The following is a 115,343-nucleotide window of genomic DNA, read 5'->3' as shown; positions in this document are numbered from 1 at the left end:
ACAATCTAGGAACCACCATTGGTCCACTTATCGTTAGTTTTGCCATTTTTGGAACTAATACAAATGGTAGTACTAATATGAGTATAGAAAGTGTAAAAATCCCTTATCTTATCTTAGGTCTTGCCTTCTTGTTAGTAGCAATCTTATTGAAATTTTCTTCTATTCCGGAGCGTCCGGCAACCATTTTAGAAGTGGCTGACGAAACTGCAACTGCAAAAAAATCAGCCTTGCAATATCCTCAATTAGTTTTAGGAATGATTGCCATCTTTTTATATGTTGGTGTCGAAGTATCTACAGCCAGTAATTTACCTGCTTATATGGAAACCCATTTAGGATTTTTAACACATGAAGTTGCTCCCTATATTTCTCTATATTGGGCGAGTTTAATGATTGGGCGTTGGACTGGAGCGGTTGAAGCTTTCACCAATGATATTAGCTTGAGAAAAATATTGCGTTTCTTAGCTCCTTATTTAGCTTTTGGAGTATTCTTAGCCGTAAATGCTATTGCAAAACATGATTTAACTCCTTTTTATGTTTATGGTTTAATTATTCTTGTACTTATTGCTGCTGATATTGCCAGCAAAGGAAATCCAGCCAGAATGTTACTTATATTTTCAACTTTAGGAATTTTGGCTCTTTTAATAGGAATGTTTACACATGGAATGGTCAGCGTTTATGCTATTACAAGTGTTGGATTATTCTGCAGTACCTTATGGCCTTGTATCTTTACTTTGGCAGTAAGCGGATTAGGTAAAAACACTAGTCAAGGAAGTAGTTTCTTAATCATGATGATCATGGGTGGAGGAATTATCAGTTGGTTGCAAGGTTTTATCTCTGAGACTATTGGTATCCAAAACAGCTATATCGTTGGAGTTTTGTGCTTTGCCTACTTAGCGTTCTATGCTTGGAAAGTAAGCGGAATCCTTAAAAGTCAAGGAATTAATTTTGACTCAAAAATAGCAGGAGGACATTAATCCCAACTATTAAAAATTTTATACTGCATTGGAAATTAATTCTACGACCTGTATAAATTTGAAAAAACCACCAAATAGTTATTTGGTGGTTTTTTTATGGCATTGATTTTGAGTTTCCAATTTAAAAAAAATATATTTGTTTAAAATTTGATCTATGAAAAGAACTGTACTCCTACTCTCCTTATTAATCCTTGTAACAGCTTGTGGAGCTAAACAAACGCGTAGCATGCTCTCGTCAGGAAACTACGATGAAGCAATTAGTAATGCGGTATCAAACTTAAGAACGAACAAAGACAAAAAAGGGAAACAAGACTATGTATATATTCTCGAAGAAGCCTTTGCTAAAGCCAAAGAACGAGATTTAAATCATATAAATTTATTAGCCAAAGATGCTAATCCGGCGCAATTAGAAAAAATGTACACGACCTACTTGCAATTAAATCAGCGTCAGGAAAAAATTAAGCCCTTGCTTCCCTTGCGATTAATTAATGAAGGGCGAAATGCTATTTTTCCTTTTGATAATTATAACGACCAAATCATAGACAGCAAAAATGCTTTATCGGCTTATTTGTATTCCAATGCAAAAAAACTGCTATTGTCATCTGATAAAATGAATTTTCGTAAAGCTTATGATGATTTGGGCTATTTAAACCAGATAAATCCAAACTACAAAGATGTCTTGAAATTGATGGATGATGCTAAATTTAAAGGAAACGATTATGTTATGGTTAATACTAAAAATGAAACCAACATGATTATCCCCGTTCGTTTGCGCAATGATTTACTGGATTTTAGCACCTATGGATTAAATGACAAATGGACCGTTTACCACAGTAACAAACAAAAAGGAATTAATTATGATTATACAATGATGATTAATTTTAGAGAAATAAACATTTCGCCCGAGCAAATCAAAGAACGAGAATTTATCAAAGAGCGTCAAATAAAAGACGGTGTCAAGAAACTATTAGATGCCAATGGAAAACAAGTTTTAGACAAGGATGGTAAAGTAGTTATGGTAGACAATCTTAGAAAAGTAACGGTTCAGATTTATGAATTCAGACAATTTAAATCCTCTCAAGTTACCGCAAAAGTGGATTACATAAATTATAAAAACAACCAACTTTTACAATCTTTTCCGATAAGCAGTGAATATATTTTTGAGAATATCTATGCTACTTACAAAGGGGACAAACGTGCTTCTGACGATAATTACTACTCTTATTTTGACAAAAAAGCCGTTCCTTTTCCTAGCAATGAACAAATGATTTATGACACTGGCGAAAATTTAAAAGCCAAGATAAAAGACGTTATCAATAGAAATCCGTTTAACAGATAGATTTCATTACTGTCAAACTGAAAAGTTATTTAGAAAAATATTTGAGTTTTATTGTTCTCTCCTATTTTCTAAATAACTTTTCTATTTTAAAGTCCATCAAAATAATAAAATCAAGAGTAAAACTATAAATGGATTCAATAACCCAAATTGCTTTAGGAATTGCCGTTGCCGAAGTATGCGCAGGAAAAAAACTTAAAAACAGAAGCTTTTTATACGGTGCTATTTTTGGAACAATTCCTGATTTAGATGTTTTAGTGGGTTTATTCCTAACAGCTGTTGAGGGAATTAGAATTCACCGAGGTCTTAGTCATTCTCTTTTTTTATTTCTTTTTCTATCGCCTTTTTTTGGCTGGCTTGTTAGCAAAATTGAAAAAGGAAAAATCAACTTCCTTAATGCAACAAAGATGGTTTTTTGGTGCCTCTTCACCCACGTACTACTCGATATGTTTACTTCTTGGGGAACACAAATTTTATGGCCGCTCGAGCATCGTTTTGCTCTAAAAACAATCTTTGTAATTGATCCTTTGTATACTATTCCCTTACTTATTACGCTAGTAATGGTTTGGAAAACAAAAGAAATACCGCTTCGCCAAAAATACGTTTGGAGAGGCTTATTCATCAGCAGTGCTTATCTGATTTTATCCTGCTTTATAAAATTACATGCTTTAAACCAATTTGAAAAAGCATTGAAGAATCAAGGAATCCAATATTCTGAAATTATAGTAAAACCAACGGCTTTTAATCTCATTTTATGGAATGCAAACGTGTCTACAGCTGATGATTACTTGCTTGGCGATTATTCGCTTTTGGACAGCCAAGCTATTTCTTTTACTGCTTATTCGAAAAACACTACTTTGGAATCGAAACTAAAAGGAAACTCTGATTTTGAAAAGCTCAAAAAAGTGAGTGAAGGCTGGTACATCATCTCGCAACAAAATGAAAGTTTGTACTTCAATGATTTGCGTTTTGGTCTCTTGAACAATAATCCACAGCAACCCCAGTTTGCTTTCAGTTATCAATTTATCACTACTGATTCCGGCTTAAAAGCAATCGAAGTACCAAAACAAAAAAGAGATGGAAAACTACTGCTAAACAGAATTTTAAACCGAATTAAAGGAAATTAATTATCATAGTATGCAGAATCGTTATTCCCTAGTAATCAGTCCACCAGATACTATTATTGATTTAGTAAAATCCATGAAAGAGCAATTAGCAGATCAAATTGGTTGGTTTCACAGTAAAAATTCCTTGGCACATATTACCATCAATGAATTTATAGCCACCGATGCTGAAATCGATAAAATCAAGAAACAGTTGGCTACTATATCAGATTCCTTGAAGCCAACAACAGTCTGTTTAAATCATTTTGACAGCTATCCCAACGGCGCTTTTTTTATCGCTCCAGACGAAAATTCAACCGAAAAGCTGAAGAAAATATTCAAACACATTCATCAATTCTTTCGCACGAAAACACTTTTTAAAAATAACGAACCCCATCTTTCCATTGGACGCCAACTAAAAACAGATCAACTAGCAACAGCCTACAGTATATTTACTCACGTCGACATGAATTTTCTTTGTGAGAGCGTTACTTTGCGCCGTTTTGATCCAAACAAAAAACAATTTGAAATAATCAATCATTTCATGTTTAATAATGATCCAAATTCTTCCTTTGTGCAGGAAACCCTTTTTTAGTTTTTTAGTAAAACGCAAATTATCTTAAATCGTTTTTCAAGAAAAAAACGTAACTTTAGGATATGAAAAAGCATTATAACATTATTATTGCCGGCGCTGGTGGTATTGCGGAAGCTGTTGCCTTATTATTGAACGAATGGAGTGAACTGACTCCAACTATCTTTATTGGTGACAGAAATCTTTCCAAAGCTCAAAATGTAGCCCAATGGATTCAAGAAGGCACTACAAAACCCTCTTTTATAAAAGCTTATCATCTTCCAGAAAATGGAATTTCTGACGAAATGAAAGCCATTTTTGATCAAGGTAACATCATTCTCGACTGCCTACCTGGTAGTCAAGCACCTAGAATAGCACAGTTTGCCAAGGAATACGAACTGCATTATGCAAACCTTACAGAATACGTTTCAGAGACTGAAAAAATAATGACTTTGGCCAAAACAGCCAAAACAGCCTTTATACTTCAAACCGGTCTTGCACCTGGCTACATAGATTTGCTTGCTCATGGCCTTTTTCAACAATTCTGCAACGATTTTAAAGTGAATACTGTCGATAAATTAGAATTAAAAGTGGGTGCGCTTACAATGCATGCTGTGGCTCCCCATTTTTATGGTTTTACATGGAGCCCTGTAGGTGTGGCCACAGAATATCTCAAAGATACAATTGTACTGAGAAACTATATCAAAACTACGCTTCCTTCCTTATCCGAAAGAGCCACAATTATTATTGAGGGCATCGCTTATGAGGAAGATTTAACCTCTGGAGGCGCAGCCGATTTACCGGATGCGCTTATTGGAAAAGTAAATTCACTGAGCTACAAAACCTTGCGATTTCCGGGACATTATGCCTGGGTTGAGGAACAAATTTCCAATTTTGAGCACTCTAGTGACCGCATTAAACAGCTACAGCAAAAAATGGAATCCGTCATACCACATATCGAAGACGATCAAATTGTACTCTATGCCGCAGTAGAAGGCAAAGATGCAGAGGGTGTTTTGCGCAGACGCGAAATTGCCAAACGTATACTTTCTCTAAAAGTAGGAAAAAATCAGTTGCGAGCCATTCAAACTACTACGGCGGCTCCCTTAGCCCAAGCGGCTCAACTGTTACTTGAAGGCAATTATTCTGGTATTTTACTTCAAAGCCAAATTGATCCTTTCCTCTTTTTGAACGGGAAATTTATCACAAACGTCTACGGAAAATTTTAAAAGAATGATTCTTTTTTTCGAAACTTAATCTGAGGTATAACATCCGATATGAATTCGAAAAAACAACTCCTAAAATGATTTGTTTTTGTACTTTTGAAATATAAAGAATCGCAAAAAATAAAAAGCCTCAATACTAAAATGAATACTTATTACCTACACGACGGAAATGAAAGTAGTGGTCCATTTGGACTGGAGGAATTAAAAACTAAGAAAATTACCAGTTCAACTCCTGTTTGGTGTCAAGGTATGCCCGATTGGAAAAATGCTGGAGAAGTATCTGAATTGAGAAGTATCCTAATAACTGTCCCTCCTCCTCTAAAAGTAGCTGCACCAAAACCTAAAGTCGAAAAAATCAAAAAAAATCATCTTATTTTTGGAATCAAAAGAAGCTACTTTTATTTAGCTTCAACTTTATTTATTTTAATCATTGGTACATTTATTTTTAATATCGTTCGTGAAAACAGAAGAGCCGACTTAGAATTAAAAAACAGGATCACTGAAAAAGACAATCAACAATACCTGATACAACAAAAAGAGATTGAACAGCAAAAAAAACTGCTCGCCGAACAAGAACAAATCGAAGCGGAAAGAATTGCGATAGAAAAAAAAGAAACGATTACCAATAGACTTTTGGAAATCCAAAATACCCTTTCGGGCAACACTAGTGATTTAGAAATCCTAAAAAGAAAAGTAATCGACGCTTCCGGTTTTAAGTTTTTTAGAACCCCCGAAGAGAAAACGGAAGAAATCAATCTAATCCAGAATCAAATTCAATCCTTGAAAAAGGATATTGAAAAATTAGAACAAGAAAATAATCAATTAAACTTAGAATTAGAAAGAATTCGCTAAAAAATTCTCTGCCAAAAACCGAAACTAAAAACATGAGATATGTTATTGCCTTTTTTTTACCTTGGTTATCTTTAATATTACAAGGAAAAATTCTGTCTGGAATTATTTGCTTGTTTTTACAAATCACAATTATTGGATGGATTCCAGCTTGCATTTGGGCATTTACCGCTTTAAATAGAATGTATGCCGACCGAAGAACACAAAAAATAGTAAAGGAAATCAGAAGAAATAATTGATTTTTTTCTAATCGGTTTTAATCCTTAATCGCATTTTAACCATCCTGTGATACTCATTCTGGTATTATGTGTTACCAAAACTTCATGTACTAATTCGTCACTTTTGAAAAAAACAGTTTTTCCTTGAGTTGGTGTTATTTTTTGATTGTTATTAGCTTGATGTATCAATAGTTCTCCTCCGTCACTGCTTTGCCAATTGCTGTTCAAATAACTGATCATGGAATATTTTCTGCTCGGATTATTTTTAAACTGATCTAAGTGTTTTAGGTAAAAATCTCCTTTTTCGTATAAGGAATAATGAAACTCATAGCCCGTTATTCCGGTATAGCAACTTTGATTTAAATAGATTATAAAATCCTCTATTTGCTTAAAAAAATCATTCTCAAACGAATTGTTGTTTTTCTTGTCTAACCAATAAATTGAATCACTTCTCACGGCACTATCATAAGAAATAAGTTCTGAATTTCCTGTTCCTGCTTCGATCAACAAACTTTTTTGCTGCAAAGCAAGTAAATTTTGTTTCAAATTGTTAGCTAAATCATCGCTTAAAAAATTTTCAGAAATCCCTACTTTATTTTCAATATATGAAGCAATAAGTGCTTCAAAGTTATTTTTCATGGCTTTTTAAATTGGCTGTATAGACAGCCAACGTTGTAAGGTAGTATAAATTAGCACTTATCTAACGAACAAGCAATACTATTTTAACCAAAATAAAGCTGTGTCCAAAATAGCTAGAACTCTAGTTTGGTAATTTTAATAATTTATAGTATAACTTTTAGAAAAAAGTACCGTCAACATAATACCAGTTTCCATTTTCAAGTTTAAAAATAGAATGCTCATGATGAATCTCAGACTGGAGTTGGTTATTGATATAAAAAGCCTTGAATGTGACTGAATTTATTGAGGAATTCAAAACTAACAATTTAATCCATTGATTACTTGTTGCCCATTCTAGAATATCCTCTTTTTTATGGTGTTTTCGGGTTGAAAAATGGGTTGTTGCAACCAAATAATCTGCGTTATGGGTAGCAAAAGCAGAATAACGCGAACGCATCAAAGCCTCTGCTGTAGGTGCTTGTTTTGTTCCAGAAATATAGGGTTTACAACAATTTTCAAATTCGAGTTGTGAACCACAATAACATTTAATCATTTTATAAAACAGTTATAGATGTCCATTAAGTGCTATAATTTTCTGATGCAATTGATTCAATAAAACTTGGTATTTACTAATTTCAATTAAATCTTCATCATCTTCAGAAAAATCAAGTAAATCATCTAATTCTTCGCTGACTTCTACCAATTTATTATTAGCTTCCGTAGCATTTTTATTAGCTATTAAATCTATGATTTCCTGAACATTCGCTTTTAATGCATTCAATTTATGGTCTTCCATTTCCTTTATAATTTAAATTTCTTCTGAAGATTTAGTATCATTAAATTTCTTTACAATCTGCTTTAGTTTTTCCTTACGAAGCATTTGAGCTTGTTTTGCTTTGTCCTGGGCTTTGTGCAATTTGTCGTTATGCTTTTTGATATTTCTTTCGTTATTTCTACTCATTTTTTTTGATGTTTTATGATACTAAGACCTGATTTTCTCCTTCTGAACAACAAAGTTTAGTCAACTGCAAAGTTCGGTTTTTTAATTCAAACCCGATTGCTTTTCTTTCATCAAAGTTTAGCTTTTTAACTTGTAAGCTAAATCCCTTTTTAATTTTTAATTATTATAAAATTAACACTTATTTTAGACAGAAAGTCCCTTTTTTTATGCTTACTAAACTTTTTTATATATATTTATCGCTTTATAAAAAGTTTGCCCAAAACCTACCTAATAATAAAAATGGATTCTGAAAAAAAGTGGTCCCAATTCATCAATTGGCTTTTAAAAAAACCAAAAAGTATTGGCTTTTTCATATCTCTTTTCCTGAGTATTATTGTTTTTTATATCGTTTCGCAACAATATCAAATTGCAAAAAAAAATGAACACTTGGAAATGGATAACTCATTAAAAGCCATTAATCAAAATATTGACCAATCCCTTAAAAACTGTTATACCTCTACTCTTACGCTAGCACTTACGCTCAATAATGAAGGAATCCCTGAGGACTTTGAATCTATTAGTAAAAAACTATTGGAATCTAATAATAGTATTGATGCAGTAGAATTAGTTCCCAATGGTGTCATTCGATATGTTTATCCTTTCAAAGAAAATCAAGCTGCTTTAAATTTAGATATTTTAAAATCGAAAGAGCATCAAAAAGAAGCCTTAAAATCCATTACAAATAAGAAAATGTATTTTGCAGGGCCAATTAAATTACAACAAGGAGGTTTAGGGATTGTAGGTAGATTCCCCGTTTATATCAAAAATAAATTTTGGGGATTTTCGGCCGTAATTATTAAACTAGATACCTTATTAAAAATATCTGGAATTAACTCGATTAACAAATCAAAATATTTTTTCCAAATCTCGAAGAAAAATCCACTGACACAAAAAGAAGTTTTTTTCTTGCCCTACGGAGGGGATTTATCCGAAACTTATTATGTAACCAATACAATCCCTGATGGGGACTGGAAACTATATTTGATTGCTAAAAACCCTAATAGCTTTTTTATTCCGCTTTTACTTCCCGCTACGTTAGGCTTTATTTTGGCCGCTTTATTTGGTTTTTCAATAACTCTATTATTAAAAAAACCAGCCGAATTACAACAATTAGTTAATGAGCAGGCTTCAAATCTTGAGGAAAGTGAAATAAAATTCAAAACTATTTTTGATCAAGCTTCCGTAGGAATTGCTCAAATGGATTCACGCACTGGTAATTTCATCAAGATTAATAATAAATATTGTGAAATGCTGGGTTACACTCCTTCGGAAATGAAAAACAAAAATTTTCAATCGGTAACCCATCCCGAAGATTTAGAGATCAGCTTGTCTTACATGGAAAAGCTCAAAGAAGGAAAAATAAGAGAATATTCTATCGAAAAAAGATACTTAACTAAATCGGGAGGTGTTTTTTGGGGAAATCTATCAATCTCTCCTTTTTGGGAACCAAATCAAAAAATCACAACTCATATTTCCATAGTTGAGGACATTACTTTAAGAAAAGAGAATGAGGATTTAATTCAAAAAAGTGAATTGCGATTCAAAAGTCTGTTCAACAACTCTCCTGTAGCGCTTTGGGAGCAAGACTATTCAGCTGTAAAAAAACACCTAGAATCTCTAAATCTAATCAATGAAAATCCCGAAAAGGTTAGCCTTTATCTAAAAACAAATCCTGATTTACTATTCAAATGTTTCTCATTGGTAAAAGTTATTGATGTCAATAAGCAATGTCTTATTCAATACGCTCCAAGAACCAAAGAGGAAATTCTTAACAACAGCAATATTATTTTTGAGAAAGAATCCATTCCTTCTTTTACAAAACATCTGATAGCCATTTGTAAAGGGCAAAATTATTTAAAAATGGATGCCCACATAAAAAACCCGAAAGGAGAAATAAGAGACATCAATCTCATTTATAGCGTGGTTCAAGGCTATGAAGAAACACTGGAAAGAGTCATCATATCTACAGAGGATATTACTGACCGAAAAAAAGACGAAAAGCTAATTTTAAATTCACAACAAAAAATTGAATCCCTTATTAACACTATAGACGGAATCGTTTGGGAATGTGATATTCAAACCTTACATTTTAATTTCATCAGTAAGAAAGTAGAGCATATCTTAGGATATACGGCTGAAGAGTGGTTAGCCAGTCCTACTTTTTGGCAGGATCACATCTATGCTGATGATCGTAAAGCCGTGCTAAAATACTGTTCCGAAAAAGTTAGCGAAAATTTAGACCATGATTTTGAATATCGAATGGTGGCCAAAAACGGTACTATAGTCTGGCTAAGAGATATTGTGAGTATTGTATATGAAAACAATCAGGCAGCGAGTATGCGTGGTATTATGATTGACATTAGTAAGACTAAAGAAATAGAAAAAGATTTGAACAATTCCTTCCATTTGGTCAACGAACAAAACAAACGCTTATTGAATTTCTCACATATTGTTTCTCATAATTTAAGATCACATACCAGCAATATTTCATCTATCATTAATTTAATAGAAACCTCTGAATCCGAGCAAGAAACCAAAGAAATGGTGCAACTATTAAAATCAGTTTCAAATTTGCTTAATGAAACCATAACTAATTTAAATGAAATTGTTGATATTCGGAAAAACACCAACTTAATTACTGAAAAGCTAAACCTTAAACAATACATTAATAATGCTTTAACTGTTCTTTCGGATCAAATTAAGGTGAAAAATGTGAAAATTATTTGTACCGTTGGGGATGCCATTGAAGTGAATTATAATCCAGCCTATCTGGAAAGTATTTTATTCAATCTTATTTCAAATGCCATTCGCTATAGTGCAATAGAAAGAAATCCTACCGTGTCTATTTCTTGTTCCGAAGAAAACAATAAAAAAATATTAAAAATCTCTGATAATGGGATAGGAATAGATTTAGTCAAAAATGGTGATAAGATTTTTGGAATGTACAAAACATTCAGTAACAACCCTCATTCAAAAGGAATTGGATTATTTATAACAAAAAACCAAATTGACGCTATGGGAGGCAAAATAAGCGTAGAAAGCGAACCTAACGTAGGAACAACATTTAAAATCTGTATTCAATGAAAAAGAAAGTATGGGTAATTGATGATGACCCTATATACCAAATCATCGCAAATAAAGTAATTCAAAAATCTGAAATGTTTTCTGAGGCAGAATCTTTCAAAAATGGAAAAACAGCTATCGATGCCTTAAATGGCCAAATCAAAAATACTGAATCGCTTCCGGATTTAATTCTGTTAGACATTAATATGCCCATTATGGATGGCTGGGAATTTATGGAGAAAATGACTACTATTAAACCTTTAATTAACAAACAAATTCTTATTTACATAGTAAGCTCTTCCATAGCGCAAGAAGATAAAACCATGGCAAAAAACCATCCCGATATTTTAGGCTATCTGTCAAAACCGCTATCAATAGATGACTTGGTACTTATTGCTTCGAATGATTAAAAGAGTTTTCTTTTAATCATTCGATTATAAATAGTGTCGAAAAAGATTCTTTTCTTACTGATTTTCCAATGCTATTTTCCTTTTTATTTCCTCCAAAGTTTTAGTACTAAAGATCAATTCATCAATGATTTCTTTTCTTAAAATATCTAAATCCTCGTATTCGAAATATTTCGCCCATGAATCCAGATTAAAAAGATTGCGAATTTGCTTGATTTTCTTAGTTGTTTCAAAACTCGTTCTAAGAATCGCTTTACCGTCATAGTTTGGATTATTTCTATGCTGATAATTCACGGTTTTCTTCGTGTAATCAGCCTCTAAATAATACAATTCATCTAAGGCATTGTCAGGATAAAAACTATCCCATGTAGCATAACCCAACTTAGTTTTAGAAGTCGACTCGGGCTCCATCGGCTCTAAACGCCATTTACTATTGGCTAATCTTCCCCAATGATTGGATAATCTATACATCCCCGTTTCGGTATAATAGTATGAACTTCCCGCTTTGCTTTGAAACTGAGGCTGTAGTCCTTCGATAGAATCCAAAAATATTTCATTAAAAACACAAAATGTGTTTTTAAACGAATTAGGGCTAGGTCGAAAAATTTTTTCCATGGGCAAATATAACCAGAAAGCGCAGAACATGAAAACACAAGTTATAATTGATTAACTTTGCCAATTCAAAATATTAAAAAGAAAAGATTATGACTAAAGGTGCCGAAGAAAAAATGCTTCAAAAAGGAGTTTTTACAGGAATCATTGAAAAGGATGAAAACAACAATTTTTTTTGTGGTGAATATCTTTTAGATTATAAAATGGTTATGGCTAAGCACGCTGTTGGTGATTGGATTACTATAAAATCAATTATTGAAAATCCAAGTGACATCAGTTACAATAAGTACCCTAAAAAGTCAAAAAACTTTGATAAAGCAAACAATAAACCACAACAATAATTTGATATTCAAAAATCAATTAAAATAAATAAAAGCTCATTTTTTTATTTATTTTTTACTATAAAGTAAAAACTTAAAAAAAAGTGTACCTTTGCAAAAAATTGTTGATTTTGGAATTATAGCATAATAATTCCATATTAAAAGACAAGTAGTTACCATATTTATGAAAAAAATAGTTGAATACCGCAAGCTGCTAAACGTAGACAAAACTGCAGAGTTAAAAGATTTAAAAACCATCTACCGTAATGCGATGAAAGAAGCGCATCCTGATAAATTTCAAGGAGATGAAGCTGGTTTAAAAGCTGCCGAAGAAAACAGTAAAAAAATTATTGAAGCTTATCATTTTTTGGTGAGTATCAATCCGGAAACAATCAAACAAAACTTACCAGAATATACAGAAACGATTTCTACATCAACAATCACAGATTACAAATTTGTTGAAGGTCGATTAATAATCAACTTTTCTAACGGAAGTGTTTATGAATACATTAGTGTGCCTAAAGCAACTTATGTAAAAATGGTAAATGCTGATTCTCCTGGAAGATTTGCAAAAAGACACATCCTTAACTCTTTTACTTGGAGAAAAACAATTAACCAAGATTAGATTTAAACAGAATAACTTTAAAAAAGCATCCTCATCTCGAGGGTGCTTTTTTTATACCAAAATATTTCCTTATTTCAGATTTAAAAACAAGCGAAAACGATTGTGAATTTAACTTACTTTTAGTACTTTTAACAGCATATCAAAACAAACCTAAACTATTTTATAATGGATGACCCTTGTCGCTTATATAAATCGCAATACAAAAAAGCAAAAGAAACGCTAGATCTATTATTAGCGCAAAAAGCTGAAATCGATTTTAAATTAGAAACAAATCCTATTAGCGCTTCCTTACATAAGGATTTAAGAACAATAAATCTAGAAATTAAAATTACCCAGAACGAGTTAGAACATGCGGAGTCTAGCATACAGGATTGTGAACTAAAACACAATCTGACTAAAAATTAAGGTCGTTACTGCACTACTTATTTGTATTTCTTATCTACTAATAAAAGTCATCTGCTATAAATCAAATTATAGCCCGTTTTGTATGCCCGAGAATAAATAAACACCTAAATATCAACTAAAATAAAATTCCTGTAATTTAAAAAAATCATCAATTGATTGTGTAAAAAAATAAGGAACGAATAAAGCCGTTTATATTTTTTGTAATTTAAAATATAACAAAAAATTAGCTCCAAAAAAGATTTATACTTTGATAAAATTAAATACTTTTGCACACTTAACTTAATTAACTAAATTAATAATGAAAAAAATAGTTTTATTACTTTCAGCTACTGTTGTTTTTATTTCTTGTAGCAAAGTTGGAAAAGATGAATTCCTAATCACTGGTACTGCAGCCGGTATTGAAAACGGAAAAACAATAATCTTAGAAACACCAGATGCTAACGGTATGGGAGTAGTTTCTATAGATACTGTGAAAGTTGAAAACGGTAAATTTGAAATCAAAGGAAAAGTTACTGAACCGTCTTTCCATATGTTACAATTAGAATCCGCTCCTGGTACAGCACCTTATGCTAAAGTTCCTTTTATTCTAGAAAACGGAGAAATTAATATTGCAATAGATAAAGACAGTATTCATAAATCTAAAGTTTCTGGTACTTACAGCAATGACGAGTATGTTAAATTTAATGAAGAAATGAAGGTAGTTCAAAAGAAACTAATGGATTTTCAAAATAAAAACATGCAAGCAATGAAAACAGCACAGGAAACTCAAGATACTGCTGTGATCAATAATTTGATGAAAGGTTATTCAAAAATACAAGAAGAAGTAGGTGTTGCCTCTAAAACGAAATACACTACTTATTCTGAAACACATCCAAAATCATTCATCAGTGTTTTAATCGTACAAGGAATGCTTAATGATCCTAGCGCTGATATTAAAAAAACAGAAGCAATCTACAATAGCTTAGATGAAACTTTAAAAAATTCAAAACCAGGTAAAGCTATAAAAACTAGACTTACTGAAATGAAATCGCCTTCTGTTGGTGCTAGTGCTCCAGCTGTAGGTGACGCTAAATGAACTTCTAATTTTTCTGCTCCTAATCCTGACGGAAAAGTCATTTCTCTAAAAGAGAGCTTAGGAAAAGTTACCATTGTAGATTTTTGGGCGTCTTGGTGTGGTCCTTGTCGTCAAGAAAATCCTAACGTAGTGGCCATCTACAAAGAATTCCACTCAAAAGGATTAAATATTATAGGAGTCTCACTTGACAAAGATGCCGCTAAATGGAAAGAAGCCATTGCTAAAGATAAATTAACCTGGAATCAGGTTTCTAATCTGAAGTTTTGGGATGAACCAATAGCCAAACAATACCAAGTTGAATCTATTCCTGCTACTTTTATTCTGGATGCTTCCGGAAAAGTAGTTGCAAAAGACTTAAGAGGCGACGAACTTAGAGCAAAAATCAAAGAACTTTTGGCTAAATAGTCTGTTTCTTCAATCAAAATTAAAATCTCCCTAGTGGAGATTTTTTTTTATTTTATTCAATACCAATACGTTAAAAATAATACTAAAATTAAGTGCAAAATTAGTTTGTAGAAACGAAAACTGTTGCTATATTTGCACCGCTAACAACAACAAAGTGTTGTACTCAAAGGCTTCGGGGAGATACTCAAGCGGCCAACGAGGGCAGACTGTAAATCTGCTGTGAAAACTTCGCAGGTTCGAATCCTGCTCTCCCCACTAAAAGGGTAAAAGAAGCAAAAAGGCAACTTTTTCAATCTTTTCAAAAACGTGGTAAAACCTGCAAATCCAAGGATTCGCAGGTTTTTTTGTTTTAAAGCACTTTTCAATATTTATAAAAACGCTCTGAATTTCTATGGCAAAATCGTGGCACATTTCCATGTCGTCAAAATGTGCCACAGAATACCACTTAAACACTTGTAAATACAGAGGTTAACGAGATTAACGACTTGTTTTTTTGATGCTATAATTCTACATTTATTAATCTAAAAAGTTGAATTATGTTAGAGAGCAGCTTTGGGTTGGTTTTCTTTTTGAAAATGCCCCGCAATGAAAGTAAAATTAGAACCGTTTACCTTAGGATAACCGTAGATGGCATTCCAAAGGAAACATCCACCAAGCGAAAATGGGACAGCACCCGCTGGGATCAGAAAACCGAAAGAGCGATCGGCAGTAAAGAAGATGCAAGATCCCTTAACTTTTTTTTGGATTCGCTGATTTTAAAAATCAATGAGTACAAAACAGAGATTATGTACAGCGGAAAACCAGTAACTTCTCAAAAGGTTATGGATTACTTACTGGGAAAGATTACTCCAAGGGTTAAAGTGCTGGAAGAATTTCAAAAGCACAATGATGAAATGACTGCCCTGCTTGGAAAAGGATATGCTAAAGGCACTCTTGATCGCTTTACCATTACAATAAATCATTTAAGATCATTTATTCGATTTAAATTTAATGCTGATGATATTGAATTTACAGATCTAAATCTTGAATTTATTAAGGACTTTGAGTTTTACCTGAGAACAGTTCGAAATTGCAGCAACAATACCACGCTTAAATACATTGCTAATTTCAAAAAAATTGTCATTCGTGCAATCGATAAGGAAGTTATCCTAAAAGACCCTTTTAAAAACTTTAAAAGCCGAAAAACCAAAATGGTTAAGAAACCTCTTTCCACACAAGAACTATATGAATTGGAAAGGCATTATTTTACCACAGAAAGACTTAATGTCGTCAGAGATGTATTTGTATTCCAATGTTACACGGGATTGGCTTATATCGACGCATATCAATTAAAAAAAACCGATATCAAAGATGGTATTGACGGGAATGCTTGGATAATGTCTGAAAGACAAAAAACGGGTTCTCCCACAAATGTCCCACTATTACCGCAAGCACTAAAAATAATTAAAAAATATGAAGAGCACCCTCTCTGTTTACAGCGTGGCACCGTTTTACCAGTTTCTTCCAACCAGAAAATGAACGAGTATCTTAAAGAGATTGCGACTCTATGCGGTTTTCCCTTCACACTAAATACACATATGGCACGTCGAACCTTTGGAAGTACAGTTACATTAAACAATAATGTCCCCATTAATGTAGTTAAAGAAATGCTAGGCCATGCGTCTGTCAAGCAGACGGAAGCCTATGCCATTACAGAGCAGATAACCATTGGACGTGAAATGTCACTGCTAAATAAAAGACTGACTAAAACGTCCCTTAAAATGTCCAAAGTAGATTTGGCTGTACTTTCTAGATTAGAGAAAGATATAAAAACAATTAAGGAAAAATATAATATACCCTCATCTTAATTCATATACTGGAAACAAAAATAAATATTAAAACAAAGAGGTTATCTCACTAGTTATGAGATAACCTCTTTTCATGTAGTTCAACTTCACTCCTATAGTCTGGATGGTATGAGGGGCTGTACTTGAAATATCCAAAATCTTGAAGCTGTTTAAAATATTTATGGTATGTTGGCAGTGTATTTATATGCGACAATGCCATTATTTTACTGCGACTGACTTTGATTCTCTGACATTGTCCCTGCCTATAACCTAAATTTAGAATTGCCGCTAAAATGGCCAGATGCCAAACATTAAGCCTTGGATCGTCCATATAAATGGATAAATAGTTCATGATTTGATCTTCACTTGGTTTATTTGTTTGGTTCATCATTGAAAAGTTTTTGAAGATCTTCTTTATTGTAATAATACGAACCCAAAACTTTTTTAAATCGGACTTTCTGTGTCACTCTGAGATTCTGCACTGAACCTGCAGAAATATCCAGCAGCTTTTTGACTGCCTTACTTTTGAGCCATTCTGACTGTGCTATTTCCGTTTGCGCATGAGTGGTCTCTTGAACTATAATGCGCATTTTATCTAATAATTGCAGACCAAACTGCCTTAAATCTTCTTTTGTTATAATTTCTTCCATATCATTTTTTATAAAATTTGACTGTCACATATTTTCATTTACCAAAAAATAAATTCTGCTCTTTTGATTTCTTTTTTTTAATCGGTACAACTACTAAATTATTAGAATGATACAGAAATAATCAATCTTCGGCTTTAAAAGGAGATTCTTGGCTATGATTGGCTGTTCATCAACTCTTGGCAATTAATCTATAGTAGAGGCAACTTCAAAAATGCTTTCAAAAACGAGCCTTAAGCAAACTAATCATCCTCGAGTTGAAGAAAACCTTCAGCGATAGTATTTTGTAATTTTTTGCCGAGAGTTTTTTTGCAATTTTCTGTATTGGAAAATAGGTTTCACAAAACATCACAAAATAAAACAAAGAATCCCAGTTAAAATGTCATAAAAAGGCATTTTAACTGGGATTCTTCTTTCTGTTTATTTAGCTTTATTTGCAGATAGTTTGTTCCTTTTTGTACCATTATTGTACCACGAAAATAATTTTCCTTATTGGATTTTTTTTTGGCGAAATTATGACACACAGAGAGACACATAGACACAATGGGACACAAAATTAGTCACATTATGAGTTCTAACATTGAGGTTATCAGAATTTGTGAGCACTGCAAAAAACAGTTCATAGCCAGAACAACGCGTACACGGTATTGTTCGCACATTTGCAACAGCCGTGGTTATAAATCAATGGTGCGCAAAGGAAAAGTAGAAAAAAGCAATAACGAGATCGTTCAGCTTTTAAACACAGATTTAGAAAAAATAAAGCCACTTGAGTTTTTAAAAATTACTCAGGCAACCCTTCTTTTTGGAATCAGCAGAAGTACGCTTTACAGGTTAGTTAACAATGGACAGCTGGACATTGCAAAGTTTGGCAAACGAACTGTTATCCGCAGATGCGATCTTGAAGCTTTTTTTGCAATTCCTGTACAGGATGTAACCTTGAAAACTGGACAGCAATTTCCTGGTTTTGACAATTGCTATACTATAACGGAAATTCAACAGAAGTATAATATTTCTTCAGGAGCGCTCTATCTATTGATTCAACGGCAGTGTATAGTAAAATATTCCGTTGGAAAATTCACCTGTGTAGCCAAACAGGATATTGATATAATTTTTAATGCTGGGGACAGATGAAAAATATAAACGTTACGCTAAGAAAAAGAACCCTTCCAAGTGGTAGGATAACATTGTATCTTGATTTTTTTCCACCGATATATAACACTAAAGCCCGTAAATTTTCCCGCAGGGAGTATTTAAGTTTATTTTTGGTTCCAAAACCAAAAAGTGCTATTGAAAAAGCTTTGAATTCCGAGAACCTATATAAAGCTGAAATTATCTGTGCAAATAGGTTTAATGAAGTAAATAAGCCGCAGATCTACAATCCTTTTGAGATGGAGCAACTTCGTCTTAAAGAGATTGGCGAAAAATCATTTCTGCAGTATATCAAGCTTGTTGCAGAGCAAAAAACGGGTAATAACGGTGATATTTGGACTTATCCCATTATCCACTTTGAAAATTTTCTTAAGAATGAGGATTTACTGATACAGGATATCGATGTGACTGTTATAGAAGATTTTAGGGAGTATCTCTTAAAGGCAAAATGTATCAGGAAAAAGGGTAAGTTTTTAGCTCAGAATACAGCTTTAACTTATTTCAATAAGATCAAAGCTACTCTTCGAAAAGCATACAAAAAAGGATTGCTGCAGACCGATGTCAATGCTGCAATTGAAAGCATAAAGGAACAAGAGTCTCAAAGGAATTTTCTAACCATGGAAGAAGCTGTAAGGCTATTTAAAACCCCTTGTAAAAAGGAAATTGTCAAACGTGTCAGTCTTTTTTCTCTGCTAACAGGAATACGCTATTCCGACATAGCCAAACTTACATGGGAAGAAGTACAGTACAGTAAAAATGAAGGACATTATATAAGAATTAAGCAGCAAAAAACTGACAGACCGGTAACCCTTCCTATTTCTCAGGAAGCGTTCGAGTTCTTAGGTGAAAAAGAGGTACAATATAAGAGAGTCTTTTATAATTTAAAAAAATGGGACGTAGACCGTTTGCTGCCTATTTGGGTTAAAGACGCATCAATTGAAAAACATATAACATTTCACTGCTTTCGGCATACGTATGCAACATTGCAGATGGCGGCAGGTACCGACATTTTTACTGTATCTAAAATGTTAGGTCACAAAAATATAAAGACCACTCAGATATATACAAAAATCATTGATGAGAAAAAAAGGGAAACAACAAATAAAATCTCATTTAAATAAAATAAAATTTTGATACGATTATTATTACTACTTTTTTTGAAAAAGACAGACAAATATTCTAGGAGCATGAAATCCATTTTATTGATTTATAAAAGTATATTTACAAGTAAAATAATGCCACAACTTATGAAGTAAAGCCATCATAATTTAGTTGAATTGGTGGCATTTTGTGAATAATATAAACCAGTTAGCCGTAATTCTGAAATCACCAAAAAACATGAAAGAAATATTAAACGATTACATTCTGCCTTCGGGTGTACTTTTGACTTTTATTGCCGCGACTGTAAACATATACTTTACGAGAAAAAATCTTAAGACGACAAAGTATATTGACACTATTACTTCAGAAAGAATTAAATGGCTTTCAATAATTAGAGAAGAAATAACTCATTTGGTTGCTGTTATTTCCGAAACCTTGATAATTCATAAAAGGGCAATTGAAGATATTGAGTCTCAAAATCCAAGTGAATCGTACATCGATAATGCAAACTATGAATATCATCGACATTCGTCAGATTCATTAAATGAAAGTTCGTTAGTAATTCAGCCGAAAATCAATTTTCAAGAAATAATTAAAAAACTACATCTTTTAAAATTAAGATTTAACCCAAATGAAGATGTGGACATTTTAAACTCAATACAATTTTTTCTTGATTTTTATATGCTCAAATATGTTACAACAAAAGATTTGGAAGAAGCAAAAGCCAATTTAAATAATCTTTCCAATCAGACCCAATTATTACTTAAGAAAGAGTGGGAAAAAGTTAAGCTTGAAACAAAAGGTAAATAGAGAACTACCTTGAACAGCCATCATATTCCATTGCGGTTTTTCAATCACCGGAACACTTTCTTTTTCAATATATTTATCAAAGCCGAGACAAATCTGCTACGTTTTGCGATGCAAAATATGCAAAACGTCTGTAGCCAATGTTTAGGGAAAAACCATAAAATAAAACATGACAAAATTAGTTATAGACACATGCGTTTGGTTGGATCTTGCAAAAACTTCAAAAGGTGAAGAAACTTTAAATCTACTTTCTGAATTTTTAGAACAGGGCGAAGTATCATTAATTTTACCTGAAATAATATTTTCCGAATTTGAAAGAAACAAAGAACGAATAGTTCTGGATGCAGGTAAGAGCCTATCAAGTCATTTTAGAAAGGTGAAAGAAATGGTTACGGAACATGCTAAAAATGAATCCAGGACGCAAATTCTATCCGAACTCGATGACATAGATAAAAAGATTCCAACACTTAGTGAAAATGCAATCCAAAGTATATCAAAGATTGAAAAATTATTCAAAAATGCTGAAATTATTGATGTTACAGATTCGATAAAACTTAGAGCAGTGCAGCGAGCGATAGATAAAAAAGCTCCGTTCCATCTGTCTAAAAATAGCATTGGAGATTCAATCATACTTGAATGTTACAACGAGTACAAAGAACAAAATTCAGCTCAAGATTTTGACATTGTATTTGTAACTCACAATGTTAATGACTTTAGTATTAAAAATGGAAATCACAAATTACCGCATGAAGATTTAAAGGAAATATTTGATGATCCGAAATCTCAATATTTTATAAATCTTGCAGAAGTTCTTTATTTAATTAATCCTGACTTAGTTGAAGAATTTAATTATGAAAACGATTGGGATTTTGGATTTAGAAGTCTTTCTGAAATCCTCGAAGTACAAAATGAAATCGAACAAAAAATTTGGTACAATCGACATAAAATGCGCGAGCAATCAATTACGCAAGGTAAAATTAAACTAATTGATAAGAAAGATTTTCATATCAAAACAGCTAATAACACAATTATTGAAGACATTTGGGAAGGTGCTTTAGATGCCGCAAAAAAAGTTGAAAATATTTACGGCGAAGAAAATTTAGAATTTGATGATTTTGAATGGGGTATGATAAATGGAAAATTATCTGCTTTACGTTGGGTTATTGGTGATGAGTGGGATAATTTAGATACTTAATCAACACTACCACTAACAACTATTATCTTATATTGGAATTTTTCAGTTGTCAAACCATTCATCTTTTTCACTATATTTATCACCGCTAAGACAACTCTACTTCTTTTTTCCCAATCGAAAGTTTAAGAAAAAGCGCCAATTTTCAACTGAAAATTGGCGCTTTTTCTAATTGGAAAAACCGGTCAAATTGACCACCACTTTCCAGTGTAAATTGACCACCAGTTCCGGAGCAAACTGACCACCACTTTCCAGTTCAAATTGACCACCTAATTTTGGGGTAAATTGATTATTAAAAACTACTGACTTTTTCATGTTGTTAGCACCATACATTCGTTAAAAAAATACGGATTATGGCAAACAAAATAACAGACATGAGTAAAATTAGAAAAGTAATTAAATTCTATTGTGAAGGAAAGAGTAAGTTGTTTATAAGTAGCTACTTATCCCTTTCCAGGAATACGGTAAAGAAGTATATTTCTTTATTTGAAGTTCTCGGATTAAACTTTGAATTAATTGATAGAAAAACAGATACAGAACTAGAACTTTTGTTTTCACAGACTACTGTGGAATCCATTAGTCCCAAATTGCAGATCCTATACGATTTTTTCCCTAAAATGGAACGTGAACTAAAGAAAGTTGGCGTTACCGTACAACATATGTGGGAGCAATATATTGCCGTAAACCCCGATGGTTACAGGAGTTCGCAATTTGCTCATCATTACAAAGTATGGGGTAAACGAGTCAATCCTGTAATGCATATGAATCACAAAGCCGGTGATAAAATGTATGTGGATTATGCCGGAAAAACACTCTCCATCATTGATAAAGATACCGGAGAAATCAAAGAAGTACAGTTTTTTGTAGCCATATTGGGAGCCAGCCAATATACCTATGCAGAAGCTTCCATGAGCCAACAAAAGGAAGATTTTGTTACTTCGGTAGAAAATGCCATGCGTTTTTTTGAAGGTACTCCTGCGGCAATTGTTCCCGATAATTTAAAATCTGCAGTGATAAAAAGCAGTCGTTTTGAGCCAACAATCAATGAAACCCTGGCTGATTTAGCGGAATATTATCAAACCACAATCTTACCTGCCAGGGCTTATAAACCAAGGGATAAATCATTGGTTGAAGGTGCGGTAAAGATATTGTACAGAAGGATTTACGTAACTCTAAAAGAAACCAAATTCTTTTCTCTAGAAGAATTAAACCAGCAGATATGGGATTTATTAGATGCTCATAATAGTCGAAAACTCACAGGACGTCCTTACTCCCGTAAAGAATTGTTTTTAGAAGATGAGAAACAAAAACTACGCCCACTACCACAAGAACGCTTTGAAATCAAATACCAATCCTTTGCAACGGTGATGCAAAACGGACATGTCCAATTAAGTCAAGACAAAAATTACTATAGTGTTCCGTATCAATATGTAAAGAAAAAAGCGAAACTCTTGTATACCAAATCAACGGTAGAGATCTATTACAAATACAATCGAATAGCCATTCATCCGAGGAATTACAAACCTTATGTCTATACCACAACCCCAGAACATTTAGCCAGTACCCACCAATTTGTAGCCCAATGGAGCGCTGCCCGCTTCATTGATTGGGCCAGTAGTATTGATGAATCCGTAGGAGAATATATTTTGCAAATAATCGAAAGCAGAAACCACCCCGAACAAGCCTATAAAAGTTGTCTGGGAATACTAAACTTCGAGAAAAAGGTAGGCAAGCGGCGATTAATAAATGCCTGTAAACGGGCACTTGATTTTAAAATTTACAATTTTAAGACCATACAAAATATTTTAGAAAACAACCTAGACCACATTGATTTTGAACAAGAACCCGAGCAGGAACTCCCTGTTCACGGCAACATCAGAGGAAAACAGTATTATAATTAAATTAAAACCCAATAATCATGAATGACCCGAGCGTAAGCGAACAGGCGTAGCAATCCACAGTAACAAAAATGAAACAAATGAAGCTTTATGGTATGCATAATGCTTTTAAAACCGCCATTGAAAGCGGGAAAACTGACCATTACACACTTGATCAGTTTGTATCGATGCTTATTGATGCCGAATGGGATGAAAGGCATAATCGTCGCATTGAACGCAGTATCAAAAATGCCCGATTCCATTACAAATCAAATATTGAAAGTATCAATTTTGACCAAACCCGTAATCTGGATCGAAACATGGTGCTACGTCTGGCAGAATGCGAATTTGTAGAGAAAAACGAAAACATTTTAATCACAGGAAGTACTGGTGTAGGTAAGAGTTATTTAGGTACAGCATTAGGTTATCAAGCCTGTATACAGGGTTTTAAGGTAAGTTATTTTAATACTTCAAAGTTGTTTGCTAAATTAAAAATGGCCAAAGCAGATGGTTCTTATCTTCGAGAACTGGCAAGAATAGAACGGCAAGATGTTATTATACTGGACGATTTTGGACTCCAAGCATTAGATAGTCATAACCGAATTACCCTTTTAGAGATCATTGAAGACAGACATAATAATGGTTCTATAATTGTAACATCACAAATCCCAGTGCAAGGCTGGTATGACATCATTGGAGAAAAAACAATAGCTGATGCAATTTTGGATAGGCTGATACATCAATCTCACCGAATCGAATTGCACGGAGAATCTATGAGAAAAAAAAGGGGCATAAACAAAAGCTAATATTTAAGTATATTTGAATACTAATTAACAGATGAAAAAAAGTTGTTTTTAATGAAAAATGGAGGTGGTCATTTTGCTCCGGAATTAGGTGGTCATTTTGAATTGGAATCAGGTGCTCACTTTAAATTGGAATTGGGTGGTCAATATCACTGGAATTTGCAGCATTAGTTCAGGACACGAGGTACAATAGTACCCATGAGCTCATTTATAGGACCCAAGATCAATTGGTTGTTCCTTGCTTTTGCACTATTTCAAGACTGACACCCGGTACCTCTATTCTAGTTAGTGCGGTCATTACTGTCATCGCGAACACTATAGCTGCTGAAACTTTAGTTTCCGCTGATGATCCCGATTTGTCTGGTGTACTCAATAGCTATTCTGATGTACAATTGATGCAGGATGTTTATGATTATATTTTAAACCATTTGGACTTGCCATTACCTTCTATGAAAGCACTTTCGAGGATTTTTGGAACCAATGAAAATAAACTGAAATATGGATTTAAGCATTTGTTTAAAATGGGCATTTACGAATTTTATGCTATTGAACGGTTAAAAAGAGCCCATCTTTTGATCCAACAGACGACAATACCCTTAAAAAGCATTGCTATTATGGCAGGATATCCGATCTATCCTAATTTTTCTAGGGCTTTTAAAAAACGATTCGGTTATACCCCAATGGACGTTAAGAGAAGGCTTTCAGGTGTTTTATTATGGATGGTGAGTACTGAGCTCTGGGCTATGAGTTATGGGTTATGGGTTGTCTGTTAACGGTTATCTGTTCTGGGTTGTAGTTGAAAAGTGAATTTTTCGGTTCGAACCGGCCCTAAAGAAGCTGAAAATGGAAAACTTGTACTTTAAGTAGAAACTGCTGTATTTGTGTTTGTTGGGTATCAGTTATTGAGTATCGGTTAAAGGTAGGGGGTATGCGTGTTGTGTTTTGCCCTTCGACTTCGCGCCGTATTAAATTTTGGGCTGTGAAGGAAAGAAGTATTAGCGAAAAAGTATGGGAAACCTAGCATTAAAAAAACTCCTTTTTGGATAAGTCAAGCTCCCTAATTGATAACACTTCTATTTTTATTTTTCGGAATTTTATATCGGATTAAATTTAAAATTTCCCGATATGAAACTAAGTGCCACCACCAAAAGTATTATTCTCGAAATTATCTGCCTGCTGTATATCCTATTGTTTGTTTATGCCGCAGTGAGTAAGCTGCTGGATTTTGAGAATTTCAAACAGCAGCTGGGACAATCACCGCTCTTGAGTTCTTTTGCCGAACAAATAGCATGGGCGGTCCCATCAGTTGAACTTTTAATTGTCGCCTTATTAATCTTACCAAAGTTTAGGTATGCAGCCTTAGTATCCTCTTTTGCATTAATGCTAATGTTTACCGCTTACATCTATATTGTTTTAAATCACAGTGTATTTGTTCCTTGTTCTTGCGGCGGTATTTTAGAAAAAATGGACTGGCATGAACATTTGATTTTCAATATAGGATTTGTATTCTTGGCACTGATTGGAATTTGGCTGCAACCAACACCCTATATTACCATAAAAAAGAAATTAATTGTGGTATCCAGTTCCGCAGTAACGAGTATTATTATCGTAGTTGTTTTATTTTTAATCTCAGAGAATATCCACAGCTATCACAACAAATTTGTTCGGCGTTTATCCAGTGCTCCTGCAACAAAAATAAAGGATTATAACCTCAAATTAAGGTCATACTATTTTGCAGGTGCAGATGATGGTCAAGTTTATTTGGGAAACACAACTTCACAATTATTAATGACAGTTATCGATACTGCCTTAAATAAAACTACGACGCACCATATCACTCTTGACAAAATCGACCTGCCATTTCGTTCACTGACAATTAAAGTAAAGGCACCCTATTTTTACATTTATGATGGAATGGTTCCTTGCATATTCAGGGGCAAAATTTCGGACTGGAAGGCGAAGTTATACAAAAGTGGCTCTGAGTACTTTAGCTTTGCAGAACCAATTGACTCAACGTCTATGGCAGTTCGCGTACAAAAACGTGGTAGTGGTGAAAGTGTATTAGGTAAAGTTGACTTACTCTCTACTACAAAAACAGTGTTAAACCCTAATTTGTTGCAAAAACAAATTGATGGCCTATTCGATACTGATGGCTCGTTACTGTATAGCGACGGAATAAACAGAATAATCTACTTGTATGCCTACCGGAATCAGTTTATTGTCGCTGATCCTAAACTAAATATTGATTTCAGAGGCAATACAATTGACACTATCGCCCATTCCAATATTGAATTAGTAGATTTAGAAAAACGTGGTGAGCGAAAATTTGCAAAAAGACCATTGCTTGTTAATAAAACCGCAGCCGTTTATGGCAATGTACTCTTTGTAAACAGTAATATCCCCGGTAGGTATGAAAGCTTAGAAATGTGGAAGCTTGCCAGTATTGTAGATAGCTATACTATCTCTTCAAATAGTTATATCGAAAGCTTCTATGTCTACGATATCGACAAACAAAAGTTACGTGATTTAATAGTACATGGTGATAAGCTTTACGCCCTGGTTGGAAATCACCTTATAAGCTACAAACTACAGCCCTTGATTACAGCTAATTATAAAATACAGAGACGGTGATAAACCGACTAAGCAATCTATTGGCCAAATAGCAGGACAAGATCGAAAACCTGTAAAAAAGAGTAGATCAGAACTTTTAATTTTTATTATTATGAAAACTAAATTTTTTAAATTCGTTATGCCGGTAGCATTTGTTGCTCTCGGATTAGTTGGAGCTTTCGCCTCCAATGCGATGGAAAAGAATACCGCCGGATTAGCTGGTGAAACCGGCTATAAAAAGGTAGTAGGTGGTACACCGCCTTGTCAACCCGTAGAATGGTGTGATAACGCTCCAGGTCAGCTTTGTAAGTCAAGTATTGATAATTCGCAGTTGTATCGTTACATAAGCGACAACCAATGTCCGACCATGTTGTTTAGAAGCATTCCTTAATTTTAAAAAAAAGCCGTCACAAATGTGACGGCTTTTCAATTTAAGATTTTAAATATTTCGCAAACCAGGCTTCAATTCGTTTTGTTAGATCTGCTTGATTTTTCTTGTCTATTATTGTGTGAGATTCCTCGGGATAAATAAGCAAAGTATGTTCTTTCTTCAACCTTCTCAAAGCAAAATAAAACTCGATGCTTTGAAAATAATGCACCTGTTTGTCTTCATCTCCTGTCCATGCCAATAGAGGTGTTGTTACATTTTGAGCCAGTAGCACAGGTGAATTGTTGAGGTAACTTGACATCCCTTCAAATAAAGACAATCCTATACGTTCCTGATCAATTTCATATCGAAAAAATTCTGAAGTCGCATAATTACTGTTACAATAAAGATAACTTGATACCAAATCTGTAATAGCCGCACCGGAGACAGCGGCTGCAAATCGGTCCGTTTTTGCTATAATGTAGTCTGTTTCGAATCCGCCAAAGGAGTGCCCTGTTAATCCAATTCTATTGGGGTCAACATTATATTTTAAAAGAACCGCATCAACTGCAGCCAATACACATTTTTTTGCTGATTCACCCGGCTGACCCAATTGGTAAACGAGATCTGGCAAAAGAATAAAATAACCTTTGGATGAAAGTACCGAAAAGTTTATCCCATTCTCGTTCAATAGCGTCGGGTTAACGTACCGATGTAAACTACCTCCTTGTCTTTCATAAATGTTAACAATCATAGGATACTTGATCGTAGGATCAAAATCCGCAGGATAAATTAAAATGCCCGATAAGGTTTTTCCATCTACAACATACGAAACCTTCTCAGCCTTAGCCCATAAATATTTCTTGTGTTGCGGATTACTGCGATACAATTCTTTTGGTTTCCCAAGAGCATCGACAAACAGCAACTCTGGGGGCGCATCAAAATTCTGCGAGATAAAAGTAAAAGCGTTACTATTTTTCGCCTTTACCACACGGTCAGTTCTTTTGTATTCCCATAAAATTGGACGCGCAGCAGTTTTTGAATCATACGAGTATAATCCGCTGTAGCCGGTTACTGTATTATGAGCAGATAAAATCCACTGCGTCGAATAATTGATGATAGCATTGGTCCGATCCATATAATCGGACTTAGAGGGTAGCCTGCGTTGGGCAGTTGCAAAACGAAAAGTAGTTTTATGTTCACGCCCCTTGGTCAACCGTTTCTTTGTCTTTCCGTCGGCGCTAATCATCCAAATATCAAACTGGTCATAAATAAAAAGAGAGTTATCGTCTATGCTCCACCCTGCAATACCATATAAAGGAACTTGCCCCGCACGATCATAATCGATATCACGAACTGGAAAGCCCAAATCTCGAGTAATGTTTCGGTGTTCATCCTTCTTGAAATCATACACCCACCAGTCACCATTTACTGAATAAGATAAGTAATTGCCTTTGGGAGAAAATGCCGGCTCCATTCCCGTCCCAGGATATCCTTTGAGCAACAATCGCTTTGTACCCGTCTCAATTGCAGTTACATAAATATCTCTCAATCCTATACCATCAAAATGTGGCTCAGATTCGAATTCATTCCAAGTCAATGTATAATCTCCGGCGCTACTGATTAGTACATAAGGCTCTTCCCTATCGCTAAGCTGTAAAAACCGCCCAGTATCTACAAACCATACAGCGAGCTTATCCTGTAATGTAAAATCACCGTACATTTTTAAATGAGGATAGATTTGCTTGTCATTTCCATTCCAGACTTGAACTACTTCGGTTGTGCCTTTATTTGATATCTGTTCTTTCAACATAAAAAAGATACGCTTTTCATCATTTGAAATCTTAATCGAACCAAAACTAGAGGCTATGCTCATATCATTAGGAAAATTGGAACAGCTTTCCGGATCAAATGACAAAAGCTTCCCTGTTTCTAATCGATAAGCATACAGCTTGCCACTCGAGCCGGTATTTTGAATAAATGTAATAGTCTGATTGAGCCAGCTCAGGTTTTTAATCTCCCCCATAGTTAAAACCGGAATCTCTTTTTTCGCATAATTGTCAAATATTTCAAGAATCTGAACCTTCTCTTTTCCATCAATATAAGCAATAGTATTCTTGCGTGCATTCCATGCCCATTCGCTGAGATTGTCTACCATAGCCACGGTTTCGCCAAGCCTATTTTTCACTGTTAAGTGTTGGCTGTTATTTTGATCCACGCTAATCAATATTAGATGCTTGCCATCTCCCGAAAATGAATAGCTGCTAATCTTGGGGAAGTAATTGACTTTTCCTGATGTCAAGTCTTGCATAACCAATGTATCATTCTGTTTACAAGCGAACCAATTTTCACCATTAAACTCCCCATTTCTACCATGAGGGAATGCGTATTTTTTTCTGCTTTTTGTTGCTATAACAAATAGCGTATCAGCTGTATCGTAATGCAGGCTGTAACTTGCCCAGTCTCCCCTATCAGAAATACTGTGCGATAGCATAGTGCTCCATAAATGATAATCTTCTTCCGGTACCGTTTTCTTTTGTAAAACCTGCCCTATTGCAGGGCAGCTAACCAGTAAAAAATAATAAGCAACCAAACGGAATAAAAAAGAATGATGAAGCTTTTTCATTTTCTGAGCTTTTCTAGTAACTTTCATTTTGTGGAGCTAGATTTGGGTTTAACAGTAATTCTTTTTGAGGTAGCGGAAGTAATCTATCTGTAGTATTCCAACCCGGTTTTTCAGGAGACAATGCAGTATCCAATAGACCATTTCTTTTTAGATCAAAGAAACGGTGTCCAAATTCACAAAACAGTTCTGTTTGGCGCTCCTTTAGCACGGCAGCAATAATTTCTGTACTGCTTGTTGCTGGTGTATCATCTAAGCCTGCTGTATTCCTTATCTTATTCAGATCCTCTTTAGCACCAACTAAATCACCTTGCTGCGCCCTTGCTTCCGCACGAATCAGATACTGCTCCGCAAGTCGGAGCACAATCGAATATTCTACAGAACTCCCCGTGTTGGAAGATGCTTTATATTTATAAGCGTGAGACCAACTATTTACACCCTTAGTTATCATTTTTGTCCAATGCCCTTTTCTTTTATCATTGGCCTCAAATGCATTAAGAGTAGTCGGTGATAGCGATGATGAAGGTGGTGGCCCGCTAAAAAACAGAAATGTTTTAGCTTCCTTAGTATTGTCTCCCAACATTGCGGGCATCAATTGCCAAATCGTAGTAGTGCTTTCTTTGAGAAAAATTTTATCAAGATCATTCTCCCAGACATAAACGTCTGTTTGATTCAGAACGGCAGAAGCAGCATTAGAAGCCTCATCCCATAAATGGAGATAAAGGTTAACTCTCGCCAGCATGGCATAAGCCGCATAGCGGTTTGGCCTTACACGTTCCGGACTACTATATGATTCGGGTAAAAGTGCAATAGCCTGCTCAAGATCCGATTTGACTAAGAGCAGCGCATCATTTTCAGCAGTACGATGTGCAATGCGGTTTACGGCATAATTAGTAGTTTTAGTATACGGTACGCCACCAAAGGAGTTTACCAAATAGAAATGAATCAGCGCTCGTACAAAAAGGGCTTCTCCTTTCAATTGGTTACGGTCAGGTTCTGGCAGATAAACAGAATGATCCACACCCTCAATCACAGCATTGGCAGCATAAATTTGGCTATAACTACTGTTCCATAATTGCGCTATTTCCGTTCCCGATGCTTGCAAAGCATTATTACCGAAATTAAATGATAAACTACCCGGATTGTAATAAGAGGTTAGTTCATCACTGTAGATCCCCAACTGGTTCGATAATCCTGTAAATAGTCCAGTGAACATTCCATTGTCGCGCATTTTTGTGTAAATATCAGTCATGGCAGCATTAGCGGTAATAGGATCTTTAAAAACAGCATCAGCAGTAAGCTGTGACTCTGGAAGGGCAACTTCTGTAAAGCTATCACAGTTTGTCAATAGTATAGCAATACCAATAATCCAAATAGGTAACATCTCTTTCTTTAATAGTATATTTTTCATGGCTTCAGTTAAAAAGTGATTTGTAATGTAGAGCTGTAAACACGTAAAGGAGGCATGAAACCCGCTGTTTTAAATTCAGGATCCGCTCCCTTATAAGAAGTCAGACAAAATACATTTTGTCCCTGAAGACTCAGCTTACAGCTAAAGGATTTTGTCCACTGTTTCGGCAAATCATAGGTCAGCGAAATATTCTTCAACCTGATGTAAGAAGCATCCGCTATAACCGCATCACTTTGAGAGTAAAGTGTATTTGCACGCTGCGCATTAGAATTGATACCCGTGCTATAAAGCTGATTAGGACCACTATCTCCCGGGGTTTGCCAGTGCGACACAAACGATGCTGGCTGGTTTGACATGGTTCCCGGCAAAACGGCCCCAAATGCTTCTGTGAAGTTGTCCTGCTTAACAAACTGAAACAAAAAGTCCAATTGCACCGCTCCATACTTCAACTGGTTCTGCAATCCGCCATAAAACTTCGGGTTCAGTTCTTTTATAAAACCCTTATCATCATTAGCCGATAGCACTCCATCATCGTTTAAGTCCTGAAATTGATAAGTACCACTCTGCGGATCAAGACCAACATAATGGAATACCTTAACAATATTCAAAGGTTTACCAATGACAAATTGAGATTGATAAGGTGAAGCTTCCAGATCCGGAAAAGAAAGTAGTTTGTTCCTGGCGCGAGTAAGATTAAAACTTGTTGTCCAACTCCATTTATCGCCTTGTAGGTTCGAGGTGCGCAAGGTCAATTCATAGCCACTGTTTTGTACTACTGCATCAAGATTTGCCTGTATCGAGGTAAATCCGGTAATTCCTGGTAGAGGGATTCCCACCAACTGGCTGGAAGAACGGTTTCGGTACCAAGCTGCAGTCAAAAAAATACGGTCTTTCACAAATCCTGTTTCTAGTGCTACTTCAAGTTTCCTGTTAGTTTCCCATCCAAAGTCCTTATTGAATAATCCAGTCGGTTGTAAGCCGCTTGTACCTTGATAATTGCTTCCAGATGTACTGTAGGTATCAAGATATTGGTAGTCTCCTATCTGATCATTTCCGGTAGTACCGTAACTGGCTCGTAGCTTTCCAAAACTGAGGAATTCTATATTGTTTTTTATAATCGGTTCCTCAGCGAAAAGCCATGATGCTCCAACAGCCCCAAAGGATGCAAACCGGTTAGCCATTCCAAACCGGCTTGATCCATCCCTCCTAGCCGTCATGTTGATGAAATAGCGGCCTTTCCAGTTTATATTTGCCCTACCGAAAAAGGCTTGGTATTTGTACACTGTTTCATCACTGTTCATAATAGAAAATAGTGATGCCGATGCCGGATTTTCAATGAGACCATTGCTCGCAAAACCATAGCCCATATGCACAATTTGGTTCGCTGTTTGTTGTTGAAAAGTGCTACCGGCAAGTAAATCAATCTTGGCTTGGCCTGCCGTAAACTGGTAGTTAGCCTGCGGTTCCATAATCCACGAATTGCGGTTGGTATTGTTCTCAAAAACCAACGATGATGAACTGTCTAAACCATAAGCGGGATTATACATCGTTGAAGGCAACAGATTTAATTCTTTATAGCGCAAATCGCTATAACCAAAACTCGATTTGATTTCGAATCCCTTAAACAGCCTATAAGAAAGTAGCGAGCTAGCGATAAGATCATTAGTTTTCCCTTTAAAGTCTGTCGCAAGTACTTGCAGTGGATTGTCATAAGTGCCATTTTCCCAATTCAAATTCCCTAAGGCATCATAAAGCGAAGGCGCGTTAGGCGCTAACGTTAAAGCTGTACTCATAAAATCAGCCGTCGGCATATTGTTGTTTTGTACTACATAGCCTGTAGTAAAATTAATCCTGAACCGTTGGTCTTCCGACTCATGATTCAGATTCATGTGCACATTTCCTTTTTCATACTTATAGTCCCCCGGAAACACTGTCGTTTCTTTATTGTAGTTACCGCTTACTACGAATTGAGTTTGTTTTGAACCGCCTGACAATGAAGTTTGCATAGTACTGATACTGGAGTTCCCACCCAATAATTCTTTTTGCCAATTCGTATATCGGTTTTGATCCCAAGTTCCATTAACGTCATAGGCGCTGGCAGGATATGCTGTAACACCATCATTGGCATAAGCTTCGCGTCTCATTGAGAGGTACTCTTCGGTATTCATTAGCTTCATAAATCGGGTGACATGCCCTGAACCACTAGATAGGCTTCCCGTAAATGTAGTTTTGCCCGGTTTTCCTCTTTTGGTGGTGATGAGCACAACACCATTGGCGCCACGTGAACCATAAATAGCCGTTGCATCGGCATCTTTCAATATTTCTATGCTCTCTATATCCCCAGGATTAATGCTATTTAAAGGACTCGTTCTTCGTGGCAAATGTCCAGACGTAAAAAGGCTTCCGATGGGCTCAGAAGCATAAGGCACACCGTCCACAATATACATAGGGCTGTTACCATCAAACCGCAGGCTATTTTGTCCCCGTATCTGGATATCAAAACCTCCTCCTGGCATTCCCGTAGTCTGCGTAATATTAACCCCTGCCATTCTGCCCTGCATCGTAGCCAGCACATTGGTCACCGGTTGGGTCTCAATGTCTTTGGACGTGATGCGGGCAATACTTCCGGTGCGTTCCTTTTCCTTGACGGAATAGTAGCCGGCATTGATGCGGACTTCCTGCAAGGAGGTGATGTCCTCCTGTAATTGGATGTGGATGTTTTTGCGGTAGTTTATCGGGATTATGGCTGTTTTATAGCCTATGTAGCTTACTACCAAGGTATCATTGGCTTTTGCTTCAAGGGTATATTTACCATCAAAGTCTGACAGGACGGCATAATTGATACGACTTTTTATGGTGATGGTCACACCGGGTAAAGGGGTTTTACCATCGGTTATGGTACCGCTTATTTGGTTTTGCTGTCGTTCAGACGGTAGTGGCCTCAGTAGCTTATTGGCTCGGGCTGGACTGCTGCTTAGGATGAACCCGAGAATTATCAGGTAACATAAAGCCGAAGCCCCTTTGTAAAATGAATAATTTTTCATAATTTTATATTTAATGTTTTTTATCGGTCTTATGTAATTCGCAAATAGCTTTTGATGCTTGCATCGTATTAGCATTATGCTCATTTCATAATATTGGTTTAGTTAAATGGAACATTAGTTTTATTAGCGATGGTCCTCTATTTCTGTTTGGCGACGTGGTAGAGGGCTTTTTCTGTTATGCTACTGCTTAGCAGGGTGCAAAACAATTAACGGTGTTGTTCTATCATAGGCAATGAGGTATGGTTAAGGGTATGATTAAAGGTGACATATTATAGGCTTTGAGTTAAGTGTTACAGGCTAATTAAGTAGCGATTAGGCGTTTTTTTATCCGTTCTTGGCTCTTGTTTCTAGCAACTTTGCCTAAGCTCTTTCTTCATCAACCATAAATATAAAGGCATATCAATGTTATAAATGCTAGTATTAATAAGGCTTGTATTTGTCTGTAATATTTCATGTTATTTAGTAGGTTTTCGGTTGTCGGTTGTCCGTTATCGGTTATGGGTTTTCAGTCCAGATAGTTATCAGGATGGGTTATGGTTGTTCGTCCATCGTATTTCGTCCATCGTCTATCTTATTTCTATTCTCTATTTTCTTTTTTTTATTTTCTATAATCCCCTCCTTTCTATTTAAAATTCAAAATAAGATTCTAGCCTCTTGCTTCTTTATTCTATTATCTATTTTCTCACATCTCACGATAAAAAACATCCTGCACCATTAATAAATTCAAATTAAATTAATGAGAGCTTTGTTCAAAGAGCTTTGCGGTGCAGGAGTTTCTTTTTAGTCTTAAGGTCTCCAATCGAAGGTCTTAAAGTCTTTATGCATGCGGTTTCATTTTATCATAGGCGTTTTTTTTAGTTATCGGTTGTCGGTTATCAGTTATCAGTTGTCGGTTTTCGGTTGATACCGTCACTTCGAGTGATTTTATAAAATAGCGATAGCCTTTTTATAAAATTGTATCGAGAAGGCGTTTCTTAGTTTAAAATTGGCATAGGGATTCCTGACCGGTTCAGAAAAGTGCATTTTCCTGACTAGGATTTTGTGGTTTAGTGATATAAACCACGGTTAACGCAAGGCGTTGGTTTTTTTAAGGGGGCTTTGTTATTTTATTCATGGGCTTTTATAGTTAATGGTTAATAGTGAGTAGTTCATCGTTTAAAGTTGGCATAGGTATTGCAGACCAGTTTAGAAAAGGCGGTTTTCCAGACTGGGATTGTTGTGGCTTAGTAATAATAACCACGGTTGACGCAAGGCGTTGGCTGTTTTTAGGTGTGTAATTGCATTTTGGTCATAGGCATGCGGGTTTTAGTGGTTTAAACTATTGCGAGACTATGAAAATGATGAAGTGGTGCTAAGAATGAAGTTGAGTAATGCCAAAATATTGGACAAAAAAATGGCATGGAACTCATCTTAAACGCTCCAAGGTACTGGTATACCCGCACACGAATAAGTGAGCCCACGCCATGGGACGTGAGCATCTTACTTATCATCTCGCGTGCTAAAATTACCAGTTTTTGGAACGAGATTCAAAGCGAATGCTTCAAATGTTTTACATGAAGAATCGCAAATATATTATAACTGCTTCAAAAATACAAAATTTTATTGTAATGCAAATGCATTACAGTAAAATTTTTAAAAAATATCATTATTGCAATATGGCACAACTGAGGAAAGAAGACATAATACTACGAGAAAAAATTAAGTTGAGATTAACGGAACTTAGAGAGAAACACGGTCAAAATAAAACCGAACTTTCTTCTAAAGTAGAAGTTGATAGACAAAACTTTCAAGCATGGGAAAAACACGATATAAAGCGAGGGCCAACAATCTATTCTATTAATAGAATTTCAAAAGCTTTTGGAATATCGTTAAAAGAGTTTTTTGATAGTGACATATTTAAAACAGAAAAAGATGCTTAAGCATCTTTTTTTATGGCCTATAATCAGGTATTACTGGTAGTAAGGCTACTGAAATATAAACTCATGTATTACGAAAGGCCTGTAGCGAATTAAAAGCTCAGTTGATGATTTGTAAGAAAAATTGAATATATTTGAAAAAGCAAAAAGCGAAACAAACCTTCGCATATACACCCAAAATTGGGTAGATTGGCGAAGGTTTGTTTCGTCTATATACAAGTTAGTAGCTATTTTACGAGAAAATCGGAATAATCAAGAACATTTATATCACAAACATATTGAGTCTACCTAAAGAGCACACAGCAGAAACAAAAAGACTTCTTAAAAAAGTTTCAAAAGAAAAAATTGCGAAATGGCTTTTAGAAGAGGGTTACTATCCGGAGCAATATGTAGTTCCTCCGAGTTTTAAGGTTAAAAAATTTGACTTGAAACCAAGACCTTACTTTGAAATTGATAATAGCATCGCAGGACAGATTAAATTTGAACCTGAAAAAAACGAATTATTAAATATATCATTTCCAAAAACAGAACTAACCGAAAGAACATTTGGTATTATTGCACCGAAAATCTATCACGATATCGTTTGGTATTTAATCGATAATTGGGAAACGATTTTAAAATCTTTGTTTAGAGCGAGTAACAAAATTCATTCATACAGTTTCCCAATACCAATTACTTCAAAAAGTGAAGGCGAATTAGGTCATTTAAGAGCGGGACGAATGATTTATGAATATTTGGAAATGGCTGAAAACGATTTAGTTGCTGAAGCTTACAATTACAAATATATCTTGAAATCAGATATCAAAAATTTTTATCCCTCAATTTATACTCATAGTATCGCTTGGGCAATCCACACAAAAGAACTTATCCGAAAGAAAGGCAATAGAAGTAAATACGACGATTATGTTGGATTAGTATTGGACAGACTCTTCCAAAATTCCAATGACGGTTGCACAAATGGAATTGCAATTGGACCAGCAATTTCAGACTTAATTGCTGAAATTATATTAAGTGCAGTCGACTCTGAATGTTCAAAAGTTATAACAGCTAAAGGAATTGATTTTATAGGTGTTCGTTTTAAAGATGATTATCGTTTTTTATGCCACTCAAAACAAGATGCAAACTTTATAACAAAGACATTGCAAAAACAAATGGCTTTATTCAATCTTAATCTCAATGATAGTAAATCACAAGTTACAGAACTTCCCGAAGGTTTATTTAGAGAATGGACTGCTGAATATCAACAATATTCATTAAGATATAGAAAAAAAATTAGTTATAAACGTTTTGAAAGCTCGTTTAGAGGAACTCTAAAAGTCGATAAGAAATTTGAAGGAACAGGTGTTGTTGACCGTTTCCTATCTGAACTTTATACAAAAGAACACGAGCTTAAATTTAACTTTAATGAAAAGGATTTATTAAAAGCAATTAGCCTTTTACTGATGTTGAAAGAACGTAGAAATAAATCGTTTCCTCAAATACTTGCAATAATTGAAAAAATAATAGAACAAAATACTACGAAAGTAAAAACTATTTCTAAAATTAGTTCAGCAATTGAAAAATTATTAAACGAAAAATTATTAAATATTGACGATTGCCAATACGATTTATTATGGTTAATTTACTTTGTAAAATCATTAAATTTAGTAACAATATCGTTACCTAAAAAGATAAATTCAGAATTAATAAAAAGTCTAAAAAGTAATAGAGCCGAATTTTTTAAACCAATTCCAACTGACATAAAAATATTTGACACAATAAAGAAACCAGGTAATAATATTTTGCTTTTGGAGCATTTAGCATTATTTAAAAATGAAATCGTAGAATAAAAACAGCTACTAATTGAGTAGACGGCTCCGCCCCTAATGGAACGGAGTGCGCCTCTCACACCACCGAGCGTACGGGTCACGTACTCGGCGGTTCGCAAAGAGATGGATTAAGTGAGATGTAAACATCGGTCAATGATTGATACCCTTTTTGTTTTAAGCGTTTCAAGGTTATGGTAGTTCCCAAGATTGGACTCTGAGCAATTGCCCAACCACCTTTGCGAGTTCGACTCCATGCATAGGCGTGGTCTTGATCAATTCCTAATCGAATTAGGTTTTTCCTTTTCCTCTCAGGTTTCTTCCAATCGTGCCAAATGCAGTATCGAAGTCGGTTTCTGAGCCAGCCATCTATATCCCGTAATTTCCCCATGATACTCGTTCCTCGAAAATAGTTTAACCATCCTCGTTGGATTTCGTTTATCTTGATAATACGGTCTTCTAGTTTGACTGGTGCAGTTTTGCGGCTAATACTTTTGAGCTTTTCTTTTAGTTTCTTCCAAGCCTTTTCTACTACTACCAACTGGTATTGGTTTTTGCTCCCTTTTTGATACGTAGGTACAAACCCAAATCCCAACAAGCTAAAGTTCACAGGACGTCTAATCCCGCTTTTATCAGCATTGATGGTAAGTTTGAGCTTCGTTTTCAAGAATTTGGCAATGACAACTGCCGTGGCTTTCGCCTGATTCTGCGATTTAGAGTAGATACTGAAATCATCGGCATAACGTACAAATTTTAGTTTACGTCTTGTCATTTCTTTGTCCAACTCATTGAGCAGGATATTAGACAATAACGGACTCAAGGGAGAACCTTGCGGAACGCCTTTTCTTCGTTTTTGTAGTTTGCCGTTAATCAGTATCGGTACTCGCAACCATTTACGCATCAGGCGCATCGTGGTTTTGCATTTCACTTTTTGGTACACCAAATTCAACAGCAAGCAATGGTCAACTTCATCAAAGAAATTTTTCAGGTCAATGTCCACAATGTGGTTCAATCCCTGATGGATGTATTCCCTCGCTTGCCCAACGGCTTGTCGGGAGTTTTTGCTGGGTCTAAATCCAAAACTGTTAGTACTGAATTCGGGTTCAAATAGTGGCGCTATAACCTGTGCTACGGCTTGTTGGAACACTCGATCGGTAGTGGTGGGAACTCCCAAAAGTCGTGTTTTTCCGTTGCCCTTGGGAATCTCAATGCCCAAAATGGCTTGTGGCAAGTAGTTTCCCTCTCTGACGGCTTCGAGCAATTGGTCTTTCCTTTGGGGAAATAGCATTTTAAGTTGACTTGTTTTTATACCATCAACTCCTGCGCTTCCTTTGTTGGAAATCACTTGCTCTACTGCTTTTTGCAGATTGTAAGGATGTACTACGCTCTCAATCATTTTGTTGTTTTAATCGTTTAACCTGTTCTTGTTTTTCAGGGCTATAACTTGCGTTATTCCGTTGAAAATTAAGAACCATTTTGCGTTCGGTCCTTCCTTGTTTGTGAGTCCTATGCGGTATCTATTCGCAACTCGTTGCCCCAAGTACTATGACCTCTGCTGACTTCTTGACATAACCAACTCGTGGTTGCCAAGACCTCCCCTGGTAAGAACTTTTTCCTTTGTCCAATCTCTGCGGCATCTACTGAAATACGATTTTGGTAACCTTCGGACGTTGCAATGGTGTGCTTGCTTATCCTCGTATAACAGCCTCTTATGCCGTTTCTGTTCGTCAGTACCGGACTTTGTCGTTTCGCTTCCTTCAGTTCTGGTTTCACAACTAACAACCTTGCGACGTACTAATGATTCGGGGTTTCAATCCGCTCATAAGGGACTTACACCCTCTGGAAAAATAACACTCTGCAAGTTTGATTTATAATCCGAAATTTGTATTTTTCAATTTTTAATCGAGCTTACAGAGTGTGTCCTGCTCATGCAGGGCACACACACACGCTACAACGGATTTGGGCAATTGGCTTAATGGAAAGTTTGTTTTGTATTTGTGATGATTTGGCAAATCCGAATAATGGGCTTAATTTAGTCCCAAACCCGCTGTAGCGCGAGAACGTTAGGCGATATTTTTGAAAAAACCAAGTAAATCAAGTATGAAAGCAATTAGAGACCTTATTTATTTTGACTACGACAAAGCTAAATCATTGCATAGCCAACTTTCAGGAGGTTTATTGCAAGAAATCACTAGAGGAATTGAAAATGAAAATAATGCCAGTAACGAATTAGGTTTTGATATAAAAATTATCAAAGCCAAGACTGGCGAAGGCGAAAAAGAAAGAACTATTAAAACTGAGCGTGTTGAATTATATCACGAACTTTTAAACGAAATCGAAAGTAATCTAACCGCTAAAAAAATACTTAAAGATTTAAATTCAGAACTTACTTCGTTTAATGAGTTTCTAGAAAAAGTTCCTAGTTTCACATATATAAAAGCTACTGGCTGGACAACTTTTGAAGATTACGGGAGATTTACAAATATTTTAGATAATATGAATGAAATTCAGCGATTAGTATACGCTTCATCTTTAGAAGAACACCCTGAAGTCATTGTCGCTAGAAAGCAAATTGATGAAATGAGGAAATCTCTTAAAAGAGGTCAAAACACAAAAGAATTAGCAAAACTGAAAGTTATGGAAAAAAACTTTGACAAACTCATTCAGGAAAATTCTGATGCAAATCTTCTTGACGAAACTTTTGTGGAAAGAGTAAAAATATTTATAAAAACACTTAATCCTATAGTTTAGCCCCATAATAGTTCGGAGTGTTATTTTAAATTTCAAAATTATATATTTGAGATATGAAATACAAGAAATGGACTTTAACTCAGAAGCTAGAAATAATAACTGCTTCAGAAGATATGGGTATTGTAGAGGCCTGTCGTAAGTATGGCGTAAGTACAGGAAGCTTATATAGTTGGAAGAAGAAGTTTGAGCACAAAGGAGAGGCTGGCTTAAAAGTTACCTATGACACTAAGAGCAAAGAGCTAAAAGAGGCAGAAGAGGAAAATCGCATTCTACGCAAGCTACTAAGCAATAAAGAAATAGAATTAGAGGTACAAAGGGAGCTTTTAAAAAAAAAGTTTGGGACATCGGATCCAAGAAAGATTTAGTGAACTATATTTATGAAAAGCATAAGTGTAGCAAGGCTAAAATCATAAAGATGGTAGGTATCGTTACTAGTAGCTATTATAGACAACGTAGTTTTGGAAAGAAAGGTAATCATCCGACGGTAGCGACCTTTCATCAAAAAAATGGTTTTGTAAGCCAATCAGTTGTTGTAAAGTCTATTAAAGATATTTTAAAACACGAATTTATAGATTGTGGTTATCGGTTGATGACCAAATATCTAAATAGAGATGGCTACCTAATAAATCATAAAAAACTATACCGAATTATGAAAGAAGAAGGTCTTTTAAAACTCGAGAATAGAATTAATAGAAGTGGTTCTGGACGTAAGTTTGTGAAATTTAGGAAGGTTTATACTTCCAGACCATTGCAATGTTTAGAAATGGATATTAAAATGGTGTGGGTACCAAATGTTGGTAAAAACGCTTATTTGCTATCTATAATTGATGTTCATACACGAAGAATTTTAAAGGATTATTTTTCTTTCAATATAAAGCAAAATCATGTTATAGACTTACTCTCGACACTCTTTGACGAATATAATTATCCTGAAAGTGTAGTTATTAGGAGTGATAATGGTAGTCAATTTATAGCTAAAAGTGTCCGCGAGTATTTAGGCTTAATAGGTGTGCAGCAAGAATTTACACACGTTGCAACACCTGAAGAAAATGCTCATATAGAAGCCTATCATGGCATCTTGAAGAAGGAAGTATTTTCCAGATTCGACTATCGCACTTTTGGAGCGATCCAACAGATATTGAAAAGATTTGTGTCGTTTTACAACAATGAACGACTTCACGGACTCTTAGGAAGAATTACTCCTATGGAGAAATGGAACTTAGATAAACATCTAATAATAATGAAAAAATTAACCGCGTAATTAAAAATCGAAATTTAGAATATTACTCTTGTTTTATAGGGGTCAAAACATCCTAATAGATTAAATTTTAGACTTCTTCCATTTGATGACTTTCCAGAATTTCAAATTATATCGAATTTAAAAAATGATTTTTTAGTCGATGGTTCATTTGACAACGTGATTTATAATTATGGCAGTCGACCAAACATAAAACTTACTATTTTCGGAATAATGACTTCATGTCCTCAAATAATTGATGAACGTGTTCACCCAAGTGATGAATTTAAATATCACGACGAAACAGAATTATCAGTTGAAAAAGTTTATGACAAAGTTTTTCGCGGAGTGTTTAACTCAATTGAAGGATTAGAAAAATTCTTTAATGTATACCACCCGAAAATTTCTGTCAGTCCAATTGGAATTTATAGAGAAATTGTTTTCGAAGAATAAAACATCGCCTAACAGCTAAGTTTTCGTTGCGTGCGCAGCACGAACAATGAAAGCTGTGTTGAACGGAAGCGGAGCTTATTAGAAAAAGAATATAATTGTACGCTAAATCATCTATATTTACTTTCTAAAGAACAAAAAATAGCGCAATTTGAAGGTTATTAGACATACTGATGTTAGCGGTCAGGCTAAAAACGATTAAATTTGCGTAGTAAGAATATCAATTTTTGAATCTAATTTTTGAAAATCTTTATCATTTGTGACTATTTTATATTTATTTAATTCAGCTAATTGCGTGTAATAAGCATCATTAAAATCAACAATTTTAAAATTTTGTAAAATTTGATTTTTATCAATAGCATTAAAATTATCTCCAACTGAAACTAAATTTGGCAACTTAAAAATTTTGTTAATTGAAATTGAAATAGTTTCGACAGAATTCTCATAATCTTTAGTTCCTACAAAATCTCTTTTAAAATCCTTATTAACAAAATTATTATTAGATATCCATTGATTAAAATCTCTTCTTAATAAAACATTTGCAAATTCAGAAATTACCATTGAGGTGATGTAAATAGGCAAATCTCTTGTTATTAATTTCTCGAGAAGCTTTGTATATTGTAATTGGTCATTAGCTTGAAAACTTGCAACTGTTCCATATAGCAGAAGCCAAACATTAGTATCGAAAAAGAATTGGTCGGTGAAACCAATCTCATATTTACTTAATTTAATCGTTGCCATACATAGCGTCGTTTGAATTTTTTTCAAAAGAATCTTTATCTGAAAAATATTCTTTTGCTCTTTGTATAACATCTCTGAAAAGAATTCTATCGTCTTCTTCTACATTTTCAAGTTTCAAATACTCATTTAAAAACTCTCCTGTATATTCTTTATTACTGTATAAACTTCCTATTGCAGCATTAAGAAATGCTGTAATCATAATAGTTATACCCGAAAAATCTAACTCAACCTTCTCTTTTCGTTGAAGATATGAATCAACTAATTCAAAAACTTTAACACCATTTTCAGTAGAAACGGCTAATTCTGAATTAATTATCTCTTTAATTAATAAATGCTTCATAGTTATTTTTTCTTTGTGCAAAAATACGATTTTAAAAAATATTCTCAAAATTACCAACCTCTTCTTTTAGTACATAATGATTGAGATCATTTAAGTTAAATTTAATATTTACAATCGTTCCATCAAATATAGAATTTAATTGTTTTTTCACAACATTTCCATTCTTAAATTCATAAAACCCATCCGATGAAATGATCTGTATTTTACCCTTATTCAATTTTATAAAATTAAAAATTACTGCTAAACCTAATCCTCCTGAAGTTTCTCCAGTTTTAGTAGTATTTCCTTTTACCATTGCCCACTCAATAGCATCTGATGCTACAATGTCTTGGCTTAAATATGTAGAAACATTCTGTTTTATATTTATGCCTTTATCAACAATTGTAAAATGTAACGGTTTATCACTTTTTCGTGGAAAGAACTGACCGCAAGTATGTATATAATCACATTTACCATGCGTTCTCGCATTTTCATAAATTTCAAAAATATTTCGAGTTATTTCTTTACCCAGTTTTTCGCTATGTGATGGAAATTGTGGTTTATTTAATAATTCATTTTGTATATAATTATAAAATCCAGTATCATCTTTTGGTGTAAACTTCATGTAAGTTAATGCAGTATCGTAATTATCAACAATTTTTTCATATCCAAAAGGTAATAAGAAAGCATTCTTTCTAAGTATTGTTTCTACAGCTGAATTTATATTTATTAAACTAATTTTATTATTTTTTGATTCTAAAATTTCAAAAATAGTACCTATTAAAGCGCATAAATTAGCCTCTAAAAAAATTACCTTTTGAAAATCAAAAATAATTTTTGTGTCTTTTACTTCTCTGTAATTATTTAACCAAGTAATAATGAAATCATAGCCTTCATATTCACTCTTTATGTCATTTGGAATAGTAATTATCATTTTGACTTTTTTATACGATCAAATGTAACAAAATTAGACTATTAAACGATTAAAAAGGAAGTTACAAAAAAAACACTACAGCTAATAGCTAAGTTTCGTTGGGCTTGAAAAGCCAACACCCGAGCGCAGCGAACGGACGTAGTAATGAAATTCCTGTTGAACGGAACCGATTACATGTCCGTCAACTATGGAGTTATCGTATAATGAGTTTTAGAATTTCAAGGGGACTTATAGTCCTCTTTTTTTTGAAGTAGTTTTTCAGTTGGTTTTAATGTGTTTTTCCTTTACTTTCGGGTATAAGTGCCCTTACCCATAAAGTTAGTTTTCACAGGGATTGGTGTTTTGGCCACCGCCAAGATACCAAGCAGGCGGACCGCGTTGGTCGAAAACTGCTATTCGATGCAAATTGCCCGTTTTACAACACGGACATTTAGGAGAAAAAGGCTTTTTTTCTGCTTTTTCTAATACTTTTTGTTGGAGTTTTTCTTGTAAAACTTTCAGCTTTTGTCGTTTCCAAGTACTGCTTAAAAAACCGTAATGACGAATCTTGACGAAGCGTTTGGGCAAAATATGCAACGCAAACCGCCTGATAAACTCCTGATGCGTGAGCGTCATTTGCTTTTTTACTCCCTCCATTCGATAATCCTTGTAATCAAAAGTGACGTTTTGGTTATCAATAGCTTTGATTCTGTGATTGCTAATAGCAATTTTATGGGTGTATCTTCCCAAATATTCCACCACCGATTTTGGACTTCCAAAAGGGCGTTTGGCAAAAACTACCCAAGGTTTCTGCCATAATTCCTGTCGGATTTGCTCATACCTAATCGGGTTTTTGGCTTTCAGTTTTTCGCAATACTTTGCTCTAAAAACCTTCGACAAAGCTTTTACCGGGAATAAGAATTTCCCGTCGGAGCGGCTGTTTTGCCACATACCATTTTTGTCCACGCCACCACCGGGAACAATGCAATGCAGGTGCGGATGCAAACTTAATTGCTGCCCCCAGGTATGCAAAACGGCAATCATTCCCATTTGCATTCCCTTGCCTTTGCCAAAGGTTGTTAACGTTTCCCAAGTAGCTTCAAACAAGCTATCATAGACTATTTTTGGCTGATGTATTGCCAAAGAATTAATACTACCAGGCAAGGTAAAAACTACGTGGAAGTACGGAACCGGTAAAAGCTCAATAGCTCTTGCTTGAATCCAATCTTCTCGTTTGTTGCCCTGACACTTCGGACAATGCCGATTGCGGCAAGAGTTGTAGCTTATATTGATGTTTCCACAACTATCGCAAGCATCGATATGACCACCCAGCTCGGCTGTTCTGCATTTTTTAATGGCGTAAAGCGTGCGAAGTTGCCAGGTGTTTAATCCATAGTTTTCGAGTCTTGAGCCTGCCTTTCTTAATACATCAGCTACTTCAATTTTTGACTGCACTTGGCAAAAAGGGTATCTAGTGGACTAAAAATGCGTTGACTCTCGAGTTGGGCAATATGCAGATATTCCATTGTGGTCTCAACATTCTGGTGTCCCAAAAGGTCTTTTAGCGTCATAATATCCATACCGTCTTCGAGCAAATGTGTGGCATAACTGTGCCGCAGCGTATGGCTATGAACTTCCTTTTTTATTCCCGATGCCTTAGCGACTTGCCGCACCGCCCATTGCACGCCTCGTTGTGAATACCGATTGTCAAAATCACCACCTGCTCCAGTAGGCAAAGGCTGTCCATTAAAAAGATAATCCTGGGGTTTTTCGGCTTCAATATACTTTTTCAATCCTCGGATTAAATGAATAGAAAGCGGTACATAACGGTCTTTTTTACCTTTGCCTTGAACCACTTTGAGCTGTTTTCGGTCAAAATCCAGGTCTTGTAATCGCACACCTCGGGCCTCCATACAGCGAAGTCCGCAACCATAAAGCAAACCGATAAGAATTTTATGTTTGAGTAGTTTGGCACCTTGAAGCATAGCCCAAACTTCCTCTTTACTCAAAACAACAGGGAGCTTTTTCTCGTGTTTTATGGACGGTAAACGCAGGTATTCATACGGAAATCCTTCTGATTTGAGTAAAAAACGAAGTCCGTAAACGCAATGCTTAAAATAGGTTTGAGAGGGTGTTTTTGACTTTTTTTGTTGGTAAAACAAGTAGTCCTGTACTTGTTCAGAATCGAGTTCTGTTGGGATTTTACCAAAATAGAGCGAAATAGCCGCCACATGGCGCGAATAGTTATTGAACGTACTTTGACTTCTGCCTAAAACGGAAACCGTACGCTCAAACCGTTGAAGTAATTGCTCAAATCCAGGAACTTCCCGCTTGGCTTGGTTGAGAATTTTGTTTTCTCTTAATTCTTCAACCGACTTTTTTTTGTGACCATAATTATAATTTTTAGTTATATTCGTAAGGTACAAAATCTCGGTAAGTGCTACCGAAGGTTTAGTTCAACACACGCTACAACGGATTTGGGCATTTGGCTTAATAGAAAGTTGGTTGTGTATTTGGAATATTTGGCAAATCCGAAGAATGGGCTTAATTTAGTCCCAAACTGCTTTTAGCGCGGGAACGTTAGCCGTCAGTTTGCCGCAGAACTAAAAAAAACCACATAAAAATATGAAATCGAAGTTTTTATTCATTTTACTAATTGTTTTTAGCTTTCCCATTTTTTCTCAACAAAAAAAGGAAGTAATTAAAGGTGATGAATTAATAATTGAAACGCCTGAAAACGGAAAAGTTGAAAATGGAATTTACAGTTGTAATTTGTTTGATTGGAAAATTACTATTCCAGAAGGTTATAAAATAAGCGACCAAAAAAGAACAGAAGAACTAGAAAATAAAGGTTATGAAGCTTCAAAAAATGTAGTCGGAAATGGAATAAAAATTAATCCACATCCGACTCAATTAATAGGATTTGAAATCAATAAGTATAATTATTTTAAATCTAGCTTTGAATCATTAATTGGAACAAAAAAACTCACTCTCGAAGAACACAAAAAATTTACTGAACAGCTTTTAACGGATACATATTCAAAGATTAAAGAATTAAAATTTGAATTAACTTCAACAGACTTAAAAATAGGAAAATATAGTTTTTATAAAATGCAAATCCGATTATACAATGTGAAAAATGATAAGCTTTTATTAACTCAAGAATTATATAATAGCTTTATTAATGACCATTTATTTAGTGTTTCTATTAATTACACAAATGAAGAAGTTGGAATGTTATTAAATTATACATTTAATAAATCATTGGAAAAATAAAACCGAACGGCTAACATAGATGCTACAACGGATTTGGGTAATAGGCTTAATGGAAAGTTGGTTTTGTATCTGGGATGATTTGCTTCGCCTGTTCGCTATCGCTCGGGTGGCAAATCCGAAAATAGGGCTTAATTTAGTCCCAAACCCGCTGTAGCGCGAGAACGTTAGCGGTTATTTTGCAACAGACACGGAAAAAAGACTAAATTAATGAATAAAAAAAATACTTACGATATCATAGCAATAATTTCAACAATTGGTATTATTTGTTGGATGACAACAGATTATTTTGGCGGAATGGTTATTTATTTGTTTTCTTATGGATTAATTATTATTCCTATAATCATACTTTACATTGTTTCCTTTTTCGACACACTAATATCAGCAATAAAGAGAGGCATAATACAAAACAAGACAAAAGTGATTTTTCACGGATTAGTTTTAGTTGCGATTTTCTTGACTAATATATTTCAGTCAGACTTATTTAAATCAAAAGGAGTTCTGAGAGCTACACTTAAAGACGACCAATTTCATTACACTTTAGTTTTTAGGAATGATGGAAACTGTGAAAATGAAGTATCTGGAATATTTGGATTTCAGGAAGTATACCACGGAAAATATAAATTTTATGGTGATACTATTGTTTTTACAAAAAAACCTTATGAAAATGACTTCATTCCTGACACATTATTAATTGACAGAAAAGCTAAAGCAATATTTATTGAAAAAGACAAAAATGGCAAGTTCAACACGACGAAAGAATGGTTAAATCACTTTGAAATCAAATAAAAACAACCGCTAATAGCTAGAATTTCGTTGCGTGCGCAGCACGAACACCCGAGTCCCGATAATTATCGGGACGAACGGACGAAGTAATGAAATTCCTGTTGAACGGAACCGGTCATTGGCGGGTACTATGGAGTTATCGTAAAGTTTTGAGAGAGAATGTCAAGAGGATTTAGTGTTCTTTTTTTTCATGCTCTGTAATTAGGATTACTAGCAGTGAATGGAAACTACTGATATATACATTCCTATAAGTACGAAAAGCCTGTAACAATTAAAAAGCCAGTTTAATGATTTGTAAGGATTAATGTATATATTTGATTTTGAATAAGTACTGACGTTTGTCAGACATAGCACCCCATAAATGGGTGACTTTGTATGGCTTTGTCAGATATATATACAAGTTGTGAGCTAGTTTGCTACACCAAAAGAATATAAAAATTTAAAATGCAAGATAAATGAATGAATCACCCATAAAACATTATTTGGGAATCTCGGAAAGTTTATTTTTTTTGATATTCATTGTGGTTTTTTTTATATTCCTTTTTATTTCAGGTCATTATAAAATAAAGGCAGAAAAGGAAAAGCTTAAAAAAGAAGAACTTGCAGGAGCAAAAGCATGGGTTGAATATCAGCAAAATAGATTAGATGAAGCGTTGAAAAAGAGTGGCAAAAACGTTATTAAAAAGACTATTGAAGAAAATCAAAATTAAAAAAAAGTCAGCACACAACAGCTAAGGGTTCGTTGGGCTTGAAAAGCCAACAATGAACCCGCGGTTGAACGGAACCGCTTTCCATCCATCCCTTATGGGGTTTAGAATAAATGAGTAAGAACAATTTCAAGAGGCCATTACGCCTCTTTTTTTATGGCCTATAATCAGGTTTTACAAGTAGTGAAACTACTGATATGTAGATCAATGTAAGTGCGAAAAGCCTGTGATATATAAACAAGTTGTAGGAAATTTGATTTGGATGTATAGATTTTAAATATTAGATATTAATCATTATTTTTACAACTTTCTAATTTTCAACACCAATATAAAATTGCAAAATAGTAACCATTACGACACAGAATTAACTTTAAATGAGGAAAGATTACAATATCTTTTTGCAAGTATTGGTAACTCTACTATAATTAAAGTTATTGAATACAGTCCAATTACACTTTTAGGCAATAGAGTTGTATATAATTTAGGTTTTGGAGATTATGATGAAGAAAGTAAAACAATAATCGACGACACAAACAGTAATAATGGAGATATGTACACTGTATTTAATACAGTTTTACATACAGTTCCATTGTTTTTCGAATCAAAACCTGATTGTGTGTTATATGTATGCGGTAGTGATTCAACTGAAAATTTTAAGGAGAGTTGTTTGCCATTTTGCAAAAAGAAATGTGATGGGTTTTGTAAAAAAGAAAATCTAAGAATTAAAACATACAGATATTTTATTGATAAAAACTTTGAAGAACTAAGCAATGATTATATTTTCTTCGGAAAAAATCGAACAGCAAACAACACTTTTGTTCAATATATACCAGGTCATGAATATCATGATATTTTGGTATATAGAAAAAAATAATTAATTTTGTGCGCTCGGATGAATATTAATTTATATATTTGAGTAAACTTACTTATTAAAGTTATAGTTATGAAAAAAACAGTAGAAACAAAAAGAGTAATTGATATTCCTAAAGATGCTAAAGTTAAATTTAGTTCTGTAGCAGCGAATATCAAGGATAAAAAGTTGTTTCAAACCAAAATAGAAGCAGCTAAGAGATCATTGGAAGGCTTTAAAACTTTGCCTATTTAGAAAAAACGTTAAACATTATAAAATTGAATCCGGATTTTTAAAATGCGGATTTTTTTTTGTCTATAATATAAACTTCCTACAATAGCCAGAATTTGGTTGGGCTTGAAAAGTGAACACCTGAGCGCAACCGGACGAAGTAATGAAACTCCTGTTGAACGGAACCGCTCTACATCCATCCCTTATGGGGTTTACGATAAATGAGTAAGAAGAATTTCAAGAGGCCATTGGGATAGCATCTAAATATCAGATATTACCTCATAGTTAGAAACGACTTTTTTTATAGATCATGAAAAATGTTATTTATTCATGATATACTTCAAATTATCAAATAAACGCTGAATCAATCGTCTGTCTTTGGTAATAATTTCGGCGGTGCCTTTTGCTTCAAATTTAAAATCTAAAACGGTACCGTAATTGGTTTTTAATTGTTGTGGAAAATCGACTGTGATCAGATAGGTCTCAATATCCCCTTTTTCGGTTTTGGTTGTGCTGGTCGTTAAAGAGATGGATTGTACTTTGCCTTTAATAGAGCCGTATTCTACATATGGATAGTCTTCTAATTTTACAATAACTTCTTGACCTTTTTTTACTTTACCGGCTCCTTGTATTGGTAAAATAAGTTGCCCTACGGCTTGATCATTTTTTGGGATTATAGTAAATGGATTATTTGTTTATTTATAACGGCTCTATGTAAATTAAATCACACCAAATATAATCCTATTTAGGGGTATGCACATCTGGTTTAAATAATTTTATTCATTTATATCTTTACTTTTCTTCCACGGAAATTTCCCTTCAATCTCGACTTCAATAGATAAGCTCAAGAAAGTTCTGATTAATACAACTACTGCTAGCGACAGAACCCTATCCATTGTTGGTTCAGTAACAACAGTACCTATGATGTCTCCAGCAACTAATATTTCTAAGCCTATTAAAATACCTTTGCCGAGTTCTTGTCTCAATATTTTATAAGAACGAGGAACTATATTTTGAAGCGAAAAAATAAATCTGCCCATTGCTAAAATAATGCCAATAATTATTGTAATAAAACCAGCTATCTCTATTTAGCAATTCTTTAAAATGCAAAAGTATATTTACTTTAAAAGAAATTCTTTATGATTTATGCTAAATTGAATTTTATTGCTGACATGCTCTATATGTAATAACCCTCTTCTTGTTAGAAATATAATAAACTACACTACTTTTAAATTCGTAGTGTAGATTTTTCACTTCTGTTTCTTTCTTAGAAGATAAAAACGAAGTCCGGTTATAAATAAAATCAAAGGAACAAATCCACTTAAAAAAATTAAAATCCTCCCTAAAAAACCAGCAATCTCCCCTATATGAAAAACATACATTTGTGCAGTAATTTTTTCACTAAGCGCATCTGAATTATAATCCGAAAAACCAATAATTTTATTATCCCTATTTGTCGTAATTTCCTTGGTTTTTCTAAGTCCAGAAGTCACTTCTCTGTGGTTGACATAACGATACTTATAGTCATCATTCCCTTTGCTAGGAAAATATATGGCTCTTAAATAATAGTAATTACTTGTTTCCGTAAAAGCCATATCTCTATTAAACGTTTCTCCTATTTTTGTTGAACTTTTAACCGCCGTATTTAAAATTCCAAATCCACTCTTATAAAATTGATAATAGGTAAAATAACCTCCTGTGAAGGCAATAATAGTTAAAGGGATAAAGAATAGTGCGCCCAAGCTTTTATGAATATCATAATTCAGCTTTTTATTTTTGGCCTTCCATTGTATAGACAAGCCTTTTCTTAAATTTTTCTTATTGGCTCTCCACCAGAGAAACAGTCCGGAACTTAACAAAAACAAGAAAAAAATAACCGAACTTGTACCCACAATATACTTTCCGATATTTGGAATTCCCAGGTTACGATGTATATTTAAAAGATCTTCAAAAAAAATAATAGCCTTCGTTTTACCTCCTAATAACTTGGCTGTTTCGGGATGATAATAATAGGTTAATCCTTCTTTATCTACAACTGAAATGGATTGTTGTTCCCTATATGGCAAAAACATTTTTTGTAGCTGTTTATTCTGATCGGCAATTCTCTTAGCAGTGCTTAAAATTACTTTTTCTGTAGGTAGTTTACCATCATTTAAAACCAATAATTCAGAATCTATAGCCCTGACTATCTCTGGTTGCCAAACATACATAGCACCTGTTATTCCAGATACAGAAGCCAAAAGACCACAAGTTAAACCTAGCCATAAATGGACTAATTTGCTAATTTTTTCAAATTTTTTCAAAAATCTAAATTTTATAAAACCCAATGCATAAATTACACTGGGTTTAAATTTTTACAATATGACGGCTAAGGATTAAAAACTATAAGCCAAACTCAATTTAGCATTAGCTCCTTCTCCTGCCATTATGAATGTTTTTAATGGTGCCGACCATTGCGATCTTGCCGGTAAATAATACTCATTAAATAAATTATTAATTCCTAAAGAGGCATTAATTCTAGAACTAATCTGATAAGATACAGATAGATTAACAGTTGTATATCCTTTTACAGGAACTTGTGTATGACTGTATTCCCATTCATTTTTTGCATTTAAAAAAGGATCAAATCTATCTCTATCACCTAGGTTTACCATTCTTACGGTAGTACTAATTTTATCACTTGCTTTCCATGTAGCATATGCAGTCCATTTTGGGGCAGAGATTACATCTCCCCCTAAAAAACTTAACGATGTCTTAGCTTTATCATCATATTTTACCCCTTCTACATACGAATAAGAGGTCCCTATAAATAATTGATCTATAATGGCTTGATAATCTAAAGAGAATTCCCCTCCAAAAATCTTTTGTGGCTTTGTCGAAGGGACAAAATTATTCGTTTCATTATTCAACACTAAACTGGTTCCCAAGTTAGATGTACTGAAATACCCGACAGCTTCTAGCCTAAGCCTGTTTAAATTAGAAATAAACCCAAATTCATAATTATTTGTTACGGCAGGTTCAAGCTGAATTTTATTAATGTTATCGACCGTAGCCGATCTCAATACCGATCCCAAATCAGCTATAGAAAACCCTTGAGAATAGCTAATATAAGGTATGAATTCTTTGTTTGCAATGTATCTTACTCCAAAGTTGTAAGAAGCATTATTGAATTTTAGTTTTCCACCAGTTACAAATACAGATGAACTAAAATTACCGTCACTTTTAGGAGAATACGGTAAGGTATTATAATCTGCAATATTCATATTCATATTATCATATCTAAAACCTGCTTTAATAACCCAGTCCTTATCAATTTTTAAACTAGTTTGCGCATAATAGGCAGAACTCCATAATACGGTATTTGGCACCCATAGTCTTCCATCTAACAAACCTTGATTCGTTTTATCTCTCAATAAATCAATACCATAAGTAGCTGACAAGGCTAATCTATCATTTCCAGTATTAATTTTAGAAACAAAATTAGGTCTGATTCCGAATTTTTCTGAATTTATAACAGATTGTCCTCCATTTTCAAACTTATCTGAATAGAAGAAAATGTTTTCTGCATTTTGATAATAAACATCCGTTTCAAAATTAGTTGATCCGTTAAAAATAGCATCTAAACTGTATTTCAAACGAGAATTTATCAATCTGGTTCCCGTTGGTTTTTCTCCAACAATTGAACCTTCAACTCCATAACCTGCGTTTAAGATATAATCTTCTTCTTGATTATTTACCACTATACTTCCTGCAACCGGAATAAACGGACTCTCTTGGGATGATTTGTACATATTACCATTAAAGGTTATACTTTGACGATTATCAATTTGATATACCAATTTACCAAATAAACTATAAATTTTGCTGTTGTCCAATCCATAAGTTGGCAACAATGGCTTTCCTTTGGCATCATACTTATTCCCTGTTTGCTCAAAACTACCACTGATATAATAACTCAGTTTATCCAAACTCCCAGTAAAGGATTGATAAATTCCATAGCCTAAGGCATCCTTCGTTTTTGCAAGATTAGTGGTCCCCCAAATATCTGTGGTTCCTTCTAGTTTTTTTAAGGAATTAGGTGTTTTTGTAATATAATTGATAAAACCTCCATCTCCACCATTTCCAAAAATAGACGTAGCTCCTTTAATCACTTCTACTCTTTTCAAATCATTTGGATGAAAAGATTTAATTTCCAATTGACCATTTCTTAAAGGAGTCGATTGCGGAATACCATCTACCATAGTCAACAATGAACGTCCTCTCAATGTTTGTCCCCAATTAGAAAATGTTCCTGTTCCCACTGCTAAACCAGGAACTGTAGCCTCTAGAATGTCGCTAACATTAGTAGTGTTTTGAGATAATTGTGCAATATTTTTTGAATTCACCACAGTTATAGAAGCCGGAATCTCTGATAAAAACTCAGAATTTCTACCAGACGAAATAATCACTTCATCTAAACTATCAAAGGTGGGCTCTAAGTTAATATTAAGAATAACTATTTTATTATTTCCTGAATTTATTTTTCTTTCCTGTTTATTAAATCCGATGTAACTAAATTCGATAATTAAATTTTTTTTGTCTTCAATCGCTAATTCATATTCTCCTCTTATATTGGTGGTAGTTCCTTTTTGCAATGTATTTATGGCGACATTAACCCCTGAAATTGGATTATTTTTATTATCCGTAACCTTCCCTTTAACAATGAAATTTTGTGAAAAGCTAAGTGTAGTAATGCATAATGCACAAAGTAATGTAATAATTTTCATTTTGTTATTTTTATTAAGTTTAAATAAGCGCAAATATAAAGACCTATTTTAAATATTTAAACAAAAAAAAAATATTTTTTATGAGTTAATTAACAATCACTAATACAAAACTATAAGAAAACAGTACAAAGGTTCGTCTATCGTATTTAAAGAAAGTATCCATCTATAGATAGGGATACTACTTTGTTGTTCAATTCATATATAGCAAGCTCTAACTCGGCATCTTTGAGTCTTTTCTACAGTTGGAGGATTTTTTCTTGCTCGGGAGTGAGTTTTAAATTTCCCTTCTCAGGAAAACTTCCTTCTCCATATTCCTCAAACTCTTTACACCATTTATATAACTGTGGGGCTGGTGCTCCTAACTCTCTGGCGAGTTCTGATATGTTTGTTCTATCATAACTCAATTGGACTGCTTTCTCTTTAAAAGCCTTGTCATAAATTTTTCGCAACAGTTTCACAAGATAAAATGAAGATTTATTTCATAACTTTCTGTGACTGCTAAGTAGCATGTTCATTAGCGGCTGTGTTCTGAAAATAGTATTCTAGAAAGGAGTGTAAATTAGTATTAATTGTGAGATCGGAATAAAAAAGCATTAAAATAAAATAAACACCCCTTAAATCCATAAGAAATAAGGGGTGCTTTAACTGAATTAATAACCTACAATTGATACTTCAATAAAGTAGCCACAACTTCATAATACTCTTTTTCAATCTCCAAATAGGAGTTAGAAGTACTGTTATAATAGTTCAATTCCACAAAATATTCCAAAACCGAAATTTGCCCTGCCGACAATGCTTTATCCAAAAGTTTAATGGGTTCAACCGATTGGTTTATTTTTTCATAGTCTCTCAATATGCTTTTCAGACTTTCATAGCGGCCATAAAGCTGTTTGATTTCGTAATAATGCTCATTCGTATGACCAGCCAGAGCAGTTTCAGCAAAGGACATTTTAGCTTTTTCAAGTTTCACCCTGTTTTTACTTTCCCAAAGTGGTAAAGAAATTCCGGTGTGAATACCGTTATAAGTTTGTCCTAAAAGGCCTTGATAATGATACCCAACTTCCATTTTTGGTAAGGCTAATGCTTTATTTACTTCAATTTGTTTTTGAGCAATTACTTTTTCTTGTTCTAAGGTTTTTCTAATGTAATCTTGTGCTTCTATTTCTTTTTCCAAAGTTTCAAAAGCAGCAACCACAGGAACATCAAAATAAGCGACATCATTAAAGGCTATACCAGTTCCTCCGTTTAAACCGGTGAGTTGTTCATTGAGTTTCACAATAAAAGAAGCATTTTCTAAAAACTGTTTCTTGATTTCCAGCAATTGTATTTCGGCTTTGTTGACATCCAAAATGGTTCCGTCACCAGTTTCCAATTTCTTTTTAAAATGACCCAGCCATTTCTCGGTGGCCTCTTTTCGTTTAGCCAATGGAATTTGTAATTTGTTCCTGTAAACCAATTCAATACAAATCATTTTAGCTTCCAAAAGCAATTCTTGATTAGCGGCTTGAAGGTATAAATCAGCTTGCAGAATCTGTTGCTTGGCCAATTGTTTTTTCTTTCCGTAAACAGTCGGGAAATCAAAAGATTGTGTTACAACAATATCCGTTTGGTTTCCGGCATTGGCAGGGCTTCCTTTTAAATAGTCATATTCAACCGTTGGGTTATATAAAGAATTACCGGTTTGATACTGTACTTTTTGTGCGCTCCAATACTGCGTATTGGCTTGTATTGTCTTGTTATTTTTGGCAATCTCGGCTAAAACTGCATCCATATTGGATTGAGAATACCCTAAACCAAAAAAGAATAGGGCCAAGAATAGCAATAGTCTATTTTTCATTTGTTGCTTTTTTTCGATTAGATAAATAATACACTATTGGGACAATAAAAATGTTCAATAATGTGGAAGTCAACAGACCTCCTAAAATAACTTTCGCCATTGGACTTTGAATTTCATTCCCCGGTAAATCACTAGCAATAGCTAAAGGAATCAATGCCAATCCAGCGGTTAAGGCAGTCATCAATATAGGACTTAATCGGTCTTTTGAACCTTGGATAACCGTTTTATAAAGCGATAAACCTTCTTTCTCTAAAGTTTCATAATGAGAAACTAATAGAATTCCATTACGAGTGGCAACACCAAAAAGTGTGATGAAACCAATAATGGCTGGAATACTCAAAATACCACTGGTAAAATAAATACTGAATACACCACCAATCAAAGCTAATGGTAAGTTCAACAAAATAATAGAAGCAGTTTTTACTTTTTTAAATTCCTGATACAGAATTAAGAATATAACCAATAACGAAATAAGTGAAGTTAAAACCAAAGTTTTTGAAGCTTCAGCTTCGGCTTCAAATTGTCCGCCATACTCAATATGATATTCTTCGGGTAATTTTACTTTATCGTTAATGATTTTCTGAATATCAGCCACTACACTTTTTTGGTCACGACCCGATACATTGGCAGAAACCACTGTTTTACGTTGTACATTCTCACGATTGATCGTATTTGGTCCAGAAGTGCTGACGATGTCTGCCACATAATACAATGGAATTTTTTTGCCATCATGCGTATCAATCATAGCGTTTTTAATGTTCTCGATTTTGCCTTTGTTGGCATCATCAAAACGAAGCATCAAATCAAAAGTTTTGTTGCCTTCATAAATTTCAGATACTTTTTCACCAGCAAATGCTACATCAACAAATTCATTAAACTGACCAATAGTAATTCCATATTGGTTCAAAACATCTCGTTTGGCTTTTATTTGAATTTGCGGAATTTCGACTTGTTGTTCGACACTTAAATCTACCAATCCTTCCACATTCTGGATTTCATTTTTGATTTCATTGGAAAGCGTAAATAACTTATTCAAATCGTTACCAAAAATTTTGATGGCAATATTGGCTCGTGTTCCTGATAACATGTGGTCTATTCGGTGACCTATCGGTTGACCAATAGTAATATTGGCTCCTGAAACCCCCGCCAGTTTTTCACGAACATCTGCCATAAATTCTTCCCGATTTCTTTCGTCTAAAGTGAAAGGAGCATCAATTTCGGCAGCATTTACGCCTTGTGCGTGTTCATCAAGTTCGGCTCTTCCTGTTCTACGGGTGGTGATTTTAATTTCGGGTACAGATAGTAATGCTTTTTCTACTTGTGTGCCTATTTTGTTACTTTCCTCTAACGAGATTCCGGGTAAACTAACAGCACTAATTACCAACGAACCTTCGTTAAATTCGGGTAAAAAGCTCCTTCCCAATTGGCTCATTACTAACAGGGAAACCAAAAATAATCCCCCCGCAATTACAAGTACTGTTTTTTTCATTTCCATGGCCCGATTTAAAGCATTGGAATACATTTTTTGCAGGCGTTCCACCAACCAACTTTCTTTATGCTGTTTTAAAAGCATTTTGTCATTAGTCAATAAGTAACTTGCTAATACAGGCGTAAGTGTAATAGAAACGATTAAAGAAGCAAACAACGCTACAATAAAAGCGATGCCAAGCGGAGCTAATAATTTGCCTTCCATTCCTGATAAAAAGAACAACGGTAAAAAAGCAACTATAATAATAAAAGTGGCGTTAATAACCGAACTTCTAATTTCAAACGAACCATCAAAAATAACCGTTAGTTTGTCTTTTTGTTCCGCTTTGGGTTTTAATGCATTTTCTTTAAGTCGTTTAAAAACATTTTCCACATCAATAATGGCGTCATCCACCAAATCACCAATAGCAATAGCCATACCTCCTAAACTCATGGTATTGATAGTAAAACCTAGCCATTTTAAAGTAAGTATTGCAACAATTAATGAAATAGGTATTGCCAATAAGGATATAAATGTAGCTCTCCAATTCATCAGGAATAAAAACAAAATGATGATTACAAAAGCAGTTCCTTCCAATAAAGTTTTCTGAATGTTACTGATGGAAGCATTAATAAAATCGGCCTGACGGAAAATTTTAGTATTAATATGAACATCTTTGGGCAAGTTCTTTTGAATATCAGCAATCGAAGCATCAATAGTTTCGGTAAGTTCCAAAGTATTGGTTGAAGGTTGCTTCATTACTGTCATAATTACAGCAGGTTTCCCATTCAAGGAGCCATCACCAATTTTTAAAGAAGCACCAATTTTTATTTCCGCAACATCTTCAATTTTGATGGGATTACCATTCTGCATTTTAATTACAGATTTGCCTAAAGCTTCAATTTCGTTGGTTCTACCAATTCCTTTAACGATATACTCATTATTATATTCGTTCATAAATCCACCTGACGAATTGCCATTGGCTTCTTCACTGGCTTTTAATAATTCATTGAGTGAAACATTGTAGTAATTCATTTTTTGAGGGGAAGCCAATATTTGATATTGCTTGTATTCTCCACCAATCACAATAACTTGCGATACCCCTCCAGTGGCTAATAATCTGGGTCTTATAGTCCAGTCGGCAATGCTTCTTAAATCAATTTGGGAAGTTTTGTCGGCAGTTACACTGACTAACATAATTTCGCCCATGATAGAAGATTGTGGGCCCATTGTTGGATTTCCAACACCTTGCGGTAATTTTTCTGCTACGGCAGTAATTTTCTCATTTACAATTTGTCGTGCTTTGTAAATATCAGTGTCCCATTCAAATTCAACCCACACAATAGAAATACCTGCGGAAGAGGAAGAACGAACACGTCTTACATTAGTTGCGCCGTTTACAGCAGTTTCAATCGGAAAAGTAACCAGTTTTTCTACTTCTTCCGGTGCCATACCATGAGCTTCAGTAAGTACAACAACCGTTGGAGCTGTCAAATCAGGGAACACATCAACTTCCATTTTAGAAGCGACAACACTACCGAAAATCAGTAATAAAACCGATGCTATCACTACAAAAAATCTATTTTTTAGTGAAAATTTAATTATTTTATTTAACATCTATGGAATTTTGAATTCTGAATTTTAAATTTTGAATTGAATAATCAAACATTCATCATTTAACATTCAAAATTATTTATAAATCATTATTCTGAGACGATTTGACTATTGCTGTAAGAATATTGATGAGTTGATCAACATCATCAATTAATTTTGAATAGTCTAAATCTACTAATTTACTTCTATCAAGCAATTGTAACCAATATTTTGTTTCTCTTGCTTCTTTTGATGAGATTGACATTTTTGCTGTAAAATCTTTTTTAGATATTGCAGCAGTTGCTTCCTGAACATTTGCGCCAATACTTGTACCACTTCGCAATAATTGCTTTGACACAACATATTCTTTCTGTTTCAGCAACTGTTTGTATAACTCAATTATATGTAATGCAAAATCAAAAGACTTAGTTACTATAATATTTTCTTTCTTTATCCTTGCATAATTTAAAATTCAACATTCAACATTTCTAATGTTCATGTCCGTGAGCAGGCAATGCACCCGATGCACTTGATAATTTGATTTGATAACCACCTTTGGTAACCACTCTTTCATTTTCTGAAACACCTTCAATAACTTGTACATTCAAGCCATCACTGGCACCTAATTTCACTTCTCTTTTTTGGAAACTTTCGCCACCGGTTTGCACGTAAACATAGAATACACCTTGTTCTTCAATTAGGGCAGAAACAGGAACTACCAAAGCATCTGCAATAGCAGAAGATTTAAGATAAATTTCAACTATCGAACCCGAAACCAGTTGACCTTCATTGTCAATTTCAAAAGTAACAGGGATAAAGGGAGTGGCAGCGGAAGCACTTTTTCCATAAGAAATAATTCTTCCGTTCAGCGCAGCAGTATTATAAACAATCTCACTTTGGGGCGTTTTAAAATTAGCAGAAGTAATGCTTGATAATCTGCTAAAATAGTTTTGAGAAACATTGGCTTGCACAAGCAATTTCTTGTTTTTTGAAATGGTTGCTAATGGTGTTCCGGAGGGTACAAATTGTCCTTCGGTTACCAATACATTTTTAACAAACCCCGACATTGGAGATAACACGTTTTGACCTTTAGAACTATAATTTTTAGAAACAGTGTTATAGGCATTTCTCGCGTTATCAAATTGTAATTTTACTTGTTGATGGTCTTTTTCAGAAACAATTTTATCAGCCACTAATAATTTAGAACGCTCATAATCTGCCTTAGCTTGTAAATAATTGGCTTTAGCATCTTTCACAGAAGCATCGATATTACTTTCAGTCATATCAGCTCCAGTTATTGTGAAAAGTGAGTTGCCTGAATTTACAGCAGAACCCACAATGGTATTTTTACCAGAAAAAACAACTACACCACTTGCTTTAGCAGTAACAATCATTTCATCACCGGGAGCAGAAAGAATTTGACCACTTGTTTTAATGACATCATTGAACGTTTGTTTTTTAATAGCTTGATTAGCAAAATCCACTTTCCAGGCTTGCTCTTTTAGAAAAGAAATATCTGTACTTTCTGAGTGTGGAGCTTGTTTGGCTAATGCAGCCTTTTCATCAGCATAAACTACCACATTTTCAATCGTAATTTTATCGGTAAAATCTTTACTAATAATATCAAAAACCAGTGTTCCAGTCCCTGCTATTTTTGGACTTAAAGCCAAACGAAATATTCCAGGAGAACTAGGAGCATCAACTGAATTTTTAATGCCTTTATCACCTACAATTAAACTGACAGTAATTTTGGCATCAGTCAAGGCTTTGAAGTTTTCACCCAAAACTGTAAAATGAGCCGCAAACTTTGAAGTTTCACCTACAATCAAAGGTTTAAACTCAACGAATAGTTCCGAATTTTCAGTATAAAGGGTATAAGCTAATGGTTCTAATGAAGAACTTTCTTTAGTTTCTTCTTTGTTGTTGCAACTAGTAAATCCTAGAAAAAATAAACCTAGGAGCAATATTTTTAGACACAAGCCTGAAAGGCGAAATGTCGTTTTCGTAATTATTTTCATATATGTAAATTATTAGAATGATGCCTATAACTTCGAAATTATAGGCATCAAAAATAAATTAATGGTCGTGTTTTTCTCCATTTTCGTGTTGGTGATCATCAGCCTCTTTTGTAGCAACACTATCTTTACCAACAGTAAATTCTTCTTGTGAAACTGTATCTGTTTCGTGATTTGCATGTTCTTCACCATCTGCGTGTTGGTGCGTTCCATCTGTGTGGTCGTGTCCGTGTTCTTCAGTTTTTTTTCCGTTGCAAGCAGTAAATAGCATAGTAGCTATTGCCATTGAAAACAATAATTTTTTCATTGATTTTGTTTTTTGAAATTAATATATATGAAATGAATATTATTAAAATTAGGTCGCAAGTACTAATGTGATTTGCGACCCGAGCTTTTGCGAACAGGCGAAGTAATCATATATGATCTATAAAAAAACAATAGATAAGACATATGAAAATAACTTAATGCCTAAAAAAGGCAATAAGTATCCTGTAATTCAAATAATGAATAGTTTAGATAAAAAGTGTGGGCGGACCACGAAATTGTAAGGAATGTAAATGAGGAGAAATAAAAATGAGCGGTTCTTTGTTTCGAACTACTTTATTTTTATTATAATATCCAATTGAATCTGTAAAAACTGAAGTTGTATCTAGTACAAAAACTTGATTAGGAACTTCCTTAATGATTTTTACAACTACTTCTAATTGACTATTTGAAAAAGTATCGGAAGTGTGGTTAAAATGAGAAAATAATATTGACAAACCACTTTCGCCCGAATTTTCTTCATGGTGGTGATGGTGTTTTCCATCGTGCTGATGTTCTGTTATATGGGTGTGCGGAAATAAGCTATGTCCTAATTGAAGGAAACAAGCTAAAAAAAGAAATAATACGTAAATCGATTTCTTATGCATTTTTACAAAAGTAAACAATTTTTATTTAAAGTAAATTAGTTTTTATATTTTAGGAACGTTTAATATTATCTCATTTAAATTCACAAAAAAAATGCTGTAGTTCAATTTGTGTGTTGATGAGAGATTTAGCAGTTTTTGAAAAGTATATTGATGTTTTCGCGATCACACCTGAAATTGTAAAGGAAAGCGGTTTTCGCAAAAAAATCACCAGACTTTCATTGCTTTGTAGCAGAGGACAATGATGAGATAGCAGGAATGTTAGTGTATTATTTTCTTCCGTACACAGCACAGAACCGACCTGCAATTTATATGAAAGAACTTTATGTAAATGACAAGTACAGAGGGCAAAAAATTGGCGAACAGTTGATGAATGCTGTAAAGGAAGAAGCACGAATTAATAACTGTGGAGTAATAAAATGGACAGTTGCGCCTTGGAACGAGGGTGGAAAAAAGTTCTATGAACGTCTGGGAGCAAAAGAAAATAGCGAGTGGATTAATTATGAATGGAGTGTTTAAAAATTATTAGGATAGTAATGGAAAATATAACGATACTAGGCGTAACATTAAACGATATTGAACAATTACAGACAATTGGCAGGGAAACATTTTTAGAGACATTTTCTTCTAGCAATACCAAAGAAGATATGGCAAAGTATCTAGCGGATAGTTTTTCTATCGAAAAGCTAACCGAAGAACTGAATAATGAGCATTCCGAATTTTACTTTGCGGACGTTGATGATAAAGTGGTAGGTTATCTGAAACTAAACTTGGGTAGTTCCCAATCAGAGATACAAGACAGCATTAGCCTTGAAATAGAAAGGATTTATGTATTACAGCAATACCACGGAAAAAAGGTTGGACAGGTGCTGTACGAGAAAGCAATGCTGGTGGCAAAAGATAAAAAAGTGAATTATGTATGGTTGGGAGTTTGGGAAGAAAACCCAAGAGCCATCCGCTTTTATCAGAAAAATGGATTTGTAGAATTTGATAAACACATTTTCAGATTAGGAGATGATGAACAGACCGATATAATGATGAAAAAGTTTTTGTAAAATGTATTATTTATGGAGTTTAACATTCAACCTATACTAGAAACCGAAAAGGTAATCCTTTATCCTTTACAGGAAGAGGATTTTGAAGTTTTATATACCACAGCTTCCGACCCCAAAATATGGGAACAGCATCCCAACAAAGACCGTTGGAGAAAGGACATATTTAAAACATTCTTTGACGGAGCAATACAAAGTAAAGGTGCTTTTAAAATTGTAAACAAAGTTACAGAAAGCGTTATCGGCAGTACCCGAATTTACGATTATAACGAACAGGAAAACTGCATATTTATCGGCTATACGTTTTATACAGTTGCTTATTGGGGTAAAGGATTAAACCGATTGGTAAAAACCACAATGCTGGACTACCTTTTTCAATTTGTTTCAAAGGTGTATTTCCATATCGGAGCAGATAATATCCGCTCACAGATAGCCATCAGTCGCTTAGGTGCTGAAAAAGTTGCAGAAAAGGAAGTAACTTATTTTGGCGAAGCACCCAAGCTGAATTTTATGTACGAAATCAGTAAAGAAAAATGGGAGCAGGAAATTTAAAGCAGAATGAACGTATTTGACCTTACTATAAACGACAAAGAACAGGTGTCATTAAACGATGTATTTCTTGATAAAGCCAACAAAGAGAAGTTTGGACAACTCATCAAGGAACATCAATATATTGAAGAATTGACCCAATACGGACTGCCTGTAAATAACAAAATATTGCTTCACGGCAGTTCGGGCTGTGGCAAGACGATGACCGCCAAAGCCATAGCACGGGCATTGGGTAAAAATATCCTGATACTCAATTTGAGCAATGTGGTTTGTTCACGCATTGGCGAAACATCGCAGAATATCAAACAGGTATTTGATAAAGCAGGCAGGGAAAAAGCCGTTTTGTTTTTAGATGAATTTGACCAGATAGGAAAAGCGAGGGGCAACGATAATAAAGACGTAGGCGAAATGCGGAGGTTGGTCAATACACTCATTCAGTTGATAGACTATTATCCTGAAAAAGCATTATTGTTATGTGCGACCAACCATCCCGAAATTATTGATACAGCTTTATTAAGGCGGTTTCAGTTGCTGATAAACTTTGAAATGCCTACACCCCAAATTTTAGACGAGTATTACAACAAGCTATTATCTCGATTTCCTGCGGAGTTACAGAACATAGAACGCAAATACAACATTTCATTTGAAGAAGCCAAAGACCATACGTTTACATCGATAAAATCGGTACTGATAAAAGAACTGGAAGAAAAACAAAAAAATGCCGAAGTATAAATGAAGAAATCCTACAAAACATAGCCGTCATACAAGAGCGGATAAACAAAGCTTGTAAAGAAAACGGCAGAAATCGCAATGAAGTAAAATTGCTCCTGGCAACCAAAACCGTGCCTGCGGAGCGTATCAAAATCGCTTTGCAGGCAGGGCAAACATTGATAGCCGAAAACAAAGTACAGGAACTCAAAGAAAAGTACGAATTGTGTATATTTACAAATTGGCAGTATTTCTTCAATCCCCATTAAATAGAAAACCAAGATGAATGAAATTGACTTAGAAAAATGGAATAGAAAGGAACACTTCGAATTTTTCTCAAAAATGGCAAGTCCATATTTTGGAATTATTACTGAGATAGATTGTAGTAATGCTTACAAGAAAACTAAAGAAAACGGACAATCATTCTTTTCATATTATCTTCACAAATCTATGTTAGCAGTAAATTCAATTGAAGAATTGAGACTAAGAATCATAGATAACAAAGTTATAGAATTTGATCAGATAAATGCTGGTTTTACAGTTGGAAGAAAAGATGGAACTTTTGGTTTTGCATTTGCCAATTTTTCGAATGATTTTGAAGCTTTTAATGCTGAAGTTCAAGAAGAAATTCAAGCCGTACAGAATTCAACTGGATTGCGGTTAAACGATGATGATGTAAAAAAAGATTTAATTCGTCATTCTACAATTCCCTGGACTTCGTTTACAGGACTTTTGCATCCAACTAATTTTGATAGAACAGAATCTGTTCCAAAAATAACATTTGGAAAATTTAATATTCGTGAAGGAAAAAAATATTTGCCAATATCAATCGAAGCTCATCACGGATTAGTAGATGGTTTGCACCTTGCTAAATATTTAGAAGAGTTTCAAAAGCAACTTAATAAGGAGTCTTAAATCCGCAAACCCACTTAACTATAGTTTGCAGATTCTTTTTATGGCAAATATTCAAATAACGTATCGTAAAAATCCTTCTAAATTATTTTTGAAGAGATTTAATTCCATTTTTTTTTTTTACTTTTGTATTCAGTAAGAATTAAAAGGCTAATATTCCAACATTAGAGAAGAAAATTGGGGATATTAGTTTATTTTGCACTTCAATGCATACTCTAATAGTTAATGTAAAAACCATTATTCTATTAGTAGTATGGACAAAAAAAACTTATATTTATTTCTGTTAATTTTAGGCACTGCTTTTTGGGGTGTCTCCTTTACTTTTGTAAAAGTCGGAGTAGGCGAAGGTTCTCCATTTGCATTTTTATTCTTCAAGTTTTTCGTAGCCACGTTGTGCTTGATCGCAATTTTTTTTAATCAATTAAAGTATATCACGAAGAAAACTTTTCGGATTAGTATTCTTATTGGAACTCCTTTATTGATAGGGACAATTCTGCAAACTATTGGATTAAAATATACCACAGTTTCCAATGCAGCCTTTATAACGGGTTTAGATGTTATCTTAATTCCAGTTTTGAAGTTGTTTATTTACAAAAAGAAAGTCTTGCGCAAAGTTTGGTTTGCTTGCGCTTTGGCGTTGACAGGATTATACATCATCGTTGTAAAAGACGATTTGACCTTAAACGTTGGTGATTTCTGGATTTTGGCGTGTGCCTTAGCTTTTGCTTTATATGTTTTGCAGGTGGGGAAATATTCTAACGAGGAAAGACCGATGCCAAGTGTGATCTTGTTGATGCTGTTCTGTACGGTCGGATGCTTTGTTTTTGCCTTATTTGACACCAATACTGTTTGGCTGCCCGATACAAATGGCTTCTGGACGGCAGTGCTTTTCGCAGCGTTACCCGCAACAGCTTATATGTATGCAATTCAAAATGCAGGACAAAGATATTTAGGGGAAGAAAAAATAGCCTTAACTTACTTATTTGAACCTGTTTTCGCCACAGTCGCTGGCATAGTAATTCTGAAAGAAGCATTATCCACAGAGATAATCATCGGCGGTATATTTATTATCTCCGCGATGATTATTTCCGAAGTGAATTTTAAGAAGTTGAGGTCGAGGATGTTTAGTCAGCGTACGCTATAAACTTACTATAATCCGATTTCCTTTCTCTAAATGGTACTAACTTTAAAATTAAAAGATACAAAAACCTGTAAACTTGCAGGCTTTTGTATCTTTTACAATGTCGTGAAAATATGGACGATATCTCGGTCTTAGCGAATCGTTCGGCGATATCGAGGTATAAATTGTCTTCCCATTTGTAAAGGCCTAGGGAAGGTAGCCAACTTTAAAGAGAAAGTTTGATTACTTCTCCATCCTGAGGAATGATCAATTTGTCTGTCCCGATATTGAATTCGGCAGCTTTCTGGCTTAAAGAGCTCCTTGTTGTTCGGCAATGATCCAACGCATCCATATGAACTGCTATAACTTTTGCTTTTCCGCTCTCATTTATTAAAGCCATTGTTTGGGCTTCATCCATAATAATTGGTACATTTTCAAATCCTTGCATCTGTGCTCCTCCAGAATTTACAATGATATAATCAGGTTTGAATTTTTTAATAGTCTTTTTAATATCTTCTGTCCAGATCGCATCTCCAACGATATAAACCGTCGGTTGATTCTTTGCTTTTAATACAAATCCAGATGTTTTACCCATCATTTCCAATACCTCGCCAGTGCCATGCTGCCCTTCTACTCGATGAATGTTTATCTCATTCCATAGCACATTGCCCTCTAAAACGGCTGCACTTGTAAAACCTTCCTTTTGGAAGAATTCCTTATCTGCGGGCTGATGCATTAGTGCTATGGATTTATCCAGGATTTTACTGGCAGCCTTGTCAAAGTGGTCATCATGTGTATGTGTCACTAAGACCAAATCTACATCTTTAACGATTTCATTTACGGGCATTTTCAGATCAACTGTTGGGTTTTTTTGGATTCCAGCCCAAGAATCAATTGCTCCTTTTGGAGACAGCATTGGATCAACTAAAATCTTTTTTCCGCCATACTCTATGAGTAATGTTGCATTTCTAACTAACTGAAGAGTCGGTTTCGTGTTCGAATTGGTTTGGCCAAATGATAAGGCCGCTGATAGCGTAAGCGCTACTGCTAAAATTACTTTTTTCATAGTTTTTTATTTTAATAATGTTTGACACTCCTTATTATAAGTATTTTGGAGTAATTAATACATTGCAAAGGTCGGGACAAGGTGTTGTTGTTAAGGTATCAAACGCTTGCTAATTACTACCATTTTGATAATCTTGGCTTGTCGTTAAATCATCAGTAAAAGTCTTTTAATGCACATATTCACTAACTTTGTGTATTTAAAAAGTAAAACATGAAAACGATTAAATTTCATAAGACGGAATGCGGCGTTGATTTTCTATTGAATGTCTTAACCGAAAAAGACATTGATTACACTGATAGTGGCACATTTGATACCGACTATTTCGAGATTTTATTTTTTAAAGAAGCAAAGGGTATACTCATTCTAAACCAGCAAGAAATTGAGTTAAAGGCTGGTTCGATTATCTTTATTTCACCGTTTCAAAAGCGAAATTGGAGATTGGACCCTAATAATCTTCAGCTTACTACTTTGGTTTTTCAAGAAGCCTTTTTAAATGACTTTTTTGCCGATAAGCTATTCACTTACCGCTTACTGTACTTTTACCAGTTGGTACATCCTTTAAAAATGAATATTGATAAAGATGAAATGCTGAAATACTGCAGCCTTTTGACCGAGATCAAAATGGAGTTATTGGCTAGCGAAACCGATAGTGTCCATATTATTCGCTCCTTATTATACTATCTTCTACAGACACTAAACCGTCGGTATGCAAAACAATATGCACTGTCTTTGTCAAAACCAGGAAATAACCTGGCTTTTCACTTTAAGAATTTACTAGAAATCCACATCAAGGAGAAGCAGCGGATCAACGATTATGCAGAAATGTTGGGCATCAGCAGAATTTCACTGAACAAAGCAATCAAAGCCCAGTTCAACACTACAGCTACGCAATTACTAAAACAACGACTTCTTTTTGAGATACAAAACTTGCTGCTTCATTCAAACAAAACTATTAATGAGATAGCTTATGAACTTCATTTTTCAGAACCGAACCATCTGATGCGATTCTACAAGACTCAAACGGGCCAAACCACAACTGAGTTCATCAACAGTATGACAAACATTCCCAGAAAAGCAGGAACAAATCCTGCCAAGAATTTAATGCTATGATTTAGCTGTTATTTCATCTTGAGATTGCTAACTCTTTAGTTAATAGGCTTGGAATAGGTTATCAAAAGGGTATTCTTTAGATAGTTTTTGGTATATTATTTTCGTGCGTGCAGACTTAATTTTGTAAAATAATTTAAAATTAATATGCCATGAAAAATAATGTTATAAATACGGGTAGCCCAGATAATAAACCAGCTTCTTTTCAACCGCTTGGAAAACAAGGAAATGCTCCGGTTCCTTTGTCAATTCTGGATGTGGCTACAACCGGAAAAGGGTATTCTGCTGCAGAAGCCGTTGCTACCAGTATTGCCTTGGCAAAATTTGCTGACCAACGTGGGTTTGCTCGTTATTGGGTAGCAGAACACCATGGTATGCCTGCTGTTTCCACATCTTCACCCGCCATGTTGCTTTCCAGACTTATCGGCGAAACAAAAAATATACGATTGGGATCTGATGGTATGATGTTACCCAACTTTCCGCCCTTGGTAGTTGCCGAACAGTTTGGTATGCTTCAAGCAATGGCTTCAGGACGTATAGATTTAGGAATAGGCCGTGCCCCTGGAACCAATGGACTTACGGCATCAGCACTTCGTGGTAACCATTTAGGAGCGGAGGATTTTCCAGATTTGTTGACAGAACTATTGCATTTTCTTAAAGATGATTTTCCTGATGGACATCCTTTCAAGAACAGGGTATTCGCCGTTCCAGGACCAGGACAAGATCGTGAAAACGGTATCGCCCGATCTTTTGACAGCCCATCGGTATGGTTATTAGGTTCTTCAGGATATTCTGCCCAATTGGCAGGAAAATTGGGATTGCCATTTGCCTTTGCCGCACAGTTGGCTCCAGAGAATATGCTATTTGCATTTGATCTGTATAAAAAGAATTTCAAAAAGTCAAAGGTTCTTGATAAACCACATACTATAGCATGCTTCTCTGTATTTGCGGCAGATACTGTAGAGGAGGCAAAAATCCAAACGCATGCCTTTGCACACAGTATGCTTCGGATGATGAAAGGACAAACCTATGTTATTCCATCTCCGGAAGAATTGAAAGACTATAGTTACGATCACTCAGAAAAGTTTGTATTGGAAAGCTGGCATGAAAAAATGATATATGGAACTGCAGATCAAGTTGTAAGCCGGTTGAATGAATATCAAAAGATCTCAGGTGCAGATGAACTGATGATTGCCAACTTGGGGCATTCTCCCGAAGGCATATTGCATTCGGCAAAATTGATAGCTGATGCTTATAATATGCCCACTTTAGGGCTTGAAATAAATTTAAACGAGTAATATGGATATAAGTATTTTGTTATATTTGGTGGTAATACAACGGAGGTTATTTATAGACTGACGTTAGTGACAATTTTTAACAAACTTATTAAATTTATTATGTCAACAACTTATCACACAAATGGAAGAATAAAATGGAGTTCACTAGGAAGTGCCTATCATGATAATGGAAGTTTTGGAAGTTATTATGCAAGAAGTTATTCAAGTAACAAGCAACTGAAAATCTATAGCTAAAGAAATAGGAATTTCAAGAAATGAGCAGGAATTAATGATAAAAGCATTCCATTTTTAGTAATCTAGCTGGAAAAACTAGTCAAATTGACCACCCAATTCCAATTCAAAATGACCACCTCCATTTTTCATTAAAAACTACTTTTTTTTATCTGTTAATTACAGTATTAATGATGATTTATTTGTTGAGCTGCGTCGTAAAGGAAATTGTTGGAATAATGCTGTAGCGGTAAGCTTCTTCAAATCTTTGACCCGAGCACAGCCAACAGACGAAGCAATACATTGAAACTGGGTATAACAGAAAAAAAAAGACATTGATTTGCCTTTTCTACGCTCGGGTCTACTTTGAATTATGCAACTATTGAAGAATTTAACAATCAAATTAATTACAAAAATGTAGCTTAACTTATACTGCAGGTTTTATGTGCATATCCAATATTTCGGTAATATCAGCAATGGATAGTGGTTTGTGATAAAACTTTTTAACAATTGAGTATTTTTTTGACCTTTCAATATCTGGTTTGTCTGTAGATGATGACAAAATATACAAGGCTACATTTTTGTAATCATTAAGCTGTCGTGATTGTATTTCATCTAAAAATCCCCACCCATCCAACATAGGCATGTTTAGGTCTAAAAGAATAATACATTTGGAAAATTCTCCTTGATGCCCATTTAATTTTTCCAAACCAACTTTGCCGTTTTCACAATGAATAAATATCAAAGTACGATCCATTTTACTCATCATTTTTTCAATGATAAAACGAACAATCGGATCGTCATCAATTATGTATATCGTTTTATTCAACATTGTTATTCAATTGGATTTCTTGAGCTTCTTCTGTGATCTTTTTTACAACAGCATCCATTTCATTAGATGAAATTCTAAGTTGCTTTAGCCAAAACATCAAATCATCGAGTTTCTCTTTCTCGGTTTCAATCAAATTGATAATACCCAATATCCGTGCTAAAGGGGCTCTCACTACATGAGACTGTGTCCATGCAATTTTCCTGAGTTTTTCATTTTGTGCTTCGATATGCATAACATATTGACTTCTACTAAATGCAAATTCAATACTCTTATGAAGAATACTGGGTGTTACTTCATCTTTAACCAAAAAATCATCTATCCCTAGTTTAAGACTATCTTTAGCTAAGTAAAGATCGGTATAACCCGTTAAAATGATAACGGGCACCTGCACATTCTCCGCAATTATTTTTTGAATTAACTCTAAACCTGATAAGTCAGGTAAATGTAAATCCAGAAGTATTAAGTTAATGTTATCTTTCGTTGGATTATCTGTAAATTCTTTATAATCACTAAAAGTCTTACATCTTTTTATTTGAACAGTTCTAAATGTTTCTATAAGGTAATCTTCAATTAATACAAAATCACCATCATTATCCTCTAGAACAAGCACAGATAATGTTCTTTTGATTTCTTGATATTTTTTCATTTAGAAAGTGTTGTTAGCTGAAGCCAAAATTCTTCAATTTTTAGAACTGCCTTGACAAATTCTTCCATTTCCAAAGGCTTTTGAATATAACTGTTGCAATATTTATTATATGCCTTTTCTATATCCCCCTGACAAGAAGATGTGGTCAGCATGATGACAGGAATTTTTTTTAAGTATTCATCTTCCTTAATTATGGCCAACACTTCATGACCACTCAATATTGGGATGTTAATATCCAGAAGAATCAAGTCGGGTTTTAGCGCTTCTGAAAAATCCCCTTTACAATAAAGGAAGTCTAATGCCTCTTGTCCATTTCTAGTCACACTGACCTGAGTTTGAAACTTACTCTCTTCAAAAGCATCGAGTGTGAGTAAAACATCACCCTCATTGTCCTCTACAAGAAGAATATGTGCTAATTTCAAATTTTTTGTATTCATAGTGTCTAATTTTTAGTTTTTAAAATTGTGAAATAAAACGTTGTCCCTTCTCCCACTGTTGATTCAAGCCTAATTTCACCTCCAAGAAACTCCACGCTACGCTTTGTTACAGACAATCCAATGCCTGTCCCGTCATAATCTTTCCTGTTATGTAATCTTTGGAAAATTATGAATATTTTTTCATAAAATCTTTCATCTATCCCTATACCATTGTCCTTTATCGCAAACTCATAGAAATCACCTTTTTCTCTTACACTAACATCTATAATTAGTGGCATATTCTCTTTAGAATATTTTAATGCGTTATCCAATAAGCAATGGAAAATTTGTGTAACAGCAGCCTTATAAGTGACCAAAACAGGAAGGTCATCATAACTTATTATAGCATTCTTTTCTTCTATTAACTTTCTTCTTAGAAGTAAAAACTCTGATAATATTTCATTCAGCTTTATAGGTTCTTTTTGCTCAGTAGGGCTGTTGGCTCTGGAATAAAGCAATAGATCCAGTATAATTTGTTTCATTCGCTTGGCTCCATCAGTGGCATAATGAATGTATTGTAGTGCCTTATCATCAAGTTGATCCGCATATTTCCTTTTCAATTGATCCATAAAACTAGTGATCATCCTGAGTGGTTCCTGCAAATCATGAGAAGTTATAAAAGCGAATTGCTCCAGTTCTTCATTAGATCTTTGCAGTTCTTTAGTTTGAGTCTCCAATTTTTGATTGATTGCTAATAACTTTTCTTCTTGTCTTTTACTTTCAGAAACATCAGTCATTGCACCTATCATTCTGATAGCTTTACCCTTATTTTTCCTTATAATTAATCCTCTGTCGATGACATAAACAATATTTTCATTATCATCAATTACTCTATACTCTGCTTCCCAACGATTTATTTTTGGGTCAATTATTGATCTTTCGATACTTTCTTTTAACTTTTGGATATCATCCGGATGAAATTTTTCCTTCCAAAATTGCTCCTTCTTTAACTCTTTTGAAGTTGTTTTGCCAAAGAACTTATGAATATTATCAGATCTATAAAATTGATCATTTGCTATATCCCAATCCCATATGGCATCATTGGTTGCCTCTGTGACTTTTTCAAAACGCTCGTTGGCTTGTATTAAACGTTCATCAGCTTCTTTTCTAAGGGTAACATCTGTAAAATAAATGGAAAGACCAGTTGAAGATGGATAAGCATTCACTTCAAACCATTTACCCAATGTTTCATATTTCTCTTCAAAACGTACCGTTTCTCCGGTCTCCATCGCATAGTGATATTGTCGGTAAAAATCAGAATCAATAGCATCAGAATAAGCTTCCCAAAGATTTTTTCCAAGTATTGACTCCTTAGCAAGCCCTAAAAACTTTTCAGCCTGTTTGTTCCAATAGGTAACTATCCAGTCATTACTTACAGTAAAGAACGCATCACCAATACTTTCCAGAATATTATTTTTTTCTTGATATGCTTTTGTTAATTGTTCTTCACTTCGTTTTCTTTCGGTTATATCTCTAAAGAAAATAGACAGTCCGTTGGAAGATGGATAAATGTGGTTTTCAAACCATAAATCATAGGGCTCATAATACTCTTCAACATGTACATATTTTTGAGTTTCCATTGCTCTCTCGTAAGCTAAATGAAAAGGCTGATTCAGTCCCTCAGGAAATTCTGTCCAGATATGCTTACCAATCATTTCTTGTGGGTTTCGATTGAAAATTTCTCCCGCCTTTTTATTCATATATGTATAGCACCAATTGCTATCTAAGGCAACAAATGCCTCTGTTATGCGTTCTAAAATTCTGTTTTTATCATTAAGTGCCTGAACTAATTGTTTTTCTACCACTTTTTTATCATGGATATCCTGAAAACTGCCTGAAATTCGTTTGGCGACTCCATTAAACCTTTCCACTTTTCCAATAACTCTTACCCATCGCTCTCTTTTATTATTTGTAACAATTACTGCTTCAAAATCAAAGTCTGAGCCGTCTTCTATGCTTTTGCTGATCAAATTGGTAATCATAGGACGAAAATCTTCACGGTAGAAATTGAGAGACATAGCAAGATCAGGTGAAAAGTTTTTCGAATCGGTTTCGTGTAGCTGGTGTACCATATCAGACCAAAAAGCTTTGTCCTGTTCAAAATCTACTTCCCATGAACCTATTTTAGCTATTTTGTTGGTTTGTGTATTCAGATTTCTCAGTTTGTTTTCTTCTGTAATGTCCTTGGCCGATATGTATATTAATTCTTCTTGAGGATTAAAAACGCATTGCACATTCAAAACAATAAAATGACTGGTTTTAGAGAGAAACCTTGCTTCAAAACTTTGATTAATGGTGCCGTTCTGAAACGATTGTAAAACCTCTGACAACTTGAATAAATCTTCTGGAAAGATGATGTCCTTTAGAGAGTTTTTATGGAGTTCTTCTTTAGAGAACCCAAGCAGCTCTGAGCTGGACTTATTAATCTTTAAAAACCTACATTGTATATCGGCAATACCTACAATATCAGGAATTGCATCATATAAGTGTTTTAAGTCTCCTTCTAGTTTTTTGCGATTAATTTCAGAAGCCACAAAACTTTCAAGCCGTTGAATAATGTTACTGTATTTTTCAAGAAAACGACTATCTTGATTAGAACCCAGAACTAAAACGCCAATTACCTCATCTTGAAAAAGCAGCGGAATACCAGCAACTGAATTCAACTGCAACTGCTTGCATAATTCTGTGCGAAGAAATAGGTCATTCATAGTTTCCTTATCCCATATTTGTCGATCTTTCAGTTGCCAAACTTTTCCAAGAAGACCTTTTCCTTCAACAAACTTTTGAATTGAGTTATCATTTATTGTGGCAGTATTATGTATATGTGTCCGACTGAATAGTTGTAGATGACTTCGCTCCAGATTGACACACCATATTTCAACTAAATCGAATTTACCGAACGCTTGTATGCTTTCACATACATTTTTACAGGCATCTTCAAGTCTGTCTTCTTCACTAAAATTTTTGCTTATTTCAGCCAACAAAGCAAGTTCCAGCTCTTTGTTTTTTTGTTCAGTTATATCTCTTTCAATGGCTATCCAGTGGGTGTAACGGCCGCTTTCGTCCGCTATAGGTGTTACATTAAAATGCACCCAAAATTCGTCGCCATTTTTTTTGTAATTAACGGTAGTTATTTCATATTCCTCCCAATTACGCAATGCTCTTCCAAGCCTGGATAAAGCCTCTAAATCTGAATGAGGACCTTGCAAAATACGTGGCGTTTTACCAATTACTTCCTCAGCTGTGTAGCCTGTCATTTTTGTAAATGCTTCGTTTACATAAATAATTCTATGGCCCGCCTCATCAAATGGTTCGGCTTCAGTTATTAATACTGCATCATTGGCGCTGGTTATTACACTGCTTAGCAATTTTAGTTTTTGCTCTTCTTCTTTTTTCTTTGTAATGTCACGTGATACAGAAAGCAGTTCTTTACCGTTTTCACCTGTTTTTTTTATGGGAGACACTAATACATTCCACCATTTGGGGCTACCTTTAGCAGTAGGACAAAATGCTGTAAACTCCACCGTTTCACCAAGCAGTGCTTTTTCTACCGCATTTTTTATCATCAGTTCATTATCCTTACCCCAAAGCGTCCACCATTCTTTATTTTTAAATTTAGAAAAATCGTCAATCTCCATTAAACAAAGGCCATTGAGATTCATATACTGGATTCTACCTTCTGCATCAATTACTTTTAAACAATCAGGACTGCTCTCCAGAAGCGTTCGGTTAAACAGTTCATTAGCTTCCAATTGTTTTTTTGTGTCAATTTTATCCGTTACGTCCCTTGAATTGGCCACTATGCCCTTTACATCAATATTGTCAAGCATATTGGTTAGTACTGTTTCAACCCAACGCCATTCCCCTTTACCATTTTGAAAACGAAACGGCTCAACCTTAACTATTTTTTCCTCAATAATTTTTTGTAGAAACTGCAAGGTCTTTTCTCTATCGTCCGGATGGATAAAATCGAAAGCATTTTTCCCTATAAAATTTTCAGGAGCTATCCCAAAAATAGAGGTACTTGTTGGGCTAACATAAGTGTAATTACCATCTAAATCTAATATGCCAATTAAATCAGATCCTTCCTGTACTAATGCCTTGAACCGATTTTCATTTTGTTCCAAGGGTCGCTTTTGTTCTACAGTTTCCCTGGCATCCTTTACTACACAATACATGAGTTTGGAATCTCTATCGCAGCGGGTAGACCATAGGTTATATGCTATGCTACCATCTTTTCTTTTGTATCGGTTAACAAAAGGTTTTACTTGTTCACCTGCGATAATGGCTTCTGCAATTTTGTTTGTTTTTCCGATATCTTCCTCTAGTACCAGCCGTACATAGGGTGTATTTAAAAGCTCTTCTGCTGTATATCCCCAATGCGATTTTGCTTCTTCACTTACGTAAACAAAATTTCCCCCTTCATCAATAGTACAAAAAACATCTAATGAAGCCTCCATCAACAATCTAGCTTGATAATTTTCTTGAACAATACTCGTTACATCAGTATTTCGACAAGCTACACTTTGGACATTACCGTCTTCATCTTTTATTGGCAAGAAAGAAATTTGTCCATATTGTTTCTCGTTGTTAAATGGGTGGAAGAACTGTTCTTCAATTGTGAAAGAATCTCCTGAAAGGGCTCTTTGGTAGTAGGCTTCCCACTTTTCAATATATCCCTCGCCCAGTCCTCCCTGTAAAATTGAAGTATTTAGTTCTTTTTCCACACCTATTATTTCCTTCATCAGGTTGAGATAGGATTTATTGGCATAAATCAAATGTAATTTATGGTCAACCATCCAAATCAAGTCTTTAGCTTGGTCGAGTAGGAGATCGCTGTATTTTTTACTATTCATTTTTTCAATTTTATAATCAAGGTTGTAAAAGTGCCATCATAACATGAGTAAAAATGACTCTTTTGATTTTTGAGCTTTGGCTCCTTTGTCAAGAAAAACCAAACGTTCCATTTTGCGTGTGGTTTTTTTCCTGTGCCCTAACGTTCTGGCATTACAGCCGGTTTGGAACTAAATTAAGCTCATTCTTCGGATTTACCACCCGAGACTAGCGAACAGGCGAAGCAAATCATCCCAAATAGAACCCGAGGCTGAAAGCCAAACCAGCCGGAGACAAACCATCTTTCCCTTAAGTAAATTGCCTAAATCCGTTATAGCTAATGTCGAACTAAACCTTCAATAGCACATACCGAGATTTTGTACATTACGAATATAACCAAAAAATATAATTATGGTCGCAAAAAAAAAAGCAGCAGAATTAAAAAGTTATTACTGGACAGAAAATGCCAATATATGCGAAGAATCAATAGAGTTTGATGAATCTGGGTATATTAGAAATACAATAGTTGGAATAGTAGAACAAAATGGAATTCTTTTGAACAAAACCTTGTATTTATCATTTGCAAAAAACTATCAGAAAATTTAAAGGAAGAATATATATCAATATTATATAGTCTGTATCGGGTAAATTCAAAAAGCGATAATTTTTTAGTTGGATTAGAAAAAGCTGAGGAACTTTTAAAAAATGAATAACAATAGAAATAGCATCTAAGGATGCTTTTCCACTTTACCATTTACCAAGCTCTCCGAAATCTCCTGACACAGCCTCTACTACCCCCTAAATTTCAAATCCTGAACCTCTCTTTTCAACTCCAATAAAATTTCTTTCAAACTTTCCATTTCGGTTACAGGCTGCTTACTGTCAGTCCGTCCAATATTACATTGGTATTCCCATATTTCGAGAATTTCAGAAAATTTAACTTCATAGTTAGGATAAAACCGATTATCTGATTCTAAAACCAATGCATTCTTTTTGTTCTTATTAAGACGCTTATACACCATCCCTTGATTTTTAGTAATCAGGATATAAGTTCTGCCATCTTGTACTTCACCGATATGCTCTACATAGCGTCCCACAATAATAGAACCATCCTCATGCGGTGGCATTGAATCACCCTCTACCGGAAAACCACGATGTTTCCCGGAACCCAAAAAAGGCAATGAAATCTGTTGCAGGCTTTCAATATATTCCGGATCTGAATAACCTGTAAGATAGCCCGCCTTTACCTTTTCAGTAACAATCTCTATACTATCATTCCCATTCTGGTCCACTTGGATGGGTAGAATAAGTCGGTTGTTTTCTAAATTAATCAAATCTTGAACATCAATTTTACGAACGTCTACTGACAATAGTAAATCAATACTGATATGAAAATGATAAGCGATCTTCTTTAGGATATCATAAGGAGCTTCCGAGGTACCGTCTTCATATTTGACATACCGACCCCTGGTAATTTGCAAGTGCTCGGCTAATTTTTCCTGAGAGATTTTATCCCTTACCCGCAATGCTCTGATATTATCTGAAAATAACGACATAATAATATTGTTACAATTTGTAACTACAAATGTACATATAATTGTTAGTATCTATACTAATTTTGTAACCTACAAATTAAAGAATATGACAAGGGCAATTGTACATCTCGACATGAATACTTTTTTCGTCTCCTGCGAAAGAATTACTAACTCTCAATTAGAAGGTATCCCTTTGATTATTGGCGGTGGTGACCGTGGTGTGGTGGCCTCTTGCTCCTACGAAGCACGCCGTTTTGGGGTGCGTTCAGCTATGCCAATCCATATGGCACTGAAGCTGTGTCCACAAGCCAAAGTGATGAAAGGCGACATGGAATTGTATTCTAAATATTCCCATACGATCACTGAAATAATTCAGGAAAAAGCACCTGTAGTGGAGAAAGCAAGCATTGATGAATTTTATCTCGACATTACCGGAATGGATAAATTCTACGGTAGTTACAAATGGACCAACGAACTGGCACAGAGAATTACAAAAGAAACGGGATTACCCCTAACTTTTGCTTTATCAGTGAACAAAACCGTTTCCAAAATTGGCACTGGAGAAGGAAAGCAAAAAATGAATTTAGAAATACCGGAACACTTGGTAAAGCCATTTCTAAATCCTTTATCCATACAAAAGATTCCGATGGTGGGCGATGTTAGCTTTCGATTATTATCAAGAATTGGGATTCGCACCATACAAACACTTTCCGAAATGCCTGCCGAGGTCCTGCAACGAATGATTGGTAAAAATGGTATTGAGATTTGGAAAAAAGCCAACGGTATCGATAACAATCCTGTGGAACCCTACACCGAGAGAAAATCAATTTCTACCGAACATACCTTTGATCAGGATACCATTGATATTCAAAAACTGAAATCAATACTTGTTGGCATGGTCGAAAAATTAGCCTTCCAACTGCGATCAGAACAATGGCTAACCTCAACAGTTGTCATTAAAATTAGATATGCCAATTTTGATACCGAAACCAAACAATGCAAAATAGCATATACCTCAGCAGATCATATACTCACCAAAAATGTCGTAGAACTATTTGACAAACTCTTTCAACGACGGATGAGATTGCGATTAATAGGTATTCGCTTTAGTGGCCTTGTTAGAGGTACCTACCAAATCAACCTTTTTGAAGATACCGAAGAAATGCTTGCACTATATGCCGCTATGGATAAAATGAAAAGCCGTTATGGTTTTGACGCCGTAATGCGTTGTGCCGGAGCTTCATTCAAACCCAATAACAAAAACGAAATTTTAAAACGATCCTCTAAATAAAAAAAAACTCACTACTCACTGTCATCCTGAGCGAAGTCGAAGGACACTATTCACTATTCACAACCCACCAATGTACCTCAACTGCCATTCCTTCCATTCCCTACGTTACGGTACCATTTCACTGAATGACCTTATTAGTCAAGGGGTTACCTGTGGCCTAAAAGCAATGGCACTCACAGATATTAATACAGTAACGGGCATTTATGATTTTATAAAAGGCTGTAATGCAGTTGGAATAAAACCTTTGGTAGGCATGGAATTCCATTCTGAAAAAACCATGCGATACATTGGTATTGCTAAAAATGCCAATGGATTAGCAGAAATGAATCAATTTCTGACTTCATATAATTTCAGTGGAGAAGCCTTACCGCTTTATGCTCCGGAATTCGATTCGGTTTATATTATTTACACCTTAGAAAATGCGCCTAATACACTTCGAGACAATGAATTTATAGGTCTTCGTCCAGAGGAAGTTCCCAAACTATTTGCTGCAGAACTTAAAAGTAAAATAGCCAAAATGATAGTGCTGCAACCCGTAACTTTCAGAACCAAAAAAGAATTTAATCTGCATAAAATACTACGAGCAATTGATTCTAATATTATTTTATCAAAGTTAACGGAGGCCGATTATTGCAAAACATCTGAAGTATTAAAACCAGTAGAAGAACTTTTAGCGGTCTATGGGGAATACCCCGAAATTATCCGAAATACAGAAAAACTAATAGACCAATGCAATTTTGAATTTGAATTTAATACGCCTAGAAATAAAAAACATTATACTAATAATAGTCAGACCGACATTGCTTTACTGACTTCGTTGGCCCAGCAAGGTCTCCTTTGGCGATACGGAAAAAGCAACATCCAAGCCAAAGCGCGTGTAGAGAAAGAACTTAAAGTCATTAACCAACTGGAATTTAGCGGTTATTTTTTAATTACTTGGGATATCATTCGCTACAGCAACAGTCGTGGCTTCATGCATATTGGACGTGGTAGTGGTGCCAATAGTATCATTGCCTATTGCCTTGGTATCACTGATATATGCCCTTTAGAACTGGACCTTTACTTTGAACGTTTTTTAAATGAAAATCGAAAAAGCCCACCCGATTTTGATATTGATTGGAGTTGGAAAGAACGCGATGTTATTTTGGAATATATTTTTAATCGCTACGGCAAGGAAAATGTGGCTTTTTGTGGTACGAATGTCGAATTCAAATACCGTTCTATTTTTAGGGAAGTGGGAAAAGTGTTCGGTCTTCCAAAAGAAGAATTAGACATGCTCGCCAAAAATCCGATGAAGCTTCATGAAACGAATACTATTGTGAAATTCGTACAAGAGTACGGTCTGATGCTCGAAAAATACCCCAATCAACGCAGTATGCATTCCTGTGGTATCTTAATATCCGAAGAACCGATAACCAATTATACGCCACTGGAAATGCCCCCAAAAGGCTTTCCAATTGTGCTTTTTGATATGCACGTTGCCGAAGATATTGGATTTGAAAAATTTGATATACTAAGCCAGCGGGGTATAGGTCACATTGACGATAGCGTAAAATTGATTGAGAAAAACCGTGGGATCCGGGTAAATATTCGAGACACCTCCATTTCTAAAAATGAAATGCTAGCCAACAGTTATTTGGAACAAGGCAAAACCATTGGTTGTTTTTACATCGAAAGTCCCGCCATGAGGGGATTATTGAGAAGATTGAAATGTGATAATTATAAAACATTGGTCGCCGCTTCTTCTATTATTCGTCCTGGTGTGGCCAAATCAGGAATGATGAAAGAATATATTTTCAGACATAACAATCCATCCCAATTTGAGTATTTCCATGAGGTATTTAAAGAACAATTAGGGGAAACCTATGGGATTATGGTCTATCAAGAAGATGTGATAAAAATTGCCTTGCACTATGGTGGCTTACCCGCTGCCGACGGGGATATTCTTCGTCGTGCAATGTCCGGTAAAGGGCGTTCACTGCAAGCGCTACAAAAAGTGAAAGACAATTTTTTTGCCGCCTGTGCTCAAAAAGGGCATCCTATAGCCTTGAGTGAAGAGATTTATCGCCAAATAGAATCTTTTGCAGGCTATTCGTTTTGTAAGGCGCACTCTGCTTCTTATGCTGTGGAGAGTTACCAAAGCTTATACCTGAAGGTCTACTACCCTATTGAATTTATGGTGGCCGTTATTAATAATCAAGGTGGTTTTTACCGCACCGAAGTCTATGTTCACGAAGCAAGAATGGCAGGGGCAACAGTGCACAATCCCTGTGTGAATAAAAGCAATTATGAAACCAATCTCTATGGCACCGATGTCTATCTTGGCTTCATGCATCTACTGAGTGTGGACAGTAAAATGGCTTTGTTTATAGTATCAGATCGGGAGAAAAATGGGGACTTTATTTCGTTAGAAGATTTCATTAATCGCATTCCAATGGGCATCGAAGGGATCAAAACATTGATTTTCATAGGGGCCTTTCGTTTTACAGCCAAAACTAAGAATCAACTTTTGGTTATTGCCAGTCTATTACTCAACAACCTAAAACCCGAAAATAAGAATCTAATGCTATTGCAAGAACCCGTTAAAGAATACAAACTTCCCAATTTAGAGCGTTCCCTCTATGAAGATGCTTTTGATGAAATCGAATTGCTGAGCTTTCCCGTTTCCTGTACCGTATTTGATTTACTGCAAACCAAGTACCGCGGAGAGGTCATGGCCAAAGATTTAATCAGTCATCATAAAAAGCAAGTGAAGATGCTGGCCTATCTCATATCACGCAAGCAAGTCCCCACCACGAAGGGGAATATGTATTTCGGTACTTGGATCGATAACGAAGGAACTTATTTTGATACGGTGCATTTTCCTGATAACCTGTTACAATTCCCTTTTCAAGGAGGTGGCTGTTATTTGTTATTAGGTACTGTAGAAGTAGATTATCATTTTCCAACGCTAACCATCTCAAAAATGGCTAAAATGCCTTTTGTACCTGACCCCCGTTATATGGACGCCAAGGATCAATACAAAACCCAACAACAAATCAAGGAAGATGTCAGCAGCACACATCGCGCCCCTTATCCTCAAGAGCATGAAATTAATCTACCGAGGGAAAAAATGAATACAACTAAGTACTAAGATGAGTATTGAATAAAATGAGGTTTAAGTTATACTGCAGATTTTATTTGCATATTCAGTCCGTTCATGTGTAAGAGTCCTATACTTTGCAAATGCTCATGCCCCTTATAACCTCTATCCAGTACTGTTAAACCTGCCAGTGAATTTCCCGCTCCGTCCTGCACTTTGGCAATATTTCCCCAAGCATCAAAGAGGCGTTTTTCTACTATTTGTCCCGAAGCATTAACGTAGTACCTAATCTAACTCTTTTGACTTAAATATAATCTTATGTGTCCCATACAAAAAGGAATTTCTCCCTCCTTCTCCTATTCTAATTTTATTTCTACTAATATTGATACTATCATATTTGTCACCAAAAACAAAATCATTTTTTTTAGAATCATATTTTAGAACTCGGAAAAAATAAAATGTATAAAAATTTTTATTTTTTGATAAGTAAAAATATAAATCAGACCCTATTAAAGTGTCTTTTTTAATGGTATGCTTATGCAAATATTTAAAACGGCTATCATGATAAGAATTTTCATAAATTATTTTTTTCAAAGAATCTATATTTTTCGTGTACGAAAAAAAAACATCCTTCTCTGATTTATTTTCAAAAGAAAAATAGACTGGTTTCTCAGCGCATTTTGTACTCATCAATGAAATAGCTAAACCAATAATAATCAATTTAATTTTCATAAAATTACTTTAAAAAAGTTTAAGAGCTAAAAACTTACTAAAATTGAAAATAGATAATGGAGAAGATGGATACTTCGTAAGGTTGTTAAAAACACTTCCAAAATAATTATTAGACAAATGATTAGCCCATGTTTCTGTCCAATAACTATTCGCAAAACTCATGTTTGAAGTTAATAAACTTTCTGGAGCAATCACTTTATAGAAACCTTCTAACCCTACAAAAGATTGTCTGTATTGAAGTATATGACCAAATTCGTGACGAAATAACTCTTTTACATTCTCATTACCCTTACCTAAAAGAGTATAAGCTCCTTTACCAACCATAATTCGACTTGGAGGCAAAGTCAATCCTCCTGAACCTCCCCAGAACCTAAAAAGCCGAGATCAGCTTCATACACATTTACTCCTTCAAATTTCCCCATATACTTTCCTACACTATTAGCTGGAAGTTTACCATCTGGCCCTAATTTCACAGAGAAAAGTAGATTATGAAGAACTGAAAAAGGAGGTGAATTCTGATATCGATTTTGAAGAACTTAATGATTATTTTCCTTTCGATAGCATTGATTTTATTTTTGTCAGTTCTTCAATTATTACTTCAAACGAAGCGAAGCAGCCATAAATCATTTAATCTTGTATAATTTTTTTATTGCTTCTCGGGTTTGTTTTGTTATTTCAGCTCTACGCGCTACTTCTAAATCCTTTTTAAATTTTTCACAACAGCTTTTTATACTTATTGATTCGTTGTTTATTACTCTTATTATAGCCCGTTGGCCGTGGGTTTTACATTTTTTGGATTCAAGGAGGTCAACAATTCTTTTTACAACTTTCATTTTCGGGCTTTGGTTCTGTGTGTATATTAAATTGTCCGAAAAATAAAGATATGATTTTGGATAGTAGTTAAACGGGATCAAAATTTAAGAAAATAGGTAGTTTTACTGCAAAAAATGTTAAAGTTTCATTTGGTAAAGTGCTGTAAAAATAGAAAACTCCTTCTTTGGCTCTGTTGACAAAGAAGGAGGACTAATTTTTTTGTACTGTGATTGTTTAAAATATGATCTCTATGGTTGTGCCCTTTTCTGAATTGGAACTAATTTTAAGTTCTCCATTTAATGCCTCAGTTCTGCTTTTAATATTCTTAAGTCCAATTCCCTGTTTCACTTTTTCGGGATTAAATCCAATTCCGTTATCCCAAATACGAATGCTTATGTTATCGGCAGTTTTTAATAGCATTATATAACACCTTTCGGCTTTTGAATATTTGTTGACATTCTGCAAAGCCTCTTGAATAATGCGATAGATATGTATTTTGTTGGCACTTGCAATCTTCGACCAGTCAATATATTTATCTATTGATACATCAAACTGTGTATTGTATTGGTTTTGTTGGGATTCTACTAAAGTTGTTATGATCTCCGCCAAACTTTTATCTTCAAAAAGTAGGTTTTCAGTCAAATCATGAGAAACGCGTCTTATTTCATTCTCCGCTTTTTCGAGTTCTTCTACCAGTTGTTCTTTTTTATCTACCGCATTTGGATCTAATTGAATTAAGTTAAAACGAGTCGTGAAAATGCTGTTTACTATGCCATCATGTAATTCCATCGCTATACGATTTCTTTCCTCTTTGCGGGCTTGTTCGGTTTCCGATTGCTGTTTTAGCATTAATTGGTATATTTTTTCATTGGTTTCTTGCTGTTCCTGAATAAAAAGTAGTTCTTTATTTCTGGATTTTAGACGGTATATGACAAAAAAGATCCCTAAAAAAAGAGTAATTATTCCGGATCCAATAATGATATTGGTATTCCTTTTAGATAAAATTTCATTTTTTTCTTCTACCTGATCGGTTTCATAGGCTATTCTTGCAAATTTATTCCGGGTTGCCCGTTCCGCATTTTGAACACTGTCAATAGCCTTAATGTATAGATTTGAATAATAAGTCTTGTTTTTAATATCATTTTCAGTTAATAATTTCAATGATTGAATAATATCGTAATTACTTTTAATTTTTTTGGATAGTAGGAATCCCTCTTTTATGTAAGTAAGAGCTTTACTGGTATCTTTTTGACTAAGATAATATTCACCAATCTTAATTTTACTGGCTACTATACCTGGTTCTGTTTGAATGCTGTCACGGATTTTTAAAGATTCTAATAATAAATCCTCAACACCATTGTCTCCTAGTTTCATTTTTGAATACCCGAGATTATTTAATAAAGCGGCGTAGGATTTAGGATATTTTTGTTTTAAATTATTTGTTTGCAATCCTGTATTATACATCTGTATTGCTTTGGGATAGTTCTCCATTTTTTCATAGACGGAGCCAATATTATTGTAGCATGATGCTCTTGATTTAGCAATCTTTTCTTTAGGTTCATTTTGACTATCCAGTTTATCCAATTGTTCTAAAGCAAATCCATAATATTCCAAAGCTTTTTCAAAGTTATTTAATTCTTTTAAACACAATGCTACTATAATATTCGCTTCATAGATTAGTCTTGTGTTCTTTGTTTTTGAAAGTAATTTTAGAGCATTTACTCCTTGTATTTCACCTTCATTAAAGTTTCCAGTATCATATAAAATCCCTGCTTTATAAAGGGCTAGTTTGCCAGAGTTTAAATTATCTTTTATCTTATGATATAATTTTTCTGACATAGAATAATATCTGTAAGCGCTGTCATATTGTACTTTGGATTCATAATAATCGCCAAAATAATAAAGTGATTTTGCTATATGCGGAACATCATTTCTATTAATTGCTAATTGATGTATTTTTTTTGTAGTCCTTAGATATTTATCTAAGGAATTACAATTATAATATTTAACCGCAATTTTAAAATATAAATTTCGATTAATTGAATCGTTTTCCTGACTCTGCAATTTTTGGTATATAGTATCTAAGTATTGTTCTTCAATGTCTGCTTTTAAAGGTGAATCTTCTATCTTTTTTATCAACGATAAAATTTCGTTTCTTTTTTCGAATTCAAATTTCTTTTTCTGACAAGAAACGACCATTACAAACAAGATAGGCAGGATAATTATTTTAATTTTCAACTTTAAAAAAATTTATAAATTTCATCAAAAATAAAATTAAAAACCAGACAATGTATTTTTAAAACACATTATCTGGCTTAATGATTGGATTATTATGTTTTGGTTTTATCCTTATCCCCATCTCCATTATCCGGTAGGGCAGAATTTATAATATTGAGCGTATCTATAATTTCAGCCGAGAAGTCTTCGTAATTATTTTTGGTAGTCATCCTTTTTGGCTCTTCAATATTGTCAGTGGTACAAGATGTCATTGAAGCCACGGCAGCGATACAGCCGATAGCAAATACTAGCTTTTTCATTAAAAAATGTTTTAAAAATTAAAAAATAATTTATCACGGTACGATCCTGAATGGAGTACCTTTTTTTAAGAAAAGCCGGGAATTGACCGTTCTGAGCGATTGAGAATGACACTACTTTAAGGGTAGATTTTCCCCATTCTCAATAGCTGATTTGAAGCTTCTGTTACTTTATAACAGGGGCAAATTAAAGGGTAAAAACGCATTAGTTTTTTAAATTCCGGGCTGTTATAGTGAGTCTGTAGACTACACTAGTATAAAGGGGAATCGAAGCGGTGAAAGCAGCTGTTTGAAATAATAAACTTGAAGCAATCATTGAAAAAATACCGGAAGAAAGATTCCTTAAAGAGGGCTACATATTAATTTTTCTAATGATAGCATCAATATTGTCCTTGTAAGTCAGAGAAAATGGCAGGATTTCATTATAATTGAGGTAACATTTTAATTTACTAAAATGTATGCGTGAAACATGATTAATATTGACGATATAGCTTTTATGAATTCTCAAAAAAAAAAAAGGAAGTGTATTTTCGAAATGCTTTAAAGTTTTATAAGCATTAACGGTTTTGCCGTTTTCCATCTGAATGTCAGTGGTATTGTTGTCCGCTTTTAAATAAGTAACATCTTGCAAGGATACAAACTGATAATCACTATAGGATTTGATACATATACTTGTGGTAATGCTGGGTGGATTTCTTTTTTCAAACTTAAAAAGACTTTTTCCTAGCTGATGCAGTTGCAAAGGCAGTATTATGTAATCAGAGAAGCCTGATTGTATTGCATCAAGAGCGTAGTCTGGGGATGAGGACAACGCAATGAAATAAGGCATGGTCTCCATATATTGAAATAATTCGGATATGGTTTTAAAAAATAGAGCAGCTTCATCAGATTTTACTGGAATTCGTACAAATACAAGCAGTGGTTTTATTTTTATAATTTGATTTATTGCCGTTTGTGTATCTTTGACAACGCCGGCACAAAAATAATTAGGAAAATTTTCGAAGAAGTCCAAAATTTCCTTTGTAACTGTATTGCTATCGTCTATTATAAGAAAGGGAAAACGCATGCTGTTGTACAAAATTAAGTAGGGCGCAAGCTAGAGAAGAGCGCATTTTTTTTGTTGCAGAAAAACTGCCTATTTTGTTAAAGTTATATATCTGATTAATGAATGTATTTTTGGTAGATGATCATCCCATGACTGTGGAAGGCTATAAGAATGCTCTACTTGGAGAGCCTTTTGCTAGGTATCACCCCATTTTTACTAAAGCTTATAATTCTAAAGAGGCCTATTTTGAGCTTGAGCGAGCGGTCTCAAAAAGGGCAAACTTTGATATTGCAATCATTGACAAAAGCTTACCTGCATATGAGCAAAAATCTATTTTGTCAGGCAGTGACCTTGCTGTTTTGATCAGAGATAAAATGCCTGATTGTAAAATTATAATGATTACTGCCCATACTGAAGTTATCATTGTTTATGATATTGCCAAGAAAATAAGGCCGGAAGGACTTATCATAAAAAACGATATTACTCCTGATAAATTGCAGCAAGCCGTAATGGAGGTATTGGACGGCAATCAATACCAAAGTCCTATGGTAAAGAACTGTGTCAATGAAATATGGAAGAAGGAATTAATGATTGAAGATCACAATCGTCAAATTCTGTTGTATCTATCCAAAGGATTCAAAATAAAAGAATTGGAGGGAATCATCTGCCTCACAACCAGCGCTATCCAAAAGCGCATTGTTCGTATGAAAAAAGCCTTTGATGTTACTGACGACACCGGTCTGGTAAAAGAAGCCATTAAGCAGGGATTTATTTAATATTATTTCTACAATTTTAACATACTTTACCTAATAACTACCTTTTTTGTTAAAGGTTGTTTTCGTTTTATATATAATCCATTTCTTCTTTATATTTTCGTTTTGTAATATTATTCCTTATTTATATCGGATAGGTATTTATATTCATAAACAATATTACAAAATACCAAATACGATAAATCCAGTTGCTAGAAATACCTGAACTACAGCATTTTTTTTGTGAATTTAAATGAGATAATATTAAACGTTATCTTTTCTCTATCAAAGGTATATATTCGTTTTAAAAATCACGGGCAATCAGGCGATCTCTCTCCGGTCGTTCCCTTTGTTCCGTTCGGCTGTTCCAGTTGGTCAATCTTACATTTTCATAAGAACTTTTTCGGTAAATAGGCAATCTGTTTTTCAATTCGATAGCTAGGTTTCCCTCCGTTCCACAGACACTTCACAGCACTACAAAAACAGCAGCTTGCAAATAAGCAGCTGTTTTTTGCACTGTTTCGTTCCTCATCTTCACACGCTCACTCACTGCGTTCGTCGGGGCTACTGCATCCGCAATACCGCTTCATTCCGTTTCGCTTCCCTCTTCATTCTTTAAGAACTACTCGATATCATTACACTTTTTATCACCCTGAGCGCAGTCGAAGGGCGTTTTGCCCTTGAATAAGGAACGCGAGAGCAGAAACAAATCGATAATGTTCGCTCCCGATCCGCTGTGCCTTTGTCAGCGGTTATCCCTGCTCCCGCTAATTGATAGTTCGCTGCCGTTTCACGCTCACATCCCTGCTCTCCAATGCGCCCCTGAAATAACCGATTTCATTACCCCTACAATTTTGGGGCTACGATTCGTTCACGGTCTGTGGCGGCGGGCTCTGCTGCAACCCCGCCACGGCGTTCCTCATCCGCAAAAAAAAGTTCCTTGCCACCTAACTATTATCATCAAGAAAGACACACTGGTATTTGATGTGAAAAATTTTGCCAAAGGTAACGAACGCAAAATGAAAGAAATTCTCGAAAAACGCCCGATAATAGATGCGGTCAAGGATTACAAAACTAGTTCAGAAAAAGAGTTGGATAGTAGAATTGACAGAAACAAAAAATAAATTATCTAGTTCTAAGTAAATAGTATACAAGATAGATACTAACTGATTTTCCAAAAAAAGATTAAGGCAGAAGAATCAGTTTTTTGTTTTTACTAAATTTTAACATAGTATGCAGTAAAACTGCCTATTTTGTTAAAACTCCTGTTTAAGTTTTTTTAGTATTAACTTTATCTAATACATTTATAATGGTTAACCAAAAAACTATTTATAGATTTAAACCATTATTAATTATGAAAAAATTATTATTTACCGCCCTGACAGTGGTGGCGTTTAGCGGAGTTACGATGGCAAACACTGTTGAAGTAAAAGAAGAAGTTGTGATTGATTTTATTGAAGATAATTGCACAGATGTTTATCACGAAACTTATAAAGAATTTGTAGATCTTGGACTGGAGGAAGAAGCAGCAAGCGAAGCATTTGCTGCCTATAAAGATTGTAAAGGATTAAATTAGTTTAATAACCCGTTTTTAACGGGTTAATTTTTTTATTTATGAAGTATTTTTATTTTGTTTTACTTTTAAATTGTTTGTCTATATTTTCTCAAAATAAGGCTAGGATTAGTTATGCAGTGATACCGACGGGTGGGTCTTTAGAGAAAAATCAGGAGGTAGTCAAGAGTAAGGTAGCCAGCTCTTTTGTAGGAGTAGATGAAGCATTATCAAGATTGAATTATGAGTTAGTTGTAAACGAAGGAAAATCTAATTTTTATTTGACCTCAATGTTGGATTTCAATGAAAAAGCAGCGAGATTGGCTAGAGCTTTTGCGGGAAACAACGAGTATTTTAAGGATAAAGAGAGTAATAAAATAATTAAAAAGGTTAATTTTTCTAATGAAATTTTTTATGTCCAACTTGAACCTCTTTCAAAATGGAATTTAATTAATGAACAAAAGATAATTAATGGGTATACTTGTTTTAAAGCTACACAAGAAAAACAATTAAAATTAAAGAAAACCGACCGAACTTATTTGGTTGTAGCTTGGTATTGTCCGGCTATTCCGATTGATAACGGTCCCAAAGAATTTGGAGACTTACCAGGGTTAATTCTGGAATTACAAGATGGGAAAATCACTTTTTTGGCCTCAAAAATAGAGCTGGATAGTAAGTTAAAATTATCAATAAAAGACGTCAACCATAAATTGATTTTGGAAGATGAATTCTATAAAATTGTTGAGAAAACGGTTGAAAGTACTTCAAGTTCGATGAAATGATTTAAATCCATTTGAATGAATTAAGAATTAGATTTTAAGTGTGAATAAAATAAGTATCTTTCTTAATAAAATTATTAATTTATGAAATACGTGCAAATTCTATTATTATTTGTTACAAACTTTGTAATCGCTCAGTCTGGACATGTTGTTTACTCGGTCCAAATAAGCCCAAATGCTAATGATGAAAAATTTGAGCATAAAGATTTTATAGCAAAATTAATTGAAAAGGCCACTTCTCAACAATTTCTATTAGTATTCAATGCAACGCGCTCCAATTTTAAGATGATTGAAGGAATGAATAATGTGAGTGCTTATGATGATAAAATTATTAACATCGCAAAGTTAGCGTTCACCTCTTCTTCTGATATTTATTACGATAAAGAAAATCAAATAGAATTCAGTAAAAAAACTGATGGTACAATTTTAAAGAATACAACTTTAAATACCAATTGTTTTGACCCCTATAAAACAAGAGTAATATTCTAAATTTCGATTTTTAATTACGCGGTTAATTTTTTCATTATTATTAGATGTTTATCTAAGTTCCATTTCTCCATAGGAGTAATTCTTCCTAAGAGTCCGTGAAGTCGTTCATTGTTGTAAAACGACACAAATCTTTTCAATATCTGTTGGATCGCTCCAAAAGTGCGATAGTCGAATCTGGAAAATACTTCCTTCTTCAAGATGCCATGATAGGCTTCTATATGAGCATTTTCTTCAGGTGTTGCAACGTGTGTAAATTCTTGCTGCACACCTATTAAGCCTAAATACTCGCGGACACTTTTAGCTATAAATTGACTACCATTATCACTCCTAATAACTACACTTTCAGGATAATTATATTCGTCAAAGAGTGTCGAGAGTAAGTCTATAACATGATTTTGCTTTATATTGAAAGAAAAATAATCCTTTAAAATTCTTCGTGTATGAACATCAATTATAGATAGCAAATAAGCGTTTTTACCAACATTTGGTACCCACACCATTTTAATATCCATTTCTAAACATTGCAATGGTCTGGAAGTATAAACCTTCCTAAATTTCACAAACTTACGTCCAGAACCACTTCTATTAATTCTATTCTCGAGTTTTAAAAGACCTTCTTCTTTAATAATTCGGTATAGTTTTTTATGATTTATTAGGTAGCCATCTCTATTTAGATATTTGGTCATCAACCGATAACCACAATCTATAAATTCGTGTTTTAAAATATCTTTAATAGACTTTACAACAACTGATTGGCTTACAAAACCATTTTTTTGATGAAAGGTCGCTACCGTCGGATGATTACCTTTCTTTCCAAAACTACGTTGTCTATAATAGCTACTAGTAACGATACCTACCATCTTTATGATTTTAGCCTTGCTACACTTATGCTTTTCATAAATATAGTTCACTAAATCTTTCTTGGATCCGATGTCCCAAACTTTTTTTTTAAAAGCTCCCTTTGTACCTCTAATTCTATTTCTTTATTGCTTAGTAGCTTGCGTAGAATGCGATTTTCCTCTTCTGCCTCTTTTAGCTCTTTGCTCTTAGTGTCATAGGTAACTTTTAAGCCAGCCTCTCCTTTGTGCTCAAACTTCTTCTTCCAACTATATAAGCTTCCTGTACTTACGCCATACTTACGACAGGCCTCTACAATACCCATATCTTCTGAAGCAGTTATTATTTCTAGCTTCTGAGTTAAAGTCCATTTCTTGTATTTCATATCTCAAATATATAATTTTGAAATTTAAAATAACACTCCGAACTATTATGGGGCTAAACTACCAATTGGGAAATACAAACAGAATCTAAAATCATAAGTTCCTATTTATGCTACAAAGCGGTATTAAAAATCCCATTTGTAAATCGAAAAGGAGAAGCGAGAGTAAATGAAATTACAGCATGGTTTGCACCTAGTTTACCTTACTCGTTCGGACCAAAGCATTTTTACGGGTTACCAGGTTTAATTTTAGAAACAACAGAAAATAAAACTACATTTTTAGCGACAAAAATAACATTTGATAGCAATGAAGTAAAGATTGATTTTCCAAAAGGGAAAACCATTACAAAAGAAGATTACGATAAAAAGCTCAGAGCGCAAATGGGAATGTAACAGTATAATGAATTTAAACTTAGCTTTTAAAAAATGCTAAAAAATACATAGAACACATGTCATTGCTAAACCTTTGCAGGAAAAAGCAAATCTGAAATTTGCGATTGCGAATAATATAGGTCGCTACCGTTTAGAACTCTATAAAGGGGTGAAATATGAAATCACAGTTTCCTACATTGGTTTTGTGGAGGAAATACTTTTCTTGGAGCCAAATTCAACCCTTGAAACCTATGATTTCAAACTCAAACCTACTGGCGAAGAACTCAAAGAAATTGTAATCAAACACGAGTTCAAATCAATTGTTATCTAAAAAGATACCCTGGTATTTGATGTGAAAAGTTTTGCGAACCGTAACGAACGTGAAATGAAAGAAGTCCTCGAAAAACTCTCAATAATAGATGCGGTGAAGGATTACAAAACTAGTTCAGAAAAAGAGTTGGATAGTAGAATTGACAGAAACAAAAATAAATTATCTAGTTCTAAGTAAATAGTATACAAGATAGATACTAACTGATTTTCCAAAAAAAAGATTAAGGCAGAAGAATCAGTTTTTTTGCTTTTACTGAATTTTAACATACTGTACAGTAAAACTGCCTACTTTGTTAAAACTCCTGGTTAAGTTTTTTTCGTATTAACTTTACCTATTACATTTATAATGGTTAAACAAAAAACTATTTATAAATTTAAACCAGTATTAATTATGAAAAAATTATTATTTACCGCTCTAGCAGTGGTGGCATTTAGCGGAGTTGCAATGGCGAATACAATAGCTGATGAGCAAGTTGTTAAAGAGAAGAATGAGAAAACTACCATTCTTTTATATGATGATTATTGGGATTGTGCTAAATTAGCGAATAGCGTTTATACAGAACTTATTGAAGTATTCTCTGAAGAGGAATCAATGCAAAATGCAGATGCTTATTTTGATGATTGTATGGGTAGTAGTTCACCTTGTCAACCACCTTTTTTATGTTAAATTAAATTGGGCTGTCTATTAAAATTAGACAGCTCAATAATTCAATAAAATGCTGTTATGAATTTTAAAATTATTTTTTGTTTATTTTTTTTCCTTTTAAACGTTAATATCTTTTCTCAGTCACAAGATATAAAGGTACAATACAAAGTTTACCCTACTTATGGTACAATAGAGAATGATGAAAAAATTAAAAGTAAAAAAATACCTGACCTATTTAAAGGAGTTGATATCGCTATTCAAAGTCTCGAATATGAGTTGAATATAAGTAAAAATAAATCACATTTTTTTTTAAAAGATATTTTATACTCAGATAAAAAAGTAGCAGGACTTGCAATAAGTTTTGCAGGAAGGGAAAGCATTTTTGTTGATAAGAATAATAAAACATTTGTTAAAGTTAAGTATATATTAAGTGAAAAATATCTCGTTTTATTTTTACCTCAGCAAAACTGGACTTTAACTACCGAAAAAAAAATAATTCAAGGTTTTAAATGCTATAAAGCAACATTATCAAGAACTATTAGAATGAAAAAGGATAAAGTTAAAACATATATTGCTGAAGCATGGTATTGCCCTGAGTTACCTTTTTCTTTTGGTCCAAAAGATTTTGGTGAATTACCTGGATTGATTTTAGAACTTCAAGATGACAAAGTCACTTTTGTGGCTTCAAAAATTGAATTAAATACAAAACTTTTACAAAATATTGAACTAAAAAGCAATCAAAAAATAATTAATGAGGATGAATTTTACAATATTGTTGATATAAAAGCAAAACAATACTTTGAAGAAAAATATAATAAAAACTCATCAAATTAAGTAATTGTTACGGGTTCTTCTATTTCTTCTTTGTACGGTATTGTCTTTTTCCCAAACCCACACGATAACCGGTGTGGTTTCTGACGATAGCAATAAACCGCTGGAATCAGCCAATGTCATTGCCAAACCTTTGCAGGAAAAAGCAAGCCTCAAATTTGCTATTGCTGATAATAAAGGGCGCTACCGATTAGAACTTGATAAAGAGGTGAAATATGAAATCACGGTTTCTTATATTGGTTTTGTGGAGGAAATACTTTTTTTGAGCCCAGTTCAGCCCTTGCAACCTATGATTTTAAACTCAAACCTACTGGTGAGGAACTCAAAGAAATTGTAATCAAACACGAGTTCAAATCAATTGTTATCTAAAAAGATACCGTGATATTTGATGTAAAAGTTTTGCTAACGGTAACGAACGCTAAATGAAAGAAATTCTCGAAAAACTCTCGATAATAGATGCGGTGAAGGATTACAAAACTATTTCAGAAAAAGAGTTGGATAGTAGAATTGACAGAAACAGAAATAAATTATCTAGTTCTAAGTAAATAGTATACAAGATAGATAATTACTGACTTATTTTCCAAAAAAAAGATTAAGGCAGAAGAATCACTTTTTTTTTACTAAATTTTAACATAGTATGTAGTAAAACTACCTATTTCGTTAAAACTCCTGATTAAGTTTTTTCCTATTAACTTTATCTAATACATTTATAATGGTTAACCAAAAAACTATTTATAAATTTAAACCATTATTTATTATGAAAAAATTATTATTTACCGCTCTGGCAGTGGTGGCGTTTAGTGGAGTTGCAATGGCAAACACTGTTGAAGTAAAAGAGGTTATAAAAGAGAAAAATGAGGTTATGGAAGTTTTAGCAACAAATATTGTTACTGAGGATATAAGAATGTCCGTATGTTCTGATGTTGCGGGTATAGAAGTGGAGGTAGCTGAAAGTGAGTATCATTTGGCTACAGGTAATTGCTTCGATTCTTGGACGTGGAATTACATTTATCTGAATGCTCTTTATCAATGTGAACAAGATCAATAATATTAATTAATTATTGTTTTTTTTTACTAGATTAAGAAAAAAATATAACTTTTAAAATGATGAGGACTTCCAATAAATTAACTTTTTTTGGAAGTTTTTATTCTGTGAAATTAAAATTAATTAAAAATATTATGAAAATTTATAACTTTTACATACTATTATCTTCATTAATTCTGTTTAGTTCTATTACAAATAAACATAGGATAGACAACCAAACTACTTACGTTATGTATAAGCTGGGGTCCTATTATGTCTCTTCAAATGATTTTGAAAAAAAAACAGGAAATGATAGTGTTCTAAACAAGCGAAAAAAAGTTTTAGAGAAAATTGAACAGAATCAATCTATGTTAGAATTTGAACTACTATTTGATAAAAACAGTAGTATATTTAAATTAGTGGATAAAATAGTAGCAGAGAAGAATATGGACTATAAAATTGCTTCAATAGTGAATGGAGGAAATTTGACACATTATAAAAATATTATAGCTAAAGAAAAAATGTATCAAGTAGAATTTCAAGGACAAAAATTTAATGTTGAGCTTCCTTTTGAACAATATAAATGGGAAATTACAAATACAGTTAAATATATTGCCGGATTTAAATGTTTTAAAGCAACTACAACACTGGAAAAAAATGATAATGGAAGAAATATTCGGAAGATTCTTCATCCTGTAGTATGGTTTACAAGTGAGATACCAACTTCTTTTGGTCCAAATGGATTAGATGGTCTTCCAGGATTAGTCCTTGAAGGATCATTAGATGGACGCACATTTTTTTATGCATCTAAAATAATTCAGAATTATAAAGAAAAACATAAAATTGAGAAGCCTTCAAATGGGATTGATATTTCAGAAGAAAAATACTTAGATATGGGTGCTAAGATATATTATGAAACTAGAGAGCTCCTAAATAAAAACAAATAATTCAGACAAAATATTAACAGAAACCATTTAGTCTTTTGTACTTTATCACAACAATTTCAATTAACCAATTAATGTTTAGATATTTAGTATTATTATTTTTCTCAACACTTTCTTTCTCCCAAACCCACACAATAACTGGTGTGGTTTCTGACGATATCAATAAACCGCTGGAATCAGCTAATGTCATTGCCAAACCTTTGCAGGAAAAAGCAAATCTTAAATTTGCTATTGCTGATAATAAAGGACGTTATCGTTTAGAACTCGATAAAGAAATGAAATATGAAATCACGGTTTCTTACATTGGTTTTGTGGAGGAAATGCTTTTGTTGGAGCCTAACTCGGCCCTTGTAACCTATGATTTCAAACTTAAACCCACAGGAGAACAACTCAAAGAAATTGTCATCAAACACGAGTTCAAGCCTATTGTTGTCAAGAAAGACACCCTGATATTTGATGTAAAAAGTTTTGCCAACGGCAACGAACGCAAAATGAAAGAAATCCTCGAAAAACTCCCCGGAGTCGAGGTCGATAAAAACGGAGGAGTAACTGTGCAAGGAAAAAAAGTAACCAAAATGTTGGTGGAAGGAAAATCATTCTTTGGTGGTGGGTCTAAACTTGCCGTGGAAAACATTCCCGCCGATGCGCTGGACAAAATTGAAGTCATTGACAACTTCAACGAAGTGGGTTTTATGAAACAGGTTTCGGACAGTGATGATTTGGCGATGAATGTAAAACTAAAAGCAGACAAGAAAAAGTTTGTTTTTGGTGATGTAGAAGCGGGTGCCGAAGCAGGGAACGAAGACAATGGTTTTTATCTGGCTCATGCGGCTTTGTTTTATTACAGTCCAAAATCTAACGTGAGTTTTATTGGTGATCTGAACAACATTGGAAAAAGAACCTTCACATTTGACGATTTAATGCGTTTTGGCGGTGGAATGAGTACTTTTCTTTCGGGCAGGAAATCGCTGACTAATTTGTATTCGTTTGCCAATGACAATACGGATTTAGTCCAGAACAAATCGCAATTTGGCGCTTTCAATTTTAGTCATGACGCTTCTTCAAAACTTTCTGTTTCCGGTTTTTCTATTTTTTCGAAAGTACTGACCGCTTCGCAAACGGAAAACACAAATGAATACCTACAAAACAGTTCCATTGCCTTCGAGAATAAAATACAAAATGGCGACAACCGCTCGGTGTTGGGAATAGGGAATGTAAAACTGGATTATTCGCCCAGCACTAAAGAAAAATGGTATTATAACGGACAATATCAGTCTAGTACCAATGATATTTCAAGTACAATTAATTCGATTACCAATCTTAATTCCAGTATTTTCGAAACCATTAACAAAGCAGATAATACAGCGATAAAGCAATATATAGAGTGGCACAAAAATTATAATTTGAATCACACGACCACATTTGTGGTCAATCAGGCCTATGAAAAGAACACGCCACAAACACAGTGGTTTACGGACCAGCCTTTTTTGGCAGGATTGATTCCGTTGCAGGATGATTATTCCTACACCATTGGACAAATAAAGAAAGTAAAAAACAATAGCGTGGATGCGTTGTTCAAGCATTATTGGATTCTGGATAACTTCAATCATTTGTATACGAATATGGGAAATAATTATGGCGCTTCCCGTTTTGAAACTTCGGAGAAACAAATACTGACCAATGGAACAGTCAATGATTTTGCTTCTGCGGGTTTTGGAAATAATGTCAAATACCAATTGAACGATGCGTACATTGGATTGGAATACAAATTCAGAATAGGAAAATGGACTAATAAACCCGGATTGTATCTGCACTGGTATCATTTAATTACGGAGCAAAAATCGGGTGAGCAAGCACTGTCTAAAACACTTTTCCAGCCGCAATGGAACAGCGATTATGAATTTAATAAATCAGAAACATTAAATTTCACCTATAAATTAGAAAATGGTTTTCCGCAAGTAAGCCAGCTGGCGGGTCAATTTACCTTGCAAAATTATAATTTGGTTTACAGAGGAAATGCGTTGCTGCAAAACGAGCGGTACCATTCGGCAAACTTGCGTTATTCAAAAATGAATATGTACCGCGGAATTACCTGGAATGCCATGGCTAGTTTTACTAAAAAAGTTAAAACGATTCGGAACGAAATCCAATTAGATGGTATTAATCAGTTCAATACACCTATTCTAAGTGATAATCCAGAGACGAATTATAATGTGAGTGGTTCTGTAACCAAGAAAATATACCGTTTTAGTTTGCGAATCAATTCGAGTATGGGTTGGTTTAATTATTTTCAAACATTGAATAATACCACAACTTCGAATGGCAGGAACAATCAAAAAATTGGAGTCTTGTTAAAAACAGCACATAAAAAATGGCCAGGTTTTAGTATTGGTTACACCAAAGGATTCAGTCAGTTTTCTGGTTTGACAAAATCGAATTTTCAAACGGATGCTTTAACGGCTGATGCTGATGTGACTTTTTTAAAGTTTTGGACGTATAAATTAGAATATGAGAATTTGAAAAATACGAACAATAACAATCAAAGTAACTTTTATGATATTGCCAATACTTCGTTGCGGTATCAAAAGAAAAATAGTCCTTTTGGTTTCGAACTGTCGGTCAATAACCTATTCGATAACAAAGTCAAAAACGATTATTCTTTTTCAGATTATTTGATTAGCGAGCGTACCACCTTTGTGTTACCACGTGTATTCTTGTTCTCGATTAGTTATAAGTTGTAACTTAAAATAGTGTTGTTTATGGATTTAGCTGATTCAAAATTTTTAAATCCTAATCCATTTAGAATTCTCCACTTGATAAAACGATGATCTTGTTCGACAATGTTGTTCAAGTATTTGCATTTCCTGATCATTATTTTAGAAAACGAACGCTGATTATAAACTCTGATAGCGCCTATGTTTGATCCACTCTTGTCAATATTTATTATTCTTGGTTTACAATTATTATCAATTGCCTTAATTAAAAAAGATTGGGCACTCATCCTTTGCCTTCTCTTGGTTAATAGGAAATCAACTGTATTACCTGATTTATCAACTGCTCTGTACAAATAACACCATTTACCCTTAACCTTTATATAGGTTTCATCCATTCTCCAACTTTTCCCGACTCTTAGTTTTCGTTTTTTTATTTGCGCCACGATAAAAGGACTAAACTTGTACACCCAACGCTGAATTGTCGCATGGTCAACCTGAACTCTCCTCATTTTCATTATTTACTCAACATCTCTATAGCTTAAGATAAAACTAAGTTTGAAATATACGACTTGAAGAATAATAGATTTTGGATAGCAGTGACCTTTGATATTCATGGATCGAATGTGTTATATGCCCAAAGATAAAAAGTTACTGTCAGATGCGACAGAACCTTATTATCCCCTTAATAAGAATTCCATTCCGTTATTAGCTATTGATTTTTTATTATAATTGATTCAAGAAAACTTTTTAGGACGCTATTGATAAAAAATATTAAATAACCTTTTTGGGTTACTATAAAATTGCTTAATTTTGATTTTCAAAACATGAATTACAACATTAATTTTAAACAAGTTAAATCAATAATTTACTTAAAAAATGGCTTAAAATTGTCGTATTGAGTTTTGTGGCAAAATCGTGGCACATTAGTTTATAAATAGCTGAAAATGCAGTATAGGCATGGGTTCCAGCTTATTGGTTCGAATCCTGCTCTCCCCACAGAATAAAAAACATTATTCTCTTAAAACCAGTAAATCTTATGATCTGCTGGTTTTTTTGATTTTAGCTACCTCCAAATTATTCATTAAATCTTAAAACTTAAGGTCAAAATCGGATCATGCGCAAAAGTTGGGGGATTAGGCAAAAAGATTAGATAATCTGAACAAGAAGAAATCTATTTTCCTTACTCCTCTAAACTGACTTCTAAAGGCTTTTATTTTTGCATTGAAAGATTCAGCAGAAGCATTGGTCCTTCTATTATCAAAGTAGTTTAAGATTGACCGGTAATTGAAAGTTATAGTATTGAGTAGAATATTGAAGTTTTTAAAACCAGATTCCTCTACATTCCTATACCAATGTGCTAGTTTAGTCATCGCAATGTGCTTGTCATTGTTGCTATTGTAGATACCTCGAAGTTGTTGGCTTAGATAATAGGCTGTTTTTATATCTGGATATAGTCCAAATAATAATTGAGCTCTTTCATTTTGATTCTCAGTCCATTTTTCGCGAGATTTATAAAGTGCATATCGACTCCTGGCTAATAGCTGTTTTACAGAGTCACCGTTAGCTAAGAGCTCCGGAATATAGGTTTGATTCTCTCTTTTGGTTTGCAATATCAATTGATTCTCAAAATCCATAGCCTCCCATCGATGTTTAATCCTAATCTCTTGTAAGGCTTCCAGTGCCAGTTTTTGGACATGAAATCTATCTGTTACCTGTGTGGCTTTAGGGAAACATCTTTTAGAGATCAATTTCATAGAATTAGCCATGTCAAGTGTTATTTCTTTGACACAGCTTCTCTTCTTGTAATCAATCTTTCTGATATGTTCTATGACTTTATCTGCCTTTGTTTCAGCAACAATGGCAACTAAGGAACCTTTTTTACCTTTGAACTTCTTGTTGGTTACAATAGTGTAAAGTTCACCCTGAGACAAAGCTACTTCGTCAATTGATAAATGGGTGCCCATATTTTCAGGGTAAACAATCCATTGATGTGCATGTTCTCGTGGAGCCCAAGCATTAAAGGAACTCAGGTGTTTTTTATATTGTCGTTGGAGTTTCTTTCCGTTGACTCCGAAGAAACCACCAATGGTGTGACAATCAGTAGCACTCTTATCTATTAATTTCTTTTAAAAAAGCCGCAAACTCTTGAGTCATGCGGGTTCCTTTAGCAACTAAATTCCAATCTCTTTTAAGAATTTCGCCTGTTGTCTTATTTGTCCAGCGACGTCTTTTTATATGTAGATATACATATTTACCTCTGAGAGGGAAATCCTGAATGGTTATCTCATCCTGAAAGCCCTTTGATACTAGTTCCAGTGTATCAAATTCTTTTGGAGGCTTGGCATTCTCTTCAAAATATAGGTGTACTATTTCTTCTGTGTTAGTAGAAGAAACCACTTCAAAGTGATCTACTAAAAAGTCAGGTAACATGAATTTTAAAAGGTCTATTGGGGGCATCTCTCATTCTTAAGATTGCAAATCTCTCAATTTATTTTGACATTTCCCCCCAGGTTTTGGGATTGATCCACAAAAATGAATGTTGACGGGAAATTACCGATATACGTTCGTCTAACAGTTAACGAAAAAACGCTTCGAATTTAGTTCCAAAAAATTTATTAATAAAACAAAATGGTCACAGGAACTGACGAAAGTGAAAGACCAGTCAGATGAAGTCCGTTCCATTAATAGCTATCTCGATATGATGAGATCGAAAGTATGGAGCACAGAAATGAACTTAATGCATCAGGAAGAAGAAATATCCATCGAAAATTTCCAGACTATTCTACTCGAAAAGAATAGAGTTGACAGGATGCTCTTTCCAATATTTCAGGACCACAACAACAAAATGAAAAAATTGACAGGAAAAAAGTATGCTGCCGGCACACTACAGCGCTTTGAGGTCACCTTAAACCATATTCAGAATTTCTTAATTTGGAAATATAAAATCTCAGATATCAAGATTGATAAGATTGACCATGCCATGATAAATGAATTGGAATTTTATCTTCGAAGTGTCAGGAATTGTAGCAACAATACAAAAGAAAAATACATTTGGAACTTTAGAAAAATAATTAAAATCTGCTTGAATAATGACTGGCTTGATAAAAACCCTTTCAGCCGCTATGAAGGAAAAGTTTACGAAATTGACAAAGAGTTTTTGACAGAAGAAGAAATTCAAAAAATTTATGCCAGAGCGCCTGGAACTAGTGCGAGACATATTTATATTTTGCTGTTTTACGGTCTTGGTGAAAAAACCGGTCAAATTGACCAATAAAAAACATTAAAAAAATCCATCTCAAATACAAATCAGTTTGTGAAAAATCAACAAATTATCATTTATTTTTACCAACAGCACCTAATAAAATTCAGTAGTCATTTCAAATTTAAATGAGGTGGTAAACGCTATTGGAATTTACACTACAGCGGGTTTCATGGTTAAATTTCTCCTTTATAATTAGGGTCAAAATCCACCATCCATTCAATTCCGAATTTATCTCTAAACATTCCAAAGTAAGAACCCCAAGGGCTATCCATTATTGGCATTTCAATTTGTCCACCTGCTGAAAGTCCGCTAAATAATCTGTCGGCTTCTTCTTTGCTTTCTGCACTAACTGAAATTTTACTTCTGTTTTCATTTTCATTCACTCTTCCCATACTTTCAGGAACGTCATTAGCCATTAAAACATTTTTACCAATAGGTAAAGCAATATGCATTATTTTATTGCCTTCATTTTCTGCGATTGGAAACTCTTCATTTACCAAATCTTTGAAACGCATAACTTTTGCAAACTCTCCGCCAAATACAGATTTGTAAAAATTGAATGCTTCTTCTGCATTTCCGTTGTAGTTTAAATAAGGATTAATAAGTGCCATATTTTTATTTTTTAAATTAGCGGGCTTGTTATTTCTTTATATTTCTGAGATATTCTTGAAATTACTATTTTTCACAAATTTCTTTCAGCTTGTCGAGTGCTTTTGGGTAGGTTTCGTTCATATAACCTACAAAATCTTCTGTGGTATCTAAGTCAACAATAATAATTGTGCCTCGATAGCTATCAGGGCCATTGTTTTCTTGGAAAGTGTAGTTTTCAAATCCGTTTGCCCATTTTTCTACTTCTGGCCCTTCTGTAATTTCCTTATCAGCTTTTAAAAGACCATAATGTTGAATCGAAACAAATCGGTTCGGGATGTTTTCAGCAATCTTGGAAACCATACCTCCCTTTTCCCCTTTTTCATCTACACCAATAAATAGAATTTTGGATATGCAAACAAAAACTGCACAATAAGTTAAGCTACATTTTTGTAATTAATTTGATTATTAAATTCTTCTATTTGAATCACCTTTAATGCCCTTTATATCAACAATACATGTAGCACACCTTCCTACTCCACCACATGCGCCAAAATCATCCAAAAAAAGCTTATCTTTTAATAAAAACATTAAACTGGCATATTCATTCACATAAGTTTCAATAGTATCATTATTGTTGTTTTCTATAACGAAAAGAGAGATTTTATTTTTATTATTCATCATAATTGATTGTTTTACAATAGATTATTCTATAAATCGTTTTTTGAAACCACTTATTTTACTTTTAATAAGTAATTCTTCAAAACTATTGCGTGATTGATTTTAGGACTCTTTGCACCGTATAATAAAGTCAAAGTTTTTTTTTGTGCTATACTTCTCAATCGCTGTACTTCTACTTTTTTAATATTTAATTCCTGAATATATAACTTAGAAAATTCTTCGAAATGTTCTTCTTTATGATCAAACCATTTTCTTAATTCAGGTGAAGGAGCGATTTCTTTATTCCATTCGTCAAATTGTAAGTCCATTTTCTTTATTCCACGAGGCCATAATCGATCTATCAAAATACGATACGTTCCATCATTTTTCTTGCAATCGTAAACTCTCTTAATATTTATTGCTTCCATAATTTTTTATTGAAATCCTTTTAAAATCGAAGGGTTCACAAAATATAAGTTGCATAAAAGCTGATCAACATTCATCCCCTACTTTATACACCATTTCATTTATAGATAAATCAATTTCCATCATCAATTCAATAGATCGTGTAATTCGTAACAATTTTAAATAATGTAAAAAAGTATTGTGGACATCCTAGCTTATCCATTATACGAAAGTTAAGAATAAAATCTTAATTTTAACCTATGAAACAAGTGTGCAAAACTTTTGTTAAAGCTTTCAAAGAGAAAGCAGTTGCGATAGGAACGAACACAAAAAGCAGAACTCATCAGAGCGTTAGAAACTACTGTCCCATATCCAGATGAATAACACACCTATTTAGAGTAACTTAGAGAAAGTACTTTTTCTGGAAAAGAAAATTTCAAACGAATTCCCGAGCAAGGAAAAATTCTTGAATTGGAGGAAAAACTCAAAGACGCTGATTTGGAGCCTGATATATTAAATAAGGTAATCGATATTTTTTATTCATCAGTTCTAGTAGTAGTGAATTTCATTACTTCGGTTATTCGCTTTACATGCTTAATGTGAATAGCCGGTCTATGGTGTTTCATATCTCCTTATCCCGAATGTCCTGGTTAGGATAAAATGAAAACAAATAAACCGCATTATTCAACAAAATAATGCGGTATTAAAAAAAGATATTAAAAATGCATTAATCAAACAATTCGTTCAACCAATGCTTTTTCTTGTGTTCCTTATAGTAACCTTGCTGTGGCTGATTCTCAAAAGTTTGTCTATGGTACTGAGCGTTGCTTTGTGGCTCATTTCCTGACCTTTCAATTATTTTATCTAGCTCACCTCGATCTAGCCATATCCCACGACATTGTGGACAATAATCAATCTCAATTCCTTGTCTATCAGACATAACAAGTGGAACTTTACAACTTGGACAATTCATAATATTCAATTTTAATTATTTATTAATTCTTTATTTTTTGGAAAAGTAACAGAAAGCACAACAGAAACAAGTAATATCCCAGATATTACCATTAACGAATAAACAATTGGAATTTTATAGAAATCGACAAATGTCATTTTTACTCCTACAAAAACTAATATTGCCGATAAGCCATATTTTAAATAGTGGAAGTACTTTGCAAGTCCGTCTAAAGCAAAATACAATGCTCTTAAACCCAGTATTGCAAAAACATTAGAGGTGAAAATGATAAACGTATCATTTGTAATAGCAAGAACTGCAGGTATTGAATCTACGGCAAAAATCAAATCGGTAAATTCCACAATAAGAAGAACAACAAATAGTGGTGTTGCAAATCTTTGACCTTTCAATTTTACAAAGAATTTACTTCCGTGTGTTTCTTCTGTAATAGGAAGGAATTTCTTAAATAACCGTACCAATGGATTTTTATCCGCTTGAATCTCTTCGTCTTTATGAAAAAGCATTTTAAAACCCGTATAAATAAGTATTGCGCCAAAAACATATATAATCCAATGAAACTTACTAATAAGTGCTACACCAGCAAAAATAAAAATGGCACGCATTACTAAAGCACCTAAAATCCCCCAAAATAATATTTTGTGTTGGTACTTTCTATCTACATTAAAATAGGTAAAGAGCATGATGAAGACAAACAAATTATCAATACTCAATGATTTTTCAATAACATAAGCCGTTAAAAACTCAATTGCTTTTTCTTTGCCCATGAAAACATAAACACCATAATTGAAAATTAAGGCGAGGGATATCCATACAGCGCTCCAAATAAGCGCTTCTTTAATTTTTACTTCATGAGATTTTCGATGAAAAACACCTAAATCTAATGCTAACATTGTTAGGACAAACCCTAAAAAGCAAATCCATATAAAACTATCTATTATCATTTATTTTTAAATTACGTAATTAATTAAAAAAACTGCCTACTAATAAAAACATATAACACTCTTCCCGCTTTCGTAAATTAATACGATCTATTCTGTTCCATTCCATAGCTTGTTTAGAAAATTAATTAGCTTATCAAACACTCCTGAAAGCCCATTTTGAGAAATAGTATCAGTCATTGATGAAATTAGAGAAAAGAAAATGGCGATTATCCCAATCACGAGAGCTATTACTAGAATCAAAACAACAAGAAGAACTATCTTGAGTTTCTTATTGTTTCTTAAACTATTGATAAACGCAATTGCGTTAAAACTTCCATGACCACTAGAATAGGTCTTGTATCTATAACTATCATTTTGATAATAGTTATGCATAGCATGTTTTTTACGACGCTTGCCTTTTTTTTTCAAAAAGTCGTCAAAATCCATATTGATGTATTTTAAGTTAATAAACATAATTTTTCAGCATTACTGTATAAAACCGTAATGGCATTTGAGTGAATGAAGAATTTTCACACACTAAAAAAGAAATTATAGGATATTAACTAAGCTTTGGCGGTTGCCAAATGGAGTAAAAAGGTTGGGATGTTTTACTAATGTAATGAAAATGGTTGCATTGGTTATCCTTTTGCAGCAGTAAGAAAAATTTCATTCCATAACTAATTTGGTATTCTTCGTTTATGTCGTAATCAAAGTCCACAAAATTAGAAGATAAGCTATTTTCAGAGCTTAGCTCCACCAATAAAGAAGTATTACTTTGTTGAAAACAAATATTATAACACAGTAACATGCCCAGAAAGAGCACGATGTTAATGACTAATTTTTTTCGACAAATATTCATACCGCAAAAGTAATTAAAAACTAATGTATATAGTTTTCTAGATAAATAATTTAGATTAATTTAACACTGGATATACAAACAAAAATTTCACAATAGGCGTGGACTTTAAAAAGAAAAAAACTACTTATATACCATAAGATTTGAAGATGTTTGCAGTACAGATGCAAAATCGAGATCCTTGTTTTTTTTAGGTTTTAACAAACCACTACGGATAAAAGAATTAACAGTATGGTTCGAATCCTGCTCTCCCCACCAGAAACGCTTCAAGAAATTGAAGCGTTTTTTTTTATAACTAAAAATCCCCTCTCACTTTTTTAAAATAAGAGGGGATTTTGATTTTTATAATACTTTTGACCTTTGATTTATTCAAGTATAAAACTCACACTTACATTTGCCGTTATTGTAATTTCTCCAACAGCTAGAGTTTCTCTTGGCGCACTAGCATCGCTCATCTCCATAGATTTCATTCTCGCATAAACAGGCTGTGGATAGTAACTTTGAGAATTATCGGATATTGTCATTGCACGACCTATTTTTTGCCCTAAAACAGACACATAATCGGTTGCTTTAAGCTTTGCTTCTTTCATGGCTAATTTTCTGGCCTCAGATTGATATTCTGCCAATTTAGAAGATTGAAAAACCACATTATCAATTCTATTAATTCCCTGGCTCACTACTCCATCCATTAATTCATCATACTTAGACAAATCTCTCAATAAAATTTCAATCGTCTGTGTAGCATTGTAATTGGTTTTCTTTTTCTCATAATCATATTGAGGATTCAATGAAACACGTTGGGTTTTATAATCCGCCGGATTCAGATCCATCTTTTTAATCATTTTAAGGACTGCTTCCATTTGTTGATCATTTTGCTTTTTTACATCTTTTGCATTATTGCCTTTCGTTTCAACTGTCACGGTTATCGTCGCTTGATCTGGAACAACTTTTATCTTTCCTTCACCAGCTACGCTTATTTGCGGAATTTGTTTCACCTCTTGTGCATAAGACAGACTTATAAATAGCACGGATAGAATTAATAATACTTTTTTCATTTTGATCTATTTTAAATTAAGTTATTTTGTTTTACTATTCTTTCAAAAGTTGTGCCATTAAATTTCCCCCATTCTAGCCATCACAAAAAGAATAAGGATTGGAATAGTCAATAAAACCACCATAAATGTATGCTCTATCAGTAATTGCGGGTAAGTCACCAAAGTAATCAGATAGCCTCCTGCAGCACCTCCAAAATGCGCCGTATGTCCTATATTATCATTTTTTGTTTTCATTCCATAAATAGAGTAAAGCAAATAAAGAATCCCGAAGAGATAAGCAGGAATAGGAACTATAAAAAACAGTCCCAACATCATATTGGGTTGCAACAATATGGCCGAATATAAAATACCCGTAACAGCGCCCGAAGCGCCTATGGCACGATAATTATAATCATTTTTATGAAATACAATTGTTAATAAACTTCCAAAAATCAAGCTTCCAAAATAAATAATCACAAAGGAAAAACTTCCCAACAATTGAATAACAACCGGAGCAAAAAAATAAAGCGTAATCATATTAAAAGCCAAATGACCTATATCCGCATGAAGAAATCCCGAAGATAAAATACGTATTTGCTCCCCTGAGCGAACGCTTCCCATGTGGAATTCATATTTTCTAAAAAAAGAAAGATCATTAAAACCTTTAAAGCTAATCAGTACGTTTGCAATGATTATTGCAATCAAAAAAGTATTCATAAAATATATTTATTGTTTAGGGTAAAAGTAATCATTCTTCAAGACTCGTCTAGCAAGTCTTGAAGTTTTATAATGAAATTTCAATTATATTTGCAAGAAAAATTAATCCATGCAATTTCTTGTTTTCATTATAGTTTACCCATTACTTTGGTTAGTTTCCATTCTTCCATTTCGCATTCTATATCTGTTTTCTGATGCAATTTACGTTTTAGTGTACTACATAATTGGCTATCGCAAAAAAACCGTTAGAGCAAATCTAGCCATGACCATGCCTCATCTGAGTGATCAAGAGCGCCTTACAATTGAAAAGAAATCTTACCACCATTTATGCGATATGTTTCTGGAAATGGCGAAGACCCTGACTATTTCCTCCAAAGAAATGAACAAGCGATTTGTTATCAAAAACATTGAAGTAATCACCGACTATGAAAAAAAAGGAAAAAGCATCATGCTTTTGGCTTCTCATTACGCCAGTTGGGAATGGTTAATTACGCTAAACCAAAAAATATCTTTTGGCGGAGTAGCAGTTTATAAAAAAATCAACAATAAATATTTTGACAAACTAGTCATAAAGATTCGGTCAAAATACAATACAGAACTCGTAGTCACCAATAAAACAATTCCTTTTATTGCTGAGAATCATAAAAAAGGAATTTTATCGCTATATGCCTTAGCCAGCGATCAGTCTCCTGCTAGGAATAGAATATTTCATTGGGATAATTTCATGGGAATCGAAGTACCTGTTCACACCGGACCTGAAATGTTATCCAAAAAATACGATCTCAATGTTATTTTTGTTAAAGTAAAAAAAGTAAAAAGAGGCTATTATGAAGCCACTTTAGTACCTATTACTGATGACGCTAAATCTATTCCTGATTTCGGAATTACACATACTTTTATTAGAGAAGTAGAAAAACAGATTGAAGAAGCCCCCGAATATTATTTCTGGACCCATAAAAGATGGAAACACAGACGAAAAGACTAAACACTTAAAATCGATTGTAATCATAAACCCGGTATTAAAATTATCGGGTTTTCTTTTTAGCAAAACATGGGATTAAGCTTTAATTAACTATTGGTTCGCATAAATTTTACTAATTTTGATACTCATATTCCAAGAAAAATGAACTTAAAAATTAACAATAGATTTAGTACCGAATTACCTCCTGATACTAATGAATCCAATACAGCTCGTCAGGTTCAAAACGCATGTTTCTCCTATGTAATTCCTAGAATACCTTCAAATCCAAAATTAATTCACTATTCAGATGAAGTTTTGGAAATCCTTGGCATTACCAAAGAAGAAGCAAAATCTGCGGAATTTACAAATGTATTTTCAGGAAAAGAAATAATACCAAATACGCGTCCGTATTCGATGAGCTACGCAGGACATCAATTTGGAAATTGGGCCGGACAATTAGGCGATGGCAGAGCCATTATTTTGACCGAAGTTGAAAGCAAAGGACAAGTTTACACCTTGCAATTGAAAGGAGCCGGTCTAACACCTTATTCCCGCACAGCAGATGGATTGGCCGTTTTGCGTTCTTCCATCCGAGAACATCTTTGCAGTGAAGCCATGTTTCATTTGGGCGTTCCCACTACCCGATCCCTATCCTTAATTCTTACCGGCGATCAAGTATTGCGTGATGTTATGTACGACGGACATCCTGATTACGAAAAAGGAGCCGTGGTTTGCAGAGTAGCTCCTTCGTTTATTCGTTTTGGGAATTTCGAACTTTTTTCGTCTCAAAACGATTTGAAAACGTTAAAATTACTCACTGATTTTAGTATTAAATATTACTTCCCGGAAATTAAAGGAACCGCCAAAGAAAGTTACATTCAGTTTTTTCAGGCTGTTGCCAATAAAACCCGTGAAATGATTGTTCACTGGCAACGTGTAGGCTTTGTACACGGAGTGATGAACACTGATAACATGTCTATTTTAGGATTGACCATTGATTATGGCCCTTACGGCTGGTTAGAAGATTACAATCCAAATTGGACACCTAATACAACTGACCGACAAAACCGCCGTTATCGTTTTGGCAACCAGCCCAACATAGCGCTATGGAATCTATATCAATTAGCCAATGCTTTATATCCATTGATTGATGAAGCTGCTCCACTAGAATCTATATTAGACAGTTATAAAACGCTGTATGAAGTCGATTATGAAAACATGATGCGAAGTAAATTAGGGCTATTTACAAAAGCCGAAAATGACAATCAACTGATTCACATCCTAACCGAAAATCTGCAACTGACAGAAACGGATATGACCATTTTCTTTAGAAAATTAAGTCAAATCAAGAAAGACGAATCTGTTGAAAATGCATTTTCGTACATTTTAGAATCTTTCTACAAAACGCAAGAAATCACAGAGCAACTCAAAGATTCTTGGTTGTACTGGTTTACCCAATATTTAAATCGATTGCAACAGGAATCCGCAACTGACGAGGATCGAAAAGCAGCAATGAATTCCGTAAATCCAAAATATGTTTTGCGAAATTATATGGCGCACTTGGCTATCGAAGCGGCCCAAAAAGCCGATTATTCCCTAATTGAAGAATTACACCAATTATTGAAAAACCCCTATCAGGAACAACCCCAACATCAAAAATGGTTTGCCAAAAGACCCGATTGGGCCAGAGATAAAATTGGCAGCTCAATGCTTTCTTGCAGTTCTTAAACCAATAAAAAAGCCCTTGAAAATACTATTTAAGGGCTTTTTAATCATAATATATATTGGTTTATGCAAACCAACTTTTAACTAATTCATCTTCCAATGGTTTTGCTTCTTTATGGATGAATTCGTTGGTATCTTTATTATAAGTATAATCCAAAGCCCAAGTTTTATGGTTTTCTGCCAATGCTTTAATGCTATTGCAAACCATTTCTATTTCGGCAGTGGTCGTTGTTGGATGAATCGACATTCTGATCCAACCCGGTTTTCTCAATAATTCCCCTAAAGTGATTTCTTTGGTAAGTTCATTTGATGTGGTTTTATCTACGTGCAATAAAAAGTGTCCGTAAGTTCCGGCGCAGCTACAGCCCCCACGCGTTTGAATCCCAAATTTGTCATTTAGTAATTTTACACCCAAATTGAAATGCAAATCATCTACATAAAAAGAAATTACACCTAAACGATCTTGATGCTGACCAGCAAGAATCTTTATATTAGAAACGGATCCTAATTCCGAGAAAATATAATCCACGATTTCATGTTCTCTTTTCAGGATGTTTTCAATCCCCATTTGTTCTTTTAACTGAATAGCAAGTGCAGTCTTGATTACTTGCAGGAAACCAGGCGTTCCGCCATCTTCCCTGTCTTCAATATTGTCAATGTATTTGTGTTCTCCCCAAGGATTCGTCCAGCTAACCGTTCCTCCACCAGGACAATCCGGAACCAAGTTTTGGTATAATTTTTTATTAAAAACTAAAATACCGCAAGTCCCTGGTCCGCCAAGAAACTTATGCGGAGAAAAGAAAATAGCGTCCAAATAACTTTCCGGATCTTTAGGATGCATGTCTATTTCAACATAAGGACCTGAACAGGCAAAATCAACAAAACAAAGTCCATTGTGTTGGTGCATTATTTTTGCCACTTGATGATAAGGCGTTCTGATGCCGGTAACATTAGAGCAAGAAGTGATTGAAGCAATTTTAAAACTTCTTTCTTTATATTTTTCTAATAGTATTTCTAAATTTTCAAGGCTGAATAATCCGTCTTCGGTAGCTGGAATAACCTCCACATCGGCAATAGTTTCCAACCAAGAAGTTTGGTTTGAATGATGCTCCATGTGGGAGATAAAAACAACCGGTCTTTTTTCAGCAGGAATGGTGATAAAATCTTTCAAGTTTTCGGGTACTTTTAAACCTAAAATACGCTGAAACTTATTGACAACTCCAGTCATACCGGTTCCGTCAGTAATAAGAATATCATCACTATTAGCATTAACATGGTGCTTTATAATATGACGTGCTTTATGGTAGGCTTTTGTCATGGCCGTTCCTGAAATGGTCGTTTCGGTATGGGTATTAGCCACAAAAGGACCAAACTCGTTCATTAATTTTTCCTCAATTGGACGATAAAGACGACCACTGGCTGTCCAATCGGTATAGATTATTTGTTGTGGTCCGTAAGGTGAAACAAAATCTTGATTTATTCCTATAATATTCTTTCGAAACTGTTGAAAATAGTGTTCTAATTCGGTGGTAATTGTTGTGTTAGTCATTGTAATTGTAAATTTGGTAACAAATGTATTCATTTTTTATGAATTTAAAAATCTGACGATTTTATTACTTAGCTAAATTTAAAATTCCTCTTACATTCTTAAACTAAATTTGACCTTCAATTCGATTCGCTAAAAGAATAAATCACTAATTTCTAAAAATTTAAAACTCTATTGTCATATCTATTAGCCGCAGATTGTATTTCTAAAAATCAGACAAACAGCTCTAAATTTTGATTATCTAAAAATTAAGGCGTAATTTCCCCAAAATATTAAAACCCTTAAATATTTGGGGTTCTATTAAAAATAATCTTCAATTGAGATTTAAAATAAATGAACAAACTACTAAAAATAAGCAACTTTAAAACAATAGCCATTTTGCTATTCGCTTTATTTTTATTGATTGCTCCTTGTTCTGTTCGAAATTATTTTGAAACCCAATTAGGAATCGAAAACACCCAAACACTCAATAGAAACAAGACCACAATACTGCAATCAAACGTATGTAATGTTTGGGAAAATCCTCTCCATAAATCAACTATTGAGAAACAATTAAAGGATGTAAAAAACGAATGTACTCCTATTCTAGCAAGTACACATTTCAAATTATTTTCTTTTGAAATTCAGAATGATATCCCTTATATCAATACTGGAGAAAATCTAAAAACAGCCCTTCCCTTCTATATTTTATATAAAAGATTGAAAATTATGATTTAACAAAACTCAATTTGTTTAAATCACAACTATTCTTTTACTATAAAATTTTAATAAAATGCAAGATCATAAATTACTGCAGTCCTACACTATGGCGGGACTATTTACTTTGTCCTTACGCCTTGTTGTGGGATGGACTTATTTTTCTGCCTTCTGGCGTAGATTGATTTTAGAAAACAAATTAGATCCTGAAGCTTCGGGATATATTGGAGAAAAATTCAACCATTTTTTACCCAATGCACTGGGAATAAAACCAATGATTGAATATCTCGTAACCCATCCGGAATCCTTATGGTGGGCCATGGCTATATTTACAATTGTTGAAGCCATTGTTGGATTATTTCTTATGTTAGGCTTATTTACCCGACTGATGAGCATTGGTGTATTTGGTCTAGCCATGGGAATTTTATTGGGTTCCGGCTGGCTTGGAACCACCTGTTTAGACGAATGGCAAATCGGAATCCTTGGTATCGCCTCCGGATTTACACTTTTCTTATCCGGTAGCGGAAAATACTCGCTGGACTATCTTTTACTAAAAAAACAATCCAAAATAACGAACACACGCTTTTTTAGATGGTTAGGCTCCGGTGTCCTTCCCATTCGATTAAATCTTATTCATAAGATTGTTTTTTCGGGTTCAGTATTGATTTTATTTATCA

General features: G+C 34.2%; 121 protein-coding genes, 1 tRNA gene and 1 pseudogene (2 of these 123 running past the window's edge). 69 read left to right on the top strand and 54 right to left on the bottom strand.

The genetic code is table 11. The annotated features are described in order from the left end of the window. The 7 genes from LNP19_RS11660 to LNP19_RS11630 all read left to right on the top strand — a co-directional run. Positions 1-974, top strand: the 3' portion of a protein-coding gene (locus LNP19_RS11660) for an MFS transporter (RefSeq protein WP_230062083.1). The gene continues 463 nt to the left of window position 1, outside the view; only the last 974 of its 1,437 coding nucleotides appear in the window; the start codon falls outside the window, past its left edge; it ends in the stop codon at positions 972-974. A gap of 154 nt (positions 975-1,128) precedes the next feature. Beyond that, positions 1,129-2,313 (top strand): hypothetical protein, encoded by a 1,185-nt coding sequence (locus LNP19_RS11655; RefSeq protein ID WP_230062082.1) that lies wholly within the window; start codon positions 1,129-1,131, stop codon positions 2,311-2,313. A 128-nt stretch (positions 2,314-2,441) separates the two neighbouring features. Continuing rightward, complete coding sequence (locus LNP19_RS11650) at positions 2,442-3,437, top strand: metal-dependent hydrolase (protein WP_230062081.1); 996 nt, start codon at positions 2,442-2,444, stop codon at positions 3,435-3,437. 10 nt (positions 3,438-3,447) lie between these two features. Next, on the top strand, positions 3,448-4,008 hold the full coding sequence (locus LNP19_RS11645; protein ID WP_230062080.1) for a 2'-5' RNA ligase family protein: 561 nt from the start codon (positions 3,448-3,450) through the stop codon (positions 4,006-4,008). Between the two features lie 62 nt (positions 4,009-4,070). Further along, positions 4,071-5,213: a saccharopine dehydrogenase family protein gene (locus LNP19_RS11640; protein WP_230062079.1), complete on the top strand. Its 1,143-nt coding sequence runs from the start codon at positions 4,071-4,073 to the stop codon at positions 5,211-5,213. Positions 5,214-5,351: 138 nt separating this feature from the next. Then, positions 5,352-6,062, top strand: coding sequence for a GYF domain-containing protein (locus LNP19_RS11635; protein WP_230062078.1), 711 nt, complete (start codon positions 5,352-5,354; stop codon positions 6,060-6,062). Between the two features lie 32 nt (positions 6,063-6,094). Beyond that, positions 6,095-6,298, top strand: coding sequence for a YqaE/Pmp3 family membrane protein (locus LNP19_RS11630; RefSeq protein ID WP_230062077.1), 204 nt, complete (start codon positions 6,095-6,097; stop codon positions 6,296-6,298). Positions 6,299-6,322: 24 nt separating this feature from the next. Here the strand turns inward: LNP19_RS11630 and LNP19_RS11625 are convergent, their stop codons facing one another. The 4 genes from LNP19_RS11625 to LNP19_RS11610 form a co-directional block, all read right to left on the bottom strand. Continuing rightward, the gene (locus LNP19_RS11625) at positions 6,323-6,916 is read right to left on the bottom strand and encodes a 2OG-Fe(II) oxygenase (RefSeq protein ID WP_230062076.1); all 594 of its coding nucleotides are present in this window, start codon (positions 6,914-6,916) and stop codon (positions 6,323-6,325) included. A 157-nt stretch (positions 6,917-7,073) separates the two neighbouring features. Then, positions 7,074-7,448, bottom strand: a complete 375-nt coding sequence (locus LNP19_RS11620; protein WP_230062075.1) for a YchJ family protein — start codon at positions 7,446-7,448, stop codon at positions 7,074-7,076. 12 nt (positions 7,449-7,460) lie between these two features. Continuing rightward, complete coding sequence (locus LNP19_RS11615; RefSeq protein WP_230062074.1) at positions 7,461-7,691, bottom strand: hypothetical protein; 231 nt, start codon at positions 7,689-7,691, stop codon at positions 7,461-7,463. A 12-nt stretch (positions 7,692-7,703) separates the two neighbouring features. After that, positions 7,704-7,856: a hypothetical protein gene (locus LNP19_RS11610; RefSeq protein ID WP_230062073.1), complete on the bottom strand. Its 153-nt coding sequence runs from the start codon at positions 7,854-7,856 to the stop codon at positions 7,704-7,706. Positions 7,857-8,135: 279 nt separating this feature from the next. Here LNP19_RS11610 and LNP19_RS11605 point away from each other — a divergent pair, with 279 nt between their 5' ends. Both LNP19_RS11605 and LNP19_RS11600 read left to right on the top strand, forming a co-directional pair. Continuing rightward, positions 8,136-10,979, top strand: coding sequence for a PAS domain S-box protein (locus LNP19_RS11605; protein ID WP_230062072.1), 2,844 nt, complete (start codon positions 8,136-8,138; stop codon positions 10,977-10,979). Further along, positions 10,976-11,368, top strand: a complete 393-nt coding sequence (locus LNP19_RS11600; protein ID WP_230062071.1) for a response regulator — start codon at positions 10,976-10,978, stop codon at positions 11,366-11,368. The genes LNP19_RS11605 and LNP19_RS11600 overlap by 4 nt, the downstream gene beginning before the upstream one ends. Positions 11,369-11,422: 54 nt before the next feature. Here LNP19_RS11600 and LNP19_RS11595 read toward each other — a convergent pair whose 3' ends face one another. Continuing rightward, entirely contained in the window at positions 11,423-11,980 is a 558-nt protein-coding gene (locus LNP19_RS11595; protein ID WP_230062070.1) for a hypothetical protein, read from the bottom strand. Between the two features lie 89 nt (positions 11,981-12,069). On the opposite strand from LNP19_RS11595, the gene LNP19_RS11590 reads away from it, so the two are divergent. The 7 genes from LNP19_RS11590 (at position 12,070) to LNP19_RS11560 (ending at position 16,654) form a co-directional block, all read left to right on the top strand. Continuing rightward, positions 12,070-12,318 (top strand): hypothetical protein, encoded by a 249-nt coding sequence (locus tag LNP19_RS11590; RefSeq protein WP_230062069.1) that lies wholly within the window; start codon positions 12,070-12,072, stop codon positions 12,316-12,318. 163 nt (positions 12,319-12,481) lie between these two features. Next, a complete protein-coding gene (locus tag LNP19_RS11585) occupies positions 12,482-12,922 on the top strand; it encodes a KTSC domain-containing protein (RefSeq protein WP_072943943.1) in 441 nt (146 codons plus the stop codon). A gap of 165 nt (positions 12,923-13,087) precedes the next feature. After that, on the top strand, positions 13,088-13,327 hold the full coding sequence (locus tag LNP19_RS11580) for a hypothetical protein (RefSeq protein ID WP_230062068.1): 240 nt from the start codon (positions 13,088-13,090) through the stop codon (positions 13,325-13,327). Positions 13,328-13,625: 298 nt separating this feature from the next. Then, on the top strand, positions 13,626-14,402 hold the full coding sequence (locus LNP19_RS11575) for a DUF4369 domain-containing protein (protein WP_230062067.1): 777 nt from the start codon (positions 13,626-13,628) through the stop codon (positions 14,400-14,402). 39 nt (positions 14,403-14,441) lie between these two features. Beyond that, on the top strand, positions 14,442-14,807 hold the full coding sequence (locus LNP19_RS11570; RefSeq protein ID WP_230064236.1) for a TlpA family protein disulfide reductase: 366 nt from the start codon (positions 14,442-14,444) through the stop codon (positions 14,805-14,807). Positions 14,808-14,981: 174 nt separating this feature from the next. Continuing rightward, a tRNA-Tyr gene (locus tag LNP19_RS11565) sits at positions 14,982-15,062 on the top strand. A 281-nt stretch (positions 15,063-15,343) separates the two neighbouring features. Continuing rightward, positions 15,344-16,654 (top strand): site-specific integrase, encoded by a 1,311-nt coding sequence (locus tag LNP19_RS11560; RefSeq protein WP_230062066.1) that lies wholly within the window; start codon positions 15,344-15,346, stop codon positions 16,652-16,654. Positions 16,655-17,004: 350 nt separating this feature from the next. On the opposite strand, the gene LNP19_RS11555 is transcribed toward LNP19_RS11560, so the two are convergent. Continuing rightward, on the bottom strand, positions 17,005-17,283 hold the full coding sequence (locus LNP19_RS11555; RefSeq protein WP_230062065.1) for a MerR family transcriptional regulator: 279 nt from the start codon (positions 17,281-17,283) through the stop codon (positions 17,005-17,007). Positions 17,284-17,847: 564 nt separating this feature from the next. On the opposite strand from LNP19_RS11555, the gene LNP19_RS11550 reads away from it, so the two are divergent. The 4 genes from LNP19_RS11550 (at position 17,848) to LNP19_RS11535 (ending at position 21,532) form a co-directional block, all read left to right on the top strand. Then, entirely contained in the window at positions 17,848-18,411 is a 564-nt protein-coding gene (locus tag LNP19_RS11550) for a helix-turn-helix domain-containing protein (protein ID WP_230062064.1), read from the top strand. Further along, positions 18,408-19,550 carry a tyrosine-type recombinase/integrase gene (locus tag LNP19_RS11545; protein WP_230062063.1) on the top strand — a complete coding sequence of 381 codons (1,143 nt, stop codon included), beginning with the start codon at positions 18,408-18,410 and terminating at the stop codon, positions 19,548-19,550. Before LNP19_RS11550 ends, LNP19_RS11545 begins: the two co-directional genes overlap by 4 nt. 217 nt (positions 19,551-19,767) lie before the next feature. Continuing rightward, on the top strand, positions 19,768-20,340 hold the full coding sequence (locus LNP19_RS11540; protein ID WP_230062062.1) for a hypothetical protein: 573 nt from the start codon (positions 19,768-19,770) through the stop codon (positions 20,338-20,340). Positions 20,341-20,506: 166 nt separating this feature from the next. Continuing rightward, entirely contained in the window at positions 20,507-21,532 is a 1,026-nt protein-coding gene (locus LNP19_RS11535; RefSeq protein WP_230062061.1) for a PIN domain-containing protein, read from the top strand. A gap of 165 nt (positions 21,533-21,697) precedes the next feature. On the opposite strand, the gene LNP19_RS11530 is transcribed toward LNP19_RS11535, so the two are convergent. Further along, positions 21,698-21,844 (bottom strand): hypothetical protein, encoded by a 147-nt coding sequence (locus tag LNP19_RS11530; RefSeq protein WP_230062060.1) that lies wholly within the window; start codon positions 21,842-21,844, stop codon positions 21,698-21,700. Positions 21,845-21,882: 38 nt separating this feature from the next. On the opposite strand from LNP19_RS11530, the gene istA reads away from it, so the two are divergent. The 5 genes from istA to LNP19_RS11505 all read left to right on the top strand — a co-directional run bounded on the left by istA (position 21,883) and on the right by LNP19_RS11505 (position 27,210). Next, positions 21,883-23,430, top strand: a complete 1,548-nt coding sequence (istA, locus tag LNP19_RS11525) for an IS21 family transposase (RefSeq protein ID WP_230061790.1) — start codon at positions 21,883-21,885, stop codon at positions 23,428-23,430. 77 nt (positions 23,431-23,507) lie between these two features. Further along, entirely contained in the window at positions 23,508-24,212 is a 705-nt protein-coding gene (gene istB / locus LNP19_RS11520; protein WP_230061789.1) for an IS21-like element helper ATPase IstB, read from the top strand. 224 nt (positions 24,213-24,436) lie between these two features. Continuing rightward, positions 24,437-24,982 (top strand): helix-turn-helix domain-containing protein, encoded by a 546-nt coding sequence (locus LNP19_RS11515; protein WP_230062059.1) that lies wholly within the window; start codon positions 24,437-24,439, stop codon positions 24,980-24,982. A 352-nt stretch (positions 24,983-25,334) separates the two neighbouring features. After that, positions 25,335-26,840, top strand: a complete 1,506-nt coding sequence (locus LNP19_RS11510; RefSeq protein ID WP_230062058.1) for a DoxX family protein — start codon at positions 25,335-25,337, stop codon at positions 26,838-26,840. Between the two features lie 118 nt (positions 26,841-26,958). Then, positions 26,959-27,210, top strand: a complete 252-nt coding sequence (locus LNP19_RS11505; RefSeq protein WP_230062057.1) for a hypothetical protein — start codon at positions 26,959-26,961, stop codon at positions 27,208-27,210. A gap of 40 nt (positions 27,211-27,250) precedes the next feature. Here LNP19_RS11505 and LNP19_RS11500 read toward each other — a convergent pair whose 3' ends face one another. Genes LNP19_RS11500 through LNP19_RS11490 form a run of 3 tightly spaced genes read right to left on the bottom strand, consistent with a single transcriptional unit; the run spans position 27,251 to position 34,264 of the window. Continuing rightward, positions 27,251-29,812 (bottom strand): S9 family peptidase, encoded by a 2,562-nt coding sequence (locus LNP19_RS11500; RefSeq protein ID WP_230062056.1) that lies wholly within the window; start codon positions 29,810-29,812, stop codon positions 27,251-27,253. Between the two features lie 13 nt (positions 29,813-29,825). Next, a complete protein-coding gene (locus tag LNP19_RS11495; protein ID WP_230062055.1) occupies positions 29,826-31,220 on the bottom strand; it encodes a RagB/SusD family nutrient uptake outer membrane protein in 1,395 nt (464 codons plus the stop codon). Positions 31,221-31,228: 8 nt separating this feature from the next. Then, positions 31,229-34,264, bottom strand: a complete 3,036-nt coding sequence (locus LNP19_RS11490; RefSeq protein ID WP_230062054.1) for a SusC/RagA family TonB-linked outer membrane protein — start codon at positions 34,262-34,264, stop codon at positions 31,229-31,231. Positions 34,265-35,778: 1,514 nt separating this feature from the next. Between LNP19_RS11490 and LNP19_RS11485 the strand changes: the two genes are divergently transcribed. Next, positions 35,779-36,183 carry a helix-turn-helix transcriptional regulator gene (locus LNP19_RS11485; RefSeq protein WP_230062053.1) on the top strand — a complete coding sequence of 135 codons (405 nt, stop codon included), beginning with the start codon at positions 35,779-35,781 and terminating at the stop codon, positions 36,181-36,183. 275 nt (positions 36,184-36,458) lie between these two features. Further along, positions 36,459-38,009 carry an RNA-directed DNA polymerase gene (locus tag LNP19_RS11480; protein WP_230062052.1) on the top strand — a complete coding sequence of 517 codons (1,551 nt, stop codon included), beginning with the start codon at positions 36,459-36,461 and terminating at the stop codon, positions 38,007-38,009. 76 nt (positions 38,010-38,085) lie between these two features. On the opposite strand, the gene ltrA is transcribed toward LNP19_RS11480, so the two are convergent. Next, positions 38,086-39,381: a group II intron reverse transcriptase/maturase gene (ltrA, locus tag LNP19_RS11475; protein ID WP_230061897.1), complete on the bottom strand. Its 1,296-nt coding sequence runs from the start codon at positions 39,379-39,381 to the stop codon at positions 38,086-38,088. Positions 39,382-40,085: 704 nt separating this feature from the next. Between ltrA and LNP19_RS11470 the strand changes: the two genes are divergently transcribed. The 4 genes from LNP19_RS11470 (at position 40,086) to LNP19_RS11455 (ending at position 42,426) form a co-directional block, all read left to right on the top strand. Beyond that, positions 40,086-40,736: a DUF6414 family protein gene (locus tag LNP19_RS11470; protein WP_230062051.1), complete on the top strand. Its 651-nt coding sequence runs from the start codon at positions 40,086-40,088 to the stop codon at positions 40,734-40,736. A 53-nt stretch (positions 40,737-40,789) separates the two neighbouring features. Next, the gene (locus LNP19_RS11465; protein ID WP_230061764.1) at positions 40,790-41,101 is read left to right on the top strand and encodes a transposase; all 312 of its coding nucleotides are present in this window, start codon (positions 40,790-40,792) and stop codon (positions 41,099-41,101) included. Then, positions 41,101-41,997: an IS3 family transposase gene (locus LNP19_RS11460; protein ID WP_230061763.1), complete on the top strand. Its 897-nt coding sequence runs from the start codon at positions 41,101-41,103 to the stop codon at positions 41,995-41,997. Before LNP19_RS11465 ends, LNP19_RS11460 begins: the two co-directional genes overlap by 1 nt. A gap of 210 nt (positions 41,998-42,207) precedes the next feature. Beyond that, positions 42,208-42,426 (top strand): hypothetical protein, encoded by a 219-nt coding sequence (locus LNP19_RS11455; RefSeq protein ID WP_230062050.1) that lies wholly within the window; start codon positions 42,208-42,210, stop codon positions 42,424-42,426. A gap of 195 nt (positions 42,427-42,621) precedes the next feature. On the opposite strand, the gene LNP19_RS11450 is transcribed toward LNP19_RS11455, so the two are convergent. The 5 genes from LNP19_RS11450 to LNP19_RS11430 all read right to left on the bottom strand — a co-directional run bounded on the left by LNP19_RS11450 (position 42,622) and on the right by LNP19_RS11430 (position 46,822). Continuing rightward, a complete protein-coding gene (locus LNP19_RS11450; RefSeq protein ID WP_230062049.1) occupies positions 42,622-43,164 on the bottom strand; it encodes a type II toxin-antitoxin system VapC family toxin in 543 nt (180 codons plus the stop codon). Then, the gene (locus LNP19_RS11445) at positions 43,151-43,504 is read right to left on the bottom strand and encodes an STAS-like domain-containing protein (protein ID WP_230062048.1); all 354 of its coding nucleotides are present in this window, start codon (positions 43,502-43,504) and stop codon (positions 43,151-43,153) included. Before LNP19_RS11445 ends, LNP19_RS11450 begins: the two co-directional genes overlap by 14 nt. A 31-nt stretch (positions 43,505-43,535) precedes the next feature. Further along, positions 43,536-44,417, bottom strand: a complete 882-nt coding sequence (locus LNP19_RS11440; protein ID WP_230062047.1) for a hypothetical protein — start codon at positions 44,415-44,417, stop codon at positions 43,536-43,538. 318 nt (positions 44,418-44,735) lie between these two features. Then, entirely contained in the window at positions 44,736-45,851 is a 1,116-nt protein-coding gene (locus LNP19_RS11435) for an IS91 family transposase (protein WP_230062046.1), read from the bottom strand. Next, positions 45,830-46,822 (bottom strand): tyrosine-type recombinase/integrase, encoded by a 993-nt coding sequence (locus LNP19_RS11430; protein ID WP_230062045.1) that lies wholly within the window; start codon positions 46,820-46,822, stop codon positions 45,830-45,832. The genes LNP19_RS11435 and LNP19_RS11430 overlap by 22 nt, the downstream gene beginning before the upstream one ends. Before the next feature lie 199 nt (positions 46,823-47,021). On the opposite strand from LNP19_RS11430, the gene LNP19_RS11425 reads away from it, so the two are divergent. The 5 genes from LNP19_RS11425 (at position 47,022) to LNP19_RS11405 (ending at position 50,267) form a co-directional block, all read left to right on the top strand. Then, positions 47,022-47,672 (top strand): hypothetical protein, encoded by a 651-nt coding sequence (locus LNP19_RS11425; protein ID WP_230062044.1) that lies wholly within the window; start codon positions 47,022-47,024, stop codon positions 47,670-47,672. A gap of 207 nt (positions 47,673-47,879) precedes the next feature. Beyond that, positions 47,880-48,458, top strand: coding sequence for a hypothetical protein (locus LNP19_RS11420; RefSeq protein WP_230062043.1), 579 nt, complete (start codon positions 47,880-47,882; stop codon positions 48,456-48,458). A gap of 452 nt (positions 48,459-48,910) precedes the next feature. Continuing rightward, a complete protein-coding gene (locus LNP19_RS11415) occupies positions 48,911-49,165 on the top strand; it encodes a hypothetical protein (protein WP_230062042.1) in 255 nt (84 codons plus the stop codon). 331 nt (positions 49,166-49,496) lie between these two features. Further along, entirely contained in the window at positions 49,497-50,036 is a 540-nt protein-coding gene (locus tag LNP19_RS11410; RefSeq protein WP_230062041.1) for a DUF6934 family protein, read from the top strand. 69 nt (positions 50,037-50,105) lie between these two features. Further along, positions 50,106-50,267, top strand: coding sequence for a hypothetical protein (locus LNP19_RS11405; RefSeq protein ID WP_230062040.1), 162 nt, complete (start codon positions 50,106-50,108; stop codon positions 50,265-50,267). A 296-nt stretch (positions 50,268-50,563) separates the two neighbouring features. On the opposite strand, the gene LNP19_RS15520 is transcribed toward LNP19_RS11405, so the two are convergent. From LNP19_RS15520 to LNP19_RS11355, 11 genes are all read right to left on the bottom strand, one after another. Then, positions 50,564-50,836 (bottom strand): HlyD family secretion protein, encoded by a 273-nt coding sequence (locus tag LNP19_RS15520; protein ID WP_487320221.1) that lies wholly within the window; start codon positions 50,834-50,836, stop codon positions 50,564-50,566. A 183-nt stretch (positions 50,837-51,019) separates the two neighbouring features. Further along, positions 51,020-51,283: a DUF1622 domain-containing protein gene (locus tag LNP19_RS11400; RefSeq protein ID WP_230062039.1), complete on the bottom strand. Its 264-nt coding sequence runs from the start codon at positions 51,281-51,283 to the stop codon at positions 51,020-51,022. A gap of 210 nt (positions 51,284-51,493) precedes the next feature. Beyond that, complete coding sequence (locus tag LNP19_RS11395; RefSeq protein ID WP_230062038.1) at positions 51,494-52,546, bottom strand: PepSY-associated TM helix domain-containing protein; 1,053 nt, start codon at positions 52,544-52,546, stop codon at positions 51,494-51,496. Between the two features lie 72 nt (positions 52,547-52,618). After that, a complete protein-coding gene (locus LNP19_RS11390; protein WP_230062037.1) occupies positions 52,619-55,009 on the bottom strand; it encodes a TonB-dependent receptor in 2,391 nt (796 codons plus the stop codon). 236 nt (positions 55,010-55,245) lie between these two features. Beyond that, positions 55,246-55,467 carry a transposase gene (locus LNP19_RS11385; RefSeq protein WP_230062036.1) on the bottom strand — a complete coding sequence of 74 codons (222 nt, stop codon included), beginning with the start codon at positions 55,465-55,467 and terminating at the stop codon, positions 55,246-55,248. 200 nt (positions 55,468-55,667) lie between these two features. Beyond that, positions 55,668-56,846: a TolC family protein gene (locus LNP19_RS11380; RefSeq protein ID WP_230062035.1), complete on the bottom strand. Its 1,179-nt coding sequence runs from the start codon at positions 56,844-56,846 to the stop codon at positions 55,668-55,670. After that, entirely contained in the window at positions 56,836-59,931 is a 3,096-nt protein-coding gene (locus tag LNP19_RS11375; protein WP_230062034.1) for an efflux RND transporter permease subunit, read from the bottom strand. Before LNP19_RS11375 ends, LNP19_RS11380 begins: the two co-directional genes overlap by 11 nt. 76 nt (positions 59,932-60,007) lie before the next feature. Continuing rightward, the gene (locus LNP19_RS11370; protein ID WP_346432228.1) at positions 60,008-60,307 is read right to left on the bottom strand and encodes a four helix bundle protein; all 300 of its coding nucleotides are present in this window, start codon (positions 60,305-60,307) and stop codon (positions 60,008-60,010) included. Positions 60,308-60,395: 88 nt separating this feature from the next. Beyond that, complete coding sequence (locus LNP19_RS11365; protein WP_230062033.1) at positions 60,396-61,925, bottom strand: efflux RND transporter periplasmic adaptor subunit; 1,530 nt, start codon at positions 61,923-61,925, stop codon at positions 60,396-60,398. Positions 61,926-61,983: 58 nt separating this feature from the next. Beyond that, on the bottom strand, positions 61,984-62,208 hold the full coding sequence (locus LNP19_RS11360) for a hypothetical protein (RefSeq protein WP_230062032.1): 225 nt from the start codon (positions 62,206-62,208) through the stop codon (positions 61,984-61,986). A 226-nt stretch (positions 62,209-62,434) separates the two neighbouring features. Next, complete coding sequence (locus LNP19_RS11355) at positions 62,435-62,833, bottom strand: hypothetical protein (RefSeq protein ID WP_230062031.1); 399 nt, start codon at positions 62,831-62,833, stop codon at positions 62,435-62,437. A gap of 255 nt (positions 62,834-63,088) precedes the next feature. On the opposite strand from LNP19_RS11355, the gene LNP19_RS11350 reads away from it, so the two are divergent. From LNP19_RS11350 to LNP19_RS11320, 7 genes and pseudogenes are all read left to right on the top strand, one after another. After that, a complete protein-coding gene (locus tag LNP19_RS11350; protein WP_230062030.1) occupies positions 63,089-63,349 on the top strand; it encodes a GNAT family N-acetyltransferase in 261 nt (86 codons plus the stop codon). A gap of 17 nt (positions 63,350-63,366) precedes the next feature. Next, entirely contained in the window at positions 63,367-63,885 is a 519-nt protein-coding gene (locus tag LNP19_RS11345) for a GNAT family N-acetyltransferase (RefSeq protein WP_230062029.1), read from the top strand. A 12-nt stretch (positions 63,886-63,897) separates the two neighbouring features. Next, on the top strand, positions 63,898-64,434 hold the full coding sequence (locus LNP19_RS11340) for a GNAT family N-acetyltransferase (RefSeq protein WP_230062028.1): 537 nt from the start codon (positions 63,898-63,900) through the stop codon (positions 64,432-64,434). A gap of 6 nt (positions 64,435-64,440) precedes the next feature. Next, entirely contained in the window at positions 64,441-65,163 is a 723-nt protein-coding gene (locus tag LNP19_RS11335; RefSeq protein WP_230062027.1) for an AAA family ATPase, read from the top strand. Then, positions 65,160-65,363: pseudogene (locus LNP19_RS11330) on the top strand (YggS family pyridoxal phosphate-dependent enzyme); the annotation flags it as partial. The gene LNP19_RS11335 and the pseudogene LNP19_RS11330, both read left to right, overlap by 4 nt. 58 nt (positions 65,364-65,421) lie before the next feature. Further along, complete coding sequence (locus LNP19_RS11325) at positions 65,422-66,054, top strand: chloramphenicol acetyltransferase (RefSeq protein WP_230062026.1); 633 nt, start codon at positions 65,422-65,424, stop codon at positions 66,052-66,054. Between the two features lie 250 nt (positions 66,055-66,304). Continuing rightward, positions 66,305-67,195: a DMT family transporter gene (locus LNP19_RS11320; protein ID WP_230062025.1), complete on the top strand. Its 891-nt coding sequence runs from the start codon at positions 66,305-66,307 to the stop codon at positions 67,193-67,195. A gap of 202 nt (positions 67,196-67,397) precedes the next feature. Here LNP19_RS11320 and LNP19_RS11315 read toward each other — a convergent pair whose 3' ends face one another. Next, complete coding sequence (locus LNP19_RS11315; RefSeq protein WP_230062024.1) at positions 67,398-68,237, bottom strand: MBL fold metallo-hydrolase; 840 nt, start codon at positions 68,235-68,237, stop codon at positions 67,398-67,400. Between the two features lie 210 nt (positions 68,238-68,447). Between LNP19_RS11315 and LNP19_RS11310 the strand changes: the two genes are divergently transcribed. The 3 genes from LNP19_RS11310 to LNP19_RS15435 all read left to right on the top strand — a co-directional run bounded on the left by LNP19_RS11310 (position 68,448) and on the right by LNP19_RS15435 (position 70,876). After that, on the top strand, positions 68,448-69,347 hold the full coding sequence (locus LNP19_RS11310) for an AraC family transcriptional regulator (RefSeq protein WP_230062023.1): 900 nt from the start codon (positions 68,448-68,450) through the stop codon (positions 69,345-69,347). A gap of 149 nt (positions 69,348-69,496) precedes the next feature. Further along, complete coding sequence (locus LNP19_RS11305; protein WP_230062022.1) at positions 69,497-70,642, top strand: LLM class flavin-dependent oxidoreductase; 1,146 nt, start codon at positions 69,497-69,499, stop codon at positions 70,640-70,642. A 99-nt stretch (positions 70,643-70,741) separates the two neighbouring features. Beyond that, positions 70,742-70,876: a hypothetical protein gene (locus tag LNP19_RS15435; RefSeq protein WP_255665581.1), complete on the top strand. Its 135-nt coding sequence runs from the start codon at positions 70,742-70,744 to the stop codon at positions 70,874-70,876. Between the two features lie 403 nt (positions 70,877-71,279). On the opposite strand, the gene LNP19_RS11300 is transcribed toward LNP19_RS15435, so the two are convergent. From LNP19_RS11300 to LNP19_RS11285, 4 genes are read right to left on the bottom strand one after another with little or no spacing between them, the layout of a single operon-like run. After that, on the bottom strand, positions 71,280-71,684 hold the full coding sequence (locus LNP19_RS11300) for a response regulator (RefSeq protein ID WP_230062021.1): 405 nt from the start codon (positions 71,682-71,684) through the stop codon (positions 71,280-71,282). Next, positions 71,674-72,330, bottom strand: a complete 657-nt coding sequence (locus LNP19_RS11295) for a response regulator (protein WP_072945225.1) — start codon at positions 72,328-72,330, stop codon at positions 71,674-71,676. The genes LNP19_RS11300 and LNP19_RS11295 overlap by 11 nt, the downstream gene beginning before the upstream one ends. Next, on the bottom strand, positions 72,327-72,767 hold the full coding sequence (locus LNP19_RS11290; protein WP_230062020.1) for a response regulator: 441 nt from the start codon (positions 72,765-72,767) through the stop codon (positions 72,327-72,329). Before LNP19_RS11290 ends, LNP19_RS11295 begins: the two co-directional genes overlap by 4 nt. Positions 72,768-72,772: 5 nt before the next feature. Further along, positions 72,773-77,662: a PAS domain S-box protein gene (locus tag LNP19_RS11285; protein WP_230062019.1), complete on the bottom strand. Its 4,890-nt coding sequence runs from the start codon at positions 77,660-77,662 to the stop codon at positions 72,773-72,775. 388 nt (positions 77,663-78,050) lie between these two features. On the opposite strand from LNP19_RS11285, the gene LNP19_RS11280 reads away from it, so the two are divergent. Then, positions 78,051-78,245 (top strand): hypothetical protein, encoded by a 195-nt coding sequence (locus LNP19_RS11280; protein WP_230062018.1) that lies wholly within the window; start codon positions 78,051-78,053, stop codon positions 78,243-78,245. A 185-nt stretch (positions 78,246-78,430) separates the two neighbouring features. Here LNP19_RS11280 and LNP19_RS11275 read toward each other — a convergent pair whose 3' ends face one another. Then, entirely contained in the window at positions 78,431-79,195 is a 765-nt protein-coding gene (locus tag LNP19_RS11275; protein ID WP_230062017.1) for an XRE family transcriptional regulator, read from the bottom strand. 85 nt (positions 79,196-79,280) lie between these two features. Between LNP19_RS11275 and dinB the strand changes: the two genes are divergently transcribed. Beyond that, a complete protein-coding gene (gene dinB / locus LNP19_RS11270) occupies positions 79,281-80,465 on the top strand; it encodes a DNA polymerase IV (RefSeq protein WP_230062016.1) in 1,185 nt (394 codons plus the stop codon). Positions 80,466-80,535: 70 nt separating this feature from the next. Continuing rightward, positions 80,536-83,598, top strand: coding sequence for a DNA polymerase III subunit alpha (locus LNP19_RS11265; RefSeq protein WP_230062015.1), 3,063 nt, complete (start codon positions 80,536-80,538; stop codon positions 83,596-83,598). 234 nt (positions 83,599-83,832) lie between these two features. Here the strand turns inward: LNP19_RS11265 and LNP19_RS11260 are convergent, their stop codons facing one another. The 6 genes from LNP19_RS11260 to LNP19_RS11240 all read right to left on the bottom strand — a co-directional run bounded on the left by LNP19_RS11260 (position 83,833) and on the right by LNP19_RS11240 (position 88,692). Then, positions 83,833-84,279, bottom strand: coding sequence for a hypothetical protein (locus LNP19_RS11260; RefSeq protein ID WP_230062014.1), 447 nt, complete (start codon positions 84,277-84,279; stop codon positions 83,833-83,835). A 9-nt stretch (positions 84,280-84,288) separates the two neighbouring features. Beyond that, a complete protein-coding gene (locus LNP19_RS11255) occupies positions 84,289-84,603 on the bottom strand; it encodes a hypothetical protein (RefSeq protein WP_230062013.1) in 315 nt (104 codons plus the stop codon). 20 nt (positions 84,604-84,623) lie between these two features. Then, entirely contained in the window at positions 84,624-84,752 is a 129-nt protein-coding gene (locus LNP19_RS15430; RefSeq protein ID WP_255665580.1) for a hypothetical protein, read from the bottom strand. 574 nt (positions 84,753-85,326) lie between these two features. Continuing rightward, complete coding sequence (locus tag LNP19_RS11250) at positions 85,327-87,330, bottom strand: tetratricopeptide repeat-containing sensor histidine kinase (RefSeq protein ID WP_230062012.1); 2,004 nt, start codon at positions 87,328-87,330, stop codon at positions 85,327-85,329. A gap of 92 nt (positions 87,331-87,422) precedes the next feature. Then, positions 87,423-87,629 (bottom strand): hypothetical protein, encoded by a 207-nt coding sequence (locus LNP19_RS11245; protein WP_230062011.1) that lies wholly within the window; start codon positions 87,627-87,629, stop codon positions 87,423-87,425. Between the two features lie 349 nt (positions 87,630-87,978). Beyond that, positions 87,979-88,692, bottom strand: coding sequence for a LytR/AlgR family response regulator transcription factor (locus LNP19_RS11240; RefSeq protein ID WP_230062010.1), 714 nt, complete (start codon positions 88,690-88,692; stop codon positions 87,979-87,981). 98 nt (positions 88,693-88,790) lie between these two features. On the opposite strand from LNP19_RS11240, the gene LNP19_RS11235 reads away from it, so the two are divergent. From LNP19_RS11235 to LNP19_RS11215, 5 genes are all read left to right on the top strand, one after another. Beyond that, complete coding sequence (locus LNP19_RS11235) at positions 88,791-89,447, top strand: response regulator (RefSeq protein WP_230062009.1); 657 nt, start codon at positions 88,791-88,793, stop codon at positions 89,445-89,447. Positions 89,448-90,139: 692 nt separating this feature from the next. Continuing rightward, entirely contained in the window at positions 90,140-90,547 is a 408-nt protein-coding gene (locus LNP19_RS11230) for a hypothetical protein (protein ID WP_230062008.1), read from the top strand. A gap of 230 nt (positions 90,548-90,777) precedes the next feature. Further along, the gene (locus LNP19_RS11225) at positions 90,778-90,999 is read left to right on the top strand and encodes a hypothetical protein (protein WP_230062007.1); all 222 of its coding nucleotides are present in this window, start codon (positions 90,778-90,780) and stop codon (positions 90,997-90,999) included. Between the two features lie 38 nt (positions 91,000-91,037). Beyond that, a complete protein-coding gene (locus LNP19_RS11220) occupies positions 91,038-91,757 on the top strand; it encodes a GLPGLI family protein (RefSeq protein ID WP_230062006.1) in 720 nt (239 codons plus the stop codon). 81 nt (positions 91,758-91,838) lie between these two features. Further along, on the top strand, positions 91,839-92,243 hold the full coding sequence (locus tag LNP19_RS11215; RefSeq protein WP_230062005.1) for a hypothetical protein: 405 nt from the start codon (positions 91,839-91,841) through the stop codon (positions 92,241-92,243). 14 nt (positions 92,244-92,257) lie between these two features. Here the strand turns inward: LNP19_RS11215 and LNP19_RS11210 are convergent, their stop codons facing one another. Both LNP19_RS11210 and LNP19_RS11205 read right to left on the bottom strand, forming a co-directional pair. Then, entirely contained in the window at positions 92,258-93,154 is an 897-nt protein-coding gene (locus LNP19_RS11210) for an IS3 family transposase (RefSeq protein WP_230062004.1), read from the bottom strand. Beyond that, on the bottom strand, positions 93,154-93,465 hold the full coding sequence (locus LNP19_RS11205) for a transposase (protein WP_230061764.1): 312 nt from the start codon (positions 93,463-93,465) through the stop codon (positions 93,154-93,156). The genes LNP19_RS11210 and LNP19_RS11205 overlap by 1 nt, the downstream gene beginning before the upstream one ends. A gap of 72 nt (positions 93,466-93,537) precedes the next feature. On the opposite strand from LNP19_RS11205, the gene LNP19_RS11200 reads away from it, so the two are divergent. The 10 genes from LNP19_RS11200 to LNP19_RS11165 all read left to right on the top strand — a co-directional run bounded on the left by LNP19_RS11200 (position 93,538) and on the right by LNP19_RS11165 (position 100,350). Continuing rightward, positions 93,538-93,855 (top strand): GLPGLI family protein, encoded by a 318-nt coding sequence (locus tag LNP19_RS11200; RefSeq protein ID WP_346432227.1) that lies wholly within the window; start codon positions 93,538-93,540, stop codon positions 93,853-93,855. A 73-nt stretch (positions 93,856-93,928) separates the two neighbouring features. Further along, on the top strand, positions 93,929-94,165 hold the full coding sequence (locus LNP19_RS11195) for a hypothetical protein (RefSeq protein ID WP_230062003.1): 237 nt from the start codon (positions 93,929-93,931) through the stop codon (positions 94,163-94,165). A 54-nt stretch (positions 94,166-94,219) separates the two neighbouring features. Next, the gene (locus LNP19_RS15425; protein ID WP_255665578.1) at positions 94,220-94,342 is read left to right on the top strand and encodes a hypothetical protein; all 123 of its coding nucleotides are present in this window, start codon (positions 94,220-94,222) and stop codon (positions 94,340-94,342) included. 213 nt (positions 94,343-94,555) lie between these two features. Then, positions 94,556-94,831, top strand: a complete 276-nt coding sequence (locus LNP19_RS11190) for a hypothetical protein (protein WP_230062002.1) — start codon at positions 94,556-94,558, stop codon at positions 94,829-94,831. 57 nt (positions 94,832-94,888) lie between these two features. Further along, positions 94,889-95,644, top strand: a complete 756-nt coding sequence (locus LNP19_RS11185; protein WP_230062001.1) for a GLPGLI family protein — start codon at positions 94,889-94,891, stop codon at positions 95,642-95,644. A 4-nt stretch (positions 95,645-95,648) separates the two neighbouring features. Next, complete coding sequence (locus LNP19_RS11180; RefSeq protein ID WP_230062000.1) at positions 95,649-95,978, top strand: carboxypeptidase-like regulatory domain-containing protein; 330 nt, start codon at positions 95,649-95,651, stop codon at positions 95,976-95,978. A gap of 85 nt (positions 95,979-96,063) precedes the next feature. Continuing rightward, positions 96,064-96,186: a hypothetical protein gene (locus LNP19_RS15420; protein WP_255665577.1), complete on the top strand. Its 123-nt coding sequence runs from the start codon at positions 96,064-96,066 to the stop codon at positions 96,184-96,186. Positions 96,187-96,398: 212 nt separating this feature from the next. Next, complete coding sequence (locus LNP19_RS11175) at positions 96,399-96,689, top strand: hypothetical protein (RefSeq protein ID WP_230061999.1); 291 nt, start codon at positions 96,399-96,401, stop codon at positions 96,687-96,689. Between the two features lie 131 nt (positions 96,690-96,820). Beyond that, entirely contained in the window at positions 96,821-97,612 is a 792-nt protein-coding gene (locus LNP19_RS11170; RefSeq protein ID WP_230061998.1) for a GLPGLI family protein, read from the top strand. Positions 97,613-97,683: 71 nt separating this feature from the next. Next, positions 97,684-100,350, top strand: a complete 2,667-nt coding sequence (locus tag LNP19_RS11165; protein ID WP_230061997.1) for a carboxypeptidase regulatory-like domain-containing protein — start codon at positions 97,684-97,686, stop codon at positions 100,348-100,350. On the opposite strand, the gene LNP19_RS11160 is transcribed toward LNP19_RS11165, so the two are convergent. The 3 genes from LNP19_RS11160 to LNP19_RS11150 all read right to left on the bottom strand — a co-directional run bounded on the left by LNP19_RS11160 (position 100,338) and on the right by LNP19_RS11150 (position 102,753). Continuing rightward, entirely contained in the window at positions 100,338-100,838 is a 501-nt protein-coding gene (locus LNP19_RS11160; protein ID WP_230061996.1) for an IS6 family transposase, read from the bottom strand. The two genes, LNP19_RS11165 and LNP19_RS11160, sit on opposite strands and share 13 nt — an antisense overlap. Positions 100,839-101,456: 618 nt before the next feature. Then, the gene (locus LNP19_RS11155; protein ID WP_428979055.1) at positions 101,457-102,410 is read right to left on the bottom strand and encodes an ISAon1 family transposase; all 954 of its coding nucleotides are present in this window, start codon (positions 102,408-102,410) and stop codon (positions 101,457-101,459) included. A gap of 22 nt (positions 102,411-102,432) precedes the next feature. After that, complete coding sequence (locus tag LNP19_RS11150; RefSeq protein ID WP_230061469.1) at positions 102,433-102,753, bottom strand: ISAon1 family transposase N-terminal region protein; 321 nt, start codon at positions 102,751-102,753, stop codon at positions 102,433-102,435. Between the two features lie 184 nt (positions 102,754-102,937). On the opposite strand from LNP19_RS11150, the gene LNP19_RS11145 reads away from it, so the two are divergent. Continuing rightward, positions 102,938-103,597: a phage integrase SAM-like domain-containing protein gene (locus LNP19_RS11145; RefSeq protein ID WP_487320220.1), complete on the top strand. Its 660-nt coding sequence runs from the start codon at positions 102,938-102,940 to the stop codon at positions 103,595-103,597. 161 nt (positions 103,598-103,758) lie between these two features. Here the strand turns inward: LNP19_RS11145 and LNP19_RS11140 are convergent, their stop codons facing one another. The 9 genes from LNP19_RS11140 to LNP19_RS11100 form a co-directional block, all read right to left on the bottom strand. Then, entirely contained in the window at positions 103,759-104,196 is a 438-nt protein-coding gene (locus LNP19_RS11140) for a VOC family protein (RefSeq protein ID WP_230061993.1), read from the bottom strand. A 64-nt stretch (positions 104,197-104,260) separates the two neighbouring features. Then, entirely contained in the window at positions 104,261-104,536 is a 276-nt protein-coding gene (locus LNP19_RS11135) for a hypothetical protein (RefSeq protein ID WP_230061992.1), read from the bottom strand. A gap of 105 nt (positions 104,537-104,641) precedes the next feature. Then, complete coding sequence (locus LNP19_RS11130) at positions 104,642-104,857, bottom strand: hypothetical protein (protein WP_230061991.1); 216 nt, start codon at positions 104,855-104,857, stop codon at positions 104,642-104,644. A gap of 50 nt (positions 104,858-104,907) precedes the next feature. Further along, positions 104,908-105,261, bottom strand: coding sequence for a DUF488 domain-containing protein (locus LNP19_RS11125; RefSeq protein ID WP_230061990.1), 354 nt, complete (start codon positions 105,259-105,261; stop codon positions 104,908-104,910). A 704-nt stretch (positions 105,262-105,965) separates the two neighbouring features. Next, the gene (locus LNP19_RS11120; protein ID WP_230064233.1) at positions 105,966-106,178 is read right to left on the bottom strand and encodes a TFIIB-type zinc ribbon-containing protein; all 213 of its coding nucleotides are present in this window, start codon (positions 106,176-106,178) and stop codon (positions 105,966-105,968) included. A gap of 44 nt (positions 106,179-106,222) precedes the next feature. Then, positions 106,223-107,152, bottom strand: coding sequence for a TerC family protein (locus LNP19_RS11115; protein WP_230061989.1), 930 nt, complete (start codon positions 107,150-107,152; stop codon positions 106,223-106,225). Between the two features lie 87 nt (positions 107,153-107,239). After that, entirely contained in the window at positions 107,240-107,605 is a 366-nt protein-coding gene (locus tag LNP19_RS11110; RefSeq protein WP_230061988.1) for a hypothetical protein, read from the bottom strand. A 747-nt stretch (positions 107,606-108,352) separates the two neighbouring features. After that, positions 108,353-109,042, bottom strand: coding sequence for an SIMPL domain-containing protein (locus tag LNP19_RS11105; protein WP_230061987.1), 690 nt, complete (start codon positions 109,040-109,042; stop codon positions 108,353-108,355). A 57-nt stretch (positions 109,043-109,099) separates the two neighbouring features. After that, on the bottom strand, positions 109,100-109,738 hold the full coding sequence (locus LNP19_RS11100) for a rhomboid family intramembrane serine protease (protein ID WP_230061986.1): 639 nt from the start codon (positions 109,736-109,738) through the stop codon (positions 109,100-109,102). Between the two features lie 109 nt (positions 109,739-109,847). Here LNP19_RS11100 and LNP19_RS11095 point away from each other — a divergent pair, with 109 nt between their 5' ends. Together LNP19_RS11095 and LNP19_RS11090 are read left to right on the top strand one after the other, a co-directional pair. Next, a complete protein-coding gene (locus tag LNP19_RS11095; RefSeq protein WP_230061985.1) occupies positions 109,848-110,723 on the top strand; it encodes a lysophospholipid acyltransferase family protein in 876 nt (291 codons plus the stop codon). Between the two features lie 138 nt (positions 110,724-110,861). Continuing rightward, positions 110,862-112,427: a protein adenylyltransferase SelO gene (locus tag LNP19_RS11090; protein WP_230061984.1), complete on the top strand. Its 1,566-nt coding sequence runs from the start codon at positions 110,862-110,864 to the stop codon at positions 112,425-112,427. A gap of 61 nt (positions 112,428-112,488) precedes the next feature. Here the strand turns inward: LNP19_RS11090 and LNP19_RS11085 are convergent, their stop codons facing one another. Continuing rightward, complete coding sequence (locus LNP19_RS11085) at positions 112,489-114,006, bottom strand: aminotransferase class V-fold PLP-dependent enzyme (protein ID WP_230061983.1); 1,518 nt, start codon at positions 114,004-114,006, stop codon at positions 112,489-112,491. Positions 114,007-114,303: 297 nt separating this feature from the next. Here LNP19_RS11085 and LNP19_RS11080 point away from each other — a divergent pair, with 297 nt between their 5' ends. Next, positions 114,304-114,687 carry a hypothetical protein gene (locus LNP19_RS11080; RefSeq protein WP_230061982.1) on the top strand — a complete coding sequence of 128 codons (384 nt, stop codon included), beginning with the start codon at positions 114,304-114,306 and terminating at the stop codon, positions 114,685-114,687. A gap of 55 nt (positions 114,688-114,742) precedes the next feature. Next, on the top strand, positions 114,743-115,343 hold the 5' portion of the coding sequence (locus LNP19_RS11075) for a TQO small subunit DoxD (protein ID WP_230061981.1). Its footprint extends 425 nt past the window's final position; only the first 601 of its 1,026 coding nucleotides appear in the window; it begins with the start codon at positions 114,743-114,745; its stop codon lies beyond the right edge, outside the window.

This window comes from Flavobacterium acetivorans (assembly GCF_020911885.1).
Taxonomy (GTDB): domain Bacteria; phylum Bacteroidota; class Bacteroidia; order Flavobacteriales; family Flavobacteriaceae; genus Flavobacterium; species Flavobacterium acetivorans.
Note: the sequence above shows the minus strand (reverse complement) of the source record. Positions and strands in the feature narration are given on the sequence as shown.

Bases quoted from the DNA above. Each gene is read 5' to 3' on its own strand.
- LNP19_RS11655 (WP_230062082.1), top strand. From the start codon at position 1,129: ATGAAAAGAACTGTACTCCTACTCTCCTTATTAATCCTTGTAACAGCT.
- LNP19_RS11650 (WP_230062081.1), top strand. From the start codon at position 2,442: ATGGATTCAATAACCCAAATTGCTTTAGGAATTGCCGTTGCCGAAGTA.
- LNP19_RS11645 (WP_230062080.1), top strand. From the start codon at position 3,448: ATGCAGAATCGTTATTCCCTAGTAATCAGTCCACCAGATACTATTATT.
- LNP19_RS11640 (WP_230062079.1), top strand. From the start codon at position 4,071: ATGAAAAAGCATTATAACATTATTATTGCCGGCGCTGGTGGTATTGCG.
- LNP19_RS11635 (WP_230062078.1), top strand. From the start codon at position 5,352: ATGAATACTTATTACCTACACGACGGAAATGAAAGTAGTGGTCCATTT.
- LNP19_RS11630 (WP_230062077.1), top strand. From the start codon at position 6,095: ATGAGATATGTTATTGCCTTTTTTTTACCTTGGTTATCTTTAATATTA.
- LNP19_RS11625 (WP_230062076.1), bottom strand. From the start codon at position 6,916: ATGAAAAATAACTTTGAAGCACTTATTGCTTCATATATTGAAAATAAA.
- LNP19_RS11620 (WP_230062075.1), bottom strand. From the start codon at position 7,448: ATGATTAAATGTTATTGTGGTTCACAACTCGAATTTGAAAATTGTTGT.
- LNP19_RS11615 (WP_230062074.1), bottom strand. From the start codon at position 7,691: ATGGAAGACCATAAATTGAATGCATTAAAAGCGAATGTTCAGGAAATC.
- LNP19_RS11610 (WP_230062073.1), bottom strand. From the start codon at position 7,856: ATGAGTAGAAATAACGAAAGAAATATCAAAAAGCATAACGACAAATTG.
- LNP19_RS11605 (WP_230062072.1), top strand. From the start codon at position 8,136: ATGGATTCTGAAAAAAAGTGGTCCCAATTCATCAATTGGCTTTTAAAA.
- LNP19_RS11600 (WP_230062071.1), top strand. From the start codon at position 10,976: ATGAAAAAGAAAGTATGGGTAATTGATGATGACCCTATATACCAAATC.
- LNP19_RS11595 (WP_230062070.1), bottom strand. From the start codon at position 11,980: ATGGAAAAAATTTTTCGACCTAGCCCTAATTCGTTTAAAAACACATTT.
- LNP19_RS11590 (WP_230062069.1), top strand. From the start codon at position 12,070: ATGACTAAAGGTGCCGAAGAAAAAATGCTTCAAAAAGGAGTTTTTACA.
- LNP19_RS11585 (WP_072943943.1), top strand. From the start codon at position 12,482: ATGAAAAAAATAGTTGAATACCGCAAGCTGCTAAACGTAGACAAAACT.
- LNP19_RS11580 (WP_230062068.1), top strand. From the start codon at position 13,088: ATGGATGACCCTTGTCGCTTATATAAATCGCAATACAAAAAAGCAAAA.
- LNP19_RS11575 (WP_230062067.1), top strand. From the start codon at position 13,626: ATGAAAAAAATAGTTTTATTACTTTCAGCTACTGTTGTTTTTATTTCT.
- LNP19_RS11560 (WP_230062066.1), top strand. From the start codon at position 15,344: ATGTTAGAGAGCAGCTTTGGGTTGGTTTTCTTTTTGAAAATGCCCCGC.
- LNP19_RS11555 (WP_230062065.1), bottom strand. From the start codon at position 17,283: ATGGAAGAAATTATAACAAAAGAAGATTTAAGGCAGTTTGGTCTGCAA.
- LNP19_RS11550 (WP_230062064.1), top strand. From the start codon at position 17,848: ATGAGTTCTAACATTGAGGTTATCAGAATTTGTGAGCACTGCAAAAAA.
- LNP19_RS11545 (WP_230062063.1), top strand. From the start codon at position 18,408: ATGAAAAATATAAACGTTACGCTAAGAAAAAGAACCCTTCCAAGTGGT.
- LNP19_RS11540 (WP_230062062.1), top strand. From the start codon at position 19,768: ATGAAAGAAATATTAAACGATTACATTCTGCCTTCGGGTGTACTTTTG.
- LNP19_RS11535 (WP_230062061.1), top strand. From the start codon at position 20,507: ATGACAAAATTAGTTATAGACACATGCGTTTGGTTGGATCTTGCAAAA.
- LNP19_RS11530 (WP_230062060.1), bottom strand. From the start codon at position 21,844: ATGAAAAAGTCAGTAGTTTTTAATAATCAATTTACCCCAAAATTAGGT.
- istA (WP_230061790.1), top strand. From the start codon at position 21,883: ATGGCAAACAAAATAACAGACATGAGTAAAATTAGAAAAGTAATTAAA.
- istB (WP_230061789.1), top strand. From the start codon at position 23,508: ATGAAGCTTTATGGTATGCATAATGCTTTTAAAACCGCCATTGAAAGC.
- LNP19_RS11510 (WP_230062058.1), top strand. From the start codon at position 25,335: ATGAAACTAAGTGCCACCACCAAAAGTATTATTCTCGAAATTATCTGC.
- LNP19_RS11505 (WP_230062057.1), top strand. From the start codon at position 26,959: ATGCCGGTAGCATTTGTTGCTCTCGGATTAGTTGGAGCTTTCGCCTCC.
- LNP19_RS11500 (WP_230062056.1), bottom strand. From the start codon at position 29,812: ATGAAAAAGCTTCATCATTCTTTTTTATTCCGTTTGGTTGCTTATTAT.
- LNP19_RS11495 (WP_230062055.1), bottom strand. From the start codon at position 31,220: ATGAAAAATATACTATTAAAGAAAGAGATGTTACCTATTTGGATTATT.
- LNP19_RS11490 (WP_230062054.1), bottom strand. From the start codon at position 34,264: ATGAAAAATTATTCATTTTACAAAGGGGCTTCGGCTTTATGTTACCTG.
- ltrA (WP_230061897.1), bottom strand. From the start codon at position 39,381: ATGATTGAGAGCGTAGTACATCCTTACAATCTGCAAAAAGCAGTAGAG.
- LNP19_RS11470 (WP_230062051.1), top strand. From the start codon at position 40,086: ATGAAAGCAATTAGAGACCTTATTTATTTTGACTACGACAAAGCTAAA.
- LNP19_RS11465 (WP_230061764.1), top strand. From the start codon at position 40,790: ATGAAATACAAGAAATGGACTTTAACTCAGAAGCTAGAAATAATAACT.
- LNP19_RS11455 (WP_230062050.1), top strand. From the start codon at position 42,208: ATGACTTCATGTCCTCAAATAATTGATGAACGTGTTCACCCAAGTGAT.
- LNP19_RS11450 (WP_230062049.1), bottom strand. From the start codon at position 43,164: ATGGCAACGATTAAATTAAGTAAATATGAGATTGGTTTCACCGACCAA.
- LNP19_RS11445 (WP_230062048.1), bottom strand. From the start codon at position 43,504: ATGAAGCATTTATTAATTAAAGAGATAATTAATTCAGAATTAGCCGTT.
- LNP19_RS11440 (WP_230062047.1), bottom strand. From the start codon at position 44,417: ATGATAATTACTATTCCAAATGACATAAAGAGTGAATATGAAGGCTAT.
- LNP19_RS11425 (WP_230062044.1), top strand. From the start codon at position 47,022: ATGAAATCGAAGTTTTTATTCATTTTACTAATTGTTTTTAGCTTTCCC.
- LNP19_RS11420 (WP_230062043.1), top strand. From the start codon at position 47,880: ATGAATAAAAAAAATACTTACGATATCATAGCAATAATTTCAACAATT.
- LNP19_RS11415 (WP_230062042.1), top strand. From the start codon at position 48,911: ATGAATGAATCACCCATAAAACATTATTTGGGAATCTCGGAAAGTTTA.
- LNP19_RS11405 (WP_230062040.1), top strand. From the start codon at position 50,106: ATGAAAAAAACAGTAGAAACAAAAAGAGTAATTGATATTCCTAAAGAT.
- LNP19_RS11400 (WP_230062039.1), bottom strand. From the start codon at position 51,283: ATGGGCAGATTTATTTTTTCGCTTCAAAATATAGTTCCTCGTTCTTAT.
- LNP19_RS11390 (WP_230062037.1), bottom strand. From the start codon at position 55,009: ATGAAAATTATTACATTACTTTGTGCATTATGCATTACTACACTTAGC.
- LNP19_RS11380 (WP_230062035.1), bottom strand. From the start codon at position 56,846: ATGAAAAATAGACTATTGCTATTCTTGGCCCTATTCTTTTTTGGTTTA.
- LNP19_RS11375 (WP_230062034.1), bottom strand. From the start codon at position 59,931: ATGTTAAATAAAATAATTAAATTTTCACTAAAAAATAGATTTTTTGTA.
- LNP19_RS11365 (WP_230062033.1), bottom strand. From the start codon at position 61,925: ATGAAAATAATTACGAAAACGACATTTCGCCTTTCAGGCTTGTGTCTA.
- LNP19_RS11360 (WP_230062032.1), bottom strand. From the start codon at position 62,208: ATGGCAATAGCTACTATGCTATTTACTGCTTGCAACGGAAAAAAAACT.
- LNP19_RS11355 (WP_230062031.1), bottom strand. From the start codon at position 62,833: ATGCATAAGAAATCGATTTACGTATTATTTCTTTTTTTAGCTTGTTTC.
- LNP19_RS11350 (WP_230062030.1), top strand. From the start codon at position 63,089: ATGTTAGTGTATTATTTTCTTCCGTACACAGCACAGAACCGACCTGCA.
- LNP19_RS11345 (WP_230062029.1), top strand. From the start codon at position 63,367: ATGGAAAATATAACGATACTAGGCGTAACATTAAACGATATTGAACAA.
- LNP19_RS11340 (WP_230062028.1), top strand. From the start codon at position 63,898: ATGGAGTTTAACATTCAACCTATACTAGAAACCGAAAAGGTAATCCTT.
- LNP19_RS11335 (WP_230062027.1), top strand. From the start codon at position 64,441: ATGAACGTATTTGACCTTACTATAAACGACAAAGAACAGGTGTCATTA.
- LNP19_RS11325 (WP_230062026.1), top strand. From the start codon at position 65,422: ATGAATGAAATTGACTTAGAAAAATGGAATAGAAAGGAACACTTCGAA.
- LNP19_RS11320 (WP_230062025.1), top strand. From the start codon at position 66,305: ATGGACAAAAAAAACTTATATTTATTTCTGTTAATTTTAGGCACTGCT.
- LNP19_RS11315 (WP_230062024.1), bottom strand. From the start codon at position 68,237: ATGAAAAAAGTAATTTTAGCAGTAGCGCTTACGCTATCAGCGGCCTTA.
- LNP19_RS11310 (WP_230062023.1), top strand. From the start codon at position 68,448: ATGAAAACGATTAAATTTCATAAGACGGAATGCGGCGTTGATTTTCTA.
- LNP19_RS11305 (WP_230062022.1), top strand. From the start codon at position 69,497: ATGAAAAATAATGTTATAAATACGGGTAGCCCAGATAATAAACCAGCT.
- LNP19_RS15435 (WP_255665581.1), top strand. From the start codon at position 70,742: ATGTCAACAACTTATCACACAAATGGAAGAATAAAATGGAGTTCACTA.
- LNP19_RS11300 (WP_230062021.1), bottom strand. From the start codon at position 71,684: ATGTTGAATAAAACGATATACATAATTGATGACGATCCGATTGTTCGT.
- LNP19_RS11295 (WP_072945225.1), bottom strand. From the start codon at position 72,330: ATGAAAAAATATCAAGAAATCAAAAGAACATTATCTGTGCTTGTTCTA.
- LNP19_RS11290 (WP_230062020.1), bottom strand. From the start codon at position 72,767: ATGAATACAAAAAATTTGAAATTAGCACATATTCTTCTTGTAGAGGAC.
- LNP19_RS11285 (WP_230062019.1), bottom strand. From the start codon at position 77,662: ATGAATAGTAAAAAATACAGCGATCTCCTACTCGACCAAGCTAAAGAC.
- LNP19_RS11280 (WP_230062018.1), top strand. From the start codon at position 78,051: ATGGTCGCAAAAAAAAAAGCAGCAGAATTAAAAAGTTATTACTGGACA.
- LNP19_RS11275 (WP_230062017.1), bottom strand. From the start codon at position 79,195: ATGTCGTTATTTTCAGATAATATCAGAGCATTGCGGGTAAGGGATAAA.
- dinB (WP_230062016.1), top strand. From the start codon at position 79,281: ATGACAAGGGCAATTGTACATCTCGACATGAATACTTTTTTCGTCTCC.
- LNP19_RS11265 (WP_230062015.1), top strand. From the start codon at position 80,536: ATGTACCTCAACTGCCATTCCTTCCATTCCCTACGTTACGGTACCATT.
- LNP19_RS11260 (WP_230062014.1), bottom strand. From the start codon at position 84,279: ATGAAAATTAAATTGATTATTATTGGTTTAGCTATTTCATTGATGAGT.
- LNP19_RS11255 (WP_230062013.1), bottom strand. From the start codon at position 84,603: ATGGTTGGTAAAGGAGCTTATACTCTTTTAGGTAAGGGTAATGAGAAT.
- LNP19_RS11245 (WP_230062011.1), bottom strand. From the start codon at position 87,629: ATGAAAAAGCTAGTATTTGCTATCGGCTGTATCGCTGCCGTGGCTTCA.
- LNP19_RS11240 (WP_230062010.1), bottom strand. From the start codon at position 88,692: ATGCGTTTTCCCTTTCTTATAATAGACGATAGCAATACAGTTACAAAG.
- LNP19_RS11235 (WP_230062009.1), top strand. From the start codon at position 88,791: ATGAATGTATTTTTGGTAGATGATCATCCCATGACTGTGGAAGGCTAT.
- LNP19_RS11230 (WP_230062008.1), top strand. From the start codon at position 90,140: ATGTTCGCTCCCGATCCGCTGTGCCTTTGTCAGCGGTTATCCCTGCTC.
- LNP19_RS11225 (WP_230062007.1), top strand. From the start codon at position 90,778: ATGAAAAAATTATTATTTACCGCCCTGACAGTGGTGGCGTTTAGCGGA.
- LNP19_RS11220 (WP_230062006.1), top strand. From the start codon at position 91,038: ATGAAGTATTTTTATTTTGTTTTACTTTTAAATTGTTTGTCTATATTT.
- LNP19_RS11215 (WP_230062005.1), top strand. From the start codon at position 91,839: ATGAAATACGTGCAAATTCTATTATTATTTGTTACAAACTTTGTAATC.
- LNP19_RS11205 (WP_230061764.1), bottom strand. From the start codon at position 93,465: ATGAAATACAAGAAATGGACTTTAACTCAGAAGCTAGAAATAATAACT.
- LNP19_RS15425 (WP_255665578.1), top strand. From the start codon at position 94,220: ATGAAAGAAGTCCTCGAAAAACTCTCAATAATAGATGCGGTGAAGGAT.
- LNP19_RS11190 (WP_230062002.1), top strand. From the start codon at position 94,556: ATGAAAAAATTATTATTTACCGCTCTAGCAGTGGTGGCATTTAGCGGA.
- LNP19_RS11185 (WP_230062001.1), top strand. From the start codon at position 94,889: ATGAATTTTAAAATTATTTTTTGTTTATTTTTTTTCCTTTTAAACGTT.
- LNP19_RS15420 (WP_255665577.1), top strand. From the start codon at position 96,064: ATGAAAGAAATTCTCGAAAAACTCTCGATAATAGATGCGGTGAAGGAT.
- LNP19_RS11175 (WP_230061999.1), top strand. From the start codon at position 96,399: ATGAAAAAATTATTATTTACCGCTCTGGCAGTGGTGGCGTTTAGTGGA.
- LNP19_RS11170 (WP_230061998.1), top strand. From the start codon at position 96,821: ATGAAAATTTATAACTTTTACATACTATTATCTTCATTAATTCTGTTT.
- LNP19_RS11165 (WP_230061997.1), top strand. From the start codon at position 97,684: ATGTTTAGATATTTAGTATTATTATTTTTCTCAACACTTTCTTTCTCC.
- LNP19_RS11160 (WP_230061996.1), bottom strand. From the start codon at position 100,838: ATGAAAATGAGGAGAGTTCAGGTTGACCATGCGACAATTCAGCGTTGG.
- LNP19_RS11150 (WP_230061469.1), bottom strand. From the start codon at position 102,753: ATGTTACCTGACTTTTTAGTAGATCACTTTGAAGTGGTTTCTTCTACT.
- LNP19_RS11140 (WP_230061993.1), bottom strand. From the start codon at position 104,196: ATGGCACTTATTAATCCTTATTTAAACTACAACGGAAATGCAGAAGAA.
- LNP19_RS11135 (WP_230061992.1), bottom strand. From the start codon at position 104,536: ATGGTTTCCAAGATTGCTGAAAACATCCCGAACCGATTTGTTTCGATT.
- LNP19_RS11130 (WP_230061991.1), bottom strand. From the start codon at position 104,857: ATGATGAATAATAAAAATAAAATCTCTCTTTTCGTTATAGAAAACAAC.
- LNP19_RS11125 (WP_230061990.1), bottom strand. From the start codon at position 105,261: ATGGAAGCAATAAATATTAAGAGAGTTTACGATTGCAAGAAAAATGAT.
- LNP19_RS11120 (WP_230064233.1), bottom strand. From the start codon at position 106,178: ATGTCTGATAGACAAGGAATTGAGATTGATTATTGTCCACAATGTCGT.
- LNP19_RS11115 (WP_230061989.1), bottom strand. From the start codon at position 107,152: ATGATAATAGATAGTTTTATATGGATTTGCTTTTTAGGGTTTGTCCTA.
- LNP19_RS11110 (WP_230061988.1), bottom strand. From the start codon at position 107,605: ATGTTTATTAACTTAAAATACATCAATATGGATTTTGACGACTTTTTG.
- LNP19_RS11105 (WP_230061987.1), bottom strand. From the start codon at position 109,042: ATGAAAAAAGTATTATTAATTCTATCCGTGCTATTTATAAGTCTGTCT.
- LNP19_RS11100 (WP_230061986.1), bottom strand. From the start codon at position 109,738: ATGAATACTTTTTTGATTGCAATAATCATTGCAAACGTACTGATTAGC.
- LNP19_RS11095 (WP_230061985.1), top strand. From the start codon at position 109,848: ATGCAATTTCTTGTTTTCATTATAGTTTACCCATTACTTTGGTTAGTT.
- LNP19_RS11090 (WP_230061984.1), top strand. From the start codon at position 110,862: ATGAACTTAAAAATTAACAATAGATTTAGTACCGAATTACCTCCTGAT.
- LNP19_RS11085 (WP_230061983.1), bottom strand. From the start codon at position 114,006: ATGAATACATTTGTTACCAAATTTACAATTACAATGACTAACACAACA.
- LNP19_RS11080 (WP_230061982.1), top strand. From the start codon at position 114,304: ATGAACAAACTACTAAAAATAAGCAACTTTAAAACAATAGCCATTTTG.